This window comes from Phreatobacter aquaticus (genome assembly GCF_005160265.1).
Taxonomy (GTDB): Bacteria; Pseudomonadota; Alphaproteobacteria; order Rhizobiales; family Phreatobacteraceae; genus Phreatobacter; species Phreatobacter aquaticus.
Genome location: NZ_CP039865.1, coordinates 4,677,669 through 4,788,594 on the forward strand (window position 1 = coordinate 4,677,669; position 110,926 = coordinate 4,788,594).

Genomic DNA, 110,926 nt, shown 5'->3' on the forward strand with positions numbered 1-110,926 from the left:
AGATCGACGGCGCACCGGCCATGTCGGTGCGGAACGTGCCGAAGTTCATGTAATTGTACTCAAGCTTCGCCGTCAGGTTCTGCGTGACCGCATATTCCAGACCCGCGCCGACCATCAGGCCAAGCCGGGTCGTCGATCCCGAAATGTAAGCGTTCTGGTTGTGGCCGACCGAGAAGCCGCCGACCGCCAGACCAGCCTTCGCAAACAGCAGGGCGCGGCCGAAGGTGACACCGAGGCGCGGGGCCAGCGTCGCCGTCCAGCTCAGCGAGCGATCGAACACCGGCACGCCGGCGCCACGCAGGATGGAGGTCGTCGACGACTTCTTGAAGCCAAGCGCGGAGAGATCAGCCTCGAGACCCAGAACCAGGTTGTTGATCTGGTAATTGTAGCCGATCTGCATGCCGCCCATCAGCGCTGAACCACCGAGATTCTGCATGTCGAAGCCGGCAAAGGCGTTCCACGGCGTGAAGGCATTGTAGCCGCTGGACACCGAGGCCGCGCCCAGATGACCGCCGATATAGAAGCCCGTCCAGTTCATGCCGGCAGGCGCAACCGCCACGGCCGTCATCGGCATACGGGCCGGTCCGAGATCGGCCGCCGAAGCCGTTCCGACGCCCAACAGGGCGATTGCCAAAGCGAGACCGCTGACCTTGCGCATGATGCTCTCCATTGCTTGTTCCACCAGTCGTGGTGGTTGAAGCAACTATGCGACTCCTGCGTTACGCATCAAGGAAACAGTCGTTTTCAGGATTTGTTTTGTATCTGGAGTCGCCGGAGCGCCACAGTTCGAGCATTCTATAACTATGAAAAACAAGACGAAGGGATGATGTCTTTCGCCAATACATGAGGTCTGGATAGAACAGCCGGCCAGACATGCCGCAGATCTGGCGCTATCCGTGTTCAGAGCGCCTTCTGCTCCCGCGGGGTCAGGCCGCCTCAGCCGCCCTTCATCGCCATCAACCGCGCGCCCATCATCTGGTGGAGCATGTTGATCGCCTTCAGCGGGCGGACCATCACCTTGAAATGGCTGATCCGGTCCTCGGCATCCCACGTGATCATGTCGATGCCGTTGAGCGTGATCCCCTCGATCACCGTCTCGAATTCCAGCACGGCCGAGTTCTCCCCGATCCACTCGTTGAGGTACCGGAACGAGCCGTTGTTGAGCACATCCAACGCCGCCGTCAGATAGGCCTTGGTGATCGCCTTGCCCACCTGCGGCGTGTGCACCACGGGTGAGACGAACACCACATCGTCGGCGAGCAGCTGCTCGAGGCCGGACGCATCGCGCGCCTCCGCCAGCGCATGCCAGTCACGGATGGCCTTCGGCTGGGTGGCGGTCATAGGCATCCCCTTTTCACGGTCATGATCAGGCAGCCTAGCGGATGGCAGGAGCCCCGTGCCTTCGCCCGTTCGGGGGAGATCGCGCAGGGGCAAGTGCCCCCGCTCCCTTCCGCAACGGCACGCGACGTTAACCCTTTCTTTACCATTTCGTTGCCGCCCCTCCCTCCCCCGCCTAGGCTTCGCTCCGGGACTGGGAGTTCAGGGCATGCGACGGCTGATCGTCACCTTCTGCGCCATCTATCTCGCGGCTGTCGCATTGGCCTCCGCCACGACAGGCTGGGGCCTGATCGAGGCCGTACCCGGCTATCGCCTGTCGATCCTCTGGATGTCGCCGGAAACGCTCGCCGCCCGGCTCGACGCCTTTGTCGGCGCCGGCCGCATCTTCGAGGCCGAGGTCTATGCCGGCGCCCACGCCGTCTCGTGGGCGATCATGCTGACGCTGGTGCTGGTCGGCACGATAAGGCCGTTCCTCGGCCCCTCCGAGCCGATCGCCAACATGCGCTCCAGCGCCGTGGTGCTGGGCGGCCTGGCCGGCCTTGTCCTGCTCGCCCACTGGTCGCGGCCGCTGCTCGATGAAGCCAGCCGCATTCCGTCCGCCTCCACCACGCTGTCGTCCATGCCGGCCTATTGGCTGGTTGGCATGGCGGTCTCGGCGGCGATCACCGGCGCGCATCTCTCCATGCTTGCCCACGATGCCGTGCTGTGGGCCCGCGCCCGCTACAGCGGACCTCAGGCTTCCGCCGCCTGATCAGACCGGAATTCGGACCGTCGCGCGCAGGCCGCCGAGCGGGCTGTCGAGCAGCGAAATCTCGCCGCCGTGCGAGCGGGCGATGTCGCGGGCGATCGCAAGTCCCAGGCCCGAGCCGCCCTCGTCGACATTGCGCGCGTCATCGAGCCTGAGGAACGGCTTGAACACGTCCTCGCGCCGCTCCATCGGAATGCCCGGCCCATCGTCGTCCACGGTAACCGACAGCCAGCGATGGTCGCGATGGCCGATGATCGCCACCTTGTCGGCATGGCGGGCCGAATTGGTGATCAGATTGGCGAGGCAGCGCTTGAACGCATCGGCGCGCACTTTCACCATCGGCTCGCCATGGAACGACACGGTCGCCTCCTGGCCCGCCCGCTCGGCATCGCCGCGCAATTCCTCCAGCAGCGCGGCCACGTCGGTCTCGACCGGCAATTCGCCGGAATCGCCGCGGGCAAAGGCGAGATAGGCCTCCAGCATGCGCGCCATCTCGTCGACATCGCGCAGCATGGCCTCGGTCTCCGGCCCCTCCGGCAAGAGCGCCAGTTCCAGCTTGAACCGGGTTAGCACGGTTCTCAGATCGTGGCTGACGCCGGCGAGCATCGTGGTGCGCTGGTCGATCTGCCGCTCGATGCGCCGCTTCATCTCGATGAAGGCGAGCGCCGCCGCCCTCACCTCGCTCGCGCCGCGGGGCCGAAAGCCGATGACCTCTCGCCCCTTGCCGAAATCCTCGGCCGCCGCCGCCAGCGCCTGGATCGGCCGGATCTGGTTGCGCAGGAACAGGATGGCGATGCCGAGCAGGATGACGGAGGCGATCACCATCCAGACCAGGAAGATGTGACTGTTGGAGGCATAGGCCATGCCGCGCCGGGCGAAGACCTTGAGAATCGAGCCGTTCTCGAGCTGCACGCGGATTTCGACCAGCGCGGAATTGCCCACCGTATCGATCCAGAAGGGCCGCCCGGTCTGCAAAGCGATCTCGCGCGACAAGGCCGCGTCCAGAACGTCGAAGAACGGCCGCGGCCCCGCCGCCGGCAAGGGCTCGGGCGGCAGGATCTCGATCATCAGGTTGAGCCGGTCGCGGGCGATGCGCCGGAGCGTCTCGTAATCGCGGTCCTGCGGATAGGTCTTGTGGATGTCGATCAGGGCCGCGATGTCCTGCGTCACCGCCGCCGACAGGCGATAGGTGACGAGCTGCCAATGCCGCTCCATGAACACATAGGCGACGATCGACTGCAGGATGACGATCGGCGCGATCACGATGATCAGCGAGCGGGCATAAAGCCCCTTCGGCATGAACTCGTTGAACCGCCGCGCGAAACTCTCGGCCCGCTGGGTCAGGCCCGTGGCGAGGTTGGCGATGAGGCCGCGCAGGCCCCCATAGGTCGAGCGTGTCTGATCGAAACTGGCCATGCCTGGACTTTACCACGGCCGCCCTGATTTGCGCCAAGCCACAGTTTTCTATTTTTACCCGGATGATATTGACGAGAGCTTTCTTGGCGGCTATCTGGCGCTGATGACCGAACAGCCAGCCCCTCATCCCGCTACCCTCACCGCCTTCGAAGGCACCACCCGCATTGGCACCGGAGACCGGCTTGCCGTGGCATTGGCCGCCCATACGGCCATGGCCCAGGGCGGCGGCGACCCGATCCTCGTCTTCGATGATGCCAGCGGCGAACAGGTGGAATTCGACCTGCGCGGCACCGCCGGTGATGTCGCCGCCCGTCTTGTCCCTGTCCAGGCGCCCGAGCCGCGCGGCCCCGGCCGCCCGAAGCTCGGCGTCGTCGCCCGCGAGGTGACCCTGCTGCCGCGGCACTGGGACTGGTTGTCGCGCCAGCCCGGCGGCGCGTCCGTTGCCCTGCGGCGCCTCGTCGAGACGGCAAGGTTTGCCTCCGAAACAGGCGAAGCAGGCGCCCGTGCCCGTGATGCGGCCTACCGCTTCGCCACCGCCATTGCCGGCAACCAACCGGATTTCGACGAGGCGATGCGGGCGCTGTTTGCCCGCGACGTCAAGGCCTTCGAGGTACGTCTGGCACGCTGGGCCCCCGACCTTGGCCGTCACGCCCTTGCCATGGCTCAGCCCTGGTTCGCGGATGAGGGCAAAACCCAGTAACCGCAACGCTTCATCCAGCGTTCATATTAGAAACGATACAGATCCTTGGCACGTTCCCTGCTGGGTCAGTCAGACTGCCCCGGGGTGGGTTGGTGCAGAGTTGAGTGTGACGACGCGCACGGCCTCGAAGAAGGCCGGAAGGATGCTGGATGAGTGCCTATTCTGAGGCCCGCGCCGGGGGACATGGCGCGCGCCGCGTGAAGGATCTGGCCGTCCAGGCCGGGACTTCTGTTGCCCGCTTCGCAGCCAGCAGGCAGGGTGAGCTTGTCATCGCTCTTGTGGCGATCACCGCACTCTGGGCGCTCGCCGCGATCCAGTGGCGCCTCACCGACACCGTGGTTCCCTGGGATTCCAAGAACCAGTTCTATGCCTTCTTCCGCTTCCTCGCGACCGCCCTTCACGAGGGCTCGACGCCCTTCTGGAACCCCTACCACTATGGCGGCCACCCCAGCATCGCCGATCCGCAATCCCTGATCTTCCAGCCGCCCTTCGTGCTCTGGGCCTGGCTTGACGCCAGCCCGACCATGCTGGCCTTCGACGCCCTGGTCTATGGCCACCTGCTGGTTGGCGGCCTGGCCCTTGCCGGCTATGGCCATCGCCACGGCTGGCCGGCCGCCGCCTCCGTTCTGGCCGCTGCCGTGTTCATGTTCGGCGGCGTCGTCTCGGGCCGGCTGAACCATGTCGGCATCATCACTGCCTATGGCCTGTTCCCGCTGGCGGTCCTGCTGCTTGAAGTGGCCTTCGACCGCCGCTCATGGCTGGCGGCGATCGGTTTCGGCGCGACGGCTGCCCTGATCGCGCTTGGGCGCACCCAGACCCCGCTCATCCTGTCGATCATCCTGGTCGTGCTCGCCGCGCGCCATCTGCTGGTCCGGCCCGAGCCGCTCCGCTATGCCCTGACCCGCCTGCCCGTCCTGCTGCTCATGGGGGCAACCGCGCTCGCGCTGATCGCCGTGCCCATGCTGCTCACCGTGCAGTTCGCCGACTATTCCAACCGCCCGCATATCAGCCTGGATACGGCGCTGCTGTCGTCGCTCTACCCGGTCAACATCGCCAATTTCTTCGCGCCCAACGTGCTGGGCTCGCTGCAGCCGTCGTCGCTCGGCGACTGGGGCCCGAGCCATGGCACCCGGCCGGGGATCGACGGCACGGACCGGGCGTTCAACTACATGTTCGCCGGCAGCCTCACGGCCCTGCTCCTGGTCTGGCACGGCCTGGCTGGCGGACGGCTGCTTGCTTCCGGGCGCCGCGTCTTCGCCGTGGTCGCGGTGCTGGCGCTGCTCTATTCGGTTGGCCGCTACTCGCCGTTCTTCCCGCTGATGTTCCAGTATTTCCCCGGCATCGCGCTGTTCCGGCGGCCGGTGGGCGGCCTGTTCATCTTCATCCCGGCGCTCGCCTATCTCTCGGGTTACCTCGTCTCCGATTATGTGAAGCAAGGCCTGCCGGCGGTGCCGCGCTGGGCGCTGGCCATTCTCGGCGGCGCCATGATCGGCCTGTTTGCCTGGGCGATCGACTTTTCCACCCTCTCGTCCAAGGGCTGGCAGGCCGCGCTCGAAACCGCCAAGGTACTGCCGATCTATGGCGCGCTGATCGTCCTGTTCATGCTCGCCCGCTCGCCGCGCGCACGGGTGATCGCGGCAAGCGTCGCCGTTGCCTTCACCGGCGGCGAACTGGTCCTCCGCAACGCGGCCTCCTCGCTCAATGCGGAGCCGCGCGCCTATTATTCCTTCCTCGAGAAACCGATGGGCGAGGAAGCCCGCATCCTCGGCATCGTGCAGCGCGCGATCCAGGCTTCCCACACCGGATCGGTCAGGCCGCGCGTCGAGATCGTCGGCCTCGGCGGTCCCTGGCAGAATGCCGCCATGGTCTATGGCCTGGAGGCGACCAACGGCTACAACCCGCTGCGCATCGGCCAGTATGACCGGCTCGTCGCCCCCGGCGAGAGCCCCTACACGGCGCTGCACCGCCGCTTTCCGAACGGCTCCTTCCCGGGCTACGACTGCGACCTGAGCAAGCTGCTCGGTCTCGAATATGTCGTGCTCGACCGTCCCATCGAGGCCATGCCGCACCTGCATCGCCGGACCGTCGTCGAGACGGTCATGGCCGGTCCGAAAGTCTGGATCTACCGCCTGCCGAACCCCGCCCCGCGTGTCGCCCTGGCCAGCCGGGTGCGTGTTGCCGACGCCGACGAACTGGTCGATCAGGGCCGGTTCCCCGCGCGCACGGCGAGCACGACGGCCACCGGCACCGAGGTGATGGTCGACGACGACGACGACCTGTCGCAGAGCTATGTCCAGGCCGCGGCCAATGCCCAGCCGGGCAAGGCCGAGATCGTCTCCTGGCGCCCCGACCGCGTCGAGATCGCCGTCGAGACGAGGACCACCGCCGTTCTCACCGATCACGCCCTCTGGTATCCGGGCTGGGAGGTCGAGGTGGACGGCGTGAGGCGGCCGCTGCTGCGCACCGACGTTCTGTTCCGCGGCGTGGAAATCCCCCCGGGCGCGAAGAAGGTCGTCTTCACCTACCGTCCGCTGTCGCTTGAGAACCTCAAGGCCGCCTTCGACGGCATGCTTGGCCGCGACAACGACTGACGCCCGGCCCTAGTTGCCGCGCGGGCAGAGTGTCGACGAGACCCGCGCGAGCAGGAAGGCCCGGTCGTCGCTCGCCATCAGGTCCGGGCTGAAGCCCCTGGCGCCCTCGGCCTGCAGTCGCTCGACGACGTCGAGCCTCAGCCCACCGCCGGGCGGCGTGGACAGGCGGAAGGCACCCGCATCGCCCTCGCCCTGACAATCGGCCGCCTCGCCGCGCGCGGTGCAGATGCCGTTGACCTCGAACCGGTCGCGATTGCCGCGGATCTGGAACGTCAGCGCCACCGTGTAGCGCGCCTCGTTGTTCTCCTCAGCAGGCGCCTCGCGGACACGGCGCAGTGTCATGCGCACCACCCGCTGGCGCGGGTTGCGGGCGAGATGCTCGCCGTCATAGACGCGCAGGAAGCAGGGATCCGGCGTGCGCGGCGGTGCCGTGATGTGATCGAAGACAGTGAAGGCCTGGGCGGAGCCACAGAGGGCAGTCGTCAGGACCAGAACGGCGGATATCCGCATGGCGGCTCCTTGTGGGCGGGTTTCGGAGACGATCAGTTCGCGATAGGCGGGAGTTCTAAGCGGCAACGCCAGTGCTGACCAGCGTAGCGTAAGGTCGAAGGGCGAGACCCCGCTATTTCAGAAGGCTGCGCAAGGCCTGCTCTCGCGGCTTCGTGCTGGCACCAAGCAGATCGACGGGCCGGCGTCCCGCGGCATCCGCGATGGTCTTGTCAGCACCGAGCGCGATCAGCGTGGCGGCTGTGGAAGCCTCACTCGTTTCCGCAGCCACATGCAGAACGGTGCGGCCGGCCCGGTTGACGGCGTTGATGGCGACACCCCGCTCGACAAGGAAGGTCACCATTTGCACGCCCGGTTCCTGGAGAGGATAGGGACCCGACTTCCGGATGAAGTTGTGCAAAAGCGTCGAACCGTCGGTGGCGCGCGCCTGCACGTCGAACGGAAAGCCGAGCATGATCAGCATCTCGATATCCGCACGCGTCTGGCAATAGAAGAAGCCATTGCAGCCTCTTCCATCGAGCAGGAGGGGATCGGCCCCGCAATCGATCAGCGCGGCCACCAGATCAGGCATGCTGGATACTGACAGGAGCGCGGAATGGACGGGCCGACGGGAGCGCATCTCTTCCCCCGGTGGTGGGGGCGACAGGGCGTTGACGTCGGCGCCGTGAGCGACGAGCAGCCGGACGACCTCCCCGCTCCACTGGCGATGTAGCGCCGCCTCGCCAGAATCGTCGCGCCGGTCGGGATCGGCGCCATGGGCGAGCAGAACGCGCGCCGTGCCCGGACCACACACCATCAGCATGGTCAGGCCATTGTCCCAGGGGGCATCGGGATCGGCGCCGGCGTCGAGAAGCGCTTCCAGAATACCGAAATAGGCCTCCTCGCCGCCCTGCGCATCCTGCTTGCGCTGCTCGACCAGCCGGTGCAGCGGCCAGTGCCGCTCGCCCTTCCAGCCATTGACGCGCGCGCCCTGCGCGATCAGCCAGCGCACCGTCTCGAGGGACGACAACTCGGCCGCCTCGCCCAGCACCATGCGGCGGGTGTTGATCGCAGCTCCGCGTGACACGAGCAACTCCATCATGGCGCGGTCATCGTTGCGGACGGCATGGATCAACGGCGTGACGAACTCGGCGCTCCACGCCCCCTCGGCGCAGGCATCGATCGCCGCGCCATCGTCCAGCGCGCGCAGGACCATGGCGCGGTTGCCGGCCTGGGCAGCGGTGAGGAGGTCATGGTCCGCCCGGCTCTTCGCCATCACGACCCGCGGTGGCGCATCGGCCTCCGGTCGCAGGTCGGAAAGCCAGTCCAGCCAGGCCTTGCCGCCGGGACTGTCGGCCCTGAGCATGGCCTGCGCCGGATCGGTCATGTCGCAGAAGGCAAACCAGTCGTCCTGGGTGTCGCCGGCGCAGCCGAGCGTCGAATATTCCGTGATGAAGCTGACGAAATCCGGCGCGATGATCCGGCCGTGCAGGCCTTCCAGCTCATGGCTGAAATAGCGGACCGGCTGGGCCCCGTTGGCGGAAGAGCAATCGATGGTCAGCATGTCGCCATTGACCAGTTCGGCAAAGGCAAACTGGCCGACCCACATCGAGGGATCGTCGGGCACTTCGGACTCGCGCGGGTGCCTGGCATGTTGCAAGCGCCAGTGCGCGAAATTCGCCAGCGCGTATTGGTCGATATAGTCGAGGTCGAAGACCATCCCGCCCAGACCGCCCTGGGTCGGCCGCCTCTCACGCTCCAGCGGCCGCAGCTCCGGCGGCACCGACCAGCTAAACCAGACGCCTGCCGAACATTCAGCGAGGATCGTACGCAGTTGCGTAGGGATCGTGACCTGATGACGGGCCTCGAACGCGGCGAGTTTATCGGATTCGGCAGGTGGGCGAATCGCCGGCGCCTCGTGCTGCCAGCCGCGGCGGGCCGCGATGCGGTCCATGCGATGCCAATCGGCGGTCCAGCGCTGAAAGAATGCCTGCATGATCGGCTCACCAATGGTGGGATTGCAACTGTCCCCGTTGGTCGCGCCAAGCCGCGGCGAGGTTCACAAGGATGCGAAGTCAACCATTTCAAAGCCGACTAACATAATAGATTATAATATCCGACAAGTACACATTGACATTCTCAACGGAACACCGATCCTGAGCCATGAAGGACATAGCATTCAGTAAATGAGAATAATTCTAATGTACGCATACCGCGCGACAGCACAACCATCGAATGCCAGAATTATTGCCTTGAATCTCACAGCAAGCGCTGTGATAGCCATTTTTTCTGTCATCCAGGCAAGCGAGGTGGCGGCAGCACCTCCCGCTGCGGCGCGTCCACGACAAATGCCCGTGACGGCGATATCGCTTGTTCCACCCGATCCGGCGAAGTGGACCGTCGTCTCCACCATTGGCAAGACGCGGACATTTCGCTGCCGCGATCTCGCCTGCCCTTACCCGGTCCATGTTTTCACGAGTGTCGGCAACAGTCCGACACGCAGCATCGACCCCCGCGGCCTGGAGAACGCAGCCCGCGAGCGGCTTCCCGTCGGTTTGCAGCGGTGGCAGAGCAATCTCGACTGGCGCTCCGGCGGCACCCGCCGGGTGGAGATGCTGGGCTGGCGCACCGGCCGCGCCCGCGGGTTTCCAGCCATCTTCGCGGACTACCGCATTTCGGGCGGGCAGACGCCCGAGCGCTTCGCAGCGCTCACCATCTTCTACGCATTCAACGCCCGTATCACCGTCGAGGTCATTTCGCCGTCCCGCCAGCTTTCGCGCGACACCGCCGGAGCCTTCGTTGCAGCCGCCGGCATTCGCGAGCGCATGGAGCCGTTTCCTCAGGTTCCGGTCCAGCGGGTGGTTGACCGCTAGATCCATCCGCCCGAGCCTTGCTCGTCCCCCCCTTTTCCGCTATAGCCCGCCAGTCCCGCGACATCTCCGCACCCCTGGAGGCTTCGTTCGCGGGCTTTTCTGTTGGAGAACAAGACCATGGCTGCCATCAAAGAGATGTCGGCGACGGTCCGCGCGAATGGCGGCAAGGGGGCCGCTCGCGCCGAACGTCGTGCGGGCCGCGTGCCCGGCGTCATCTACGGCGACAAGAAGTCGCCCGTGCTGATTTCGATCGACTACAAGACCCTGCACCAGCGCATCTATGCCGGTCACTTCCTCTCGACCGTGTTCGAGCTGGACGTCGACGGCCAGAAGCATCGCGTCATTCCGCGCGACTACCAGCTGGATCCGGTGAAGGACTTCCCGGTCCACGTCGACTTCCTGCGTCTCGGCGAAGGCGCCGTGATCTCGGTCGACATCCCGATCCACGTTCTGGGTGCCGATCTGTCGCCTGGCGTCAAGCTCGGTGGCTCGGTCAACCTGGTCGCGCATTCGATCACCCTGCTCTGCCCGGCTGACAACATCCCGGCCTCGGTCGACATCGACATCTCGTCGCTGGCCATGGGCTATTCGATCCATCTGGCCGATGTGGCCCTTCCGGCTGGCGTCCGCGCCGCCACGAAGGAAAACCCGACTCTGCTCTCGATCGTCGCTCCGTCGGGCGGCGCCGAGGCCGAGCCGGCCGCCGCCGCTCCGGCCGCAGCGCCTGCCGCCAAGAAGTGATCCCGGGCGGGGCCTTCTGGCCCTGCTCAACCACGTTAGCGAAGGGCGCCCGTGACATTCGGGCGCCCTTTTCGTTGGATGGAACCGTGTCGCCCTTGCCTGCGACCATGGGAGCGGTCGGATGCTGCTGATCGTCGGCCTCGGCAATCCCGGGGCGAAATACCGGATGAACCGGCACAATATCGGCTTCATGGCGGTGGAGACGATCCACCGGCGCCATCGCTTCGGGCCCTGGCGCCAGCGCTTCCAGGGCGTGACCGCAGACGGGCAGATCGGGCCTGAGAAGGCGCTGCTCTTGATGCCCGGAACCTTCATGAACGAGAGCGGCCGCGCCGTGGCTGAGGCCATGCGCTTCTTCAAGATCGAGCTCAAGGACGTGGTGGTCTTCCACGACGAGCTCGACCTGCCGCCGGCCAAGCTCCGGGTCAAGACCGGCGGCGGCAATGCCGGCCACAATGGCCTGCGCTCGATCACCGCGCTCTGCGGCAACGATTATCGCCGCGTCCGGATAGGCATCGGACATCCCGGCGACAAGGCGCTCGTCCATTCCTATGTGCTGAACGATTTCGCCAAGGCGGAAATGCCCTGGGTGGAAGACCTCTGCACGGCCTCGGCCGACCATGCCGAGATGCTGGCGACCCCGGACGACCCCGGCTACCAGAACCGCATCCACCTCGCCATGGAAGGCCGCGGTTGGGGCGAGGTGAAGCGGGTGGGCGAAGCCAAGGGCGACTGAAATGACCGAGATCGCGGGCCTGCGCCCTTGATCGCGGTTGCGCTCGGTTCCTGTCCGGGGATATGCACCACGGACGCTTGGCCGCACGGTGACCGTTCAGGTCTCGATGCCGGCCGCACCCGGATTTCTCTTCGCCGGTCCGTGACCGGCCAACATCAGACTGGACCCTTCCCATGGGCTTCAAATGCGGCATTGTCGGCCTGCCGAACGTCGGCAAGTCGACCCTCTTCAACGCGCTGACCCAGACGGCGGCGGCACAGGCGGCGAACTATCCGTTCTGCACCATCGAGCCGAATGTCGGCGATGTCGCCGTGCCCGATCCGCGTCTCGACATTCTGGCCAAGGCCGGCAAGTCACAGCAGATCATCCCGACCCGCATCACCTTCGTCGACATTGCCGGCATCGTGCGCGGCGCCTCCAAGGGCGAGGGCCTCGGCAACCAGTTCCTCGCCAATATCCGCGAGGTCGATGCCATCGCCCATGTCGTGCGCTGCTTCGAGGACGGCGACATCACCCATGTCGAGGGCAAGGTTGACCCGCTCGCCGACATCGAGACCATCGAGACCGAGCTGATGCTCGCCGATCTCGACAGCCTCGAGAAGCGCGTCACCGGCCTGGAGAAGAAGGCCAAGGGCGGCGACAAGGAAGCCAAGGAGCAGGTCGACCTGATCAACCGCGCCCTGGTCCACCTCCGCGATGGCCGTCCGGCCCGCATGACCGATGTGAAGCCCGAGGAGGCCAGGACCTTCGAGCAGCTGAACCTCTTGACCTCCAAGCCGGTTCTCTATGTCTGCAATGTCGAGGAAGCCTCCGCCGACAAGGGCAACAGCTTCTCCGCCAAGGTGTTCGCCCGCGCCAAGGAAGAGGGCGCCAATGCGGTCGTCGTCTCCGCCAAGATCGAGAGCGAGATCGCGGTCATGGCGCTGGAAGACCAGAAGGACTTCCTGGAGGCCGTCGGCCTCGAGGAGCCGGGCCTCAACCGCGTGATCCGCTCCGGCTATGACCTTCTGCACCTGGTGACCTATTTCACCGTCGGCCCGAAGGAAACCCGCGCCTGGACCATCACCAAGGGCACCAAGGCGCCCGCCGCGGCCGGCGTGATCCATACCGATTTCGAGAAGGGCTTCATCCGCGCCGAAACCATCGCCTATGCCGACTACACCGCCCTTGGTGGTGAGGCTGGTGCCCGCGATGCCGGCAAGCTGCGCCTCGAAGGCAAGGAATATGTGGTCGCCGATGGCGACGTGCTGCACTTCCGCTTCGCCAACTGACGATGCGTCCTGGCAGGCCTTCGCCCGAAAGGCGGAGGCCCCAGCCCACGGCAATCATGCATGATGCCGCCATCTCCAGTGATTGCGCCGGCCCATGACATCCGACACGCCCCTGATCGCCTTTGAAGACTTCGTCCCTGGCGAGATCTCCACCTATGGTCGCTATGCGGTGACCCGCGAGGAGGCGATCGAGTTCTCCGCCGAGTTCGATCCCCAGCCCTTCCACCTCACCGACGAGGGCGGCAAGGCCTCGCTGCTGGGCGCCTTGTCCGCCTCAGGCTGGCATTCCTCGGCCATGCTCATGCGCATGAACTGCGACCATTTCATCACCCATTCCACCTCCATGGGCGGGCCGGGCATCGAGGAGATGAAATGGGTGAAGCCGGTCTTTCCCGGCGACGTGCTGAGCGTCCGGCGCACGGTCCTCGACGCCCGCGTCTCCGCCTCCAAGCCCGATCGCGGCATCGTCCGCTTCCGCTTTGAGCTTCTGAACCAGAACGGCGACGTCGTGCTGATCCAGGTGAACCCGATCTTCTTCGGCCGCCGGACGGCAGAGGCCGCCCATGTTTGACGAGATCGCCGTCGGCTCCATCGAGGTGCTCGGATCGCACACATTCACGGCGGACGAGATCATCCGCTTCGCCCTGAAGTTCGATCCCCAGCCGTTCCACATCGATCCCGAGGCCGCGAAACAGAGCCATTTCGGCGGACTGATTGCGTCGGGATGGCAGACCGGCTCGTGGTGGATGCGCCTGCGCGTCGAGCGCTGGAAAGCGACCAATGCCGAGCGCGCCGCCAAGGGCCTGCCGCCGCTGAAGAATGGCCCGTCAGGCGGCTACACGAACCTCGTCTGGCCGAAACCCGTCTATGCCGGCGACACCGTCACCTATACCACCGAGATCGTGGGAAAACGCGCCTCCGCCAGCCGGCCGGAATGGGGCCTCCTGTTCTCGCGCAACACCGGCGTGAACCAGAACGGCGTGTTGGTCTTCGCCTTCGACGGCTCTGTCTTCGCGGCGCGCTAACGGGGCCGGCCCGCAGCGCGGGGTCATCGTCAGGCTGTCCGAGTCAGTTGAAAGACTTCGCCCCCGCACCGACACATCGCTGAAACGGGCGCACCGCACATCTCGCTCCAACAACGGAACGGGAGACGCCCCATGAGCCTCGCGCTGTCAGCCTTGATCGCCGGCCAGATCGCCGGCGCCGCGCTTGTGGCGGCCCCTGTCCCGCAGACCGGACACCGCATCGTCCAGGCCCAATATGTCCAGGACTCGCGCGGCAATCTCGTCGGCGAGGGCCGGCGCTTCGGCCGTGGCTATGATGTCGAGCGCCAGCGTCGCTCGGGCACCACCACCTATCGCGGCACCGGGCGCAATTTCGGCGGCGGCTACGAGCAGCAGGGCAACCGCATCACCGGCACAGGCTCACGCTTCGGCGGCGGCTATGAAGCCTCGCGCGGGCGCATCACCGGCACCGGCAACAATTTCGGCGCGGGCTGGCAGCGCAACCGCGACGGCTCCTGGTCAGGTACCGGCCGCAATTTCGGCCGCTCCTGCGCCGCCGGCTCAAACCCGGCAGTCGCCTGCCGGTGACGGCCATGAGTTTCACGGAAGTTGACGCACCTTCCAGTCGCCCCCTGGTGCGTCAGTAAGGGGCCCCCCAAATGCCCCTGGAGAGCCGTCGGCAGCAATGCCGGCGGCTCTTCTCTTTGGGGTCAATGCCCGTCGAACGTCACCAGCGTGCGCACATCAACCCCCATGGCGCGCAGCTTGTCGGCACCACCGAGCTCCGGCAGGTCGATGATGAAACATGCGGCCACCACATCGGCGCCGATCTGGCGCAAGAGCTTCACCGCGCCCTCGGCCGTGCCGCCGGTGGCGATCAGATCGTCGACCAGCACCACCCTCTCGCCCGGTTTGATCGCGTCGACATGGATCTCCATCTCGTCGGTGCCATATTCCAGCGCATAGGCCATGCGCACGGTCTGATGCGGCAGCTTGCCCTTCTTGCGGATCGGCACGAAGCCCGACGACAGCTGATGCGCCACAGCCCCCCCTAGGATGAAGCCGCGCGCCTCGATGCCCGCGACCTGGTCGATCTTGGCTCCCGCATAGGGCTGCACCAGCTGGTCGACCGCGCGGCGGAAGGCCCGCGCATTGCCGAGCAGCGTGGTGATGTCGCGGAACATGATGCCGGGCTTCGGATAATCCGCGATCGTCCGGATCGCCTGTTTCAGCTCGTCGTCGAGGCCTGGTGCCATCGTTCGTCCTTCAACCTTACCGCGAATTCATTGGTGCAAGCCTGGACCCGCTCCTAGGTTCTACGGCGAGCAGTCGCGCCAGGGAAAGGGCTCCCGCCAATTCCTCACAGGCCCAACGATGGAGAAACCCCATGACCATGCCCGCCCAGCCTGCCGGCCCGCAGGGCTACGCCGCACCTGGCTATGCCGCGCCCACCTATGCGCCTGCCGCCTATCCCGTGGCGCAGCCGGTCACCATCACATCGATCGACGTGCCGTTCGGCCGTCTGGTCATGTTCTTCTTCAAGGCCATGCTGGCGGCTCTGCCCGCCTTCATCGCCGCCGCCATCGTCATCCGCATCGTCTTCGGCCTGATCTTCTGGCTGTTCGGCGGCTGGCGCTACGGCTATTCCGGCTGGCTCTGATCAGCGCGCCAGAACCCGGCCCGCCACCGCATCGAGCTTGGCGACGAGCGCCGGGTCACGATGCTCCTTCGCCGTGATAACAGCGTGCTCCAGCGCGCGGTCCGAATGGATCGGACAGGGCTCGTGCTCGGCCGGAAAGTCGCGCGCGAGCCGCGCCACCAGACGGCGGCCCTTGTCGGCATTGGCGTGCAGGTGGTGGACCACCTGCGCCACGTCGACCGGGCCGACCTCCTCGTGCCAGGCGTCGAAATCGGTGACCATGCCGACGAAGGCATAGGCAATCTCGGCCTCGCGGGCGAGCTTGGCCTCGGGCATCGAGGTCATGCCGATCAGGTCCCAGCCTTGCGCCTTGTGGAACAGGCTTTCGGCCAGCGTCGAGAAGGCCGGGCCCTCCATGCATACGGCGGTGCCGCCGACCGCATGGGGAATGGCCTCCGCCTCCAGCGCCGCTGCCAGCCGCTTCTGCAGGAGCGGCGCAACGGGATGCGAGAAGGCGACATGGGCGACGCAGCCCTTCCCGAAGAAACTTGGCTGGCGCAGATAGGTCTTGTCGATGAACTGGTCGGCCAGCACGAAGGTGCCAGGTGAGAGCTCGCCCTTGAACGAGCCCACCGCCGACAGCGAGACGAGGTCGGTGACGCCCACCCGTTTCAGCACGTCGATATTGGCGCGGTAATTGATGTCGGACGGGCTAAGCGCGTGGCCGCGGCCATGGCGCGGCAGGAACACGATTTCGGTTGGCCCCAGCCGACCCCGGCGCAGCACATCGGAGGGTTCGCCCCAGGGGGAAGCGACACGCACCTCCTCGACCGCCTCCAGGCCCGGCAGGTCATAGATGCCCGAGCCGCCGATGATGCCGAGAACCGCCTTTGCCATGCTGCACCGTCCCGATATGTGGTCAGGCCCGCGACATGGCCGCAGGCTTGTGACACGGCCATGACGGCCGTCCCAATAAGAAAAGGGCCGCTCGCGCGGCCCTTCGTCAAGCACCTGGCGGTGCGAAAATCAGATCGGCCTCAGTGCTCGACCTTGGCCCAGACCTTCTTCTTGGTGAAGTAGAGCAGGATCGACAGCACCAGAACGAACAGCAGAACCTGGAAGCCGATGCGCTTGCGCTGTTCCATGTGCGGCTCGGCGGCCCACATCAGGAAAGCCGTGACATCCGACGCATATTGCGCGCGGGTGGCGGGCGAACCGTCCGAATAGGTCACCTGGCCATCCTGAAGGATGTTCGGCATGGCCACCGCATTGCCCGGGAAATACTTGTTGTAGTGGGTCCCCGGCGGCACCTCATGACCGTCCTCGTAGCCGAGCAGGAAGGCACGGACATAGTCCACGCCGTGTTCCTGATAGGCCGGCGGGAAGATGTCGATCAGGAACCACGGAAAGCCGCGCTCATAGGAACGGGCCTTGGCCATCAGCGAGAGATCCGGCGGCGCCTTGCCGCCATGGGCGGCTTCCGCCGCCTTGACGTTGGCGAAAGGTCCGGGAATGCGGTCCGACAGGCGCGGCGTGCGCTCGGCCGGCTGGCCGTCATCGCCGATCTCGCGAACCTTCTGCTGCCAGTCGATCGCGATTTGGGCGGCCTGATCGGCCGGGAATTGCGGCCCGCCCGGCTGTGCCAGATTGCGGAACGACAGCTGGCTGACGCTATGGCAGGCCGAGCAGACCTCCTTGTACACCTGGAAGCCGCGCTGCAGCTGCGCCCGGTCGAACTGGCCAAACGGCCCGGCGAAGGTCCAGTTGGCGCGCGGCGGATTTTCCTGTTCGGCAGCCCGGGCCGGCTGGGCCGACACGAGCGCGAGCCCGAGAAGGCCGCCCAAAAGGCCGGCCGTCGCGGCGACACGCAGAGAGGTGATTTTCATCGTCATCGATCCTTGTTCTCTCTTCGCGCCCGCCTCAGCCCTTGGTCTCGGGCGAGGACACCGCGCCTGCCGTGACCGGCGCACTGCCCTTGCCGAGAACCGAATCGGCAATCGAGGCAGGCAGCGTGTTCGGCGTCTCGAACAGGCCGAGCAAGGGCAGGACGATCAGGAAATAGGCGAAATAGAGCCCGGTCAGGGTCAGCGACAAGAGCGGGAAGATACCTTCCGGCGGCTTGGAGCCGAGCCAGCCAAGCAGCACGCAGACCGCAACGAAGGCCCAGAAGAACTGGCGGTGCAGCGGCCGGTAGTTCGACGACTTCACGCGGGACGTGTCGAGCCAGGGCAGGAAGGCCAGGACCAGGATCGCCGCGAACATGGCGATGACACCGCCGAGCTGAGCCGGGATCGTGAAGATCAGCAGATTGATGTCGAAGGTGATGGCGCGCAGGATCGCGTAGAACGGCAGGTAATACCATTCCGGCACGATATGGGCAGGCGTCACCATCGGATCGCCGGGCACGTAGTTCACCGCGTGTCCCAGATAGTTCGGCTGGAAGAACACGAAGTACATGTACATGAGGAAGAACACCGACAGGCCGAAGGCGTCCTTGATGGTCGCATAGGGCGTGAAGGGGATCGTGTCCTTCTTGACGTCCTTCACCTCGACGCCGGTCGGGTTGTTCTGGCCCGTCACGTGCAGCGCCCAGACGTGCAGCACGACGACGCCGGCAATCATGAACGGCAGCAGGAAGTGCAGCGAGAAGAAGCGGTTTAGCGTCGGATTGTCGACCGAATAGCCGCCCCACAGGAATTCAACCACGGTCGGGCCGACCAGCGGGATCGCCGAGAACAGGTTGGTGATGACCACCGCGCCCCACAGCGACATCTGACCCCAGGGCAGCACATAGCCGAGGAAGCCGGTCGCCATCATCAGGAGATAGATGATGACACCCAGGATCCACAGCACCTCGCGCGGCGCCTTGTAGGAGCCGTAATAGAGGCCCCGCAGCATGTGGATGTAGACGGCAATGAAGAACATCGACGCGCCGTTGGCGTGGAGATAGCGGATCAGCCAGCCGTAGTTCACGTCGCGCATGATGTGTTCAATCGAGTTGAACGCCATGTCGACATGCGGCGTGTAGTGCATCGCCAGCACCACGCCGGTGATGATCTGAACCACCAGCATGATCGAGAGGATGCCGCCGAAGGTCCAGAAATAGTTCAGGTTTTTCGGAACCGGGTAGGCGACGAAGGAATCGTAAACGAGGCGCGGCAAGGGCAGACGCGCGTCAACCCACTTGGCAATGCCCAATTTCGGGACGTAGTGCGAGTGACCCTGCATGGTCTTCAACCTCGATTTCGATCGTCAGGTCAGGACTGCGGGGCCGCTGATGCGGACGCGCGTCTCGGACAGGAACTCGTAGACAGGAACGGGCAGGTTTTTCGGCGCCGGACCGGAGCGGATGCGGCCGGACGTGTCGAACACCGAGCCGTGGCAGGGGCAGAACCACCCGCCGAACTCACCCTGGTTGCCCAGGGGGACGCAGCCGAGATGGGTGCAATTGGCCGAGGCAATCAGCCATTTGGCATGCCCCGCCTTCACACGCGCCGAATCGGGCTCGGGATGGCGCAGCTTGGTGACGTCGGTATCGACCGCCGCCTTGATTTCGGCTTCGGTGCGGTTGCGGATGAAATAGGGCTTGCCGCGCCACAAGATCTTGATCTGCGAGCCGGATGCGATCGGAGCCAGATCGAACTCGGCCGGCGCACCGGCGGCGACCGTGCTGGCATCGGGCGCAAGCTGGCTGATGAACGGCCACACGGCCGCGGCGGCGCCGACGGCTGCTGCCGCGCCCGTCGCAAGGAACAGGAAATCGCGGCGATCGCCCTCGGCATGTTCAACAATTGCCACTTCTTCGTCCTTTCGCTCTTCCGGCCCATCAAAGGCCTCGATCGCGCCGGGGCAGCCCGCAGGCCACCTCATCCAAGACCCCTGCGGCGGATCACAAACCAGGCGCTGGGCAGCAGCTTCGGGGAGAGCGCGCCCGCGCCGGCCGCCCCATGGACGGGGCATAAGGGAATCCGCGCCGGAACCCTTGTCGGCGAGGGCTTATTCGCATCGTTATAAGGTGATGTCCAGTGGGCCAATTGCGCCATGGCCTTGCAAGGTGTGGCACCTTCGTCGCAAGGGGAATTGCAGATGAGTGACGTGCCCCGGAATGGCCCGCTCCGCCCCCCTCCCGGAGAGCTTCGACCCTCATGATCCGCATCGCTCTGTACCAACCGGACATCGCCCAGAACACCGGAACGATCCTGCGGACAGCCGCCTGCCTCGGGATTGCCGTGGATATCATCGAGCCAGCCGGGTTTCCGGTCTCCGACAAGTCATTCCGGCGCTCGGGCATGGATTATCTCGACCACGTCCGCTGGCAGCGCCACGACGATTTCGAGGCCTTCCAGCGCGACCGCCTGCGGGCTGGAGGCAGGCTCGTGCTCATGACCACCCGAGGTGCCCTGCCCTATGCCGGCTTCGCCTTCCAGGCCGGCGACGTGGTGATGGCGGGGCGCGAATCCGCGGGCGTGCCGGACCATGTCCACGACGCCGCGGACGCGCGCATCGTCATCCCCATGCAGCCGGGCCTGCGCTCGCTCAATGTCGCGGTGTCGGTGGCGATGGTCGCAGGTGAGGCGCTGCGCCAGCTCGGCGGGTTCGCCTCGCCGTGAAACGCAAACAGGCCGCCCGAAGGCGGCCTGTGCAGTCGATCCGAAGATCGAAGAGATCAGTAGCGGGCGACGACGGCCGACGGGCCGGTGGTGAACATGTAAGACACGCCAAGCCGCACCGAATGCTCGTTGTAGGGCGTGAGCGTACGCTGGCTGCCTGCAGCAAAAGCGTATCCCTGGGACCCGTAGCCGGAGTACCGGTATTCCAGGCTCACGGACCAGTTCGGCGAAATGGCATAAGCCACGCCCGCTCCCACGGTATAGCCGATCTTGGTGTTGGTGATCGTCTGGGCATCGAAATTGGGGCGCGAGTAGCGGAAGTCGCCATAGGCCAGGCCGCCCGTCGCATAGATCAGGGCCCGGTCGACCGCGAAGCCCGCAACGAGACGGGTGGAGCCCTGCCAGCGGCGATTGATCTGATCGATGGTGCCACCAAATCCGCCATCATTGCCACGCGCCGACGTCAGTTCGAGATCACTGACCACACCGAACACGAACTGGTTGACCTGCCAACGATATCCGATGTGAACGCCGCCGAAGAACGCGCTGGTCTTGAAACCCGTGCCAGAATTCGGAGTGGCAGGAATGTCCAGATTGTAGCCAGTATTGGCCCAGGCGCCGCCCACCTGCGCACCAAGATAGAGCCCCGTCCAATTGAACACCGGCGCGACAACCGCAGCCGCAATCGGCATGCGCGGCGATCCGAGATCGGCTGCCTGAGCGGAAGCGCCGAAAGCGACAATGGCTGTGGAGGCGAGAAGCAGCTTCTTCATGACGTTGTTCCTCGATGCTTTGAAAGCGTGAAAACCTTGTTCTCACCGAATCTGATATGCCGCAAGGGAATCCAGCGTGAGACGGCATGCCAGCACCGTGATTCCTCAGGGTTAGCAACTGCCTGTTACATGAAGAGCACAACTTGAACATGTGCTTCTTGTGAAAGCACGCATGACGTGCCAGGGAAGGCGCACATGCTCCCCAAACGCAAACAGGCCGCCCGAGGGCGGCCTGTGCAGTCGATCCGAAGATCGAAGAGATCAGTAGCGGGCGACCACCGCGCCCGGGCCGGTCGAGAACAGGTAGTTCACGCCGAGCTTGACGGTGTGGATGTCGGAGCGGATCCGGACATCGCCAACCGGATCGAGCGTGGGCGTCAGAGCGGTCGAATTGCCGAAGTAGTGGTACATGTACTCGGCCTTGACGGTCCAGTTCTGGGCCACCGCATATTCGACACCGGCGCCGAGGGCCAGGCCCAGGCGCGTGGTGTTGTAGGTGCCGACCAGGGCAACCGGGGCCGCCGTATATTCACGGTGCTTGAAATTGCCGATGGCGAGACCGCCGGTCACGTAATAGAGCGCACGATCCACGGCATAGCCGGCGCGGGCGCGCACGGTGCCAAGGAAATTCGCCCGCGAGGCGCAGGTGAACGCCGCATTCGGGCAGGAGCGCCAGCCGTGGAGATCAGCCGCGGAGGCATCAGCCTCGAGGCCGAGGACCAGGTTGTTGATCTGGTAATTGTAGCCGATCTGGACGCCGCCCAGGATGCCGTTGGTGTTCGGCGAGACCGAAATGCCGGTGGCCGGATCGCTCCAGCGCGACTGGCCGAAGCCGTAGCCGATATGGGCACCGGCATAGACGCCGGTCCAGCTGAACACCGGTGCGATGACGGCAGCGGCGATCGGCATGCGCGGTGCGCCGAGATCGGCCGCCTGGGCGCCGGTGGAAAGGGCGGCGATAGCAGCGCCCGCGAGAAGAAGCTTCTTCATGATGACCTTCCTGGATTGCAACCGAAGCTCCCGCCTTCGGTCTGGATGGGCCCGTCCCCCCCGAGGGGACCCAAGATGATCGAGTGTCGCTGAGCAGGCGTCGATGCCCTCCATCGGCGTCAGCCCTGCGACCCTCCTTCCGTGCCACGTCGCCACGTGTCACCGCAACGCGCGCCCCAAGGGAATGTATCCACCCCGGTACCGGCACATCGGCGGGTTTCAGTCGCACTGTGGCAGGAAGGGCACGATCCGCGCTTTGAACGGCCCCGCTTGTCCCATGCCTGAAACAAAAAAGGCCGCCCGAAGGCGGCCTTTTCGTCAGGTCTGGAGAGACCGTGAAATCAGTAGCGGGCGACGACGGCCGACGGGCCGGTCGAGAACAGGTAGCTCACACCGAGGCGCACGGTATGCATGTAGTGACGGTGGGTGTGCGCAATCAGCGTTCCGGTATCAGGATAGCTTGCCGTTCCGAAGTCATAGTACCGATACTCGAGACGCGCGGTCCAATTCTGCGTGAAGGCATATTCGGCGCCAGCGCCGATATTCCAGCCCACGCGTCCTTGACGGAACGTCGCGTCGGTAAGTCCGAAGCCGCCAGGGGGCGTCTCGAAGGTCCGATGACGGTTGTCGGTATAGGCGAGGCCGCCGATTGCGTACAAAAGGGTGCGATCGACCGCGATACCGGCACGCACATCCAGCGAGCCGAACATGCTGGTACGAGCAGTGTACGTGCGCAAGCCATTGATATTCGAACCGGTCAAGCCGGCGCCGTTGATCTCGGCCTGCACGCCGAGGACCAGCATGTTGATCTGATGATTATAGCCGGCATGAATGCCACCAAAGATACCATTGCTCTTCCACGGGTTAGCAAACAGCCCGGGGGGTGTGACCCACCCCTGATGTGCCCAACCGTATCCGACCTGAGCACCCGCATAGAAGCCGGTCCAGTTGAAGGCGGGCATGACAACAGCTGAGGCGACCGGCATGCGCGGCGATCCGAGATCGGCTGCCTGAGCGGAAGCGCCGAAAGCCACAATGGCAGTAGAGGCGAGAAGCAGCTTCTTCATGACGTTATCCCTGAACGCTTTGAATGTGTCACAATTCGTTTCTCACCGAATCTGACATGCCGCAAGGGAATCCAGCGTGAGTCGACGCTCCGCCACCCTGTTTCCTCAGGGTTAGCAAGCGCCTGTTGCATGAAGAGCACAACTTGAACATGCGCTTCTCGTGAAAGCACGCATGACATGCAAGGGAGGGCGGACGTGCCCCACAAACGCAAACAGGCCGCCCGATGGAGGCCTGTGTAGCCGATCCAAAGATAGAAGAGGTCAGGAGCGGGCGACGATGGTCCGGGGGCCGGCCCCCAAGCCACTTCAGCCGGCCATCTCGGCCGCAATCCGGAACGGCTCGCGCGAGCGCTTGACCCGCGACATCAGCCACGCGCCCTCCAGCGCGATGATGAAGCGTTCAGCACGCCCGCGGGCATCCGGCACGCCCATGCGTTCGCCATGGGCCGTGGCCTTGTCGACCCAGGCGCCCATCACCTCGGCGACCGCGAGTGACAGCCGCTCCGACTGTGGGACGGCATCGACGACAATGGCGGTGACCGGGCAGCCTTCGCGCCAGCCCGAACGCTCGAAATGGCCACCGATCACATCCGCCAGCGCCAACGCGGCAGCCGGAAAGTTCTGGGCGTCACCGAACACCTGGTCGATCAGCTTGCCTATGCGCCTGCCCGCCAGCCTGACCGCCTCGGCGCCGAGCTCTTCCTTGCCGCCGGGAAAGTGGTGGTAGAATGAGCCCTTTGGCGCGCCGCTCGCCTCGATGATCTCGTTCAACCCCACACCATTGTAGCCCTGCCGCTGGAACAGGTCGGCGGCGGTGGCGATGAAGCGCGATTTGGCATCGGACGGGCGAGGCATGCCGGATTGTGCCGGTTGTATGTCGGTTGGTCTAGTGATAACCGTATTATGGTGATCGCCATAGAATGAGGCAACCATGGCCGCCCCCTCCCCTGACAGCCTGGACATCATCACAAGCGACGGCGTGCGTCTGGCGGCACGCCTGTTCCTGCCCGCAGACCAGCCCTTGCGCGCCATCGTCCTGCATCCGGCGGTCGGGGTCGCGCAGGATTACTACGCGCGCTTCGCCGCCTGGCTGACCGAAGCCCATCAGGCGGCCGTGCTCACCTATGACTACCGGGACTTCGGCGCCTCGGCCTCGGCACACCTGAAGGCCTCGAATGCCTCCATGGCGCTCTGGGGCGCGGTCGACCAGGATGCGGCCCTGACCACGCTCTGCGCACGCTTCCCCGGCCTGCCGGTCTGGGTCATCGGCCATTCCCATGGCGGCATGTATGTGCCGTTCCACGCCGAGGCCGAACGGGTGGAGCGCATCGTCACCGTCGCGTCCGGCCTGCCCTACTGGACCCGCCACCCGCTCGGCTACATGCCGCAGGTCCTCGCCTTCTGGTGGCTGATCGGTCCCGCCGCGACTGCCGTGCTCGGCTATCTTCCCGGCAAGGCCATGGGGCTTGGCGCCGACCTGCCCAAGGACGTCTACTGGCAATGGCGGCGCTGGTGCCTGAGCCCCGGCTATTACCGGCGCGACTGGGGCAAGGCCCTGCCGGTCCCGGACCTCGGCCGCGTCACCTGCGATGTCACGCTGGTCAGCCTCGCCGACGACCAGATGATGCCACCGAGGCAGGTGCGCGAACTCGCGACCTCCTACCCCGCAGCAAGGGTTGTCCACCGGACCATCACCCCCGCCGAGATCGGGGCCAAGGCCATCGGCCACCTGCGCCTGTTCTCCGAACGCAACCAGAAGGCCTGGCCCCTGCTGTTCTCCGCGACCTGACGGTGGAAAACCTGAGCGGGCCGCGCGGTCTGCCTTGGGAAAGGCATGGTCAATGCATAGTTAAGGTCATGGCTTGCAACTGACCTTGCGGAGACCGGCATGGACGACAACAGGGCCCGCCCCCTCTCGCTGACCGATGCCGTGCGCGCCGCCCGCATCAGTGAGGCCGAACGCACCGGCGTTGTGGTCGATCTGCGCGACGCAGAACTGGCCCGGCTGGAAATCCTGGCCGATCTGGTGAAGCCAGTCTTCGCCGACATCCCCGCCGGCATCGACCTGTTCGACACCGGCCTTGTGCCCGGCGCCACCCCGCGCTTCTTCGTCGACATGATCGCCTTCGTCGAGATGGGCCGCGACAAGCGCACCTACCGCTTCCTGCAAGACACCCGCTATGGCCGGAGGGTCATCGTCGAGAGCGCCGAGGCGCAGGTCCTGGCTGAGCGGATCACCGCCTATGTCGCCGAGCGGCTGGTGGCGCGCGAGCGCATGCTGGCGGAGGCCAGCGCGCGACCGGCGGAGCAAGTGGGCCTCAGCTCCCGGACCGAACCACGCGCAGCTGCCGCAGAGGTCAACACCCCGACGACAGCGCCCGTCGCTCTGCTGTCGGAAGCATCCGCCTCCACCGCGGAGACCCAGATCGAACCGGCCCCGGCCGAGACGCTGCCCAAGCCCATGGGCCGGCGTCGTCGGCTGCCGGGCTCGGTCCTGTTCATTCTGGGTGTTGCCGCCGGCATCCTCGCGGTCCTGCTGCTGGCTGAACTGGTCGCGCGCCCCTGAGCCGGACAGTCCGGATGCCGTGAGCTTCCAGACGGGCCCTCATGCAGCGGGCCCCCTTTCCTGGCGCCGGTCGCGGGGCTAGTTTCGCGGCCCCTCCCATGCCCCGGCTGCCTGAAGGACGCCCGCCATGACATCAGCCGCACCCGGCTCCGCCGCCGTCTCCAAGGTCCAGAACATCATCGACGGCCTGTCCGGCCCGGCGCTGGACGGCCGCACGATCGAGGCGATCTGCCCCTCCGACGGCAATGTCATCGCGGTCATGCCGCGCTCCGCCAAGGCCGATGTCGACAAGGCGGTCGCTGCCGCCCGCAAGGCCTTCGAGGAAGGCCCATGGGGGCGGATGACCGCCACCGAACGCGGTCGCCTTCTGTGCAAGCTCGGCGAGGCCATCCTTGGCCATCACGAGGAACTCTCCATCCTCGAGAGCATGGACACCGGCAAGCCGCTGAAGCAGGGCAAGGCCGATATGACCGCCACCGCCCGCTATTTCGAATTCTACGGCACCTCCGCCGACAAGGTGCATGGCGAGACCATCCCCTTCCTCAACGGCTATACGGTCGCCGTCGTCCGCGACCCCCATGGCGTCACCGGCCACATCATCCCGTGGAACTATCCCGGCCAGATCTTCGGCCGCTCGGTCGCAGCCTCGCTGGCCTGCGGCAACACCTGCGTGGTCAAGCCGGCGGAAGACGCCTGTCTGTCGCTCATCCGCATCACCGAACTGGCGCTCGAGGTTGGGTTCCCGCCGGGCGTCATCAACCTCATCACCGGCCTTGGCGAGGAAGCGGGCGCCGCCCTGTCGAGCCATCGCGGCATCGACTTCATCTCGTTCACCGGCTCGCCGGAAGTCGGCACGCTGATCCAGTCAGCAGCAGCCCGCAACCATATCGGCTGCACGCTGGAGCTTGGCGGCAAGTCGCCCCAGATCGTCTTCGCCGATGCCGATTTCGACGCAGCCGTGCCGACGCTGGTCAATGCCATTGTCCAGAATTGCGGCCAGACCTGCTCGGCGGGCTCGCGCATGCTGGTCGAACGCAAGGCCTATGACGAACTGGTCGCCCGCGTCGCCGAGCGCTTCAAGACGGTGCGCGTCGGCACCTGGGACATGGACCTCGATTGCGGCGCCATGATCAATGCCGGCCAGAAGGCTCGCGTCGACGGCTTCGTCAGCCGCGCCCGCGGCGAGGGCATTCCGGTGATCGCGGAAGGCCAGATCGCGCCGAACGTGCCGGGCGGCGGCTTCTATGTCGCTCCCACCCTGTTCGGCCCGGTGCCCAGAACCAATTCGCTCGCCTGCGACGAGGTCTTCGGCCCGGTCCTCTCGGCCATTCCCTTCGACGACGAGGCCGATGCCGTGCGCCTCGCCAACGGCACCGATTTCGGGCTGGTCGCCGGCGTCTGGAGTCACGATGCCAAGCGCTCGATGCGGGTGGCCCGCGCCATGCGCTGCGGCCAGGTCTTCGTCAACGGCTACGGCGCCGGCGGCGGCATCGAGCTGCCCTTCGGCGGCGTCAAGAAATCCGGCCATGGCCGCGAGAAGGGCTTCGAGGCCCTTTACGAATTCTCGGCCTCGAAAACCGTCGTCATCAACCACGGTTGAACAACAAGCATTTCTGGACAAGCGGGAGCGTCACATGCGTCTCAAGGACAAGGTCGCCATCGTCACCGGCGGCGCACAGGGTTTCGGCCTCGGCATTGTCGAGACCTTCGCCAAGGAAGGCGCGAAAGTCGTCGTCCTCGATCTGAACGAGGAAGGCGCCAAGGCCGCCGCCAAGCCGTATGGCCGCAAGGCCTTCGGCATGAAGTGCGATGTCTCCAAGGCGAAGGACGTCCAACGCGCCGTCGCCAAGGCGGTCGAGCGCTTCGGCAAGGTCGACATTCTCATCAACAATGCCGGCACTTCCCATCGCAACCGGCCCATGCTGGAAGTGGACGAGGCGACGTTCGACCGGGTGTTCGACGTCAACGTGAAGTCGATCTTCCACTTCGCCCATGCGGTCGTGCCGGTCATGCGGGCGAACGGTTCGGGCGTCATCATCAATGTCGGATCCACCGCCGGCCTGCGTCCCCGCCCCGGCCTTGCCTGGTACAATGCCTCCAAGGGCGCGGTGAACCTCCTGTCGAAGTCGATGGCGGTGGAGCTCGCGCCGGACGGCATCCGCGTCTGCGCGCTGGCGCCCGTTGCCGGCGACACGCCGCTGCTTGGCACCTTCATGGGCGAGGACACGCCGGAAATGCGCAAGAAGTTCGTGGCCTCCATCCCGATGGGCCGCCTGTCGACCCCGAAGGACATTGCCGATGCGGCGCTGTTCCTGGCTGCCGACCCCGGCCATTTCCTCACCGGCGTGGTGCTGGAAGTCGACGGCGGACGGTGCATCTGATGGGTGTCGCGCTCTCGGCAGCATCCACCCTCCCCGCCGACGCCACCGCCGGCACGCTGGTCGGCCGCGTCGAACGTCCAGGCATCGGCCCATCGGTCGTCGCCATCCGCAAGGACGGCGTGTTCGATGTCACCAAGGCCTTCCCGACGACGGCGGACCTGTTCGACCGGCCCGACCCGGCGGCGGCGCTCGCGGCTGTTGCCGGTGAGCGGATCGGCGACATCGCCACGATCCTCGCCAACTCCGTCGCAGCCGTCCGCGATGCGACGAAGCCCTCTCTCCTGTCACCCATCGACGTGCAGGCGGTGAAGGCCGCCGGCGTCACCTTCGCCATCTCCATGGTCGAGCGGGTGATCGAGGAACAGGCCAAGGGTGTCCCGGAACGCGCCAGCGCCATCCGCGCCGAGATCGGCGACATCATCGGCGGTGAGCTGAAGGGCCTGAAGCCCGGTTCGCCGGAGGCCGCGGCGCTCAAGAAGCACCTGCAGGAGCGCGGTCTCTGGTCGCAATATCTGGAAGTCGGCATTGGGCCGGATGCCGAGATCTTCACCAAGGCACCGGTGCTGTCCTCCGTCGGAACCGGTGCCGATGTCGGCCTGCATCCGATCTCGACCTGGAACAATCCAGAACCGGAAGTGGTGCTGGTCATCGCTTCCTCGGGCCGGATCGTCGGCGCCACCCTCGGCAATGACGTCAACCTGCGCGATGTCGAGGGGCGCTCGGCGCTGCTGCTCGGCAAGGCCAAGGACAACAATGCCTCGGCCTCCCTCGGCCCGTTCGTCCGCCTGTTCGATTCAAGCTTCGGCATCGACAAGGTGCGGGCGATGAAGGTGTCGCTCAAGGTCACCGGCGAGGACGGCTTCGTGATGGAAGGCCATTCCGACATGGCCGCCATCTCGCGCGACGTCGAGGATCTGGCATCCCAGGCCATCGGCAAGCACCATCAATATCCCGATGGCCTCGTGCTCTATTGCGGCACGCTGTTTGCGCCGATCCAGGATCGCGGCGCGCCCGGCAAGGGCTTCACCCACAAGCTGGGCGATGTCGTCACCATTGCCAGCGCAGAACTTGGAAGCCTCACCAACCGCGTGAGGCTCTCGACCGAATGTCCACCCTGGACCTTCGGCATCCGCGATCTGATGAAAAGTCTCGCGAAGCGGGCCTGATCGTCAGGCGAGCGCCAGCAGGGGCACGAGTTCAGCGTGCTCCTGCGTCTGGCGATGCGCGAATGTCGTGACCGCCAGGACGACCGCCGCCACCGCCCGAAAGGCTGTCCGTGCGGCCTTGGTCGCCTGATGATCGGCCATCAGCCGGTTGATGGCATTGGCCTCAAGACCATATTCACGCGCCAGGAACGCTGCGATCTCGATGCGGCGGCGACCATTGCGCTCGCATTCCTCGATGACGTCCATCATGAGGTCCGGCCGTTCAGTCGTCAGGGCATCGGGCATGGCGGGGCAATGGCTCCGTGGGCGTGCGGGGGCACGCAATCTGTCAGCTGAATGTAAGCAAACAGGCGAGCCCGTCATCAGGCCGATTACGTAAGACGGCGATGACCGATTGTCGCAGGGCACCGGCGGGCCTCTGTCGCCGCTTTGCCGTCATCCCGTGATCAGCCCGTCACGGCGCAGCGCTACCCGAAGGACGTTCCCAATCCTTCAGGAGAAAGCCATGAGCTTTGAAGCCGGAGATGTCGTGATGCTGAAATCGGGAGGCCAGCCGATGACGATTGCCTCCATCGACGCCGACGAGGCGCTGTGCCTGTGGATGGGCGAGGAGGGCGACCTGTTCCGCGAACGCCTGCCTTCGCTGGCGCTGATTGCCATCATAGACGACGAAGAAGGCCCGGAAGAGGCTGAGGAAGACGAAGACGGCGAAGAGGACGAAGACGAGCACCACGAGCAGCAGCGCTCGCACGGCTGATTGTGCCACGGGCAGGCCGATGGCCTCAATCGGCCGTCGGCAGCCGGCGCATGGTGAATTCGATCTGGCCGTCGTCCAGCTGCCGCCAGTGCTCGACCTCGGTCATGTAGGCGGCTTTCGGAAAGCGATCGAGGAATTCCCTGGCCTTCGCCCGCGCCGCATCAAGCGGCAGGGTAAAGGTCTCCCGCCTGTAGCCGTCGCCGCCGCGTTCATTGGCGGCGCCGGAGGCGCGGCGGAAGGTGTCGAAGGGCGTGCGGCGGTCCGATCGCATGCACTGTCCCTCCGTCCGGCAGGTCAGGCCGCTGCCGACACCTGCCCGGATGCAGGCGACGGGGCGACGATCGACCGCGACGCCTCGATACGCGCGGGGATCGCATGGGCCGGTTGATGCCGGTCGAACAGGAAACCACGCTCGACCGCGCTCGACACCATGAAAGGATAGCGCGCCACGATCTTCTCGTGAACCGAGGGATAGTGAATTCCGAGCAGATTGATCGGCTTTTTCAGACCGGGGTAGTGGCGGGGCTCGCCCATGGCCTGCATGGAGAACAGCCTGCGGTAGAACGCGCGGTGCTCCGTGCGCACGGTGGCAAGGCCGAGGTCGGCGCGGAAATATTCCGACGCCATGAAGCCGAGTCGCACGGTGGCATAGGCGAGATAGGGATAGGCGCGCGAAGCCTCGTGATCGACCACCAGGCGGGTCGGGTCGATGATCGTCTCGCCTGCCTCGATGCGCGGCGCCAGCACGTCGCCGAACACGTCCATGCCCGGCGAGATCGGGTTGGCCTTGTTGGCGGCATGGATGCGGATCGAACTGACAAGCTTGTTGTCGAGATAGATGCCGAAGATCCAGACATTCGGCGCGGCATCGAAGCGATCGCGGAACAGCCCGCTCTTGTTCGGCTTGATCGCACCTTCACGCAGATAGCATTCGTGGCGGAGCCGATAGATCGCCTGCTTGTCTTCTTTGGTCTCCGCCAGCCGGTATTCGATCCGCCCGAGCAGCTCCATCACCTGATTTGAAAACGAAATCGGGCTGTTAACCGTATTCATCTCGGGAACCTCATGCCGCACGCCAGTTACCGCTGCTGAACGTGAGGAGAAGTTTAACGAGTTTTTAAGGATTGGAAAGCGCTTGGTTAAAACATCGTTAACGCGATCGGAGGAATGCCGTTAATGTTTCTGCTTAATGCTTAGGCCAAGGCTAGCAGCGCAGCTCGAAGTCTCTGTCTCTGCAACGCACCATGCGTAGTGCGCAGGCATCACATGCCATCGCGTGCAAAGCTCTACTGACGCAGGGTGATGTCCGGAAGCCCAACGCCGCAGCGTCCGGACGGGGGCGGCACAACCCGCACTCGCGTGCAATCGGCCCAATTCACGCTGAACGCGAACAGATCGAGCAGTAGCCCGAAAGCGGGCCTGGATCGCGCGGAGATACAATGTGGGGAACGGGGGCGCACGGCCCCCAAGCGAGGATCGCCTCAGGCGACCTTCTTCATCACGGCCTGGTTGTTGCGGCCAAGCAGAGACTGAAGGTCCTTGTCCGGCACGGCCGGGCTGAGGATGAAGCCCTGGATCTCGGTCACGGCACCCGGCTGGTCGACGATCCGCATCTGGGCATGGGTCTCCACGCCCTCGACGACGACGGTCAGACCAAGTTCGGCGCCAAGCCGGGAAACCCCGTGGAGAAGCTTCACGGACCGCTGGTCTGTCTCGATGTTCTTCAGGAACGAACGATCGATCTTGACCTTCTGCAGCGGGAACTTGTGCAGGTAGCTGAGGCTGGAATAGCCGGTGCCGAAATCGTCGAGCGCGATCCGCACGCCCATGCTGCGCAATTGCTGGAGAACCTTCAGGATGCCATCGGAATCCTTGAGCAGCAGCGTCTCGGTGATCTCGAGCTCGAGCCGGTCCGGTGCCAGGCCGCTGGCGGCCAGCGCATCCTCCACCAGGGCCACCACGTCGTCGCGCTCGAACTGGATGGAGGAAAGATTGACGGCCACGCGTACGTCGCCTGGCCAGGCCGCGCAGGCCGTGCACGCCTTGACGATGACCTGGCGACCAAGCTCGATGATCAGGCCCGTCTCCTCGGCGATCGGAATGAACTCGGCAGGCGAGATCATGCCGCGCGTCGGATGCGGCCAGCGCACCAGCGCCTCGCAGGTGGTGACCGTCAGCGACTTGAGGTTCAAGAGCGGCTGGAAATAGACGGCAAGTTCGTTCGACTGGATGGCCTTGCGCAGGTCCATCTCGGTCGCGCGGCGCGCCTGAGCCTGCCGGTCCATTTCCTCTTCATAGAAATGCAGCATGCCCTTGCCGCCGGCCTTCGCGCGGTTCAGCGCCATGTCGGCGCATTTGATCAACTGGTCGGCCTCCGTGCCGTCGCGCGGGGCGAGCGCAATACCCACGGACGCGCCGCACGAGATCGAGGTGTCATCGATCTGGATGATGTCCTGCAGAGCCGCGATGATGCGCCCGGCGAGCGCGGTCACCTCGTTGACGCAACTGGCATCGACCTGCAGCACCACGAACTCGTCGGCGCCGAACCGCGCGACCAGATCGTTCTCGCCGACCGTGAACTTGAGCCTGTCGGCCACTTCGATCAGCAGGCTGTCGCCGATCGGCAGGCCGAGCGTGTCATTGACCTGCTTGAAATTGTCGAGATCGACGAACAGCACCGCGAGCAAGGCATCGGGGGCGACAGCCAGTGCCGATTCCAAGCGCTCGGTGAAGAGGTTGCGGTTCGGAAGGTTGGTCAAGGCATCGTGCTTGGCCATATGGTCGATGCGCTCTTCAGACTGGCGCTGTGCCGTCATGTCCTCGACCACGATGACCAGGCCACCATTGCCCATCGGCTGGAACGTCAGCGAGAAATGACGGTCATGGCTGCCAAGGTCGAACTTCAGGGGCACGCGGTCGTCCGGGCGGCGACGGATGACCTCGACGATGCGGGCATGATCGGCCGCCGACACCACGCCTGAATCGGCATAGGCCGCCAGGATGGCCTCGCCGCGGACACCGGATTTCAACAGGTTCGTATCGCCAGGCAGGAGCTCGCTCCAGCGCTTGTTGACCACCACCAGCCGGCCATGACTGTCGAACATGGCAATGCCATGCGGCATGTTGTTGAGCGCCGTATCGAAGCGGGTCGCCAACACCGAGACGTCGCGCTGGGCGATCACGGCATTGAGCAGGATGTCGCGCAGACGGGCGGCGACCGAGCGCACGCCAACGAAGAACGGCAGGAAGAACCCGGCGAGCAGGATGAAATCGATATTACCGGTCAGCACCAGGCCGAGAATGACAGGTGTCGCCAGCAGGACGATCTGCATGTCGACGAAGCGCTCATTGGCGAAGTTGCGCCCGGTGACACCGACCATATGGGCGAGCACAAGCGCCAGACTGAACAATTGGGCGACGGCGCTGGTCGACAGATAGAAGCTGGCGAAACACCACACGCCCAGCAGGAAGACATAGATATTGGCGCCGATCGTATAGGCTCGCTCCCATTGGCGAGCCGCCTCGAAGGTCTGAACATCGCCGCGATAGTGACGGTAGCTCAGGATGTGGACGGCGCGGGCGATGCCGACGACCCCGAGCAGCAGAGCGCAGACGGCCAGAACCGGTTCAGGCGAAATCGACGAGGCATAGACGGCAGCGACGAAGGCCACCATCGCTCCGAGCAGAAACGTACGCAGCTCGGCAAACAACGAGTCGACCATCGAGATGTAGATCTCGACAGGAAAATCGCGCTTCTGGTTGCGCTCTGTGGACATCTGGGCTTCGGCGTTCAATGGCATGATACAATCATTGCGACCGAAGAAGATAGGTTACCCAATCTCCCCCTCATCCTGCCACTCAACCAAATAATCGTTTCGTACCAATTAATTGGCTGGCATCGACGTGGACTAGCCTAGCGCCGCGCTTACGGGGGAATGACGATTTTAGCTGAAATGTCCGGGCATCGCCGCCACAACCAGTGCGTCTAGGCTCGCGCGATCAGACGGGAATCCGGTTGCAATCCATGCCGCCTTGGCGCGCGCCAGGGCAGCGCCGAGTTCGGGACCCTGGCCCAGTCCCCGTGCTGCGAAGTCGAGCCCGCTGATCGGAAACCCGGGAGCCTGCCAGCGCTCCGGCAGGCGGACCAGAGCTTGCCACGAGGGGTCTTCCGGCGAGGCTGCAGATCGGGCGAAAGCCACCAGCGCACGATCACGGAACCCGCGTGGACCTGCGGCATGGAGCTGGACTTTGGCCGCCTGTTCGCCCTGCTTGGGGTCGATTGCAGGCCATCCGTGACCAACGCTGTAGAGCCGGCGGAACTCCTCGTTGGACAGTTTGAGGCGCCCACGCAGGCGTTCGGCATCCTCGCGCACGAGCACCCCGAGCGCCGCAAGACGGCGCGACGGCTCGGCAGCAAAGCCGAGCGCCTCCTCGATCCTCGCCAGCCTGGCGACCCCGCAGCATAACGGGATACCGCCCAGAATCGGGCCGAGGATACCGGCATCAGCCATGTCCTGCAGCGTGCTCGCCGCACGTGCCGCAACCAGAAGCTTCAGCATCTCCTGGCGAATCCGCTCGCCCGAAAGATCGGCAATTCCGGGGCGTTCGGCGATGCAGGCGTCGAGCGCCGGCCGGTCCGGCGGACCTTCGGCATAGGTCGCGTGAAAGCGGAAAAACCGAAGGATGCGCAAACGGTCCTCGCGGATGCGCTGCACGGGATCGCCGATGAACCGGATTCGCCGGGCCTTGAGATCGTCTCTGCCGCCGAAGAAGTCGACCAGTGTGCCGTCTGGCGCAAGGCTCATCGCGTTGACGGTGAAGTCACGCCGGGCGGCATCCGCCCGCCAGTCGCGGCCAAACCGGACGACGGCGCGGCGGCCGTCGGTCTCGATGTCTTCCCTGAGCGTCGTCACTTCATAGCCGCGTCCGTCGGCCACGACGGTGACGGTTCCATGGTCGATGCCGGTCGGGACCACCTTGAAGCCCGCCGCACTCATCCGCCGCACGACCTCGCCCGGAACTGCCGTCGTCGCAATGTCGATATCGCCTTCCGGCTGACCGATCAGATGGTTGCGCACGGCACCGCCGATGGGCCGCGCCTCCTCGCCGTCGGCATTCAGCAAGGCGAGAATCTCGGCCGCCGGCCCCTTGGTGAACCAGCCGGGCAGCCCGGCCGGCAAACCTGGCGGAACGCTCATTGCTGGGGCGCCCGCGACCGGGGCTCCATGCGGGCAGGCTGGAAAACGCCGTTCTCGACCCGCGCCGGGATGTAGATGACGTTCGGATCCCGCACCTGATAGGCGACGTGATAGAGGAAATAGCCGCCGCCAAGCAGAATGCCGACCAGCCCGAGCCAAACCACCGGCCGCCGCTCCCAATGTTCCTTGAGGAACGGGCTCTGCTCCTTCAGGTGCAGCCAGCCGACATAGAGCACGAAGGGCAGGATGAAGAGCAGCAGGTTGATGGCGATGCGCATCAGGCTCCTTCGACGGCAACGGGGTCGGCGAGCCGCTGCCAGAGATCGCGCAGGATGGTCGCCGTGATGCCCCATATATAGCGTTCGCCATAGGGCATCGCAAAGACAACGCGGTCGCGCCCATTGAGATGGCGCGTCTGGCGCTGGTGGTTGCGCTCGTCCATCAGGAAGGCGAGCGGCACCTCGAAGGCATCCGTCACCTCGCTGGGATTGATGGTGAGCTCGAAGCCGGGCTCGACCATGCCGACCACCGGGGTGATCAGGTAGCCGGTGCGCGACAGGAACGGCAGCAGATAGCCGAGCGGCTGGACGAAGCGCCGGTCGAGACCGACCTCTTCCTCCGCCTCGCGGAGCGCGGCGGCAAGCGGCGTTCCATCACCCGGATCGATCTTGCCGCCCGGAAAGGCGATCTGGCCGGAATGGCTGGGCAGTGCGCTCGACCGCAAGGTCAGCAGCACGGTCGGTTCCGGCCGGGCCACGACCGGGATCAGCACGGCGGCGGGCTTGGCCGGCGCCCCTTCATTGATCGTGTGATCACCGGCATCGCCTGGCACGCCCAACAGGGCAAACGGGTCATGGATGCGCGTCGGCAGATCAAGCGTCAGACGCCGGCTGACGGCTTGGGCAAACGCGGCGGCGTCGCGGGGAATCACAGCAGGCCCTCGATCTCTTGGGCCGGCACCATGGGATAGAAGCGCCCGCCGGCATAGAGCCCGAACCATTCCGAGCCGTCATGCACAGCGATCTCGCCCATGCTCGCGAGATCGTGAAAGAGCGCGCGCGACACCCTGGCCCACAAGGCGCCGCGCAGCAGGACATAGGGCTTCAGCCCCTCGGTGCCGGCTTCCTTCTCGAAGCGCAGCGGGTGGTCGGCGGCGACCTCCACCCACTCTTCGGTCTGGGTTCTGAACCCGATCCGGCGGGCATGGCCTTCGCCCTCGACGCGCATTTCGACCGCTGCAAAGGGTGCGTCATCAACGACGATTCCAACCTTCTCGACCGGCGTCACGAGAAAGAATTTGCCATCCTCGACCTTCAAAACCGAGGAAAACAGCTTCACCAGCGCCGGGCGGCCGATTGGCGTCTTCATGTAGTACCAGGTGCCGTCAGCCCCGATCCGCATGTCGAGATCGCCGCAGAAGGGCGGGTTCCACAGATGCACCGGCGGCGGTCCGCGCACCGCCTTCACCGCGGCGGCGAGCGCATCGAGACCGGTGGAGGCGGAGGGGGTGTCGGACACTGTCTGGGCACTCACAAAGCTGTGACGGGGGGCAAAGGCGACCGATAGCCGCTGGCTGAAGCCTGTTGGGAATTTAAGTGCCGACTATCGCCCCCGCAACGCATGGGCCATGATGCACTGCGATGCGAGACCGATCGGACAAGGAGCAACCATGACCGCCGAGACCGCCGAACGGATGGAAGACGCCATCGTCCGCGCTGCCGAGACCACGGCCGCCCAGGCGCGCCTGGCGCGCGCCAACATCGCCAATGTCATCTTCGGCCAGCCATCGGTGATCGACCAGACCCTGATCACCATCCTGGCCGGCGGCCATGCCCTGCTGGTCGGCCTGCCGGGTCTTGCCAAGACCAAGCTGGTGGAAACCCTCGGCATCGTGCTGGGGCTCGATGCCCGGCGCATCCAGTTCACGCCGGACCTCATGCCCTCGGACATTCTAGGCTCCGAAGTTCTCGAGGAATCGGCCTCCGGCAAGCGAGCCTTCCGGTTTCTCAAAGGTCCGGTCTTCACCCAGCTCCTGATGGCCGACGAGATCAACCGCGCCTCGCCGCGCACCCAGTCGGCGCTGCTGCAGGCCATGCAGGAATATCACGTGACCGTCGCCGGCGAGCGCCACGACCTGCCGAAACCCTTCCATGTGCTGGCGACCCAGAACCCGCTGGAACAGGAGGGCACCTATCCCCTTCCCGAGGCGCAGCTCGACCGGTTCCTGATGCAGGTCGATGTCGGCTATCCCGATCTCGAAGCCGAGAGGAAGATCCTGTTCGACACGACCGGCTCGGAAGAGACCAAGCCGAAACAGGCGATGAGCTGGGACGATCTCCAGGCCGCCCAGCGGCTGGTGCGCAGGCTCCCGGTCGGCGAGTCGGTTGTGGAAGCCATCCTGACGCTGGTCCGCTCGGCCCGTCCGGGCGCGGCCACCGGCGAACTGGCGCAGGCCATCGCCTGGGGTCCTGGCCCCCGCGCCTCGCAGGCGCTCATGCTGGCCGTGCGTGCCCGCGCGCTGATCGACGGACGCCTCGCACCCTCGGTCGATGACGTGGTGGCACTGGCCGAGCCGATCCTGAAGCACCGCATGGCGCTCTCGTTCAGTGCGCGCGCGGACGGCCTGACGGTCGAGAAGGTCATCGCCACCCTGGTCAAGCCGATCCGATAAGGAGCCTCATGTTCGGCCTCACCGACAACCGGCAAGACGGCGTCCAGGAGACGCACCGGCTGTCGCGCGATGGCGAGATGCTGGCGGCGGCCTTGCCGCGCCTCGTGCTGGAGGCGCGCCGTGTCGCGTCCACCGTGGTGCATGGCCTCCATGGCCGCAGGCGCGCCGGCTCCGGCGAGAATTTCTGGCAGTTCCGCCGGTTCAACGACGGCGAGCCGGCCTCGCGTGTCGACTGGCGGCGCTCAGCGCGCGACCAGCACCTGTATGTTCGCGAGCAGGAATGGGAAGCCGCCCATACCGTCTGGATCTGGCCGGATCGATCGGCTTCCATGCAGTTCGTCTCGCCGCTCGCCTGGGAAACCAAGCGTGATCGCTGCCTGGTGCTCGCCTTCGCCCTGGCGGAGATCATGGTGAAGGGCGGCGAGCGGGTCGGCATTCCAGGCCTAATGCGGCCGACGGCCAGCCGCGCCATCATCGACCGCATGGCGGAAGCGATCCTGGCCGACAGCACGGAAAAGCCCGCGGGGCTGCCACCCAAGGCGCCGGTGTCGCGGCTCTCCGAAGTGGTCATTCTGTCGGACTGCCTGGTGCCGGTCGAGGAGTTCCAGGACGAGGTGAAAAGCCTCGCCATGAGCGGCTCGCGCGGCCATGTCCTGCAGATCAACGATCCGATCGAAGAGACCTTCCCCTACAAGGGTCGCGTCGAGTTCGAGGAACTCGAAGATGGCCTGACCATCACCGCCGGCCGCGCCGAGACCTGGCGCGACGATTACACCGCGCGGCTTGCCGCCCATCGCGCGGCCCTGCGCCTTGAATGCGATCAGCGCGGCTGGAGCTTTGGCATTCACCGCACCGACCAGCCGCCCTCTGCCGCGATCCTCGCGCTGCATCAGCGCATGGGACCGGGATCGCGCGACGTGGGAGGCCGATGATGCTGGGCCTGCCGCTCGCCTTCGCTTCGCCGCTGGTCCTGTTCGCGCTGGCAGCCCTGCCCGCGCTCTGGTGGCTCCTGCGCCTGGTCCCGCCCCGGCCGCGCCGGGTGCAATTCCCGCCGACCCGCATCCTGATGGAGATCGCGCCGAAGGAGGAGACGCCGTCGAACAGCCCGTGGTGGCTGACGCTGCTCCGCCTGCTGCTCGCCGCGATCATCATCCTCGCCATGGCGGGTCCCCTGTGGAATCCGCCCGCGACCACCAGCGGCGGACGCGGCCCGGTTCTCCTCCTCGTCGACGACGGCTGGGCATCGGCTGCCTCCTTCGAACAGCGCCTGCGGGTCGCGACCCAGATCGTCGCCTCCGCCGAAAGCGCCGGGCGCCCGGTCGCCTTCGCCACAACCGCCCGCCCGGTGATCGATATTGGCATCGAGACGCCAAGTTCGGTACGCGAGCGGCTGCGCTCCCTCGACCCCCTCCCCCACACGCCGGACCGCGCGCAGATCCTGCCGGCCCTGACCAAATTCCTTGCCGCCCAGCCGCTGGCCGAGATCGTCTGGCTTGCCGACGGTATCGATACCGGCCGCTCCGAGGCCTTCATCACCCAGTTGAAGGATGTCGTGGCTGGCCGCACACTGTCCGTGTTCGATGGCGGCACGGCCCCGGTCCTGGCGCTGACCAATGCTGCCAACAGCAACCAGGGCTTCACTGTCGCCGTCATCCGGGCCGATGCGGGACCGGCGCAGGCCGGGCGCGTCCGGGCGCTGGACAGCCGTGGCCTGCCGCTCGGCGAAAGCACCTTCGCGTTTGAGCCCGGCAAGACCGAAGCGGAAGCGAAGTTCGACCTGCCGGTCGAGATCCGCAACGAGATCACCCGTCTCGACGTCATCGGCGAGCGCTCGGCCGGCGCCGTTCAGCTGATCGACGCGCGCTGGCAGCGCCGCACCATCGGCGTCATCTCCGGCGCGTCATCGGACACGGCCCAACCGCTCCTGTCGCCGACCTATTATCTCGGGCGGGCGCTCGAGCCCTTTGCCGATATCCGCACCGTCGAGGGCGCCTCGCCCTCCGAGGCCGCCATGCGCTTCGTCGAAGGCCGGGTGCCGATGATCGTGCTGACCGATGTCGGCACCGTCACGCCGCAGGCGCGCGAGGCGTTGTCACGCTTCCTCGACAATGGCGGCATCCTGCTGCGCTTCGCGGGCACCCGCCTTGCCGGGGCGCAGAATGACGACCTCGTACCGGTCCGTCTCCGGCGCGGCGGCCGCCAGCTCGGCGGCACGCTGTCCTGGGAAACACCGCAGGGCCTCGCGCCCTTCACGCGCGAAAGTCCCTTCGCCGACATCGCGGTGCCCGCCGACGTGCGCGTGCGCCGTCAGGTCCTGGCCGAGCCGGATGGCCTGCTCGCCGACAAGACCTGGGCGCAGCTCGCCGATGGAACGCCGCTGGTGACCGCCGAAAAGCGCGGCCGCGGCATGCTGATCCTGTTCCATATCACCGCTGACACCGCATGGTCCGACCTTCCTCTGTCGGGTGCTTTCGTCGAGATGCTGAAGCGCGTTGCCGGCCTCTCCGCCGCCGGCCGTCCCGCCGCCGAAGGTCTGGCCGCCCTGCCCGGCCAGGTGCGCGGCGCCGACCGCATCGCGCCCACTCGCGTGCTTGACGGGTTCGGGGCCTTCATCCGCCCGCCGGCAACCGCCAAGCCGATCCCAGCCGATTGGCGCGACGCCGCAAGCTACGATTTCCCGCCTGGCTTCTATGGCCCCCAGGAAGGCATGGTGGCGGTCAACACGCTGACTCCGGCCGAACGCTTGAAGCCGCTCGACCTCCGCCCCCTCGCCGCCACCATCGAGCGTTACAGGGTGGGTGAACCCGTCGACCTGAGATCCCCGCTGGTGATTGCCGCCCTGCTCCTGTTGCTGCTCGATGGCCTTGCGGTCTTCGCCATTGCCGGCGGCCTTGCCCGGTTGACCGCCCGCCGCCCGGCGCGCGCGGCCGTGGTCCTGGCCCTCGCCCTTGTGCCCTTGTTGCTGTCGGCTCCCGCCGATGCCCAGACGCGCCGGTCACAGGACCGGCCGCCACCGATATCCACGGGCAATCCCGCAGACGATGCCGCCCTGCGGGCAACACAGGCAACCAGACTTGCCTATGTGGTCACCGGGTCCCGTGAGGTGGATGAGGTCAGCCGCGCGGGTCTCGAAGGGCTGACGCGCTTCCTCTCGGCCCGAACCGCTCTCGAACCGGCGGCTCCGCAATCGGTCGATATCAGCCGCGACGAGATCGCGTTCTTCCCGGTGATCTACTGGCCGATCGTGTCAGGAGCAGCCGAACCGAGCCCGCAGGCCCTGCTCAAGCTCGACGCCTATATGAAACAGGGCGGCATGGTGATCTTCGACACCCGCGATGCCCTGACCGCCACGCCCGGCCAGGCGAGCCCGGCCCAGGCGACGCTGCGGCGGATCATCGCCGGTCTCGACATTCCGGAACTTGAACCGGTGCCGCGCGATCACGTGCTCGCCCGTGCCTTCTTCATCCTGCGGGAGTTTCCGGGGCGCTATGCCGATGGCGGCACCTGGGTCGAGGCGATACCGCCGGCGACCGATGAAGAGGCTGCGCGGCCCGCCCGCGCCTCGGATTCCGTCTCACCTGTCATCATCACATCGAACGATCTCGCCAGCGCCTGGGCGATCGACCGCCAGGGCAATCCGCTCCTGCCCGTGCAGGGCGAGGCGCGGCAGCGCGAACTTGCCTTCCGCTTCGGCGTCAACATCGTGATGTATGCCCTGACCGGCAACTACAAGACCGACCAGGTTCACGTGCCAGCGCTCCTCGAACGGCTGGGGAACTGACGCGATGAGCTTTGGCGTCGTCTGGTCTCCGCTCCTGCCCACCTGGGCGCTGATCGCAGCCGCGGTCGCCGTGGTGCTCGTCGCGGTGCTGCTGATCGTCTCGCGCACCCGCGGCACCTGGTGGCGCGTCGGCGCCATGGCGCTGGCGCTGGCCGCCATCGCCAATCCGGTCTTCACGCAGGAGGATCGCGATCCGCTGCGCACGGTGGTGGCTGTCGTCATCGACCGTTCCGCGAGCCAGTCATTGGCTGATCGCGCCCGCATCACCGACGAAGCCAAGGCTGCGCTTGAACGGAACTTCGCCCGCTCGCCGGGCTTCGAGGTGCGCTGGGTCGATGCTGGCGCCTCCGACGGCCAGACCGATGGCACCCATCTGTTCGAAGCCCTGCGCCAGGCGCTGTCCGACGTTCCGGCCGAGCGGGTCGGCGGCGCGATCATGGTCACCGATGGGCAGGTGCATGATGTGCCGGCCCAGATGGCTGCTCTCGGCTTCCAGGCTCCGGTCCATGCGTTGATCACCGGCCGCTCGACCGACCGCGACCGGCGCGTCGTGCTGATCCAGACCCCGCGCTTCGGCATTGTCGGCCAGAGCCAGACCGTCGGCTTCCGGGTGGAAGACAACGGCACGGGTGGCCGGGCCGCCCAGGTTGCCGTGACCATCAGGCGCGACGGCGAAGTGATCGAGCGGCGCACGGTCCAGACCGCGACCAGCGCCAATGTCTCCGTCCAGATCGCCCATGCCGGCGCCAACATCGTCGAGATCGAGGTCGACCCGCTGGAAGGCGAGCTCACCGCCGTCAACAACCGCGCGGTCGTCATCATCGAGGGCATCCGCGAAAAGCTGCGCGTGCTGCTGGTCTCGGGCGAGCCGCATGCCGGCGAGCGCACCTGGCGCAACCTCCTGAAGTCCGATGCCGGCGTCGACCTTGTTCACTTCACGATCCTGCGTCCGCCGGAAAAGCAGGACGGCACGCCGATCAATGAGCTCTCGCTGATCGCCTTCCCGACGCGCGAGCTGTTCCAGATCAAGATCCGCGAGTTCGATCTGATCATCTTCGATCGCTATGCCCAGCAGGGCATCTTGCCGCTGATCTATTTCGACAATATCGCCCGCTATGTCCGCAATGGCGGCGCGCTTCTGGTGGCCGCCGGCCCAGAACATGCCACCGCCTCCTCGATCAACGACACGCCGCTGGAGGCCATCCTGCCCGCCGCGCCGACTGGCGAGATCATGGAACGCCCCTTCCATGCGCGTGTCTCCGATCTTGGCCGGCGTCACCCGGTGACCCGTGCGCTGCCCGGCATGACCGCCGAGGGCAATCCGCAATGGAGCCGCTGGTTCCGGCTGGTCGAAAGCCGCCGGCCTGCCGAGGGCAGCACGACCGTGATGGACGGGCCGGACAACCGGCCGCTCCTGCTGCTCGGTCGCCAGGGCGAAGGTCGCGTGGCGCTGCTGCTGTCGGACCATATCTGGCTCTGGGCGCGCGGCTTCGAGGGCGGCGGACCGCATCTCGAACTGCTGCGCCGCCTGTCGCACTGGCTGATGAAGGAGCCGGAACTCGAGGAAGAGAGCTTGAAGCTCGCCGTGCGCGGCCGTCAGCTCGTCGTCGAACTGCAGACCATGGCCGAGACGCCCGAGCCGGTGACGCTGACCAGACCCTCGGGCGCCAGCGACGTCGTGACGATGCAACCGGCCGAGCCCGGACTTTGGCGCGGCCAAGTCGATGTGACCGAACTTGGCCTGTGGCGCGCACAATCGGGCCGTCTGACGCGACTGGTCAATGTCGGCCCGCCCAATCCGCGCGAATTCACCGATGTCACCTCGACGCTGACCGTGCTCGAACCACTTGTGCGTGCGACAGGTGGCGGCCTCTGGCGCATTTCGGAGGACGGCAACCTCACCGTCCCCCGTATCGTTCCGACGCGCTCCACCACCGCGCTGCGCGGCGAGGACTGGATGGGTCTTCGCCAGCGCGATGCATCCGTGGTCCGCGGTATCGGTATCCTGCCAGCCTTTGCCGGCGTGCTTGGCCTGATCCTGCTCCTCGGCGCCCTGACCGCTGTCTGGGCGCGCGAGGGCAGGTAGGGCTCACGCTGCCTCAGCGACGGTCGTAACGCCGACGGTAGTAGCGGCGGCGGTAATAGCCGCGGCGGCGGCGATGGCCGAAGATCTGGCGGTTCACGCGATTGGCGCCCTGGCTCGCCCAGGAGGCGTTCTCCAGTTCGACGCCTTCAGCGAGGCTGGCGACGGGCGTCGGCATAGGCGCAACCGGCAGGGCTTCGGCACTCTGCGATGCCGCCAGGATTCCGGCTGCGGCGGCCGGCGCGCCGAAGAGTGCCGTGAGAAAAAGTCTGCGGTGCATGATGGGCCATCCCTGTTCTGCTGTGTTGTCCGCCTCAGGATGAGCTGCCGTGCCGTCTCTGAGCGAGACCTGCGGCAGCACCAAGCGACGGATCATGGGACCAACGCGCGAGGAGCGCTTTGGTCCCATCAACAAACAGAGATTTGGGCCGTGTCAGCGGCGCCGGCCGAAGATCTGCCGCCGCACGCGGCGGGTTCCCCGGCCGATGCTGCGTCCGACACTGCGTGTGCCGCGACCAATGGCGCGGCCCGTGCGGCGCACGCCACGCCCGACCGCATTGGCGCCATCGCTGACCCAGGACGCCTGCGCCTGCGGGGCACTCGCGGTGCTTGCGATCGCCAGAGTAGCAAGTCCCAGCAAACCGGTCAGAAAGTCTCTGCGCTTCATCGGCTCGATCCTCGAATCAGTCGTCGCCCTTGGCCGAGTGTTCGCGAAGACCGGCACAGGGCTCAAGGGGCCGTTCGCTTGGTGAAGTCAGAAGCAGGCGATGAACTCGCGGATCACCCAGCCCAACGGCTCGCCGCTGTTGCGGTCGATGATATAGGCCCAGGGCCGGCCACGATCGTCGCTGGCGATCCGGACACGCTCGACCAGTGTGCCGTTGCGCACCTGCCCGAGAACGGCGCCGTTCGGACTGTCGCGAATGTTCAAGGGGGTGCCGGTCGGATCCATCACCCGGCAGCGCGCCGATTGCGCTTCGGCACCAGCGGCAGAGGCGGCAAGCGCCACTGCGGTCAGAAGGGCAAGACGTCTCATGGCGATGGCTCCAGGCAAGAGGCGGGACGGCACAACTCTACCCCCGCATCCGCATCGCGATATGTTGCCGTCGTGAGCCCGCTGTTTCAGGCGGCGACGCGCGCGCCGCGCACCGGGCCGGATACACCCTCGAAAGACCCCGGTTGCAGCTCCGCGTAAAGGAAGCGGCCGGGATCGACCGGACCGGGCAGAACCAGGCGCCCCGGTGGCACGACAGCGAAGCCGAAGCGCTGATAATAGGGGGCGTCACCCACCAGGATGACGAGTTGGTGGCTCTTGGCACGCGCCGCATCCATAGAGCGCCGCATCAACGCGCCACCGATACCACGGCTCTGGAAGGCTGGATCGATGGTGATCGGCCCGAGCAGGATGCCGGGCGTGCCGGCACCGATGACCACCGGCGACAAGCGGATCGATCCGACCAGCAGCGTGCCGACGCGAGCCGTGAAGCAGAGATCGAGCAGCGGAGGCACGCCTTCGCGCAGGCGGAAGGCCGTGCGGGCAAAGCGGCCGGGGCCAAAGGCGCGTTCGTGCAGCCGATCGATGGCCGGAGCATCGGCCGCGGATTCAGGATGCAGATCGAGGGTAAGGTCGGGCATGGCTTGGAGCTCAGCGACGGCAGGACATGACAGAGGGTTCGGCGAAAGTCGTCACGCCGTCCGTCGTCGTCGCTGCACCGTCTGCCAGGTCACCATCATGGATCGCGCATAGCATGGCCGGAACGGTCCGTCGACAGCGGCTCGCCCAATCCCCAGGCTCCTCCATCTGCCGCCGCCTGGCCCGAACGGCCGCCGTCAGCCAGTGACGGCCTCCGATGCCTTGTCAGCACCAGCCAGAACGAGTGCTAACAGATTGAACAGGCTTCGGAATATTCCGAATGTGACGGCTTCGAATCGCATGCTGCACTGCGCTGGTCGACCTGCTCCTTCACGCGAGGTTCCCTGATGGCATCGCCTGAATTCGCCCGCCAGATCGCGGGTTATGGCCTCACCACCGCAGGCATTCTGTACCGGCTTCCTGACCATCCTTCGATCCTGCAGGAATATGTCTGGCAGGACTACGACCTCTCCCCGCAATTCCCGGAGCTGAAGCGGTTCCTTGCCTTCTGGCAGGCCAAGCTCGAGGGCAGGCTCTACCGCGTCACGGTTGCCCATCGCGACCTGATCGGTCCGGCGGAACTCTCCACGATCGACGGCGAATTCCAGTTGCACTAAGCGACGACGGGGAAGGCCTCAGCCTTTTGGCGGGTCCGGCCGGCCCTGCCCTGCCGCATGCGCGCTTGCTAGGCTCCCCTCATGTCACGAGGAGGCGCCCATGTCCGGCCATGTCGATCCCACCAAGGAAACCTTCGCGCTGTTCAAGGACCTGCCGCGCGATGAACCCATCCATATGCTGAATCTCGTGCGCCTTCATGCCGAGGCGCGCTATCCCGATGGCCGCAAGGCGACCGGTCTTGAGGCCTACCGCGCCTATGGCCGCGACAGCGGGCCAGTGTTCCGCCGGCTCGGCGGACGGCAGGTCTGGCTCGGCCGACCGGATCTCATGCTGATCGGCCCTGCCGAAGAAGCCTGGGACATCGCCTTCATCGCCGAATATCCGTCCGGCCAGGCCTTCATCGACATGATCCGCGATCCCGTCTATCGGGAGGCTGTGAAGCATCGGCAGGCCGCCGTGGCGGATTCGCGCCTGCTTCGGCTGAAGCCTGGTGCACCGGGGGCGGGCTTCGGCGAAATCGCCTGAGCCTGTTCAGGAAGACAGCGCACGGCGACGGCCGACCCGGATCGAGAACGATCATGGCGCATCCCGTCTGGAGCGAAACCTTCGAAGGCGGCAGCGCGGAAGCGGAGGCGTCTCTCTTCGAGCGGCTCGCCCGCGACATCCGGGGCATCCAGCAGGCGAACAGGACCTCCCAGGCCGGTCCCGTTCTGCGCACACTGCATGCGAAGGCGGTCCTCGCGGAGCCGAGTGCCTCCTTCACCATGCGTGCCGACCTGCCCTCCCGCTTTGCGCAAGGAGCCTTCCAGCCGGGCACCTCGTTCGCAACGATCGTGCGCCTGTCCAACGCCAGCGGCCGCCTGCAGGACGACGACCGTCGCGATATGCGCGGTGCCGCCCTCCGCCTCACCCTGCCGGGCGGCGCGAGCCATGATTTCCTGATGACCAATTTTCCGGTCTCGCATGCGCGCAACGCCCGCCAGTTCGTCGATTTTGCGAAGGCCATGGCCGGCTCGAAGTTTCTGCTCCTGCCCCGGCTGATCGCCGCACACGGCCTGTCCGAAACGCTCCGGATGCTCAAGAATGTCAGCCAGGCGACCGCGCGCCCGGTCACCAGCCTGGCGCTGGAAACCTACTGGAGCCGGGGCGCGCTCCTCTGGGGGGATGCCGGACCGGTCCGCTATCTCCTGCGCCCTGCACCGGACGCGCTCCCTGCCGAAACCCTGCCGCCAGCACCCGAGCGGCTACGCCAGGAACTACTCGGCCGGCTGTCTCACGCGCCCATCCGCTTCGAGTTCTGCCTGCAGCCCTTCGTGGACGAGATGCGTACGCCGATCGAGGATGGCGCGACCGAATGGCTGGAATCGGTCTCGCCCCCCGTCGTGGTCGCCGATCTGGTTCTGCCCGTCCGCCCGGCGGGCGACGGCGCGCGCACGCCCGGCGAAGCGGCTATCGAGGCCCTGGCCTTCTCACCCTGGAATGCGGCCGATGGGTTGCGGCCGCTCGGCAGCCTGAACCGTGCCCGCAAGCCGGTCTATTGGGCGAGCGCCGACGGACGCGGCGCGACCTGACCCGCTACCAGATCGGGCTTGCCGGGCGCGCCTCGAACAATTCCTCGATCCGTTCGCGAGTGCCCCGCGTTGTGCCTTCAGGAAGGGCAGTGCGCGCAAAGAATCCGTGCTCGACGATCTCGCGATTGGGCACGGGAGGGGCCGGCTGGTGCCAGGCCTCGACCAGATAGAGCGCGACGTGGTCGCGCGGCGCGGTCAGGGCATTGTGATACATGCCGACGAGGCGCGGGGCGCCGTCCATCACCACATTGGCCTCTTCGCGCAGCTCTGTGACCAGCGCATCCATGAGTGTCTGGCCAACCTCGACGCCCCCACCGGGAAAGTGCCATCCAGGCGTATAGCTGTGGCGTATCAAAAGGATGCAGTCTTCCTGGTCGACCACGCAGGCCCGCACCCCCAGCGTCATGCCACGCGTGATGCGCCAGTAGAGATGCAGCAGCGGCGTGAGCCTGGATCGCTTGGCCGGATCCGCGAATATCATCATTTGTTCATCATTCTTTCAAATGAAACGACCGGGACTCATTCGCGAGGCAGATTGGAAACGCATGGCTGATAGGGAAAGGTCATGGGTTCTCGCGGACCCTGAAAGTGCCTATCAAACAGCCATGCTGCGCTGCATCATCAGGCAGCTCACCCGGAGGACCTGTCATGGTCATCGCCTATATCACCAGCCTGCTCATGCGGCGGCCGAAGTTCCAGTGGCAGCCGTCGATCGAAATTCGCGACGGTGCCACCGCTGCCGCACTCGGAATCTACAACCGCGCCTGATCCGAAGTCTCCCTCCGGATCAGCTAATCGGGCGCCTGGCGGGACATTCCCGCCGGCGCCCGTTTGCTTTTGGCCTTGCTGCAGTGCGTCACGCGCTTGAACTCAGATTAGAATTATTCTAATAAAGTGCCCTCAACGACTTTCGAGGGCATCATGGTCGCCTTTTCCGATCTCTCCGAGCAGCAGGTGCTCGCGCTCGCCATCACCAACGAGGAAGAGGACGGGCGCATCTATCTCGCCTTCGCCCAGCGCCTCCGGGCAGACTATCCCGCGTCCGCCCGCGTGTTTGAGGACATGGCTGCCGAGGAAGCGACCCACCGTACCCGGCTCTATGATCTCTATCGCGAGAAGTTCGGCGAGTTCCTGCCGCTGATCCGCCGTCAGGACGTGTCCGGCTTCCTCAAGCGCAAGCCGATCTGGCTGACAGCCAATCTCTCGCTCGATACGGTGCGGGCCGAGGCGGAGAGCATGGAGCGCGAGGCGGAGGCCTTCTACCGCCAGAGCGCCAGTCGCGCCCGCGATATATCGGTCCGGCAACTCCTGACAACGCTGGCCGAAGCCGAGAGCCACCACGAGGATCTCGCACGCCGGCTGACGGAAACCCATCTCACCGCTGATGCGAAGGCGGCCGAGGACCAGACCGCGCACCAGCGTTTCGTCATGACCTATGTCCAGCCTGGTCTGGCGGGCCTGATGGATGGATCGGTCTCGACGCTTGCTCCGGTCTTCGCCGCGGCTTTCGCCACCCAGGCGAATTGGGAGACCTTTCTCGTCGCCATGGCGGCTGCGGTCGGCGCCGGCATCTCGATGGGCCTGACCGAGGCGCTCTCCGATGACGGGAAGATCACGGGTCGTGGCTCGCCGGCTGTTCGCGGCTGGGTCTGCGGCCTCATGACCATGATCGGTGGCCTCGGCCATGCCCTGCCCTATCTGATCCCATCCTCCTGGCCGAATTCCTTCTGGATCGCGACATCGCTCGCCATCGGCATCGTTGTGGTCGAACTCTGGGCGATCGCCTGGATCCGCTACAAGTACATGGACACCCCCTTCCTCAAGGCCGTGTTCCAGATCGTCGTCGGCGGAACCCTGGTGCTGGCGGCCGGCATCCTGCTCGGCAGCGCGTAAGCAAGGTTTGCAATTCGCACGTGGTGTTCTAGCAAGGCGGCATGTTCCGCCTTGCCCACTTTTCCGACCCGCATATCGGCCCGCTGCCGCGCCCGAGCCTCGGTGAGCTCGCCGGGAAGCGCGCAACCGGCTATCTCAACTGGCTCGCCGGCCGCGGCAATCATCATCGCATGGACGTGCTCGACCGCCTCGTGCGGGAGATCGCGGCAGCCGATCCCGACCATGTCGCTGTCACCGGCGACCTGATCAATCTCGGCCTCGCGGCTGAAATCGGGCCTGCCCGCGCATTCCTTCAGCGCCTGGGCGCGCCTGATCGGGTCACCGTTGTCCCCGGCAATCACGACGCCTATCACCTCGCGACCGTCGCCGAGATGTACCGCGCATGGAGCCCCTGGCTCGAGGGCGACGACGCTGGCAGCGAGGACCGCCGCTATGCCTTTCCCTCACTCCGGGTTCGCGGGCAGGTGGCGCTGATCGGACTGAATTCCGGTCTGCCGACACCGCCCTTCATGGCGACCGGGTTTCTCGGTCAGCGGCAGATCGAGACGCTTGGGGACCTGCTGGCCGACACGGCGCGGCAGGGCCTAGCGCGGGTCGTCCTCATCCATCATCCGCCCTTCGATATCGGAGCGCAGAAGCGGCTGCTGGACCATGCGGGTGTGACGGCCACGATTGCCAAGGCGGGTGCGGAAGCTGTTCTGCACGGCCATACGCACAAGGGCACGACGCACAATCTGCCGGGCGCTGCCGGGCCAATTCCGGTCATCGGGGCGCCATCGGCTTCAGCGGCGGCAGGAGGTCGCCATGAAGCAGCCGCCTGGAACCTCGTGACCATCGACGGCGAGCCGGGCGCATGGCGCGTCCATGTGGAGCGCAAGGGAACCGTCGGCGGCGGGTGAGGAAGCGCCAATCCAGCCCCGGCAATCCGGCCACAAGAAAAGGCGCGCAGCTTCCGCCACGCGCCTTGCTATCTGTCCTGGCAACGCCCGTCAGGCGCCGAGATAGGCTCCGCGGCGGGTGAGACCGATCCGGTCCATCTCCGCCTGCTCGCGCACGGAATCCGCAACGCGGTCGCGAGCGGTCTCGCGCTCGTCGAGAATCTCGACCTTCTTCAATTCCTCGAAAGCCTCGGCAAGCGCCGCCTTGGCATCATCCAGCTGGCCCTTGAGCTCGCCAGCCGACCCCAGAAGGTTGTCGCGCCGCTGGCGCGCTGCCTTCGCATAGGTCGGATAGGCATAATGGCCGGGATCGTGGATGTTGGCCCGGTTCTGCTCGACCACGATCTCCCGGTCGAGATCATTGGCCATGCGCTCGAACTCGGCGATCATCATCTCGATCTGCGCCACCTGGCGGCGCTTTTCATCGACCTGAAAGCGCTTCAGGCGGATCAGTGTCACACGCGACTTCATCGACTCGTACTCCCAGAAGTCCCCCTAGGCCGCACGCCCCACACACGGACGGCGGTTGGAACGGGCACCCGAAACGCAGGTGCCTGCCCCCTCTTCACCGACCAGTAGACACAGACGAGGTTGAAATTCCGTTTCCGTAAGGGATGATTTTCTGTAAACGCCCGCCCTTGCGGCCGATCGGCTTCCGCAAGCAGATATTGACCATGGGTCGGCCTCACGGCCTCGCTCCATGCCTTTCCAGGATCGCCGCCAATTGCTGGTATCCGGCCTGGATGCCGATTGCCTCATCCTTGCGCTGCCCAAGGAACGCTTCGAGATCAGGCTGCAGGCGGATCGCTTCATCGACCTCGGCCGATGAGCCCGCCCGATAGGCGCCGAGCCGGATCAGTTCCTCCATGTCGCCATAGGTCGAGAGAACCCGCTTGGCCTTCTGGATCACCGGCCAGAAGGCAGGATCGGCGGAGCGCGGCATGGTGCGGGAGACGCTTTTCAGCACATTGATCGCGGGATAGCGGCCACGCTCGGCAATCGAGCGTTCCATCACGATATGGCCGTCGAGAATGCCGCGCACGGCGTCAGCCACCGGTTCATTGTGATCGTCGCCATCGACCAGCACTGTGAAGATGGCGGTGATCGCGCCTTCACCCGCACCAGGACCTGCGCGTTCCAGCAACCGCGGCAGCTCGGAGAAGACGGTCGGGGTATAGCCCTTGGCCGTTGGCGGCTCACCGGCCGACAGGCCGATCTCGCGCTGGGCCATGGCGAAGCGGGTGACGGAATCCATCATCAGCATCACCTGCTTTTCCTGATCACGGAAATATTCGGCGATCGACAGGGTGAGGTAGGCGGCTTGCTTGCGCATCAGGGCGGGCTCGTCGGAGGTCGCCACCACCACGACGGAGCGGGCAAGGCCCTCGTCACCCAGATCCTCCTGGAGGAATTCCTGCACCTCTCGGCCGCGTTCGCCGATCAGACCGATCACCGACACGTCGGCATCGACATTGCGGGCGATCATCGACAGCAACACCGACTTGCCGACACCGGAGCCGGCGAAGATGCCCATGCGCTGGCCGCGGCAGCAGGTCAGGAACGTGTTCATGGTCTTCACCCCCATGTCGAGGGGGGCGCCAACGCGCCTGCGTGTGTGGGCGGCCGGAGGATCGGCACGGAACGGCATGGGATTGCCACCCTGCGGCAGAGGCCCCTTGCCGTCGATCGGCTCGCCCAGCGCATTCACCACCCGTCCGAGCCATCCCATCGAGGGCCGGATGGCCGCAGGCGACTGCGACACCAGCGCCTTGCACCCGCGCCGCACGCCGTCGAGGCCGCCGAACGGCATGAGCAGCGCCTGGTCGCCATGAAACCCGATGACCTCGCAGGGGATGGGCTTGGCGCCCGTCTCGATCGTCACGCGCGCGCCAACCGACATGGCGTGGATCGGCCCCGCCGCCTCCACCATCAGCCCGCGCACGCCCGCGACCCGACCGTAGATGGAGATCCCGTCGATATCGGCGATCTGATTGGCAAGGGCACGCATGCTGGCATCCGCGAGGCAGGACGGGAATCGGGCCACGACGCGACCCTCCGGCCACATTTCGCCCGTCATCCTCAACGAAGCGTTAACGACCGCCTGATGAGTTAACGCCGTCCGGCAAAAACTGCCGACTAATTCCATCGAAATGCCGGAGGTTCATGCAGATTGGGAGACAGGGCGCGATCCGTTTACCTCCCCTTAACCATGTTCCCGGTAGAAACTGCCCAGTCGACCTGCCGGCCCCCTTCCGCGCAGCCTCGACATCGGGTCCGCCGCCGCCGCGGCAGGCCTTCACGCCCAGCCGGGGCCTTAACGGTCGGGCGATCATGTATTTCCAAGTAAAGCCATAGCCAGGGCGGCTTCGAGCGATTCCAGTAACCCTTCCTTAACCCGCTCCGTTAATGATGGTTGTCAGCCGATTAAAGGCAGCTGCGGCCGTTAGGGATTCGAAGGGAAAGGCCCCCGTCGGATTCCGGTCTCAGCAAGGCAGTTACCGCCCATCGACGGCACGATCGAAATGGTCGATTCCACAGAGGGTTGGAGTGAGTCGCAAAAAAAGTTTGCGAAGACTCTTGCTCATGCGAATCAGTGTTTGTTAACCATTTGGACGTAGCGTCGAATCAGTGAGCGGGAACGGGTCCCACAGACATCCGCGCGGCGGCGGGTGAGCGGGACAGCCATGCCTGACGGGTGACTCATCGCTATGCGATGGGGCTTCCGGGTAGGGGCCAGTGGAAGGGGATGGGCATGCGCGTTCTGTTGATTGAAGATGACAGCGCAACTGCGAAAAGCATTGAGCTCATGCTCAAGTCCGAGAGCTTTAACGTCTACACGACGGATCTCGGCGAAGAGGGTATCGACCTCGGCAAGCTCTACGATTACGATATCATTCTGCTCGACCTGAACCTTCCGGACATGTCCGGATACGAGGTCCTGAAGTCGCTGCGTGTCGCCAAGGTGAAGACGCCGATCCTGATCCTCTCCGGTCTTGCCGGCATCGAGGACAAGGTGCGCGGCCTGGGCTTCGGCGCCGACGACTATCTCACCAAGCCCTTCCACAAGGACGAACTGGTCGCCCGCATCCATGCGATCGTCCGCCGCTCCAAGGGTCATGCCCAGTCGGTCATCACCACCGGCGACCTCCTGGTCAACCTTGACCAGAAGACCGTCGAGGTCACCGGCCAGCGCGTCCACCTGACCGGCAAGGAGTACCAGATGCTGGAGCTCCTCTCGCTGCGCAAGGGCACCACGCTGACCAAGGAAATGTTCCTCAACCACCTCTATGGCGGCATGGACGAGCCCGAGCTGAAGATCATCGACGTCTTCATCTGCAAGCTCCGCAAGAAGCTCGCCAATGCCTCCGACGGCAAGAACTACATCGAGACGGTCTGGGGCCGCGGCTATGTGCTGCGCGAGCCGTCGGACGTGGAAGAGCGCATCCCGGCCTGATCAAGGCCGGGGCCGCAAATCGGCCTCTCCTTCGTCATACGGCCGTCACGACTGGCTGCGATAAACTCGGTCAACGATCTGGCTTGGCACGGATGTAATGCTGCCAGATTACGGAGGCCCCGCCGGGAAACCGAGCGGGGCTTTTTGTTGCCCGCTGCGGCCAGACGATGACCAGAGACGTCATTGACCCTGCCCGCCTCCCCGGGTCAGCCTCAGCGGCTCCCGGTTCCGGAGGCAGACATTTGGCCCATCTCGACACGCTCAAGGCACACCCCCTCCCTTTCGCCGTCCTGATGGGCGTTCAGTTCATCTCGGCCAGTCTCGACGAGGTCGTCGCCACACTCGAGGTGCGTCCGGACCTCTGCACCGCCGGCTCGATCGTCCATGGTGGCGCGCTGATGGCCTTTGCCGACACAGTCGGAGCGGCCGCGACCTACCTCAACCTGCCTGCAGGCGCGAAGGGCACGACGACCATCGAGAGCAAGACCAATTTCCTGAGCTCCGGCCCCGTCGGCCAGACACTGACCGCCACCGCAACGCCGGTTCATCGCGGCGCGCGGACGCAGGTCTGGCAGACGCGCATCACCCGCGAGGACGGCAAGGCGGTGGCCCTGGTCACCCAGACGCAATTGGTGCTTTGAGGACCGACCAAGGCTTTGGATGGCCAGGATGGCCTGAGAGACGCGCGTCAGGGATTGCGCTCGATGGTCCAGGTCGTGCCCCGGCCGGCGGAGGGTTGGAACCCCACGCGGATTTCGGCCTTCTGCCCGCACACGCTGACCTCCCAGGCCTCGCGCCACCGGCCGGGGCTTGGCGACGCCTCCGGGGTCATGCGCACGTTCAGCACGAAGAGAGGATCATTGCAGCCGGGAGGCCGGTAGCGGACGGTGGCCGCGCCAATGCCCTGCATCAGGTCGCGCTGAAGCAGCGGATCAGTATTGGACAGGCCCGGCGCCATTTCGGTGAAGCGGACTTCGCCCCCCTCCTCCACGGCGACGAAATTGCGGACGGTGGACGGCTGGCAGCGCATCGCATAGCGCTCGATCCAGGCGCTGCGCCCTGGCAATGCCGGCCACGGAAAGACCGACACCAGAGCCGCGGGTGGCTGTTGCGGGCAATCGAAACCTGGCAGGCGCTTCGCACTGGCCGCAAGGGCTGCCTGGCGGCGCACCGTGAACTGGTCCGAAAATACCCGACTGGCCAGAGCCTCGCCGAAGGCCCGCCGCAGCGGCTCGCGGTCAGCCGTGATATAGGCTGGCGGCTGCTGTGCCATCGCATTGGTCGCCGAAAGTGCCGCGAGCACCGCTGCCGAGGCAGTCAGCCAGAAGCTCGATGTCGTCGTCATGCCATTCTCCAATCACTAGGCCACCGGGCCAGGCCGGCATCCTGTTCTCATCAATTCAATGGCTGTAGAATTTTCTTCCAAATCCGATCGTCTAGAGCGATGATCGTCACCTATTTTCAGGCTGAACGGCACAATCTGTAGAAAATTCTTGAGCTCGGGCGCATAATGCCGGTCCCTTGTTTCAACCGGGTGCCGACCATGACCGCCCACGTTTCGCCTGAAAAGACCAAGAAGCCCGGCCGCGGCCGCATCTACAATTCGATCACGGAGACCATCGGCGACACGCCGCTTGTGAAGCTGGACAAGATCGCCAAGGCCCATGGCGCCAAGGCGACAATTCTCGCCAAGCTCGAGTTCTTCAACCCGATCGCCAGCGTCAAGGACCGCATCGGTGTGGCGATGATCGACGCGCTGGAAGCAGCCGGGAAGATCACGCCGGACACCGTCCTGATCGAGCCGACATCCGGCAATACCGGTATCGCGCTGGCCTTCGCGGCCGCTGCGCGCGGCATCAAGCTGGTTCTGGTCATGCCCGAGACCATGTCGATCGAGCGGCGCAAGATGCTGGCTCTCCTCGGCGCCGAACTGGTGCTGACCGAAGGCCCCAAGGGTATGAAGGGTGCGATCGCCAAGGCCGAGGAACTGGTGGCGGAAAACCCCCACGCCATCATCCCCCAGCAGTTCAAGAACCCAGCCAATCCGGAAATCCACCGCCACACCACGGCCGAGGAGATCTGGAACGACACCAATGGTCAGGTCGACATTTTCGTCTCGGGCGTCGGCACCGGCGGCACGATCACCGGCGTCGGCCAGGTGCTCAAGGCTCGCCGTCCCGGCGTGCGCGTTGTGGCGGTGGAGCCGACGGAGAGCCCGGTTCTCTCCGGCGGCAATCCCGGCCCGCACAAGATCCAGGGCATTGGCGCGGGCTTCGTGCCGGACATCCTCGACCGGTCGGTGATCGACGAGGTGCGCACCGCGTCCAATGACCAGGCTTTTGCCACCGCCCGCGAGCTGGCGCGCTCCGAGGGAATCCCGACCGGCATTTCAGCCGGCGCCGCCGTTCACGTCGCGCTCGAACTCGGCAAGCTTCTGGAAAACGCCGGCAAGACCATTGTCGTGATCATTCCAAGCTTCGCCGAACGCTACCTGTCGACGGCCCTGTTCGACGGCCTGTGAGGCGGCCGGTCCGCACCCCGCCTGGACGCCTCGTCGCGCCGGTGCTCAAGGCACCGTGCGCAGACGGGGCCGGCGGCCTCCATAGGCTTGCTCCGGCGGCCGGGCCAACCGCGATTCATGGATCTTCTCGCCGGTTGCGAAGAACTGGCGGAAGCTCATGATCAGGGGCCGCCAGCGGCCGGGGTCAATCCGGTTCTCATAGCTGTCGTCGAGCACCGAAGGCGCGGCATGGATCTTCACCACGCGCACCTCGATCGCGACAGACGGGACGAGCAGCCTGGGATCCGCGGCCCCGACCGGGCGGGCGTCGGTCAGGACGGCCTCCAACTGGATCGGGCATTCCTGGATGCGGCTTGGGGCCACGTCAAACGACGGCAAGGGCGTGAGACCGGCGGCGGCAAACTTGTCGCGCTCGCTCCGGTAGCCCAGATGCGCCTTGTGTCCCGGCAGCGGGTCGGACGCCGACAGGCAGGCCAGGCGGTCAACCGCGCCGACCAGCTCTGGAGACGGCAGATTGAGGACGCACTCGCCGGTCCGCATGAGGTTCTGCGGCGTCTGTGACGATGCGTCGAACCCCAGCAAGCACGTCCAGCCAAGCCACCAGGCCGATGACATGGGGGAGATGTTGGTCGTTCCGTCCTCGTTCAAGGTCGTGACGAGCACGACGGGCGTTCCAAAATAGAGGATCGCCGGTTCGATCGGCTGGTGGACGTGGCTCATCATGGTCAGACCGCTCCTTGCATTGGCAGGAGCGACCCAACATCAGACGAAGACCGTCATCCACCCGATCTCTCTGATCGGCTCAGCCCGAGCGCCCCTTCAGCGCCTCTTCGATCTCAGCGAGAACACTGGGATCGTCGATGGTCGCCGGCATCGACCATTCGGTTCCGTCGGCGATCTTCTTCATCGTGCCGCGCAGGATCTTGCCGGAGCGGGTCTTGGGCAGGCGCTGGACAGCAATCGCGAGCTTGAAGGCTGCGACCGGCCCGATCTTGTCGCGCACCAGCTGAACCAGTTCCTTTTCCACGACGGCCGGCGTCTTGTTGACGCCCATCTTCAGCACGACGAAGCCGCAGGGCACCTCGCCCTTCAGGCTGTCCGCCATGCCGATGACAGCACATTCGGCGACATCGGGATGAGAGGACAACACCTCCTCCATGCCGCCGGTGGAGAGGCGATGGCCGGCGACGTTGATGATGTCGTCGGTGCGCCCCATGATGTAGAGATAGCCGTCGTCATCGATGAAGCCGGCATCCGAGGTCGAATAGCAGCCCGGAAACGCCTCAAGATAGCTTTCCTTGAAACGATCGTCCTGCTGCCACAGCGTCGGCAACGAGCCCGGCGGCAGCGGCAGCTTGATCACGATGGACCCCATCGTGTTGGCCGGCACATCATGGCCAGCCTCATCGACAATGCGCACGTCGTAACCCGGCATCGGAACGGTTGGCGAGCCCGGCTTGACCGGCAGAAGGCCAAGACCGACCGGATTGCCGACGATGCACCAGCCGGTTTCCGTCTGCCACCAATGGTCGACCACCGGGACGCCCAGGATCTTCTCGGCCCACACCACCGTGTCAGGATCGGCGCGCTCGCCGGCGAGGAACAGTGTCCGGAAGCCCGACAGGTCGTAGCGCTTCAGGTGGTCGGCGTTCGGGTCTTCCTTCTTGATGGCGCGGAACGCAGTCGGTGCGGTGAACAGAGCCGAGACACCATGTTCCGAAATCACGCGCCAATAGGCGCCGGGATCGGGCGTACCCACAGGCTTGCCCTCGTAGAGGATGGTCGTGGCACCTGCGATCAGCGGCGCATAGACGATATAGGAATGGCCAACCACCCAGCCGACATCCGAGGCGGCCCAGAAGACCTCTCCCGGCTTGATGCCGTAGAGATTGCCCATCGACCAGGCGAGCGCGACCATGTGGCCGCCATTGTCTCGCACGACGCCCTTGGGCTTGCCGGTCGTTCCCGACGTGTAGAGCACATAGAGCGGATCGGTTGCCGCGACCGGCACGCAGGGCGCCTGCTTGCCCTGCAGTCGGGCGCGGGTGACCAGAGCCTCCCAATCGAAGTCGCGGTCGGGCGTGAATTGGGCATCCACCTGCGGCCGCTGAAGAATGATGCAATGCTCGGGCTTGGCAACCGCGAGGTCGATCGCGCCATCGAGCAACGGCTTGTAGGGAATGACCTTGGCGCCCTCGATACCGCAGGAAGCCGAGACGATCAGCTTGGGATGGCAATCATCGATGCGGGTCGCGAGTTCCTTGGCAGCAAACCCGCCGAACACCACCGAATGGATCGCGCCAATGCGGGCGCAGGCCAGCATGGCGATCGCCGCCTCCGGCACCATCGGCATATAGACGATGACGCGATCGCCCTTGGTGACACCAAGATCAGCCATGACCGCGGCGAATGTCGCAACCTCGGCCTTCAGCTGGGCATAGGTGAAAGTCTTCTTGGCGCCTGTGACCGGTGAATCATAGATCAGCGCGACGCGGTCGGGATGGCTTGCCGCATGCCGGTCAACAGCGTTGTAGCAGGTGTTGCAGACGCCATCGGGGAACCAACGGCCATAGGCGCCCTGGCTCGGGTCAAACACCGTCTTCGGTGGCGTCACCCAATCGATGGCCTTGGCGGCCTCGGCCCAGAAGCCGCCGGGATCAGCCTGCCAGGCCGCATAAGTCGCCGCATAGCGGGAGGGTATCGCCGCGTCCATCGCCGTCTCCTCATGCATGCCGGTTGAGCGGTCTTGAACGCCGCCTGCGCCGGTCGCAAATCCCCAAGGCCTGAGCTGCCGGCATATTGTCCGCAAAGTCCGGGCAAGCAACAGGCCCCCCACCTTCCCTTCGGTGGAGGCCGCCGGTGACTTTAGTCGCAACCGCCTTCACGGCATTGCGCTGGATCACCATGACCGCTCCGACGCGCGATACATGCATCTGCCCTACACGGGTCGCAATGCTGCAATGCAAAAACACCTGCTATCCCTTAGGGAAGGCTGACGATTTTCTGTTGTTTAGCAAATTGTTTACCTTACCAAAATACCGTCTCCACAGTGATTTTCAGGAGATTAGCCCCCATGTCGGCTCTCGGTCGTGTCAGCATTTCTGCCAAGATACTCGGGCTCGTCGCCCTGCTCAGCGCGGTCGCCGCGGCAATCGGGGCCATCGGCTACTACGCGGTCGGTCAGTTGCGGTCGGAGGTCACGGTTTCTGCTCGCGTCAGCAGCCGCGCCTTCGACGCCGTCGTCGTCAACCGCGGGCTCGCCGCGCTGTCGCGTGCAGAATATGTGATGGCAACGGATCCCAGCCAGATCACACGTCAGGTCGCATTGATCGAAGAGGATACCAAGGCCATCGCGTCTCGCATGGCGACGCTGCGCGAAGCCCGCGTTCCTGAAGTGGTGGCGGCTGTGAACAAGGCCGACGTGGCGCTTCAGAAATATCTGCCCCTCATGCAAGAGACTGTCCGCATCGCGACAGGCGTCACCGGAACCGCAACGCCGGAGCAGCGTGCCCGTATCGCGCAGTCAAGCCTTGCATCGAGCGACGCTTACATGGAGGCCCGCATGGCACTCCGCGAACTGACCCTGCTGCAGCAGAAGCGCTCGGATGACGGATATTCCGCGGCCTACGCGACTGCGGAATCCATGCAGAACATGATTCTCTACGTCGGCATCGCCACGGTCCTGTTCGGCCTGGCCCTCGGCTTCGTCATCGGCCGCGTCGGGATCGCCTCTCCCATTCGCGTCCTGACAGCGTGCCTGCGCGAACTGGCCGAGGGTCGCTTCAACGTGACTGTGCCCGGCACCGACCGTCGCGATGAAGTGGGCGACATCGCCCGCGCCGCCGAGACCTTCAAGGCCAATGGCATCGAGACCAACCAGTTGCGTGCCGAGCAGGAAGCGGCCAAGGCCCGCGCCGAGCAGGAGCAGAAGGCCATGATGCAGCGCATGGCGGATGATTTCGACCACGCGGTCGGCGGCATCATTACCCACGTCTCCTCCGCTTCCGCGCAGCTGAAGTCCGCAGCGCAGACGCTCTCCAGCTCGGCCGAGGAAGCATCGGTCCAGTCGGGAGCCGTTGCGGCAGCCTCCGAAGAAGCCTCCGCCAATGTCCAGACGGTCGCCTCGGCCACCGAAGAACTCTCCGCCTCGGTCCGCGAGATCGGCGAGCGCGTCGAGCAATCGGCCCGCATGGCTAGCGCCGCTGTTGCCAATGCCGATAGCTCGGCCGGCATGATCAAGGATCTCGCCGAGAAGGCGCAGAAGATCGGCGAGATCGTCGAACTGATCAACTCGATCGCCTCGCAGACCAATCTTCTGGCTCTCAACGCGACCATCGAGGCGGCGCGTGCCGGCGAGGCCGGCAAGGGCTTTGCGGTGGTCGCAGCCGAGGTGAAGAGCCTCGCCGACCAGACCTCCAAGGCGACAACGGATATCGCAAACCAGATCAACGGCATCCAGGCCGCGACCAACCAGTCTGCCGAGGCGATTACCGGCATTGCCAGCTCGATCCGCGAGATCAGCGCCGTGGCCGCCAGCATCTCGGCTGCCGTCGAGGAACAGAACGCCGCGACCCAGGAGATCGCACGCAATGTTCAGGAGGCTTCCGCCGGGACGGGCGAGGTCTCGACCAATATCGTCGGCGTCTCGCAGACTGTCACGGAAACCGGCGCCGCGGCCTCCCAGGTCCTGGGGTCCGCTGAAACGCTCGCAGTCCAGGCCGCCTCGCTCAGCACCGAGATGAGCAAGTTCCTGGCGACCATCCGGGCAGCCTGATCACACTCCAGACACCTAAGCAAAGGGGCCCGCGAGGGCCCCTTTTCGTTGCGGGTTGCTGATCGCGGCCTACCCCACCGCCTTGGCCGCCGCCCGCCCGGCCGCGCGTCCCGAAAAGATGCAGCCGCCGAGAAATGTGCCCTCCAGCGAACGGTAGCCGTGGACGCCACCGCCGCCAAATCCCGCAACCTCGCCCGCGGCATAGACCGGTCCGAGCGGGGTGCCATCCTGGCCGAGCACCCGGCCCTCCAGGTCTGTCTGCAGGCCGCCCAGCGTCTTGCGGGTGAGAATGTTGAGCTTCACGGCAATCAGCGGTCCCTTGTCGGGATCGAGGATGCGATGGGGCGGCGCGGTGCGCATCAGCTTGTCGCCACGATAGGCCCGGGCGCCGCGGATCGCCGTCACCTGCGCGTCCTTGGAGAACGGATTTTCGATCTGCCGGTCGCGCGCGACGATCTCCTGTTCCAAGGCCTCGGGATCGATGAGGTCGGTCCCAACGAGCGCGTTCATGCGACGCCCGAGGCTCTTGATGTCGGTATCGACGATGAAGTCCGCCCCCTTGTCCATGAAGGCCTGAACTGGGGGCGGCAGCCCCTTCCCGAGGCGCGACAGGATACCGAGAATGCTCTTGTTGGTCAGATCGGGGTTCTGCTCGGAGCCTGAGAGCGCGAACTCCTTCTTGATGATGGCGCGCGACAACACGAACCACGTGTAGTCGTGGCCGGTTTTCATGATGTGATCGAGGCTCGCCAGCGTGTCGAAGCCTGGGAAATTCGGCGCTGGCAGCCGTTTGCCGGTCGCATCAAGCCAGATCGACGAGGGTCCCGGAAGGATGCGGATGCCGTGATGCGGCCAGATCGGGTCCCAGTTCCTGACGCCCTCGACATAGTGCCACATGCGGTCGCGGTTCACGATCCGCCCGCCGGCTTCCTCGGTGATCACCTGCATGCGCCCGTCGACATGGGCGGGCACGCCCGAGATCAGGAATTTCGGTGGCGTACCGAGCCGGGCCGGCCAATTCTTCCGCACCAGATCGAAATTCCCGCCAATGCCACCGGAGGTCACGATCACCGCCTGGGCTTTGAGGCTGAACGAGCCGGCGACCTCCCGCGAGCTCGCCGCGCCGCGCGCAACCGTGGTCGGTTCCAGGACCTCGCCCTCAATACCGTCGATCACGCCGCCGGAACGGGTGAAGCCGTTCACCCGATGGCGGAACCGGAACTGCACCAGCCCGTTGGCGACACCCTCGCGCACACGGCGCTCGAACGGTGCCAGCAGGCCAGGCCCCGTGCCCCAGGTGACGTGAAACCGGGGCACCGAATTGCCATGACCGGTGGCAAGCCCCCCTCCCCGCTCGGCCCAGCCGACAAGGGGGAACCAGCGCACGCCACGCTGATGCAACCAGCTGCGCTTTTCCTCATGGGCGAAATGGACATAGGCCTCGGCCCAGCGCCGACCCCAGTCATCCTCCGGGCGATCGAAGCCTGCCGATCCCTGCCAGTCCTGCCAGGCGAGGTCATAGGAATCCTTGATGCCCATGCGGCGCTGCTCGGGGCTGTCGACGAAGAACAGCCCGCCAAACGACCAGAAGGCCTGGCCGCCCAGATTCTGCTCACCCTCCTGGTCGACCAGGATGACCTTCCGGCCGGCGTCCACCAATTCCGCCGTGGCAACCAGGCCGGCAAGGCCCGCGCCCACCACAATCACATCCGCATCCATGGTCTCATCTCCCCGAACCGCCCATCGGCGCGATCTTGATGTCGCCTGCGCCGGACGGCCTTCCTGTCTTGGCGTCGTGTTGCCCTCACCGGGCCGTCGTCGGCTCAAACAGCCTTCGCCATCTCACGCAGCACGAATTTCTGGATCTTGCCGGTCGAGGTCTTCGGCAACTCGGCAAACACCACCGTGCGAGGGCACTTGAAGGCCGCAAGATTGGCACGGCACCAGGCCATGATCTCATCCGCCGTCGTCGTCATCCCTGGCTTCAACTCGATGAAAGCGCAGGGCGTCTCGCCCCATTTGTCGTCGGGCTTGGCCACCACGGCTGCTGCCTGCACCGCAGGGTGCTTGAACAGCACATCCTCCACCTCGATCGACGAGATGTTCTCGCCACCGGAGATGATGATGTCCTTCGAGCGGTCCTTCAGCTGGATATAGCCATCGGGATAGAGCACGCCGAGATCGCCGGAATGGAACCAGCCGCCGGCGAAGGCCTCCGCGCTGGCCTTGGGATTCTTCAGATAGCCCTTCATCACGACATTGCCGCGCATCATGACCTCGCCGAGCGTCGCGCCATCGGCCGGCACCGGCGCCATGGATTCGGGATCGAGCACCGTCATGGCCTCCAGGACCGCATAGGGCACCCCTTGGCGGGCCTTCAGCGCGGCATATTCAGAACTGCCAAGCGCGTCCCAGTCGCGGTGCCAGTCGTTGATCACCGAGGGGCCGTAGGTCTCCGTCAGGCCATAGAGATGGGTCACATCGAATCCGGCAGTCTTCATCGCCGCCAACACCGCCTCCGGTGGCGGAGCGGCCGCAGTGAAGAACGAGATCGTCCGGTCGATGGGGCGGCGATCCTCGGGCGGCGCGTTGAGCAGCAGGCTCATGACGATCGGCGCGCCGCATAAATGGGTCACTCCATGATCGGCTATCGCGTCATACATGGCCTTGGCGCGCACCCAGCGCAGGCAGACGTGCGTCCCGGCCGCGACCGACACGGACCACGGGAAGCACCACCCGTTGCAGTGGAACATCGGCAGCGTCCACAGATAGACCGGGTGCTTCGTCATCGAGCAGGTCACGACATTGCCCATGCCGAGCAGATAGGCGCCACGATGGTGGTAGACGACACCCTTCGGATTGCCCGTCGTGCCGGAGGTGTAGTTGAGGGCGATCGCGTCCCATTCGTCGCCGGGACGCTGCCACGCAAAGGCGGCATCCCCGTCCGCGATGAAGTCCTCATATTCCACCGAGCCAACCCGCTCGCCGGGGCCATCGTATTCCGGGTCGTCATAGTCGATGACGAGCGGCTTCACCTTGGCCAGCGCCAGGGCCTCGCGGGCGAGCTTGGAGAATTCCCGGTCGACGATGAACACCTTGGCCTCACCGTGGTCGAGCGAGAAGGCGATGATCGGTGCATCGAGGCGCGTGTTCAGTGTGTTCAGCACAGCGCCGGCCATCGGCACGCCGTAGTGACATTCGAGCATGGCCGGCGTGTTGGCGCAGATCACCGCAACCGTGTCGTTCTTGCCGACCCCCGCCCTTACCAGCGCTGAGGCGAGCTTGCGTGAGCGCGCATAGAACTCGCGGTAATTGCGCCGTATCCCCCCGTGGATGATCGCGGGATGGTCCGGAAAGACCCGGGCGGCCCGTTCCAGAAACGAGATCGGCGTCAGCGGCTGGTAGTTGGCCGCGTTCTTCGGCAGATCCGTATCATAGGCTTTCATCGCCATCCCCCTCGACCCGCATCTTGGCGCACGGACCAGAAGTGAAACTAGCGACCAGACAGCCTGCCATCAACACGGGAGCTGGAGGCGCAGTGGAGAGCCGTCCGGGTATCGTGTCTGGGCCGATAGAGAGACGGCTATTCTATGCATCGACAGGTGGCTTGCCGCACCGCACCAATCATTCCGCGAAACGCAGGGCTGCTCGCCGGCCGGCTCAGCGCGAAACAAGATGTTCCGTGGCACGGAATGTTCCGGGAGCCGGCGCAATGACTCCTATCACCACGATCAAAACGCAATGTTCCCTGATCACATTCTGACTATATTGCGCCAACACACAGATTAACAGATCTATCATCCAAGTTATCGCATTGTTGACACATTCTTTACCATGTTTCGCCACTAGGAATGATGGATGATGCACATCATGAAATGGGAAATGCACTGAACCGGGTCTTGCCCCAACGGCAGGTGTTGCAATAGGGCAACTCGAAATGACTATGTGATAGGCAATCCGCCAACGCATGGCCCGCTCGCGGAAAAATCAATGGCGTGTTCAGATTCAGGCGTTAAGGGTTGCCCATCGATCGGTCGGCGCCTCTTGGGAGTCGCTGGCCGTCGCCCACCGGAGCCCCCGCAGTCGGAGTTCCAATTCCGGACGCCCAAGCGCGCTCGGTGACTTTTTGAAGGACATGCACATGAAGAAGTTCCTCCTCGCTGGCGCCGCTGTCGCCGCTCTCGTTTCTGGCGCCCAGGCTGCCGATCTCGGCGCGCGCCGCGTCGCCGTTCCCTCGGCCATCGCTGCCCCGGTGTTCTCGTGGACCGGCTTCTACGTCGGTGCCAACGTTGGCTACTCGTCGTCGCAGTTCCGCTACGTCGATCCGACCAACACGTTCGCCAACGCCAGCCTGACCATGCCGGGCATCTTCGGCGGCATCCAGGGCGGCTACAACTGGCAGATGAACAACATCGTTCTCGGTGTTGAGGCCGACATCCAGGCCAACAGCGCCAACAAGCGCTTCCCGCTCTCGGCCACGACCGGCTTCCGTGACAGCGTCCCGATGTTCGGTTCGCTCCGCGCCCGCGCCGGTTTCGCCGCCGATCGCGCCCTGTTCTACGTGACCGGTGGTCTCGGCTACGCGACGCTGTCGACCAAGTTCTACGACACCGTCACCCCGGCCAACAACCTCTCGGCCTCGACCACCCGCCTCGGCTACGCCGTCGGTGGTGGTATCGAGTACGCGATCACCAACAACTGGACCGTCAAGGGCGAGTACCTCTACTACGGGTTCTCGAACACCCGCCCGGGCTTCACCGCCACGGACCGCCTGACCTCGAACATCCACACCGTCAAGCTCGGCGTGAACTACCTGTTCTCGACCGGCCCGTCGGCCGTGGTTGCTCGCTACTGATTGCACAGTCCCTCTCGGGACTGATGAACGGGTCGCCTTCGGGCGGCCCGTTTTTTTATGGGGTCAGAGATAAGCGCGAATGCCGCTCATCAGCAGGAACGATCCGACCAGGAAAGTCAGGGCATAGATCATCCGGTAGAAGGCCGCGGGCGCCACGCGCCTCACCAACCAGATACCGGCCGCATTGGACGCGATCGCCAGCGGAAACAGCACGGCCGATGTGCCGAGGTTCTCAAGATTCATCTGTCCGAGAGCCAGGAAGGGCGGCACCTTCACCCAGTTGACGCCCGCAAAGAAGATGGCCGAGGTGCCGACGAACACATCCCGGCTGAGCCCCCGCGGCATCGCATAGACGTTGAAAGGCGGACCGCCGATGTGGATCACGAAACTGGTATAGCCTGACAGGGCGCCGAACACCGTACCCCAGAGCCAGCTCTGCGGTTGGGTCGTCGCAACCTCGCTGCGAGGGCGGAACCAGCGATCGAGGCAGAAGCCGACGGCAATGGTACCGACGATCAGCCGGATCGCCGGGTCGGAGACGATGGATGCGAACAGGTAGCCTGCCAGGATGCCGGCCAGGGCTCCCGGAACGAGGTGCGCGAGTGTGGGCCCATGCCAGGTCCGGCGGTAGCTCCAGACAGTGACCACGTCCTGGACCATCAGCACCGGCAGCATGATGGCGGCCGCCTGCACCGGCGCGATGACCAGAGACAGCAATGGCATCGACAGGATGCCGATCCCCTGGAAGCCGCCCTTGGACAGACCGTAAAGCGTCACCGCGGGAATAGCCGCGGCATAGAACAGGGGATCGATGATCATGGACAGCCAGCGCGCAAGCATGCTCGCCGGGACGGCAAGCGCTCAGCCAGCTTGGTAAGGGAAGCCGGCGCCGACAGCCATAGAACGCGCGGGAAGGCAGCCGCGCGTCCGACGATTGCTACCGTCAGGCGACCCGTCCGCCGGCAAGTGCCAGCGGCCGCGCCGGAGTTGCGACCGCCGCCTTGGCGGCAGGCATGTAGAGCCCCCGGCGATCTGCGACCGGCTTGTAGGCTTCCGTCAGACCGACAACGGTTTCGGCGGCCCCCAGCAAGAGATAGCCGTCCGGGGCGGTCAGCTTGGCGGCCCGGTTCAGAACGTCGATCTTGGTCGGCTGATCAAAATAGATCAGCACGTTGCGGCAATAGATGATGTCGAACGTGCCCAGTGCCGAGAAGTCGTTCAGCAGGTTCAGTGTCCGGTAGTGAACCATCGAGCGGATCTCGGGCGAGATCGTCCATTGATCGCCGTTCTGCACGAAATATTTCAGCAGCATCTGGATCGGCAGTCCGCGCTGGACCTCGAACTGGGTGTAGACGCCGGCCTTTGCGCGGTCGAGCACCTCGCCAGACAGATCCGTTCCGAGGATCTCGATGCGCCAACCGGCAAGCTGGTGGCCCATTTCCTTCACGATCATCGCCAGGGAATAGGGCTCCTGGCCAGTCGAGGCCGCGGCGCACCAGATCCGCAGATGACGCTTCGCAGCCCGCGCCTTGATCAGCGCCGGCAACATGACGTCCTTGAAGTGATCGAAGGGCGTCTTGTCGCGAAAGAAGAAGCTCTCGTTCGTCGTCATGGCCTCGGTCACGCGCAGCGCGAGGGGTTCCGCGCCCGGGCCCTTCAGCTTCTGCACGAGGTCGGAAATGCCGTTCAGGCCATCCTTGCGGACGATCGGCATGAGCCGGCTTTCGATCAGGTACTGCTTGTCATTCGACAGGACCAGTCCCGAACGAGCCTTCAAGAAACCGCGCAGATAGTCATAATCGAGCGGCGTCACGACCTGTCTCCCGAGAACACACGCACAATCTTCGGGGCGATCTGGTCGAGCGGCAGGATCGCAGAAGCATGACCGGCATGGGCAACGGCCCCCGGCATGCCCCACACGACGCTCGATGCCTCGTCCTGGGCGATCACACTGCCACCGGCTGACACGATGTCACCGCAACCGTGGGCGCCATCCGATCCCATTCCGGTCAGGATGCAGCCGAACGCCTGCGCCCCCCAGACCTGGGATGCTGACTTGAACAGGGGGTCAACCGCAGGCTTGCAGAAATTGATCGGCGGCCCATCCTCGAGATGGATCACCGGCGAGGGGCCGGTGCGCTTCACCACCATGTGCTTGCCACCCGGCGCGACATAGATTCGCCCCGGCATGATCGGCTCGCCGTCCTTGCCTTCAGCGGCCGGACGGCCGGTGGCCTTGGCAGCGTGTTCGGCAAGAATCGTCGTGAATGTCGGCGGCATGTGCTGGGTGATCAGCACCGGAATCCGGTCGATGAGGTTGCCGAGGCTCTTCAGGACGACCGTCAGTGCCTGCGGGCCGCCGGTGGACGAACCGATCAGCAGAATCTTGGGGATGGTCGTTCCGAACGGCCGAAGCTTGACGGTTCCGCCATTGGACGATGCCGAATGCGACGGCACGATCGACGGCGCCGCAAGACGGGGGGCCGGCGTGCCATTGGTCTGCGACGCATGGAACTGGCGTTGGCCAATGCGGCGCCGGCGGCCGAGCGCCCGAATCTTGTCGAGCAGCTCGCGCTTGAAGGCTGGCGACGTGGTGACGCCCGCATTGGTCTCGGGCTTCGGCACATAGTCTGCCGCGCCAAGCGACAGGCACTTCAGCGACACTTCGGCGTTCCGGCGCGTCAGCGTCGATGCCATGATCACGATCAGGTCGCGCTTCTCGGCGATCATCAGCGGCAGGGCCGTGATCCCGTCCATGTCGGGCATCTCGATATCGAGGATCACGACATCCGGATTCTTGCGCAGAATGTCGCCGACAGCTTCACGGCCCGACCTATGGGCCGCAACCAGCGTCATGTCGGGCTCATCGCTGACCCAGCGGCTGACAAGCCCCCGGACAACGACCGCGTCGTCGACCACCATGACTTTGATGGGTTCGGCCTGGCCGGGAGCAACGCCGCCGGGAGGGCTGGCTAAGGACGCAAAACTCATACGCCGGTACTCGATACGCAAGAACAAAAGGAACAGAGTGAGCAGTCAGGGCCGTAGCGCCCGGGTCAGATCAGACCGACCTCGGAAAACTTCGCTTCGACAATGTCCTTGTCGAAAGGCTTCATGATGTACTCGTTCGCACCGGCATGCATGGCTCGCGCGATATGGGCGACGTCGTTCTCGGTGGTGCAGAACACCACCTTCGGCGCCTGGCCACCGGGGAGCTTGCGCAGCTCCCGCAGGAACTCGTAGCCATCCATGACCGGCATGTTCCAATCGAGCAGGATCGCTTCCGGCATGGCGCCATAGCAGACCTCGAGCGCCTGCTTGCCATCCTCCGCCTCCTCGATAGCGAAGCCGAGGCCCTCCAGAATACGACGGGCAACCTTGCGGATGACCGAGCTGTCGTCCACGACGAGGCAGGTTTTCATCGGTTGAATCCCAACGCTGGTAAGATGTTCAAGCGGCCATCTGCTCGCCGCCCATGGCGAGGACGGCATCGACGTCCAGGATCACCATGAGCTGGCCATCGAGGCGATGGACACCGCCGGAGACACGCCCCCAGCGAGGATCCAGATTGATCGGGTTCTGCTCGCGGCTCTCCGGCGAGAGCTTGAGCACTTCGCCGACCGAGTCGATCAGCAGGCCGTAGCTTTCGCCGCGCGACTCGATACCGACCGCCATGGCAGGCTTCGACTCGCTGCTGTCACGCACCAGGCCGAGGCGTAGGCGCATATCGATGGCGGTGACGATCCGGCCGCGCAGATTGAGCACGCCGGCAATATCAGGATGCGACAACGGCACCCGCGTCAGCCGGTCAGGCATGAACACGTCCTGCACCCGCGAGATCGGGAGGCCGAACAGCTGGCCGCCGATCAGTACGGTCACATATTCGGTGACGTCGTCGGTTGAGGTCTTCTGCATGACATTCGATCCTTAGGCGGCGTTGGCGTAGTCGGCCGAAGTCTCCTTCAGGGCTGCGATCAGGCCCTGGCGGTCGAACTTGGCGACATAGTCGTGGAAGCCGGCGACGCGCGCCCGCTCTATGGAAGCGGGATTGGTCATCGACGAGAGTGCGATCACCGGCATCGCGGCGAAGCGCTGGTCCGACCGCATGGCCTCTGCGAACTCGAAGCCGTTCATCTCCGGCATCTCGATGTCCGAGACAACAACGTCGAACCGATCGCCGCCCTTGAGCATGTCGAGCGCTTCGTTGGCAGCGGACGCCGTGGTCACATCGTAGCCGGCCGCCTTGAGGACCGGCGTCAGCATGTTGCGGAAGAACGGCGAGTCGTCGACGAACAGAAGCTTGCGCGTCAGAGCCTCGATCTTCATTTCCTTGCGCTTGAACCAATCCTCGAAGGCCAGCGGCAGGTAGTGGCCGATGTCGAGGATTTCGGTTGCCTGGCCCTTGATGACCGCCGAGCCGAGGAGGCCCGGCACATCCGAGGAGACCTCGATGTTGAGCGCGTCTTCCACGATGTCGACGATCTCATCGACCACCAGACCCATGGAGCGGCCGGCATCCGAGAACACCAGGAGCGGCTGCACGCCTTCCTTGCGGATCATGACATCGCCGGAGACCGGCACCAGCGGCATCAGAGCGCCACGATACTGGACGAGGTAACGGCCGTGCGAGAGCTCGATCTTGTCGACCGCGACCTCTTCGAGACGCGTGACGAGCGACAGCGGAACTGCCTTCGGTTCGCGCGAGCCGGAACGGAACACCAGCATGGAGATGAGGTTACGCTCGCCGGACCGGCGGCCGTCTGCCTCTTCCTTGCTCGTGTCGTGCTGGATGTCGGTGCCGATGGCCGAGGCCACGCCGTTCGGGTCGATGATCATGATCACCGAGCCGTCGCCGAGAATGGTCGTGCCGGAGAACATCGTGATGTGCCGGAGCTTCGACGACATCGGCTTCACGACGATTTCTTCCGTGTGGAAGACCTGGTCGACGACGATACCGAATGTCTGCGTGCCGACCTGCGTGACCACGATGAACCCGTTGGCCTCATCGAGCGGCTGACCGTCCTCGATGCCGAGAAGCTGCTTCAGGTGAACCAGCGGCAAGAGCTTGTTGCGCAGGCGCAGGACGGGTGTGTCCTTGATCCGCTCGATCCGGTGTTCCGAATTCTGCTGCGCACGGACCAGTTCGATGACCGCGAGCTGCGGGATGGCGAAGCGGTCACCGCCGCTCTCCACGATCAGAGCCGACACGATGGCCAGCGTCAGCGGGATCTTGATGGTGACGGTGGTGCCTTCGCCGACGACGGACTTCAGGTCGATTGTGCCGCCGATCTGGTCGATATTGGTGCGCACAACGTCCATGCCGACGCCGCGGCCGGAAACCGAAGTCACGGCGGCGGCCGTCGAGAAGCCGGGCGCGAAGATGTACTTGTGGATCTGCGCCTCAGTCATCTTCTCGAGCTCGGCCTCGGTGGCGAGGCTGTTCTCGATGATCTTCTTCTTGATGCGGTCGGTGTTCAGCCCGCGCCCATCATCGGAGATCGAGATGACGATATGGCCGCCTTCATGATAGGCGGCAAGCTTGATCGTGCCCTTCTCCGGCTTGCCGGCGAGGCGGCGCTGATCACTGGTTTCCAGACCGTGATCGGCCGAGTTGCGGACCATATGGGTCAGCGGATCCTTGATCAGGTCGAGAACCTGGCGGTCGAGTTCGGTCTCGGCACCGAGCATCTCAAGCTCGATCTGCTTGGACAATTCGTTGCCGAGGTCGCGAACGATGCGCGGCAGCTTCTGCCAGGCATTGCCGATCGGCTGCATGCGGGTCTTCATGACGCCGTCCTGCAGCTCGGCCGTCACGTTGGACAAGCGCTGCAACGGAACCTTGAATTCCGAATCCTCATGACGACGAACAATCTCAAGGAGCTGGTTGCGGGTCAGCACCAGTTCCGAGACCATGGTCATCAGCTGCTCGAGGGTGTCGACATTGACCCGCAGCGTCTGCTGGCCCTTGACGCCCTCGGTCTTTTCCTCGTCATCAGCCGCCGCAACGACCGCGGGCTTCGCCCGGACGGGCTTCTTCGGCTCGGCCTTTTCAGCCACGACAGGCTGAGCCGGCGCTTCAGGTGCGAGTGGCGGCGCCGCGATCTGCGGTGTCTCGATCTCGGTTTCGCGGAATGCCCGCTCCAGCTCCTCCTCCGAAACCTCACCAGGGCGCAGCGCACGCTCCGGCTCAGCCGAAGCCTTCGGTGCCTCGGCCTTGGCCACAGGAGCGGCCGACGCCGTGCTCGACATTTCTTCCAGCTGGGTGATCAGGTCGCCGTCGTCGCCCTCGGGCTCGCTGCCGGCGCCTTCGAGATCGCCCAGGATTTCCTTCAGGCGATCGATGGTGAAGAGGATCAGCGTGACGCCCTCGCCGCGAACCGGCGCACCGTCACGATATTTGCCCATAAGTGTCTCAGCCGCATGGGCGAGTGCCTCAAGGCGCGGCAACCCCAGGAAACCGCAGGTTCCCTTGATGGTGTGGACCAGCCGGAAGATGTTGCCGAGAATTGCCGCGTTGTTGGGGTCCTGTTCGAACCTGACAAGCTCGACATCAACCGTGTCCAGGCTTTCATTCGTTTCGGTGAGAAACTCGCGAAGGAGATCATCCATGTCGGCACGCCTGGGATATTGAAGGCCATGGCGGACCGATGACACGTTCCGCCTCTGGAAACGGAGTGTCGAGCAAAAGGGTTAAGGCTTATTGAAGTGAATAACAGTCGATTTGAGGCAAATTCAAAAAAAATGCGTGAGATTTGCCCGCAAACAGCAAAAGGCGTCAGACAGCCTTTAGCACCACATAGTCGTCGATCTTTTCGATCGAGAGCGACATCGAAGCAGCCCGCGCCAACACGCCGGTATAGTAGGGCTGGATCGCATGGGCATCGATGGTGCCCTGTTCGTTAGACGGTATTCCCGCCAGCAGATCAACGGCATGGGGAGGAATGCGTGCGTTGAGGCCGGTGACGGTGACCAGGAAGCCGGTCTCGTCGCCCTCCCCTGTTGCCTCGACCTTTATGACACCGCCGCGCGGAATGCCACCGGCTGCCAGCATCAGCATGTTGAGAAGAAGCTTGACCCGGTTCTTGGGCAAATAGGCTGCGGGCACATGCCAGTCGACCGAAGTGCGGTCATCGGTCAGGAAGTTCGTGGCAACCGTCTGCGCGTCGCGCGTATCGATCGCCGAACCAGCCGAACCCGCGGCACCGAAGGCAATCCGGCAGAACTGGAGACGGGCCGAGGCTGTCTTGGCGCTCTTGCGGATGAGGTCGAGCGCCAGCTCCGTGGTCGAGGCGTCGGCGCCATCTTCCATGAGTTCCAGGCCGTTGACGATCGCGCCGACCGGCGAGATCACGTCGTGGCAGACGCGGCTTGCCACGAGGGCTGCCAGATCGAGCCCTTCAAGCGAAATCGGACTGCGAGTCACGTCGACCATGGGCAGGCTCCAGAGGGCGAATCGAATGCACCCCACTCAACGCAGGGCGCACCGAGGTACAACGTCGGGGCGGCGAACTCAAAGGCTGAGGAGACGATTACTCGTCGTCCTGCGGCGCGGACTTGAGATTGGCGAAGACCTTGGCGGCATCGTAGCGCTCTTCGCGTTTCGGAGCCTCGGGACGTTCGAAGGGATCGACCTTCGCCGGCATCGACGTGGTCTGGTCAGCCGGGAGCAGCGTCTGCTCGGGCGTCGTGTCGACCGGGCCACGCTCCTTGGCAGCACGATTGACCTCAAGGTCGAGGTCGATCTGCGAGCAAAGGCCAAGTGTCACAGGGTCCATCGGCGTCAGGGTCTGCGAGTTCCAATGGGTGCGGTCACGGATAGCGGCGATCGTCGGCTTCGTCGTGCCGACGAGGCGCATCAGGGCCGCATCCTTCAGTTCGGGATGGTTGCGCACAAGCCACAGGATGGCATTCGGCCGGTCCTGCCGGCGCGAGACCGGGGTATAGCGAGGCCCCTTCTTCGACTTGACCTCAGGCAGCTTGACCTTGGGCGGCGCCAGCCGCAGGCGGAAGGCCGGGTCCTTCTCGGCGCGCGTGATCTCGTCGCGCGTCAGCTGTCCGGTAATGATCGGATCGGAACCCTTGATACCCTGGGCGGCTTCGCCGTCAGCGATCGCTTTGACCTCAAGCGGATGCAGCGTGCAGAAGGCGGCGATCTGCTCGAACGAGAGCGCGGTATTGTCGACCAGCCAAACGGCGGTGGCCTTGGGCATCAGGAGCTGGGTCATTGCGGCCTCTTCGGTGGCGATCGCGAGAGTGACCGCTCCCGTGCCCTGGCCTTGGAGACCCGGGCCGAGGCGGCCGCCTCGTGTCGATCGAAAGATCGGGAAATCGCTCGTGCATATAGCGCTGGAGACGCGGCGACGCAAACATTGCTTGTCACACAGCCCGTTTCTTTCTTGGGATGCCAATCGGGCCCAATCCCGAACTCCCGGAAATGACGCGCGATCAGGGCGGAAGCGGCGAGAATCCGCCATCCGAGCACCTCTCCTCCCGTGGACAGGAATGGATGGTTCTGCTATCCGCGACACTTCCCGAACGTCGGCTACCCTGCGGAATGCACCTGCAAGCTGACGTCCGCCATTCATTCGCTATCAGGAAGGACTCTCGGCGTGCAGGTTCTCGTTCGCGACAACAATGTCGATCAGGCGCTCAAGGCTCTCAAAAAAAAGATGCAGCGCGAAGGCATCTTCCGCGAAATGAAGCTGCGCGGCCACTTTGAGAAGCCCTCCGAAAAGCGCGTACGCGAAGAGGCGGAAGCTGTCCGCCGCGCCCGCAAGCTTGCCCGCAAGCGCGCCCAGCGCGAGGGCCTGATCGCCGCCAAGCCAGAGAAACCGGCGGCTCGCAAAACCGCCTGAGCTTCGGATACGGTTTCTTTTCGGTTTGTGCCGTAATTTCGACAGGCCCGTGACGAACAAGTCGTCCGGGCCATGTCATTTCTGGAAGACCAAATGCTTGGATCTGGCCTCATGCCGGATCCGCTGATCGAGGACGATAGGATGAACGTCGTGGCATTGGCCGCAACACGCAATTGGCGGCCTGCAGCACTGGTCGTCTGCGCGATGGCGCTGGCCGGCTGCAGCACCAGCGGCGGTGTTGCCACCGGCTCGGTGACCGGCGGTGACGACGTTGAATCCAGCTATATCGGCTCGACCGCCAACATCGCTTCGCTGACCGAGGTGGTTCAGCGCAATCCGCAGGACCCGCAGGCCTACAACATGCGCGGCACGGTTCTCGCCCGCACCGGGCGGCCGCAGGATGCCATGACCGACTTCACCAAGGCCATCCAGCTCGACCCGAACTATGTTCAGGCCCTTTCGAACCGCGCGCTTGTCTACCGGCAGACGGGGCGGGCCGATCTCGCTCTCGGCGACTACAACCGTGCCATTCAGGCTGATGCGAACTACGCCGCCGCCTATGTTGGCCGGGGCAATATCTATCGCGTCCAGGGCCGCTACGCCGATGCGCTGACCGACTACAACCGCGCCATCCAGATCAACGGCTCGAACGCGCAGGCCTATCACAACCGCGGCCTTGCTTATGCGGCCCAGAACAATCATCGCCAGGCGATCGAAGATTTCACGACGGCGCTGGGCCTCGCTCCCAACAATGCCGAGCCCTATTATGGCCGCGGCCTGAGCTATCTCGCCGTCGGCGACGCCAAGTCGGCCGTCGACGACCTCAACGAGGCCGTGCAGTTCGACCAGCGCAATGCCGATATCTGGGTCGCCCGCGGCAAGGCGCTGGAGCAGACCGGCGATACCGAGCGCGCGCTCGGTTCCTACACCAAGGCGATCAGCGTCGAGGAGAACCACCCTGGCGCCCGTGAGGCCTTCAATCGCCTCGGCGGCCGTTCCGGCCAGACCTATCGGCTGTTCAACTGAACCGCCACACGACCGTTCAGTCGGCTCGGGCTTAGATGTCCTTCGACAGTTCCAGCACCGCCGGCTTGAAGCCGAAGCGTTCATAGGCCTTGCGCGCGATCGTATTGCCGACGATCGCGCCGATCATCAGCCGCCGGATGCCGAACGAGCGCGCCAGCCGCTCGGCCTCATCAAGCAGGCTTGTGCCCACCCCCTGCCCACGGTGGCGTTCATCGATCACCAGTTCCGCGACCCATGCGATGCGGCCGATATCGGCGCGCAGATAGGGCTGCGGCGGATCGAGGACGAGGCACATCATGCCGATGACATCGGCGCCGTCGATTGCCACCACCAGCGATCCACCATCCCGCTCGATGCGCCCGAGGTCGGAATCCAGACAGGCCTCGGCGGCCCGGCGATCCTCGGCGCGGTCGCCGGAAATCGCGTTCTCGAAGGCATTGAGCTGCGCGATGAGGTCGATGACCTGGCGGCGGTCAGCCGCGGCATAGGGGCGGATGTTTGCGGGCATAGTGGTCAGTCCGTCTGATCGAGATGGGGGGCCACGACCTCACGGGTCTCCTTGCTCGGCACCACCGGTACGATCTCGAAGGTGACGCCCGATCCACGCCAGCTCAACACCCATTCCTGCAGCAGCCGAAGATCGTCACACTCCATCAGTTGGAAGCAGCGGTCGAAGTTCGGCTCGATCCAACTGCCGACATAGGTCAGGCCTTCCGGCAGCGAGCGTCCCTTGTCGCGCACCTGCCGATAGACCGGCACCGGATCCTGGTTGGCAAAGCGCTCGATGACCATGAACAGCATGGTGCGGCTCCAGATGCGAAACGGGGCCACGAGGCCCCGCTTCACCTAACCCCGGTTCTTTGACAGCCTCAATGCCCGAGCGCCTTGACGATGTTCTCCACCATCTTCTTGGCATCAGCGAACAGCATCATCGTGTTGTCGCGGAAGAACAGCTCGTTCTCGACGCCGGCATAGCCAGCCGCCATACCGCGCTTGATGAAGAGAACGGTGCCGGCCTTCTCCACATCGAGGATCGGCATGCCGTAGATCGGCGAGGTCTTGTCGGTCTTCGCTGCCGGATTGGTCACGTCATTGGCACCAATGACGAAGGCCACATCGGCCTGGGCGAATTCCGAATTGATGTCCTCGAGCTCGAAGACCTCGTCATAGGGAACGTTCGCTTCGGCGAGCAGCACATTCATGTGGCCGGGCATGCGACCCGCGACCGGATGGATCGCGTACTTCACCTCGACACCCTCCTTCTTCAGGAGATCGGCCATCTCACGCAGCGCGTGTTGTGCCTGGGCGACCGCCATGCCGTAGCCCGGCACGATGATCACCTTCGAAGCGTTCTTCATGATGAAGGCGGCGTCGTCCGCGGAGCCCTGCTTGACCGGCCGCTGCTCCACGGCACCACCGGCGGCAGCGGCATCGTCGCCGCCGAACCCGCCGAGAATGACGGAGATGAAGCTCCGGTTCATCGCCTTGCACATGATGTAGGACAGGATCGCGCCCGACGAGCCGACAAGGGCACCGGTGATGATCAGCGCAGTGTTTCCGAGCGTGAAACCGATGCCGGCGGCAGCCCAGCCCGAATAGGAATTGAGCATCGACACCACGACCGGCATGTCCGCACCGCCGATCGGGATGATCAGGGTGACGCCGATCACGAAGGACAGAAGCACGATCAGCCAGAAGGCGAGCGTGCTCTCCGTCCGGATGAAGACGATCATCAGCACGACGATAGCGGCCGCGATCGCGATGTTCAGGAGGTGGCGCTGCGGCAGCATGATCGGCTTGCCGCTCATCCGTCCGTCGAGCTTCAGGAAGGCGATGATCGATCCGGTGAAGGTGACCGCACCGATCGCGACGCCAAGGCCCATCTCGAACAGCGAGGCGCCCTTGATCGTGCCGCGCGTGCCGATGTCGAAGGCAGCCGGGGCGTAGAGCGCCGCAGCGGCCACGAACACGGCGGACAAGCCGACGCCGGAATGGAAGGCCGCGACAAGCTGCGGCATGGACGTCATCGGCACCCGACGGGCGACCACGGCGCCAATGCCGCCGCCGATGCCGAGGCCCAGCAGGACCAGGATCCAGGCGCCGATACCGGCCGGTCGTGCGAAGGCAAGCGTCGTGACGATGGCGATCGCCATGCCGACCATGCCGAATGTGTTGCCCTGGCGCGAGGTCTGCGGGCTCGACAGCCCGCGCAGGCTGAGGATGAACAGGACGCCGGAGACGAGGTAGAGAAGCGCTGCGAGATTGGCGGACATGATCTGATCCCTCAGCTCTTCGTGGCCGCCGGCTTTTCCTTCGTCTTGTACATCGCGAGCATGCGTTGCGTGACGAGGAAGCCGCCGAAAATATTGATGGCTGCGAGAACGAGACCGAGGAACCCGAAGATCCGGGCCATGATAGAGCCCGTGTCCATCACCTGGACACCGACGGCCAAAAGAGCGCCGACCACGATGACCGATGAGATCGCGTTGGTCACCGACATCAGTGGCGTGTGCAGCGCGGGCGTCACCTGCCACACCACGTAATAGCCGACGAACACGGCCAGCACGAAGATCGCGAAACGAAAGACCGTCGGGTCGATCGCACCACCGGTCGCCGCATGGGCGGCGGCGCCAGCCGCCGTTGCCAGCTGATCGGCGACCAGAGTGGCCTGTTCGGCGGCAAGCCGCGCCTGTTCAGCAGCGGTGCGCGCGACATCGGCCGCGGCGCGTGCCCGGTCGAGAGCCTGGTCCGGAGTGATATTGGCCATAGCGTTCTGTCCTCGATCAGGCTTTGGTGGACTTCTTGGGCGCAGGCTTCGGTTTGGATGCGACGACCTCGGCAGCCGGCGGCGTGGCTGTGGGAGCCGGGCTCGCGACGGCGGCAGCGCCGGCAAAGCTCGGATGCACCACCTGCCCGTCTCTGGTCAGCAGGGTCGCCTTGACCAGTTCGTCATCCCAAGGCACCGACAGCGCCTTGGTTGACTTGTCGATCATGATTTCGAGGAAGGCGAACAGGTTCTTGGCGTAGAGCGACGATGCCGTTGCTGCCAGTCGCCCCGGCACGTTGAGATGGCCGACAATCTTCACGCCATTGGCATTCGCGACGATCTCGCCGGGCTTGGCACCCTCGACATTGCCGCCCCGCTCGACGGCCAGATCGATGATCACCGAGCCGGCCTTCATGGACGCGACCATGGCGGACGTCACCAGGCGCGGCGCGGCGCGGCCAGGGATCAGAGCCGTCGTGATGACGATGTCCTGCTTGGTGATATGTTCAGCGACGAGGGCCGCCTGCTTGGCCTGATATTCGGCCGACATCGGCTTGGCATAACCAGCAGCGGTCTCGGCCTGCTTGAACTCGTCGTCCATCACGGCGACGAACTTCGCGCCAAGGCTCTCGACCTGTTCCTTGGAGGCGGGTCTGACGTCGGTGGCCGTCACCACCGCGCCAAGGCGCCTGGCGGTCGCAACCGCCTGCAACCCGGCAACGCCCGCGCCCATTATGAAGATCTTGGCGGCAGGAACAGTGCCGGCCGCGGTCATCATCATCGGCAGGGCCCGACCGAATTCGGCGGAAGCATCAATGACAGCGCGATAACCGGCAAGATTGGCCTGGCTGGACAGCACGTCCATCACCTGGGCGCGGGTGATGCGTGGCATCAACTCCATCGCGAAGGCAGAGACCCCAGCCTTCGCCATGTCGGCCAGCGCGGCCTCATTGCCGAAGGGATCCATGGTGGCGAGCACGAGAGCACCCGCCTTGTAGCCCTTGACCTCGGCTGACGACGGCCGACGAACCTTCAGCACGACGTCCGCATCGGCGACCGCGTTCGCGGCGATCGTGGCACCCGCCGCCTCGAAATCCGAATCGATGATGCCGGACCCAAGGCCGGCCCCAGGTTCCACCACGAGGTCGGCGCCCAGCGCCTTCAGGCGCTTCACCGTATCGGGCGTTCCGCCGACCCTGGCTTCCGTCGGATCGGTCTCCTTCGGGATCACTATGCGCATGAACGGTCCTCCGGGTGGCCCGACCTTACGCCGGGGCGCCAAGGGGCCGTGAGTTATGAATGACGACGCATGCTCCCGGAGCCCCGAGACCGGGGATGCACTCAACCGTCAGCGCAGCAGGAAGATCGCCATCAGGATGAGCAGAACGGTCACCGAGATCGAGCCCCACTTGGTCAAGCTCAGGAACAGCGCATAGGTGCGCTCGTGCTCGGGGTAATCCATGGGTGCGGTGCCGTCGACGTGAGGCTGAGACGCCATGAAGGATGCTCCGTATCAAGACATTATGATCGAGGGGTACCGTATCGCCGCTCTCATGGCAACGCACAGAACGACCGGGAAAACCCGGAGATCAGCGTGGCGCCGTGAAGGCCGGAACGCCGGTGGGAAGGCCACCGGGCAGGCCTGATCCGAGGGGGGCGCCTGGCAGAGGCGTAGAGCGCGGTGCCGCCTGCCGTGTCTCCGGCTGGCTGCTCGATGTCGGACGCCGGCCGGGCGCGGGCGGCGGCACGGGAGCCGCCATCGGTGGCTGCGGCTGGGCCTGCTGCCCATCATCGGTCAGTTGCACGGTCCAGGCCCGCTGGTCCTGGGTATCGACCTCGAAAAAGCCGACCCTGTCATAGCCGCGCGCCAGGCATTGTTCGATGCCGCGGATGGTGAATTCCTTGTCGCGGGTGCACATGAAGGCCCGGCCCGCCCATTCTCCGCCGTGGTCGTAGTCGACGGCGTAGAGATAGTAGAAGCGGGCGACCAGGGGGCCGCGCAGGATCGTCTCGCAGGAGCGTGCGGCGATGTTCCACCAGCCCTCGGTGGTCCAGCCCTCGCCGTCCTTGTAGCCAATCGACACCCCGACACGGCCGGCGGTCGTGTTGCAGAGCTTCAGGTCAGCATGTGCTGGCACGGTGCCGCCGAGCAGCAGTCCACAGCCAAGCAGGCCGATCCCGAGTGCCGTGCGGCGGATGAGAGGCAAATCCATCGGATCAGTATCACCTGTCTAATGGGCTTTTCGATGATGCGGTGCCGTGAGTCAACGCAAGGCCGCGTCTCACGGCGTTCTTGGCCGCGCGACCCATATGCCGACCATGATCGCGACCCCACCCGCGACCTGTACGGCGGTCAGCGCCTCGCCGAGCGCCAGCCAGGCGAAGATCGCCGCGATGACCGCCTCCAGGAAGATCACCAGCGACGAAAAGACCGGTGGCAGGGTGCCAAGCGCCACGGACAGAAGCCCCTGCCCTGCCGCCTGGGTCACGACGCCCAGGGCCAGAACGGCCAGCCAGCCCTGAAGACTGTGCGGCAGGATGCGCGGCTCCATGACCAGGGCCACCAGCAACAGGCAGAGGCTGGTGACGACGCTTGCATGGAACGTCAGGCGCGCGGCGCCATGGGTGCGCCGGCCGGCACGGACCGCATGGAAATAGAGACCGAAGAACACGCCGGTTGCCGCACCATAGGCGTCACCGAGCAGACGGGACGTGTCGATCTGCAGGCTGTTGCCGATCAGGGCCGCGCCACCTGCGAGGCACAGGGCGAGCCCGATCAGGGTCCATCGTGAGGTCGCCTCCCGAAACCAGAACCAGGCCACGAGGATGACCCAGAGGGGCGCAGTGGTTGCGAGAAACGTGGAGTTGGCGATCGTCGTCTTCAGGATCGACAGGTGCCAGAAGAACAGGTCGCCCGCGAAGAAGATGCCCGCCAGCACGACGGGCAGGGTGAAACCGGGACGGTCAGGCCGGCCACGGTCCTCGAATGTCATCCAGAGATAGAGCACCGGCATGGCCAGCGCCGTGCGCCAGAAGGCCGAGGCAAATGGCCCGACATCGGCCAGCCGCACGAAGACCGGAGAGACGCCGAGTGCTGTCGCCCCCATGAGCAAGGCGACGAAAGCCGCGCCCCGGCCGGACGCGCTGGGGCCTTGTCCGGGTCGAATTTCGGACGGGGCAGCATTGTCGGGAACGGGAGAGGTCATTCGGACATCCGTCGGCGCGGGCGTCCTGCTTAGGCCGACCTCCGCCTGTGGACAAGGCAGGGGCGTCTCCCCCGATGGAGCTTGACCCGACGCGCCGAATTGGCGAACCGTGCGGCTCGAATTTCCCACCCGATCCGAACCTGTCATCGACACCCTGGAGAAACCCCATGGTCGACACCCAAAGCGTTGCCGGCGATCAGCTGAAGGCCATTATCGAGCGCGTCGAGCGTCTCGAGGAAGAGAAGAAGGCGCTGGCCGACGACATCAAGGACGTCTACGCGGAAGCCAAGGCCAACGGCTTCGACACCAAGATCCTGCGCAAGATCATTTCGCTTCGCCGTCAGGACCGCGACGAGCGCATGGAGGAGGAAGCCATCCTCGAGCTCTACAAGCAGGCGCTCGGCATGGTCTGAGCAGGCCTCAGGCCGCCTCAGGACGCGAAAACATGGTCAGGGATGCCGCGGCGAGAACCGCGGCAAATCCCGCGAGATCAAGAAGGCTCGGCCGCTCCCCGATCAGCGCCATCGCGCCGAGCACGCCCACAACCGGAATGGCGAGCGTTGTCAGCGCCGCCGATCCTGCCGAAAACCGATTGAGCAGGATGAACCACAAGAGATAGGCCATCGCCGTGGCGAAGACCACGTGATAGCCGAGCGCCAGCCAGACCTTGCCCGACAGGGTGGCGGGCAGCGTTTCGCCTGCCACCAGAAAGCACAAGCCCGACAGCGCGGCCGCCACCAGCAACTGATAAGCCGTGTTGCTGACGCGATCGCCGGTGATCGGATGTACCTTCATGTAGAGCGTGCCGGCCGTCCAGCTGAGCGCTGCCACGAGGGGGAAGATGAGACCGGCCAAGGCCCCCTGGCCCTGGAAAAGCGGCGCCGCCAGGCACCCGATGCCGACCGTGCCCAGCACCAGGGCGACGCCTTTGCGGGCATCGATCCGCTCGCCCAGAAAGAGATAGGCGAAGAGCACCGACCAGAGCGGCATCGTGAATGTCAGAATGGCCGCCCGTGAGGTCGACGTGCTCAACTGGGCAAAGACCACTGCCAGATTGAAGACGCCGATGTTCAGGAGGCCTGCGACAAGCAGCGGCCGCCAGTCCTTGCGCGGGACCTTGAGTGAGCGGCCGAACACGGCGGCGACGGCCAAGAGCAGCAGCGCGCCTGCACCCAGTCCGACCATCCGGATGGCGAAGGGCGGCACTTCGGCGAGCGCGATCTTCACCGCCGGCCAATTGAAGCCCCAGAGCAGGGCGAGAGCGACCGGAATAAGGCGAATGGGGGACATGAAGGGCCTGATGGGCGGGCGCTGGAAGCCCCCGCGCGATCAGCGGATCAGCGAGGCGCGAGCCTGACGGTCCGTTTCAGGACGGGCGAATTCGACGGTCCGCAGTGAGGCCACCGCCTGCCCGACAAAGCGCTGGGTCGGCACAGTCGTGGCGGCGCCTTGCGAGAAGGTCATGGCGACAATCTGGCTCGGCTGCTCGATCAACTTTTGCTGGCGCGGATCAGGCGTCGACAGGGTGGCGACCGCCGCTGCCCTCTCGGTGGTCTGCCTGACGAACACCACGCGCCCACGGGCACCCTCTGTGCTCGGAGCAACCATGGCAGGCACCGCGACCGGCGCACGAGCCGTCCTGAGGATCGGAGCCGGATGGCGAGCAGCAAGCTGCGGCGCGGGAACAGGCATGGGCGGCGTGCTGACAACAGCGGGCTCGGCCTGCCGGGCGGTAACAATCGGCGCCGGAGCGGCAACGCGGGGCTGCGGACCAGCACTTGTCGGTGTCGGCAGAGTCACCCGTTGAGTCGGCGACGCGAAGGCGAGTGCCATGCCGGGAGAGGCCTCGACCGGCGCGGCACGACCGCGTTGGTCACCGGTGGTGATGAGCGCAGGCAAGGCCGCGACTACCGAGCCGCCAATCGCCTGCGGGCGAGCCGCGGGCATGGGCGCCTGAGCGACCTGCGTCGGCTCGGGCAGCGGCATCGGACGATTGGGCTCGGGACGTGCAAGAGGCTCGGGCGCGGTCAGGGCGGCGACGGCGATGCTGTCCGCGCCGCCGGCAATTGCCGGACGGGCCGCTGGCAGCGGCGCCGCAAGCACCTGAGGTGCATCCTCGCCATCACCCCGAAGCCGGGTGGCGGCAGGCGGCGCCCGGAGCGGCAGCGGGGCCATGGCGATCTGCATGCGAGGCGCCAGCGTTGGCGTCAATTGAACAGGCGTACCGGCGCGCGGCTCGGCGGTTGCCACCACGCTGGTTGCTGCCGGAGCCTGGGGCACCGGGGCGGCAACGGGCTCAGCCGTCCGGGCCGGGATGCCGGGAGCGGCTTCAGCCGGCTGCGCTGCAGCGCGCGTCGCCGGGCGCTGCGCGAGCGCCGGACGTTGCGGCGCCTCCTGCCGGGCAGCACTGCCGCCGAAAAGGCCCGCAAAGAGGCCCATCGAATTGCTGCGCTGGCGTACGACGCCACCACGATCATCGCTGTCGTCGAAGGACGTGCCTTCATCCTGGCGCGAGTCGTAGAAACGGGATGCGGAGCCCCCGCGGGCCTGAACCATCGCCAATGCGGCGTCGAAGCCAGGCATCGGGCGACCATCAGCCGGAATGTGAACGGTACGGCCATCCGGGAACAAGCGGGCAAGATATTCGCGAGACGCCTTCGGCCAATGCCTGACCGAACCGGTATCCATGTGGACAAACTGGTTGGCCGAACCCGGATAGAAGCCGACACCGCCGCGCTGCAGCATCATGCCGGCTTCACGCACCCGCGTCATCGAGGCGCCGGGGATGTAGAAGTCCATCGCGCGGCCATTGATGTGCTGCGAGAACTGGGCAACGGCGCGGGAGCGCCGGCGAAGCATCGCGTTCGTACCGGCTGACCGGTAGGCGGACACGACATTGATCGGCGACTGGCCGCCAACCGAGCGATAAACTTCCCACACGATGTCGAACAGGTGCGGGTCCATGCGGGTGGGCTCGTCGTGCCGCCAGTCGCGCAGGAACCAGTTGAGCTTGTTGAGAGCTTCCTGATCGTAGCGGCCATTGCGCTTGAACGTGACCAGGATTTCTTCGCCGGTATGGCGGTGGATCATTGTCAGCGTGCGGGTATCACCGTTCGCGACCAGGGTCTGCGTGTGGCTACCGCCGAGAACGAGCAGGCCGAAACCGAGTGCCGCGGACGTCGCCGCGCGAATGGCACGGCGCGACACATGGGCGGTAGTTGGGGCTTTGATGGCTTTCACTGGGCTCTTCTGGCTCTGGGCGGCGGACGAAATTTGCATTCTCCGCCGGAGCTAACCGGCACATGGTGAACATATCATCGCCAGGATCGGTTAAAGAAACCTGACGCCGCAATGAGGCCATCTAACAGGCCACGCTCACGGGTGCGTGACCGGTAGTTGGGGAGTATGGCGAAATCATGCCAGGGCATGAACGCCTCATCCCGATAGCATTTGATTCAACTCAAGAGCGGGCGGATGTCAACGCTGCCCGAATGCGGGCATTGTGCCCATAGATGTCGTCGTACTCAACGATACTGCCGGTGGAATCCACCGCCATCGTGAAATAGACGAGATGAATGGGCAGGTTCTGGCGGAAGCGGACGGTTCGCTCATTGGCGCCCGACATCGCCTGGATCCGACCACCGGTCCAGCCCTCACCCGGCAATCCCAGATTGAGCAGCACTTCGGCCAATTGCTCGGGGTGCTGGACGCGCACGCAGCCATGCGACAGGGCGCGCTGATTCTGGCCGAACAGGTTCCGCGACGGCGTGTCATGCAGGTAGACCGAATGCCGGTTGGGGAACATGAACTTCATCCGCCCGAGCGCATTGCGTACGCCCGGAGGCTGGCGGAAGCTGTAGCCGGAGACATTGCCCTGCCAGTTGATCGTCGCGGGATCGACGACGCGCCCGCCGCGGACAACCTGGATCCCGCGCCGGGCCAGATAGCCGGGGTCGCGCCGTGCACCGCCGAGAAAGCTGTTGCGCACGATCGACGGCGGCACATGCCAGTAGGGGTTGAAGATGATGTGGCTCATCGCGTGCGAGAAGATGGGCGTCTGAGTATCCTGACGGCCGGCAATCGCCCGGGTGTGATGGATAGACCGGCCATTCTGCATCACGTCGACGCCGAAACCGGGAATGTTGACCCAGATATGGGCTTCGCCCAGCTCACGCGGCAACCAGCGCCAACGCTCCAGATTGGCGATGACGTTGCGTTCGCGCAGGACGTCCCGCCGTCCCGCTGCCGTATCCGACATTTCGCGGCGTTCGCCGCGCATTTCGATCAGCTTGGCGCGCAGTTTGCGGAAACCCTCGTGCGGAGGATTGAAGCCATCAAGCGCTGCAAACACAGCCCCGGGCTCGCGCGCCTTGGCAACCTCGGCCAGCGCCTCTGCCACCTCGATCCGCGGTGGCGTCACATCGTAATTGGAGGACAGCTTGCGAGGATCAGTCCGGCCGCCGGAGGCCTGCGCGGCAAAGGTCGCCACCGCACGGGCAAGGGCGAGTTCCAGTTTGGCGACAGCTTCCGCGTTGCGCGCGCCCTCGGGCAGCGAGACGAGGAAGGCTGCAGGATCGAGCCCATCATCGCCCGACTGGCTGAGGCGGGTAACCGCGGCCTGACCACGAGGCGACAGCACTCCGTCTGCAACGAACAGAGGCTGGTAGGCGCGCGCGAGATAGAATGCGGCGAACGCCTGCAGGGCGCGGTCATTGCCACGCGCAAGCATGAGCCGAAGTTGCTGGGCCACACGCTCGGACGTGATCGCCGGGTCCGGTTTGCCGCTCTCGATCAGACTCGGCGGATCATCGGGGATGGCCGCGAGTTCAGCTGCACTCGGCTGCGGGATAGGAACGACCGGAATTCCAGCCGTTTCGAGGGCTTCGTCCTCGACATTGTGGGTATCGGCCATCACGGAGGGCGGCGGGAAAGCGGTAAGACCGAAATCGCCGGGCGTGAGCTCCGGCACGGCCGCAAGAGCCGGCGACGGCACGGCCTGTTCGACCTCCCAGTCGGCGAGGCGGAACTCTTCGGCCGACAGTGCGGGCACAAGAGCGGCGACAGCACAGCCGGCGAGCGCCAGAATCCGGAATTTCGACCCCAGACGCATCAGAACTCCCCTAGTCCACGGACCGCCCCGCGCGGCGTCAAACCAACATGACGAAGGCTGTGAAATCAAGCAGATAACGGGTGCAGACCGACGATCCCGCACGACCCGATGCATCCCGGTCACACTGCGTCCTCGCGCTCGGCCTGGTCCTCGATACCGAGGTCCTTCAGCTTGCGGTAGAGCGTTGAACGTCCAATCCCCAGCCGTCGGGCGACCTGCGACATCTGCCCGCGATAATGGTCGATGGCGAAACGCAGTGCGTCGTTCTCAAGCAGTTCCATCGGACGGACGTGTCCGGCTTCGTCCAGCAGGGGCAGCGAAGCGCCCGGAATGATCATCGCCGAGGGACCGCCGAACATGCTCGGCTGCATAGCCGGTGCCTCCACGATCGGAGGCGCCGCCATCATCGGCACGACAACATCGTAGCCGTCGACCTGGGCCGCGATCTGCGGGAAATCGGCGACCGCCAGTTCGGAACCGTCGCAGAGCACCACGGCGCGGAACACCGTGTTCTCCAGCTGGCGCACATTGCCCGGCCAGGGATAGGCCTGCAGCAATCCATAGACGGCAGGCTGGATATCGCGGATGCGCTTGCCCTCTTCGGCAGCAATCCGCGCGAGGAAATGGCGGACGAGATCCGGGATGTCCTCCCGCCTCTCGCGCAAGGGCGGCAGCGTCATCGGAAACACGCAGAGGCGATAATAGAGGTCCTCGCGGAACCGTCCATCCTTCACGGCCTTGATCAGGTCGCGGTTGGTAGCCGAGATGATGCGGATGTCGACCTTGATGCTCTTCTTCGCACCAACCGGATCGACCTCGCCTTCCTGGATTGCCCGAAGCAGCTTGACCTGGGTTTCCAGCGGCAATTCGCCGACCTCGTCGAGGAACAGCGTGCCGCCATGGGCCTCGACGAACTTGCCGGTATGCTTCTCGGTGGCGCCGGTGAAGGCGCCCTTCTCGTGGCCGAAAAGTATGCTTTCAACCAGATTTTGCGGAATGGCGCCGCAGTTCACGGCGACGAATGGCTTGGCCCGACGCTCGCCGGATCCGGCGATGGCCCGCGCCAGCAATTCCTTGCCGACCCCGCTCTCGCCCTCGATCATGACAGGGATCATCGATCCCGCGGCCTTCTCGGCCATCTTGAGCAGCGGCGCCATGCGTGGCGACCGCGTGATGATGTCCTTGAAGGTGAGCGTGCCCTCGCTCTTGCGCTTCAACCGCTGAACCTCGGCGACAAGGGCTTCGGTCTTCAGCGCATTCTTGATCGACACGGAGAGGCGCTCGGCACCGACCGGCTTGACGACGAAGTCTGAAGCACCAGCCCGCATCGCGTTGACAACGGTGTCGATGCCGCCCTGGCTTGTCTGCACGATGACCGGCTTGACGATGCCTTGCTCCCGCATGGCGGCCAGCACGCCCATTCCGTCCCGCTCCGGCATGACCAGATCGAGCAGGACAAGGTCAATCGCATCGCCGTCTTCAGCGAGCATGGCCAGCGCCTGTTCTCCATGCTCGGCCAGCCTTGGCTCGTAGCCGAAACGACGCACCATCGCCTCGACCAGGCGGCGCTGAACCGGGTCGTCGTCACAAATCAGGATGGTGGTCATGGGCTGCACTGTCTCCGACACGCTGTCTCGAATCGGGATAGCGTGGCGACCCGCGCTTAAGGGAGGGTTAACGACGCGTAAGCTCGCTGGCCCGCCATGATCAGGCGGCCGCTCTCCGCGACGGAAAGGGTGCCAGTGCCGAGGCGAACTGGCGCGCTGCGGCCTCCCAGGATCGGCATTCCGCGACCTGCCGGCAGCGGAGACGATCGAGCATGAGCGCACCGCCGATCGCCTTTGCAAGGTCTCCGTCGAGGCAGGCGATGGACGGATCGGCGACCACATCGATCGGACCAGCGACCGGGAAGGCGGCCACGGGCACACCGGACGCCAGCGCTTCCTGCATCACATTGCCATAGGTGTCGGTCAGGCTCGGGAAGACGAAGACATCCGCGCTCGCATAGATCGAAGCAAGCTCCGCCCCGGTGCGCGCGCCCAGAAACACCACATCGGGATAGCGCTTCCGCAGGTCTGCCAGTTGCGGTCCGTCGCCGACGACCAGTTTCGTTCCCGGCAAGGCGAGGCCGAGAAAGGCTTCGAGGTTCTTCTCGACCGCTACCCGGCCGACTGTCAGCATGATCGGGCGCGGATAGTCGAGAACGGAGTCCGCTGGCCTGAATGCAACGGTATCGACCCCGCGTGTCCAGATCGCGAGATTGCGAAAACCGTGGCGAGCGAGCTCCTGGCGCATGGTGTCGGTCGGCACCAGGGTGGCCGCGGCCGGCCAGTGAAAATTCCGGAGCCAGGCATAGGTCCAGGATTCCGGGATCGGTGCGCGAGCCCTGACATAGTCGGGATATCGGGTGTGGTAGCTCGTGGTGAAGGGCAGCCCGCGCTGCAGGCACCAGCGCCGGACCGCATGTCCGACAGGCCCCTCGGTTGCGATGTGGACAGCCTCGGGCGCAATGGCAGCAAGCCGTTCCGCGATGTGGCGAGCCGAGACGAGTGCGAGCCTGATGTCAGGGTAGGTCGGCAGGGGCAGGCTAGGCAGGCCCTCTGGCGTAACGAAGCTTGGTTCGATCCCAAGCAGAGGCAACACGGCTGCGGTCTCGGTCAGCGTTCGCACGACACCGTTGATCTGGGGAGACCAGGCGTCTGTTGCGATCGCGAGCCGCATCAGGCGTCAACCGTTATCCGGTCAGGCAGCGGGACGGTGGCGGGCGCGGCAGCCTCGTCTTCCGTCGACTTGACCGCGGTCCAGCGCAGAATTTCGAACCGGCCATCATAGTTTTCCACGAGCGCTGTGCAGCTCTCTACCCAGTCACCACAATTCATGTAGGCGACGCCGTGCATGTCATGAATGGAAGCGTGGTGGATATGACCACAGATCACCCCGTCAACCTTTTGACGGCGGGCTTCCGTGGACAGCGCCTCCTCGAAGGCACCGATGAAATTGACAGCCTTCTTGACCTTGAACTTGGCCCATGCCGACAGCGACCAATAGGTCAGTCCCAGTTTGCGGCGGACCAGATTGACCCAGCGATTGAGATAGAGCGTGGCGTCGTAGGCCCAGTCGCCAAGATGCGCCAGCCAGCGGGCGTGCATCACCACGACGTCAAAACTGTCACCGTGGATCACGAGGAAGCGCTTGCCGTCGGCGGCTGTATGGATCGTCTGATCCATCACCTCGATGCCACCGAGATGGGTCCCGAAATAATCACGCAGGAACTCGTCGTGATTGCCAGGCAGATAGATGACCTGGGTCCCCTTGCGAACCTTGCGCAGGATCTTTTGCACGAGATCATTGTGGTGCTGCGGCCAGTACCAGCCACGGCGCAATTGCCAGCCATCAATGATGTCGCCGACGAGGTAGATCACGTCGGCGTCATTATGGCGCAGAAAGTCGATCAGGAGATTGGCCTGGCTGCCGCGCGCGCCAAGGTGCACGTCGGAAATGAACAGGGCCCTGTAGCGCTTCTCGGACATCGGTCCGGTTCCGGTCGTCATGGCTGTATCGGTCATCCTGGCTCTGCGGCGGAGCAACATCAGATTCCCTTTGCGCTTTTGTGACACCCGGATCGGTGGAGGCCAGCAAGTGTTGCTGTCGTGTATCTGTCGCACGCCAATGATAACCGGCCTGGGCCGGCGCAAGCGCCCGGCACTTTGTCGCACGATCGGTGCCTGGCCGGCGCCATCCGATTAGCAAGGAGCCTGCCATGGCCGGCGATCTCGACCGCGAGACCATGGAGCGAGCCTATGCCCGCTGGGCGCCGATCTATGATGCGGTCTGCGGACCGGTCTTCGAGAAGGGGCGGCGCGCGGCGGCGCAGGCAGCTCGCCAGGTCGGTGGCCGTATCCTCGAGGTCGGCGTCGGGACGGGGCTTTCCTTCTCCGACTACGATGCGACCACCGAGATCACCGGCATCGATCTTTCCGAACCGATGATCGCCAGGGCTCGCGAGCGTATGGCAAGCGGAAGCTATCCTTTCGTCCGGGACGTCCGCGTCATGGACGCCCACGATCTTGAATTTTCCGATGCGACGTTCGACTGCGTTGTCGCCCAGTTCGTCATCACCCTGGTCGAGCGCCCCGAACGCGTTCTCGACGAATGTGCCCGCGTGCTGAGGCCTGGCGGCGAGATCATCCTGGTCAATCATCTCTATTCCGAGCGCGGCGTGGCGGCGGCAATCGAGCGGTGGTTCTCCAAACATGCCCATACATTTGGCCTCCGGCCGGAATTTCCGTTCGCCCGCCTGGAAGCCTGGTCACGTGACCATGGCGGCATTCAGGTGATTGAGCGGCGGCGGGTAGCCCCGCTCGGGGTCTACACCCTCGTCCGGTTCCGCAAGGAGGCTGCAGCCGAGATCAGCAGTGCCCGTGCTGCCGGCTGACGCGAAGGCGTTGCCCTCGCGCAACGGGTGGCAGGCTTCCTTTGCCCTCTCCCATCCGCTGCATTGATCGCGACGACAGTTCCAATCATACCGGCTTCCCAAGCATTTGCTGACGGAGCTCCATCATGCGTCGGACGTTCAACGGCCAGGCCTCGAAGGCTGTAACCGGCGCTGATGATGACAACCTGGGTTCGTTGCCGGAATGGGATCTGACCCATCTCTATCCAGCAACAGATGCGCCTGCCGTCCAGCACGACATCGACAATGCCGAGCAGGAAGCTCTGGCCTTCGAAACGGCCTACAAGGGGCAGCTTGAGGCGCTGGCACGCGGCACCAAGGCGGGAGCCTCGCTGGCCGAGGCCGTCGTCCGCTATGAGAAGCTAGAGGATCGGCTCGGGCGACTGGCGAGCTTCGCCGGGCTCGTCTACGCAACCGACACATCCGATCAGGCGCGCGCCAAGTTTTATGGCGACATCCAGGAGAAGATCACGGCGATCTCCTCGCATCTCCTGTTCTTCACTCTTGAACTGAACCGCATCGACGACACCCTGATCGACCAGGCCATGGCCGACCCGGCTCTTGGCCGCTACCGGCCCTGGCTGGAGGACATCCGCAAGGACAAGCCCTTCCAGCTGGAGGATCGGGTCGAGCAATTGTTCCACGAGAAGAGCACGTCCGGCCGTGCTGCCTGGAACCGACTGTTTGACGAGACCATTTCCAGCCTTCGCTTCGATGTGGACGGGGAGAAGCTGCCACTGGAGCCGACCCTCAATGGTCTCCAGGATCCCTCCGAAGCGAGGCGGCGTGCATCCGCCGACGCGCTCGCTGCGACGTTCAAGGACAACCTCCGCCTCTTCACGCTGATCACCAACACGCTCGCCAAGGACAAGGAGATCTCGGACCGCTGGCGCGGTTTCGAGGACGTCGCGGATTCCCGCCATCTGGGCAACCGTGTCGAGCGCGCCGTCGTCGATGCGCTGGTGGGGGCAGTCCAGGCCGCCTACCCGACGCTCGCTCATCGCTATTACAAGCTGAAGGCCAGGTGGTTTGGCCGCGAGACCCTGAACCACTGGGATCGCAACGCGCCGCTGCCGAAGGTCGAGAGCCGTGCGATACCCTGGAACGAAGCACGCGACACCGTGCTCTCGGCCTATTCAGGTTTCTCGCCGCGCATGGCCGATATCGCCAGCCGATTCTTCAAGGAGGGCTGGATCGACGCCCCGGTCAGGCCCGGCAAGGCGCCCGGGGCCTTTGCCCATCCGACGGTGCCCTCGGCCCATCCCTATGTGCTGCTGAACTACCAGGGCAAGCCGCGCGACGTGATGGTCCTGGCTCACGAACTCGGCCACGGCGTCCATCAGGTGCTGGCCGCGCCGAATGGCGCTTTGATGGCACCGACCCCCCTGACGCTCGCCGAGACAGCCTCGGTCTTCGGAGAGATGCTCACGTTCAAGGCGATCCTCGAGCGGACCAGCGATCCGCTACAGCGCAAGGCCCTGCTCGCCTCCAAGGTCGAGGACATGATCAACACGGTGGTCCGCCAGATCGCCTTCTATTCGTTCGAGCGCAAGGTCCACATCGCACGTAGGGACGGCGAACTGACGTCGGACGCTCTCTGTGCCGCCTGGATGAGCGTGCAGGCCGAGAGCCTTGGGCCAGCCATCGAGTTGAAGCCCGGCTATGAGACCTTCTGGGCCTATATCCCGCACTTCATCCACTCGCCCTTCTACGTCTATGCCTACGCTTTCGGCGATTGCCTCGTGAACTCGCTCTATGCGGTCTACGAGAAGGCGGACAAGGGTTTCGCCGAGCGCTATCTCGCCATGCTCGCGGCCGGCGGCACAAAGCACCATTCGGAGGTCCTCGCCCCCTTCGGCCTCGATGCCCGCGACCCGACCTTCTGGCAGGGCGGTATCGGCGTGATCGAGCGGATGATTGCCGAACTGGAGGCGATGGAGGGGTAAGCGAGGTCATCATGCCCCCTCGCCAAGCGGGCAGCGCGCTCCTATCTCTCGTCCGGTACCAGCGACCGGAGACCCGATGCCCCCACGCGACGACGAAGCCAATCGCCTGACCGGCCGCCTGTCTCGCTATGCCCGCGTTGGCGTCAACGTCTCGGGAGCCGCGGCATCCATCGTGGCCTCGCGCATGTTCGGAACGGGCCTCGACCGGGAGAAGAATGCGTCCGACCTGACGCGCGCGCTTGGCGGGCTGAAAGGTCCGATCATGAAGGTCGCACAATTGCTGTCGACCATTCCGGACGCCCTGCCGCCGGAATACGCGGCCGAACTGCAGACACTGCAGTCCGAGGCGCCGCCGATGGGCCCTGCCTTCGTCAAGCGCCGCATGATGGCCGAACTCGGGCCGGACTGGGAGAAGCGTTTCGCGAGCTTCGATAAGATGCCGGCTGCGGCCGCATCCCTCGGCCAGGTCCATCGCGCGACGGCCCATGACGGCACAGCGCTTGCCGTGAAGCTGCAATATCCCGACATGCAGTCGGCTGTCGAAGCCGATCTCTCGCAGCTCAACGTGCTGTTCGCGTTGCACCGCCGGATGGATCCCGCCATCGACACCCGCGAGATCGCCAAGGAAATCGGCGCCCGCATTCGCGAGGAACTCGATTACCGGCGCGAGGCCAAGCACGCGGCGCTCTATGCCGAGGTTCTCCGCAACGAGCCTCTGGTGCGCGTCCCCACTGTCCATCCGGACCTGTCCACCGGACGTTTGCTGACCATGACCTGGCTGGACGGCACCAGAATGCTGTCCCATGTCGAGCAGCCGCTCGCCATTCGCAATCGCCTGGCAACCGCCATGTTCCGCGCCTGGTGGCACCCCTTCGCCCATATCGGGGTGATCCACGGCGACCCGCATCTCGGCAATTACACCGTCTTCGACCAGGACGGTGAGCCCGGCGGCATCAACCTGCTCGACTACGGTTGCATCCGCATATTCCCCCCGCGCTTCGTGGGCGCCGTGGTCGACCTCTACAAGGGCCTGGAGACAGGCGACGATGAGCGCGTCGTCCATGCCTACGAAACCTGGGGCTTCAAGAACCTGAAGAAAGACCTGATCGAGGTTCTCAACGTCTGGGCACGGTTCATCTATGGCCCGATCCTGGATGATCGCGTGCGCACCATCGCCAATGGCGTCGCGCCCGGCGAATATGGCCGCCGGGAAGCCTTCCAGGTCCACAAGGCGCTGAAGGAAAAAGGCCCGGTCACCGTGCCGCAAGAGTTCGTCTTCATGGATCGCGCGGCCATCGGCCTTGGCGGCGTCTTCCTGCACCTCAAGGCGGAGCTGAATTTCTACAGGCTGTTCAACGAAGAGATCGAGAATTTCGACCTCGGCGCGATCGCCACCAGCCAATCAGCCGCGCTCGGCTCGGTCGGGCTCACGGCGTCCTGAGGCGGGTGACGTGGCTGTTTACGTGGATGCCCCGATCTGGCACTGGCAGGGCCTGCGCTGGTGCCATCTGCTGGCGGACGACCTCGATGAACTCCATCGATTCGCGAGCCGGCTAGGTCTGCATCGGTCCTCCTATCAGGGACCTCCCAAGACGACGGCTCCGCACTATGACATTACCGGCTTCGAGCGGAAGCGTGCCATTGCGCTCGGCGCCAAAGATTGTTCCCGCGACGAGATCGTCGCAGTATTCCGGCGTGTCCGCGTTGCAAGGCGCTAGGATGGCGGCGAGCAAGGACTGATTCATGTCGAGACCACCGTTCCGTTCGACCAGCCGTGATCCGCGCAGCCTGGCCGAAGCCGCCTTCAAGTCGACCAAGCCTGAGCCACCGCCGCTGCCTGCGGCCAAGCCAGCACTGCCGAGCGTCCGCGAAATGGTGACGCTGCGCATAGACCAGGACGTGCTTGCCCATTTCCAGGAGGGCGGACCGGGCTGGCAGGACCGGATCAACGACGCGCTGCGAACGCTGATCGCCAAGTAAGGCAAGCGGGGCCGGCGACAACCCGCCCGATCCCTTGACTTCGCTCTCGATCCCTCCGAAACCGGTCACGCTTTTCCGGAGTTCCCGCTTGGCCCTCGACCAGCAGAAGCCACCGCTGACCATTCTGCTCTGCTCGCCGCGCGGCTTCTGCGCAGGCGTTGTCCGGGCCATCGACGCCGTGGAACAGGCGCTACGGATCTATGGTCCGCCGGTCTATGTCCGCCATGAGATCGTCCACAACCGGTTCGTCGTCGACGGCCTGAAGGCAAAGGGCGCGATCTTCGTCGAGGAACTGTCGGAAATTCCCGATACCCGTGCTCCGGTGATCTTCTCTGCCCACGGCGTGCCGAAATCGGTGCCCGCCGATGCCGAGTCCCGCAATTTCCTGGCCATCGACGCCACCTGCCCACTGGTGACCAAGGTGCACCGCGAAGCGGAAATTCATTTCCGCCGCGGCCGCGAGGTTGTGCTCATCGGCCATGCCGGCCACCCCGAAGTGGTCGGCACCATGGGGCAACTGCCGGAAGGCGCCGTGACACTGGTCGAGACCATCGCACAGGCCCGCGCCTTCGCGCCGCGTGACGAGAAGGCGCTCGCCTTCGTCACCCAGACGACCTTGTCGGTCGATGACACCCGGGAAATTGTTGAATTCCTCAACCAGCGCTTCCCGGCGATCGTCGGTCCCCACAAGGAAGACATCTGCTACGCCACCACCAATCGCCAGGAAGCGGTGAAGCGCGTTGCGCCCATGGTCGAGGCCATGCTGGTCGTTGGTGCACCGAATTCCTCGAACTCGCAGCGGCTGCGAGAGGTCGCCGAGCGCGAAGGGTGCCGCATCGCGGTGCTCGTCCAGCGGGCGGCCGACATCGATTGGAATCAGTTCGGCACAATCACGTCGCTCGGCATCACGGCCGGTGCCTCCGCTCCGGAAGTCCTGGTCGAGGAGATCATTGAAGCCTTCGCCCTGCGCTACGACGTCAGCGTCGAGACTGTCTCGACCGCCGACGAGAGCGTCTTCTTCCCCCTGCCCCGCCAGCTGCGTCCCGACGCCGCGGCGTGAAGGTCTGATTTCCCATGGCCGTCTACACCGACGTCACCGCCGAGGACCTCTCGGCCCATCTCGCGCGCTACGATATCGGCGAGCTGCTGTCGTTCAAGGGCATCGCCGAAGGCGTCGAGAATTCGAATTTCCTGCTTCACACGACGGCTGGCACCTTCATCCTGACGCTCTACGAAAAGCGCGTCGATCCGGCGGACCTGCCCTTCTTCATCGGGCTGATGGAACATCTGAGCCGGCGCGGCCTCAATTGCCCTCAGCCGGTGAAGATGCGCGACGGTGAGACGCTCGGCGAACTGGCAGGACGGCCTGCCGCGATCGTCACCTTTCTCGAAGGCATGTGGATCAGGCGACCGCAGGTCGCCCATTGCGCTGCGGTCGGCCGGGCGCTCGCCGAGTTGCACCTTGCGGGCGACGGCTTCGCGATCACGCGCGTCAATGCGCTTTCAGTGAAGGGCTGGCGCCCGCTCTATGACCGAGCACGCGATCGTGCCGACACTGTCGCGCCTGGCCTGGCTGCAACCATTGCGGCGGAGCTTGACCATTGCGAGGCCAACTGGCCGGGAAGCCTGCCGACCGGCGTGATCCACGCCGACCTCTTCAACGACAATGTCTTCTTCCTGCATGACAGCCTGTCCGGCCTGATCGACTTCTATTTCGCCTGCAACGATATCCTCGCCTACGATCTGGCGATCTGCCTCAATGCCTGGTGCTTCTCCGCCGATTTCGAGTTCGATTTCGCCAAGGGCATGGCGATGATTGCGGCCTACCAGGCCGTTCGCCCGCTGAGCGCCGATGAGCGGAATGCCCTTCCGCTGCTGGCCCGGGGCTCCGCCCTGCGCTTCCTGCTGACCCGCCTTGTCGACTGGCTGAATGTTCCGCCTGGCGCGGTCGTCACGCCCAAGGATCCGCTGGAATACCTGTCCAAGCTGCGCTTTCACCAGCACGTGAAATCGCCAACCGAATATGGCCTCGCATGACCGTCCGCCGCGTCGAGATCTTCACCGACGGCGCCTGTTCCGGCAATCCGGGGCCTGGCGGCTGGGGCGCCATCCTGCGCTACAACGGCGCCGAGAAGGAGCTCTCCGGCGGCGAGGCGCTGACCACCAACAACCGGATGGAACTTCTCGCAGCCATCACCTCGCTTGAAGCGCTCACCCGCCCCTCCGAGGTCGACCTCCACACCGACAGCCAATATGTGAAGAACGGCATTTCCACCTGGATCCATGGCTGGAAGCGCAATGGTTGGAAGACGGCCGACAAGAAGCCGGTGAAGAACGCCGATCTCTGGCAACGCCTCGACGATGTCTGCGACCTGCACAAGGTGACTTGGCACTGGGTCAAGGGCCATGCCGGTCATGACGAGAACGAGCGCGCCGACGAACTGGCCCGAATGGGCATGGCACCGTTCAAGCCGGGGCGTTAAGTCCAAGTAACAATTGGCAACACATTTGCCACTGCCTTTGTCAGCGGGATGTCAGCGTCCCGAACTGGGAAAGGATGCGTCATGCAGCAAGAAGCCATCAACGCCGCAAGCCTCGCAACATTGGAACTCGACCCGGCGCCGATCCGTCCGGAATGGGTTCTGGAAGGTCAGCCCATCGCCCGTTGCCGGCACTGGTCCGACAGCAGCGATGGCACCACATCCGCCATGGTGTGGGATTGCACAGCCGGACGGTTCCGCTGGTTCTTTGGCGGCGACGAGATCATCCATATCATTGAGGGCGAGGTCATCGTTTCCGGCGATGGCGTCCCGGAGCGACGGCTTGGACCGGGCGATGCGGCGCTGTTCCGCGCTGGCACATGGGCCACCTGGCACGTTCCAAACTATGTCAGGAAACACGCGATTTGCCGCGACAGCCTGCCGACCTATGTGACCCTTTCGCTGCGCGCGACGCGCAAGGCCTCAAGATTGGCCAATGCGCTCGCCGCCAGGCTGATCGGTCGGGCAACCGCGATTGCAGCGCGCCCCGCCTTGCCGCTCGCAATCATGGCCGCGCTGGTCGGCTAAGAGAGCAGGAGGCGCCCTTGGGGGGCGCCTCCGCAGGATCAGATCTGGCCGAGAAGCGCGTCCGCGCCCGAGACGTCCGCCTTGCCGGGCGAGTCCTCGACGTTCAGGGACGCGACGACGCCGTCCTTCACCAGCATGGAATAGCGCTTCGTGCGCATGCCCATGCCGAAGGCGGACATATCGTTCTCCAGGCCAATTGCCTTGGCGAAATCGGCGCTGCCATCGGCCAGCACGCCCACCTTGCCGACCGCGCCCGAGGCCTTCTGCCAGGCATCCAGGACGAAGACGTCGTTGGTCGAGGTGGCATAGATCGCATCGATACCCTTCGCCTTGAACTCGTCCGCCTTGGCCACGAAGCCCGGGAGGTGGTTCTTGTGGCAAGTCGGCGTGAAGGCGCCGGGTACCGCAAAGAGGATAACTGTCTTGCCCGCGAAGATGTCGGCGGTCGTCCGCGCCGCGGGGCCATCATCGGTCATCACGCGAAACGTGGCTTCGGGCAGCTTGTCACCGACATTGATCGTCATGGGGAAACTCCGGTCGTCAGGGGAGGCCGCTTGAGTGGCGGCAACATTGTACAGAGACGAGCAATAAAGGCTCACGCCCTGTCCGTCGAGATCAGCTCAGTGTCAGCGTTGTCTCAATGGCCCTGGCGCCAGCGACCAGCGTGAAGGTGAGGGGCTGGGTCAACGGGTCGGCGCCCCGGGGAACGCCGTCGAGGTCAAGCCGAAAGCGGCGAACCGGGCCGTCGTCATCCAGAGCGTCCGGCAGCGGCAGGGCCCAGCGCGAATCCGGGCCCTCGGCAAACAGGTCCACCGTGCCGTCATTGGTGCTGACGATGGCCGTCAGTAGGGCGACAGGTCTTGGACCGGACCGGTCTATTCCGGTCACCTTGAGGCCTAAGCCTTGCGCTTCCCGCGTCGGGACAAGGTCGCGGCTCCGCTCGATACGTTCGCCGAGAGCAGGATCTGCTGCCGGACCGGCGCCAAGCCTCAGCGAGGCTTCCGCCTTGGCGGGAATGCACACCTGTTCGCAGACGGCATAGTCGAGCTTGAGAGCAAGAACGACCGGCGCCGCAGGATCGCGGGCCACGATATCCAGTGGCAGGATCACGGCATGCTTGTAGCCTATGGAGAAGCCGTTCCCGTCGGGAAACCGCATGGGCGCCGGCCACCTGACCGTGACCTCCGCCAAATTGGTCGAACCGGACCAGTCAAAGTGCGGCGGCACCCCCGAATCGCCAGGCGTCCGCCAATAGGTCTTCGTCCCCGGCTCCAGCGTGATCTCCAGGCCGGCCGACAGCAGAAGGCCTGCACCAGAGCCCGTGCTCGCACCCGCGATCAGCCGTGCGGACGACTTGAGGTCGCGCGACCACGGCGACGCGGGCACGGTGGCGGAAACCACACTGGGACACAGAGCAAGCCCAAGTCCTGACAGGAAAACGCGGCGATCAAGCATGGGCTGGCATGTAGCGATGGCGCCACCGGAACGCCACTGACGATCCGGTGAGGGGCCTGGTGCGGGATGGCAATCACGCGTCAACATCCCGTGAACCCCTTCCGTTGCGGTGCGGTAGCCAGCCGAAAATTTCCGGGTTAGATTCTGGCCATGGCTGCGAACAAGACAAAACGCAGGTCACGCGGCGACCCGCAGGGCTATCTGGACGGCCAGATGCTGATCGCCATGCCGACCATGCGCGATGAACGCTTCTCCCGGAGCGTGATCTACATGTGCGCCCATTCATCTGATGGGGCGATGGGCATCGTCGTCAATCACACCGCAGCCAATCTCGCCTTTCCCGATCTGCTCGTCCAACTCGACATCATTCCCGAGTCCCAGAAAATCACCCTTCCGGAGCGCATCAGCGACGTCCGTGTGCTGCGTGGCGGCCCGGTCGAGACCGGCCGCGGATTTGTGCTGCATTCCTCGGATTTCTTCATCGAGAACTCGACCTTGCCCATCGACGAGGGCATCTGCCTGACTGCGACGCTCGACATCCTCAAGGCCATCGCGCTCGGCGACGGGCCGAGCAATGCGATCCTGGCGCTGGGATATGCCGGCTGGGGAGCGGGTCAGCTCGAAAACGAGATCCAGTCGAACGGCTGGCTCCATTGTCCCGCCGATGCGGACCTCATCTTCGGGTCCGACGTCGAGACCAAATACGAGCGGGCCATGCGCAAGATCGGCATCGATCCCGCCATGCTGTCGAGCGATGCCGGCCACGCTTGATCTCTGGCGTCAGGCCGCCGGAAGGCTCGGCCTCAGCCGCGTCGTCCCGCGGCGCAGATAGAACATCCGGCCGTAGACATCTCCGGCGAGATCGGGACGATAGCCCTTGTAGCCGAGGATCGGCTCCCACTCGCACGCCTCGTCGCGCAGCACCTCGAAGTCGGCCGGCATGACCTCGCGGATACGCTCGCGATTGCGCCCGTTCTGGAATTCCAGCAGGACCAGCGACGTTTTCGACAGATCGAGGTGGGCAAGTACCTCGGCCTCGCCACCCTCGATGTCGATCTTGACGATATCCGCGGAAGCCAGCGTCGCCGGATCGACCACATCGACCTGGAAGCTCTCGCCCATCACGCCGTCGAGGAACGTGTCGCCGGCATAGCTCGCAAGGCCGCCCTCGCCGTCACCGGCAAAGCGGGAGACATAGGTCTCCTGGGGCTTTGCGCCGGGAAACAGCGCGGCCTTGTTGATATGGATCCCCGTCCGCCCCTCGGTGTTGCGCTTCAGGAACTCGAACGTCCCCGGATTGGGCTCGTAGCAATGGATCGTGGACCCCGGCCAGCGCAGTTCGGCCCAGCGTGCGAACGAACCAATATTCGCGCCGATATCCAGGATGGTCAGGCCTTCGCCGTCATAATGGCTCTCATATTCGCCATCGAGCACATAGGCCACGGGATCGCGCATGGGCGCCGGGCAGTCGAGATCCATGGGAATGCGGCAGGTGAAGCGTTGAGACGTCATGATGGGTTCCGGTGTTTCCGGTCCCATTGGACAGACAATCGGGCAGCGGCACAAGACCGCGCGCAAAATGCGCGGAGCCCGCCTCGCATCCGGTCACAAATCGGCGCTACCATACGAGTCGGAGGAAACAAGACATGCGACGCCAGCGCCGGATCAAGATCATCGCGACCCTCGGGCCTGCCTCTTCGACGCGCGACCAGATCGCGGCCCTGTTCGACGCCGGTGCCGATGTCTTCCGGATCAACATGAGCCACACGCCGCACGACAAGCTGCGCGAATTCGTCGATGTCATCCGCTCGATCGAGCATGAGATTCATCGTCCGATCGGCATCCTTGCGGATCTCCAGGGTCCCAAGCTGAGGGTCGGAGCCTTCAAGGATGGCCCGGTCATGCTGGTGAAGGGCGCAGCATTCACACTGGACTCGGACAAATCCGACGGTGACGTGACCCGTGTCCAGCTGCCGCATCCGGAGATTTTGGCAGCGCTCGAACCTGGGCACCGGCTGATTCTGGACGACGGCAAGGTCGTTCTGGTGGCCGAGCGGTGCACGCCGAAGCTCGCGGAGTGCAGGGTTGTCGTCGGTGGCAAGCTGTCGAACCGCAAGGGCGTCAGCCTCCCCGACACGACGCTGCCTGTCTCGGCCCTGACAGACAAGGACCGCTCAGACCTCGACGCAGCCCTCAACGCCGGAGTCGACTGGGTGGCGCTCTCCTTCGTCCAGCGCCCCGAAGACGTTGCCGAGGTGAAGAAGATCGCGCGCGGCCGCGCCGCCGTCATGGCCAAGATCGAGAAGCCGCAGGCGGTGACGCGTCTGGCAGAGATCATGGAGATTTCGGATGCGCTGATGGTTGCCCGCGGCGACCTCGGCGTCGAGATGCCGATGGCCAAGGTGCCGGGTATCCAGAAGCAGATCACAAGGCTGGCCCGCCGCACCGGCAAGCCGGTGGTGGTCGCCACCCAGATGCTGGAGAGCATGATCACAGCGCCGGTCCCGACACGCGCTGAAGTGTCCGACGTCGCCACTGCCGTGTTTGAAGGCGCGGATGCCATCATGCTGTCGGCGGAGAGTGCGGCCGGACAATACCCGGTCGAGGCCGTGGAGATGATGAGCCGGATCGCCGAGGAAGTGGAATCCGATCCGACCTATCGGGGCGTGATCCAGAACCAGAGGGCAGAACCCGAGGCCACCGGCGCCGACGCCATCGCGCTGGCCGCACGCGACATTGCCGAGACCCTCGACCTGTCGGCGATCGTCTGCTGGACCTCGTCCGGTTCGACCGCCGTCCGTGTCGCCCGCGAGCGGCCGAAGCCGATCACCATCGCACTCACTCCGAACATCGCCACAGGACGGCGCCTTGCACTGCTCTGGGGGGTGCATTGCGTGGTGACGCAGGATGCGCGCGACCTTGACGACATGGTCAGCCGTGCCTGCCGCTTTGCCTTCAAGGACGGCTTTGCCAAGCCGGGGCAGCGGATCATCGTGGTCGCCGGCGTCCCGCTGGGTACGCCGGGCGCGACCAACATGTTGCGCATTGCCTTCGTCGGAAGCGATGCCGTCGATGTCTGAGATCACCCGCAGGCTTGCGCTCTCCGCGGGGGCGGTCCTGATGGCCGGAGGTTCGGCGATGGCCCAGGCGATCGATCCGGCAATGCGAGCGGAACTCGCGCCCGGCGGACGCCTGCGGGCAGCGATCAATTTTGGCAATCCAGTCCTCGCCAAGCGCGATTCCGCGACAGGTGCCCCGGGCGGTGTATCGGTCGTCCTGGCGCGCACGCTCGCTGAGCGGCTGGGCGTACCGCTCGACCTCGTTGCCTATGAGGCTGCCGGACGGGTCACCGATGCGGCCCGCAGCGGGGCCTGGGACATCGCCTTCCTGGCGATCGATCCCCTCCGCGCCAATGACATCGCCTTCACCACGCCCTACGTCCTGATCGAAGGCACCTATATGGTGCGGACGGAAAGCCCGCTGCGCAGCATCGAGGAGGTCGATCGCGCAGGCCTGCGCATTTCAGTCGGGCGCGGTAGCGCCTACGACCTGTTCCTCACGCGGGCCATCAGAAATGCCACGCTCGTGCGCGTCGCCAGCTCGGCCCTCGCAATCACTGATTTCGCAGCCGGCCAGTCGGATGTGGCGGCCGGTGTGCGCCAGCCGCTCGTCGAGTTTGCCCGTCAGAACCCAGGCTTCCGCGTGATGGACGGGCGGTTCATGGCGATCGAGCAGGCCATGGGCACGCCACAGGGACGGCCACTGGCCAGCAGCTATCTCAAGCGATTCATCGAGGAGATGAAGGCGAACGGTCTGATTGCCCGCGTGCTGCGGGAAACCGGCGAGCACGACGCTGTCGTGGCACCACCAGCCAATTGATCAGCCGGCTGCTCTGGCCTTGATATCGTGTATCTCCGCAACGAGCCGCTCGGGCGACGCGTGATGCGGGGAATGGCCGACATTGTCGAGGATGATGAGGCGCGTCTGGGGCACGTCCCGCGCCATGCCAAGCGAATGCAGATGGGTCCAGACGACGCCGTCGCTGTCGCCTGAGATAACCGTCACGGGGCAGGCAATCTCGCCATAGCGCGGAGCCTGCGCCGCGACCTGATCGTTGAGAGCCACGCAGTCCTCGGCATTGGCCATGAATTGCCGCGGCCGGAGCACCAGCGGGATGCCCGCCTCATGGCTGTAGTCGGCGCCGATCGACTGGGGCGCGAACACGCCATCAATCGATCGCCTCATCAACAGTTCGCCAGCCGGCAATGCGACGGTCCACGAGAACAGCGGGCCGATGACCGGCAGCGACGCGGCGGTGTAGTACCAGGAAATGCCGCCAGGCCAGGGATGGGTCACGGGGGCGATCAGCATCAGGCCGGCTACCCGGTCGGGATAGTCGAGCGCCAACCGGGTGCCGAGTGCGCCTGCCCATGAATGGGCCACGACCACGACCCTGCCGATATCCAGGGCGTCGAGCGCGTCGATCATCGCACCGGCCTGATGGGCAAGCGATGCAGCGCCTCGACCGGCCTTGCGCTCGCTGAACCCATGCCCAGGCCGATCCACGAGAATGGTCCGGCCAAGACCTGCGAGATGGCGGCCGATCGCAGGCTCCCAGACGCGCAGCGTGCCGCTGGCCCCGTGGAGAAACAGCACTGGCAGGTCACCCTGCCCCTGATCGATGAGATGCAGACGCCCGGCGCGTGTCGCGACAAACTGGCCGGATGGTGGAAAGCGTTGCGTGATCGCGCGCGCCCTGTGGCCGGTCCAGGCGGCCAACAGCGGCACGGCCAGCAAGGCCATGGCTGGATCGAGAAGCGAACTCATGGTGCCAATACGTCGGTCGAGGCTGTGTGGTTTGTAGCCCGCACCATGGATCAGAGGTCGCGGCCGTCGACCTTCGGTTTGAGCCTGCGAATGATCTCCGGGATCCGCTCGATATGCGGATTGATCTCGATCGCACGCTGAAACGCGGTGAGTGCCGGTCGATCCTCGCCGAGTTGCTGGAAGATCATGCCGAGACCGACATAGGCGCCGAAATATCGGGGTTCGCGGGCGAGTACCTGCTCGAGATCGGCGACCGCCGCGCCATATTCCTTGCGGGCGAAATGGACGCTCGCGCGGCGGCTCCAGCCCTCCACATAGTCGGGATAGAGGTCGACCACGGTGTCAAGCAGCGCCAGCGACAGGTCGTGGTCGTTGCGCCGGTAGGCGTCGGTCGCGCGGGCCGTCAACAGATCGGCCGTGTCAGAGCCCGACTGCACCATCTGCGTGTCGATCTCGCGTTCGATCACGCGGGCCTGGCGGGGATCGGTCGCCTCGCGAAGGCGGGAATAGAGTTCGTCGAGTCGGCGTGCCCGCAGGGCTTCGAGAGAAGGCGCGACAAGATTGCCGACAGCCGGGGGGCGCTCGGCAGGCGGAGGGGGCGTCGGACCCGTGATCTGGGCCAGAGCCGAGCCGGAACCAATCGTCAGTGCAAACAGAAAAACCGCCGCGCGTGTCATGCCCCGAAGGTGAGGCAGGATACGCCGGCGGTCAACAGAGCGCATGATGACAGGCGCGTGAGCGCCAGCCAATCAGCCCTGACGCGCCTTGAAGCGCTTCTGGGTCTTGTTGATGATGTAGACGCGTCCCTTGCGACGGACGATCTGGTTGTCGCGATGGCGCGTGCGCAGCGACTTGAGCGAATTGCGGACCTTCATGGCGGCGATTCCCGAAAGAGAGACGCGAGGCAGACCGGGCTAGCCCGACGGTCACCGCGTCGAAAAGTTGAGGGGCGGGCTATACGGCGCCTGCCCCCGGCTTGTCAAGAATTTGGCGAGGAAAGACGCGCTTTCCCCCGGACAATGCCGTCAAGCAACATTCAGCAGGACGAGCGCAGCCCGCGCACCCGGTCCGGCAGCGATCTGGACAAGGCCGCGGCCTTCCAGCAGAGCCGTGAACCAAGGGCGGATCACCACGGGCGCCAGGCCTTCGCCAGTGAGTTGCCAATCACCTTCCAGAGCAACGAATGCCAGCACATCCGACGGATTGGGCTCGATCACTCCTTCCCCGCCAGTGACGATCTGAACATCGCCGGAAAAGGCGCCATCCCGCATGAGCAGGTTGAACGCGGTCGCAGGCGCGCCGCGTAACCGACAAAATGGCCCCGGCGCGCCGGCAAAGCGCGTCGGCTGGTCGCGATCGAGCGTTCGCGTGCCCTCAGCGGAGAAATCCAGGTGAACACCCGGGCCCTCCACGACGGTGAACACGCGCGTCACATCCGGGTAATGCGAGAACGGTCCGTCCTTCTCGATCGCCGCGGTGCCAATGCGCCAGTCGACATCGCCGTCAGGACCAAGCCTGACGGCGAAATCGGTGGCGGTTCCGCCGCCATTCTTCCACGGCGCCGTGACGTGGGTCGCCGGATCGATCAGCGTGATCATGCGTGGCAGCGTCACTGGGCGACGTAGCTGACGCCGCTGATCGGCGAGACAACGCGATTGTAGATCTCGCCGCAACGCGCGCCGCAACGCTTCACGAAGGCCGGCAGAACCACCTTGGTCAGGGCCTCGCGCAACAGCGCCACATCGGCAGGCGTTGCGCGGGTGACCACCATCGGCCGGTTGGTGACGACATGGCCGATCTTGCAGCCCGCGGCATTGCCGGAATTGCACTGGATGCCGTCCTCGGTGAGCTCAAGGCCGAGCTTCCACTGGGCTTCCTCGACTTCCTTCATGTAACCCTGGAGGAAGTCGCGCACAGGCGCATCGAGCCGGTTCCACCAGGCGAGATTGACCGCATAGGCGGCAATGCCCCACTGGATCGGCAGCGTGTAGAGGTGACGCGTCACCTCATACCAGCGCGCGCCATTGCCCGTCGCCGTGCCGGTGACGGCGCAATCGACGACGCCGCGCTCAAGCGCCGAATAGACCTCCGGGAAGCCGATGGCGACCGGCTGACCGCCGACCGACTGGATGAAATCGTTCTGCGAACCGCCGGGCGTGCGCACGCGCCTGCCCTTGAGATCGGCAAGGCTGGTGACCGGATCGCGGCAAAACAGCACCTGCGCCGGGAACGGATAGAAGGCGACGATCTTTACGCCGAACCGCTCAAGCTCCTGGTTGAGAATCGGCAGCATGGCCTCGGCGATCTTGCGCCCCTGCTCATGCGAGGTGTTCTGTCCCGACATGTCGATGATGTCGAGCAGCGGCACGTCACCGGCAACCGTCGGCAAGGCCATGCCGGCGAGATCGATCTGGCCGGCGCGCAGGACGCGGATGAGATCGGGACCGGTCAGGTTGCGCTCCGGCCAACTGGCTAGCGTCGTGGTGATGCGGCCGCCGGAACGCGCGCCGATCTGCTCACGCAGCATCGGAATATCGACGCGGGTATATTGCGGGATCGAGGGGGACAGCTGCGTCACCATCTGGATGGCGACAGGCGCGCCGGCAGGCGGCGGCGGCGTCTGGGCCTGGGATGGCGCGGCAAACAGCGCAAGCGACAACAGACCCACAAATCTTGATACCAATGTCGACATCAGCCATCTCCCAGCAACACAGGGCCCACGATAGGTGGCCTCACGAAGGGAAAGCAATGCCCGCGCACGCAGTGCATTTCCACAAAAGCGGGCAGCTTCCGAATGGGCCTGGCTGATGACGAGAGTGACCATCGCAGTGAATGACCATGCGGCTGGCATAGGCACGTTCTACGAGCGGCACGCACACGCGTTCGACCGGGCACGCGGCAGAGCCTTACTGGAGCATCGCCATCTTGCCGAGTTCGCATCCCGTACGCCGCCAGGGGCTTCAGTCCTCGACTGCGGTTTGCGGGATGGGCGAACCCATTGCCCGTCATCTCATCGACGCGGGGTTCCGTGTCACGGGCGTCGACATCGCGCAGGCGATGATCGATCTCTGCCGACAGCGGTTTCCCGGTCAGGCCTGGTTCCAGGCCGATATGCGGCACCTCGACCTTGGCCGCCGCTTTGACGGGCTGATCGCCTGGGACAGCTTCTTCCACCTGACGCGCGACGATCAGCGCGCCATGTTCCCGATCTTCGCGCGGCACGTTGTCCTCGGCGGCTGTCTCCTGTTCACCACTGGCCCGACGGACGGAGAGGTGATCGGGGAAGTGTTTGGTGATCCTCTCTTCCATGCGAGCCTTGCCGCCGACGAGTATAGGCAGCTGCTGGACAGGAACGGCTTTGCGGTCGTCAGCCACGTCGTCGAGGACCCGGACTGCGGATTTCACACCGTCTGGTGCGCCCGAAAGTGTCGCGACATTTGACCTTTCGTCCCCTGCACCGCTAAACCCCGCGCCATGACCTCAGCCGCCCCAACGCCCGCCTCGCGCCGGCGCACCTTCGCCATCATCTCGCACCCGGACGCCGGCAAGACGACGCTGACCGAAAAGCTGCTGCTGTTCGGCGGCGCAATCCAGCTGGCCGGCGAAGTGAGGGCCAAGCAGGGCCGCCGTCAGACCTCGTCGGACTGGATGGCGATCGAGCGCCAGCGCGGCATCTCGGTGGTCACCTCGGTGATGACGTTCGAATATGGCGGCTGCGTCTTCAATCTGCTGGACACGCCGGGCCACGAGGACTTCTCGGAGGACACCTACCGCACCCTGACGGCGGTGGACTCCGCCATCATGGTCATCGACGGGGCCAAGGGCGTCGAGGACCGCACGCGCAAGCTCGTTGAGGTCTGCCGCCTGCGCGACATCCCGATCATCACCTTCATCAACAAGATGGACCGCGAAAGCCGCGACCCCTTCGACCTGATGGACGATGTCGAGAAGGCGCTGGCCCTCGACACTGTGCCAATGACCTGGCCCATCGGTGTGGGCCGCGAATTCGCCGGCACCTATGACCTGGTGCACAATCACGTCCGCCGCATTGACCGCGACGAGGAGCCGATCAAGGTCAACGGGCCGGAAGCCGCCATCTTCGACGAGATGCTGCCGGTCGGCACCGATGCCTGGCGCGAGAGCGCGCTGCTCGCCAAGGAGGGCGCCAAGCCCTTCGACCTCGAGGCCTACCGCGAGGGCCACATGACGCCGGTCTATTTCGGCTCGGCGCTGCGCACCTTCGGCGTCCAGGACCTGATCGACGCGCTGATCGCCTATGCCCCGCCGCCGCGGGCTCAGGTGGCCGAGACACGCACCGTGCTCGCCGACGAGCCGAAAATGTCCGGCTTCGTCTTCAAGATCCAGGCGAACATGGATCCGAACCACCGCGATCGGATCGCCTTCCTGCGCGTCTGTTCGGGCAAACTGTCACGCGGGATGAAGGCCAAGCTGGTGCGCACCGGCAAGCCGATGCCGCTCAACGCCCCGCAATTCTTCTTCGCCAAGGATCGCCAGCTGGCCGAGGAAGCCTATGCCGGTGACATCGTCGGTATCCCCAATCATGGCACGCTCCGCATTGGCGACACGCTGACCGACGGGGAGGATATCGTCTTCAAGGGAGTGCCCAGCTTCGCGCCGGAACAGCTTCGCCGCGTCAAGCTGAAGGATGCGATGAAGGCGAAGAAGCTGCGAGAGGCGCTGCAGCAGATGGGTGAGGAAGGCGTTGTCCAGCTCTTCGTCCCGAACGATGGCTCACCCGCGATCGTCGGCGTCGTCGGCGCGCTGCAGCTCGACGTCCTGAAGGAGAGGCTCGCCGGCGAATATACGCTCCCGGTCGATTTCGACCCCTGCCAGTTCTCGGTCTGCCGCTGGATCACGTCCAGCGACCAGCAGGCGCTGAACAGCTTCATCGACAGCCATGGATCGTCCATGTCGCGCGACCTCGACGGCGCGCCGGTCTACATGGCGTCTAGCGCCTTTTCTCTCCGCTACGAGGAAGAGCGCGCGCCGGGCATCACCTTCTCGGCGATCAAGGACTATCAGCGCGCCGCCTGAGCCGCCGCAACGCGGGCCGGCCGGCCAGCCCGACGGTTCTGGCCGCCGCCGATCGCCTGCCCGACCCAGCCGATCACCTGCGCATGCAGGCGCGGATCCTTGTCGATATTGAAATGCGTGAGATTATTGGCCTGCCTCAGGTCAATATTCTCGATGCGGCCACGGAAGCTCGGTGCGGCCGAGAGCGCCGCGCCCCAGCCATTGTTCGACTGGTAGAAGTTGACGAAGCGGCGGGCACCACCGGAAACCTGCTGGCTGATTGTCGGATCGAAGGCAACCGCAAGCGCTACGCTGCCACCGTTCTGCGCAAGGAAATTCGAGATATCCGTAACAACATTGGCGCCCAGCGAATGGCCGATGATCACCGCCTGATGGCGACCGCCGGAAGCACGCTGGTTCGCCAGAATCTCCTGAGCAATCGACTGCCAGTTGCCATGTTCGTGGACCGTTGCCCGGTAGCCGCGCTGGTTGAGCTTGGCACCGAGGTCATCCATCCCCTGGGAAAAGACATTGGCGAGGCCACGGATCAGATAGATGCGCGAAGGAACCTGCCGGTTCTCGCGACCGGTCGCGGCCGTCAGATAACCGTTCCGTCCCATGGCATCACGAGCCATCTGGATCGCGCCACTCCCGTCGCTGTCGATGCTGGTCTGTGCGGTGGTCTGGCACCCCGCCATGACGATGCCGGAAACAAGCACGCCGAGAACGCCGAATTTCGACGACATGCGCATAGCCAACCCCAAACCTGATACCTGCCAGTGAATTCCCAACGCCGCTCCAGGGAAAAGGTGCCGGCTCGAATCCTGCGGCAAACCTGCCGCAACTATGGTTAACCCGATCTGAAGAGGCAGGCTCGGAGAGTGTCAATGGAAGCATGGCGCAATTGCTGGCCAGGCCGCATGTCGACGTTGCACTGTTGCCGGAATGCCGCGTTGGCTTAGGGGCGGCGCTGCGTCTGCGTGGTGGAGATAGTGTCCTGGATCGCACCGATCACGCGTTCGTGCACCTGTGGGTCCCGGTCGATCGTGAAATGCGTGAGGTGTTCCATGGCTTTGAGGTCGACGTTCTCGACCCGTCCACCCTGCCCAGGCGCTGCCGCCACACTGCGTCCCCAACCATTGTCTGACTGGTAGAAATTCACGAAACGTTTGGTGCCACCGGTGACGGCAAGGTCGACCGTTGGGTCGAAGGTCACCGCGAGGTCCGCCGATAGGCCTCGGTTTGCGAGGCCATTGACGACCGCAACAACCGAATTGGCACCCAGCGAATGGCCGATCACGATGGCGTGGGAGCGGCCACCTGACGCCCTCGTTTCCGCGCTGATCATCTCGATGA

114 protein-coding genes and 1 pseudogene (2 of these 115 only partly in view) are annotated in these 110,926 nt (G+C 65.0%); 49 read left to right on the plus strand and 66 right to left on the minus strand.

Annotated features, from left to right (window positions below; translation table 11 throughout):
• Positions 1-658: the 5' portion of an outer membrane protein gene (locus E8L99_RS22260; RefSeq protein ID WP_168201799.1), read on the minus strand. Its footprint begins 92 nt before the window's first position; 658 of the gene's 750 nt are visible here — the first part of the coding sequence; its start codon is at positions 656-658; its stop codon lies off the left edge, out of view.
• A 278-nt stretch (positions 659-936) separates the two neighbouring features.
• Entirely contained in the window at positions 937-1,341 is a 405-nt protein-coding gene (locus E8L99_RS22265; RefSeq protein WP_137101616.1) for a nuclear transport factor 2 family protein, read from the minus strand.
• Between the two features lie 205 nt (positions 1,342-1,546).
• Here E8L99_RS22265 and E8L99_RS22270 point away from each other — a divergent pair, with 205 nt between their 5' ends.
• Positions 1,547-2,089: a hypothetical protein gene (locus E8L99_RS22270; RefSeq protein WP_137101617.1), complete on the plus strand. Its 543-nt coding sequence runs from the start codon at positions 1,547-1,549 to the stop codon at positions 2,087-2,089.
• Here the strand turns inward: E8L99_RS22270 and E8L99_RS22275 are convergent, their stop codons facing one another.
• Entirely contained in the window at positions 2,090-3,451 is a 1,362-nt protein-coding gene (locus E8L99_RS22275; RefSeq protein ID WP_391527503.1) for an ATP-binding protein, read from the minus strand.
• 49 nt (positions 3,452-3,500) lie between these two features.
• Between E8L99_RS22275 and E8L99_RS22280 the strand changes: the two genes are divergently transcribed.
• Together E8L99_RS22280 and E8L99_RS22285 are read left to right on the plus strand one after the other, a co-directional pair.
• Positions 3,501-4,202 carry a DUF2239 family protein gene (locus E8L99_RS22280; protein WP_252511189.1) on the plus strand — a complete coding sequence of 234 codons (702 nt, stop codon included), beginning with the start codon at positions 3,501-3,503 and terminating at the stop codon, positions 4,200-4,202.
• Positions 4,203-4,351: 149 nt separating this feature from the next.
• Positions 4,352-6,793, plus strand: coding sequence for a YfhO family protein (locus E8L99_RS22285; protein ID WP_137101619.1), 2,442 nt, complete (start codon positions 4,352-4,354; stop codon positions 6,791-6,793).
• 9 nt (positions 6,794-6,802) lie between these two features.
• On the opposite strand, the gene E8L99_RS22290 is transcribed toward E8L99_RS22285, so the two are convergent.
• Together E8L99_RS22290 and E8L99_RS22295 are read right to left on the minus strand one after the other, a co-directional pair.
• A complete protein-coding gene (locus tag E8L99_RS22290; RefSeq protein WP_137101620.1) occupies positions 6,803-7,303 on the minus strand; it encodes a hypothetical protein in 501 nt (166 codons plus the stop codon).
• 112 nt (positions 7,304-7,415) lie between these two features.
• Positions 7,416-9,275 carry an ankyrin repeat domain-containing protein gene (locus E8L99_RS22295; RefSeq protein ID WP_137101621.1) on the minus strand — a complete coding sequence of 620 codons (1,860 nt, stop codon included), beginning with the start codon at positions 9,273-9,275 and terminating at the stop codon, positions 7,416-7,418.
• 205 nt (positions 9,276-9,480) lie between these two features.
• Between E8L99_RS22295 and E8L99_RS22300 the strand changes: the two genes are divergently transcribed.
• The 7 genes and pseudogenes from E8L99_RS22300 to E8L99_RS22330 all read left to right on the plus strand — a co-directional run bounded on the left by E8L99_RS22300 (position 9,481) and on the right by E8L99_RS22330 (position 14,492).
• Positions 9,481-10,152, plus strand: coding sequence for a hypothetical protein (locus tag E8L99_RS22300; RefSeq protein WP_137101622.1), 672 nt, complete (start codon positions 9,481-9,483; stop codon positions 10,150-10,152).
• A gap of 117 nt (positions 10,153-10,269) precedes the next feature.
• Positions 10,270-10,884 (plus strand): annotated as a pseudogene (locus E8L99_RS22305) (50S ribosomal protein L25/general stress protein Ctc); the annotation flags it as partial.
• Between the two features lie 130 nt (positions 10,885-11,014).
• Complete coding sequence (gene pth / locus E8L99_RS22310) at positions 11,015-11,629, plus strand: aminoacyl-tRNA hydrolase (RefSeq protein WP_137101624.1); 615 nt, start codon at positions 11,015-11,017, stop codon at positions 11,627-11,629.
• A 173-nt stretch (positions 11,630-11,802) separates the two neighbouring features.
• Entirely contained in the window at positions 11,803-12,900 is a 1,098-nt protein-coding gene (gene ychF, locus E8L99_RS22315) for a redox-regulated ATPase YchF (RefSeq protein WP_137101625.1), read from the plus strand.
• 94 nt (positions 12,901-12,994) lie between these two features.
• Positions 12,995-13,471 carry a MaoC family dehydratase gene (locus E8L99_RS22320; protein ID WP_137101626.1) on the plus strand — a complete coding sequence of 159 codons (477 nt, stop codon included), beginning with the start codon at positions 12,995-12,997 and terminating at the stop codon, positions 13,469-13,471.
• The gene (locus E8L99_RS22325) at positions 13,464-13,925 is read left to right on the plus strand and encodes a MaoC family dehydratase (RefSeq protein ID WP_137101627.1); all 462 of its coding nucleotides are present in this window, start codon (positions 13,464-13,466) and stop codon (positions 13,923-13,925) included. Before E8L99_RS22320 ends, E8L99_RS22325 begins: the two co-directional genes overlap by 8 nt.
• 132 nt (positions 13,926-14,057) lie before the next feature.
• The gene (locus tag E8L99_RS22330; RefSeq protein ID WP_137101628.1) at positions 14,058-14,492 is read left to right on the plus strand and encodes a hypothetical protein; all 435 of its coding nucleotides are present in this window, start codon (positions 14,058-14,060) and stop codon (positions 14,490-14,492) included.
• 122 nt (positions 14,493-14,614) lie between these two features.
• Here E8L99_RS22330 and E8L99_RS22335 read toward each other — a convergent pair whose 3' ends face one another.
• Positions 14,615-15,160 carry an adenine phosphoribosyltransferase gene (locus E8L99_RS22335; RefSeq protein ID WP_137101629.1) on the minus strand — a complete coding sequence of 182 codons (546 nt, stop codon included), beginning with the start codon at positions 15,158-15,160 and terminating at the stop codon, positions 14,615-14,617.
• Between the two features lie 131 nt (positions 15,161-15,291).
• Here E8L99_RS22335 and E8L99_RS22340 point away from each other — a divergent pair, with 131 nt between their 5' ends.
• Positions 15,292-15,564, plus strand: coding sequence for a hypothetical protein (locus tag E8L99_RS22340; RefSeq protein WP_137101630.1), 273 nt, complete (start codon positions 15,292-15,294; stop codon positions 15,562-15,564).
• On the opposite strand, the gene E8L99_RS22345 is transcribed toward E8L99_RS22340, so the two are convergent.
• The 4 genes from E8L99_RS22345 to petA form a co-directional block, all read right to left on the minus strand.
• Positions 15,565-16,440 carry an S-methyl-5'-thioadenosine phosphorylase gene (locus tag E8L99_RS22345; protein ID WP_137101631.1) on the minus strand — a complete coding sequence of 292 codons (876 nt, stop codon included), beginning with the start codon at positions 16,438-16,440 and terminating at the stop codon, positions 15,565-15,567. It lies immediately after the preceding gene.
• A gap of 140 nt (positions 16,441-16,580) precedes the next feature.
• Entirely contained in the window at positions 16,581-17,429 is an 849-nt protein-coding gene (locus E8L99_RS22350; protein ID WP_252511190.1) for a cytochrome c1, read from the minus strand.
• Between the two features lie 34 nt (positions 17,430-17,463).
• On the minus strand, positions 17,464-18,771 hold the full coding sequence (locus E8L99_RS22355) for a cytochrome b (RefSeq protein ID WP_137101633.1): 1,308 nt from the start codon (positions 18,769-18,771) through the stop codon (positions 17,464-17,466).
• A gap of 24 nt (positions 18,772-18,795) precedes the next feature.
• On the minus strand, positions 18,796-19,341 hold the full coding sequence (gene petA / locus E8L99_RS22360) for a ubiquinol-cytochrome c reductase iron-sulfur subunit (RefSeq protein ID WP_252511191.1): 546 nt from the start codon (positions 19,339-19,341) through the stop codon (positions 18,796-18,798).
• A gap of 347 nt (positions 19,342-19,688) precedes the next feature.
• Between petA and E8L99_RS22365 the strand changes: the two genes are divergently transcribed.
• Positions 19,689-20,153, plus strand: a complete 465-nt coding sequence (locus E8L99_RS22365; protein WP_137101635.1) for a tRNA (cytidine(34)-2'-O)-methyltransferase — start codon at positions 19,689-19,691, stop codon at positions 20,151-20,153.
• A gap of 56 nt (positions 20,154-20,209) precedes the next feature.
• Here the strand turns inward: E8L99_RS22365 and E8L99_RS22370 are convergent, their stop codons facing one another.
• The 4 genes from E8L99_RS22370 to E8L99_RS22385 form a co-directional block, all read right to left on the minus strand.
• A complete protein-coding gene (locus E8L99_RS22370; protein WP_137101636.1) occupies positions 20,210-20,926 on the minus strand; it encodes an outer membrane protein in 717 nt (238 codons plus the stop codon).
• A 261-nt stretch (positions 20,927-21,187) separates the two neighbouring features.
• A complete protein-coding gene (locus E8L99_RS22375; protein WP_168201800.1) occupies positions 21,188-21,916 on the minus strand; it encodes an outer membrane protein in 729 nt (242 codons plus the stop codon).
• A gap of 341 nt (positions 21,917-22,257) precedes the next feature.
• The gene (locus E8L99_RS22380; protein WP_137101638.1) at positions 22,258-22,983 is read right to left on the minus strand and encodes an outer membrane protein; all 726 of its coding nucleotides are present in this window, start codon (positions 22,981-22,983) and stop codon (positions 22,258-22,260) included.
• A 306-nt stretch (positions 22,984-23,289) separates the two neighbouring features.
• Complete coding sequence (locus E8L99_RS22385) at positions 23,290-23,838, minus strand: TetR/AcrR family transcriptional regulator (RefSeq protein WP_168201801.1); 549 nt, start codon at positions 23,836-23,838, stop codon at positions 23,290-23,292.
• A gap of 76 nt (positions 23,839-23,914) precedes the next feature.
• Here E8L99_RS22385 and E8L99_RS22390 point away from each other — a divergent pair, with 76 nt between their 5' ends.
• The 5 genes from E8L99_RS22390 (at position 23,915) to E8L99_RS22410 (ending at position 29,096) form a co-directional block, all read left to right on the plus strand.
• A complete protein-coding gene (locus tag E8L99_RS22390) occupies positions 23,915-24,772 on the plus strand; it encodes an alpha/beta hydrolase family protein (protein WP_137101640.1) in 858 nt (285 codons plus the stop codon).
• Between the two features lie 99 nt (positions 24,773-24,871).
• The gene (locus tag E8L99_RS22395) at positions 24,872-25,549 is read left to right on the plus strand and encodes a hypothetical protein (RefSeq protein WP_137101641.1); all 678 of its coding nucleotides are present in this window, start codon (positions 24,872-24,874) and stop codon (positions 25,547-25,549) included.
• A gap of 127 nt (positions 25,550-25,676) precedes the next feature.
• Entirely contained in the window at positions 25,677-27,149 is a 1,473-nt protein-coding gene (locus E8L99_RS22400; protein ID WP_137101642.1) for an aldehyde dehydrogenase family protein, read from the plus strand.
• 34 nt (positions 27,150-27,183) lie between these two features.
• Positions 27,184-27,930, plus strand: a complete 747-nt coding sequence (locus E8L99_RS22405) for a glucose 1-dehydrogenase (RefSeq protein ID WP_137101643.1) — start codon at positions 27,184-27,186, stop codon at positions 27,928-27,930.
• Positions 27,930-29,096 (plus strand): fumarylacetoacetate hydrolase family protein, encoded by a 1,167-nt coding sequence (locus E8L99_RS22410; protein WP_137101644.1) that lies wholly within the window; start codon positions 27,930-27,932, stop codon positions 29,094-29,096. The genes E8L99_RS22405 and E8L99_RS22410 overlap by 1 nt, the downstream gene beginning before the upstream one ends.
• A gap of 3 nt (positions 29,097-29,099) precedes the next feature.
• On the opposite strand, the gene E8L99_RS22415 is transcribed toward E8L99_RS22410, so the two are convergent.
• Positions 29,100-29,381: a hypothetical protein gene (locus tag E8L99_RS22415; protein ID WP_137101645.1), complete on the minus strand. Its 282-nt coding sequence runs from the start codon at positions 29,379-29,381 to the stop codon at positions 29,100-29,102.
• 220 nt (positions 29,382-29,601) lie between these two features.
• Between E8L99_RS22415 and E8L99_RS22420 the strand changes: the two genes are divergently transcribed.
• The gene (locus E8L99_RS22420) at positions 29,602-29,853 is read left to right on the plus strand and encodes a YodC family protein (protein ID WP_137101646.1); all 252 of its coding nucleotides are present in this window, start codon (positions 29,602-29,604) and stop codon (positions 29,851-29,853) included.
• Between the two features lie 25 nt (positions 29,854-29,878).
• Here E8L99_RS22420 and E8L99_RS22425 read toward each other — a convergent pair whose 3' ends face one another.
• From E8L99_RS22425 to E8L99_RS22455, 7 genes are all read right to left on the minus strand, one after another.
• Positions 29,879-30,124 (minus strand): hypothetical protein, encoded by a 246-nt coding sequence (locus E8L99_RS22425; protein ID WP_137101647.1) that lies wholly within the window; start codon positions 30,122-30,124, stop codon positions 29,879-29,881.
• Positions 30,125-30,147: 23 nt separating this feature from the next.
• Entirely contained in the window at positions 30,148-30,906 is a 759-nt protein-coding gene (locus tag E8L99_RS22430; RefSeq protein WP_210421785.1) for an N-acyl amino acid synthase FeeM domain-containing protein, read from the minus strand.
• A 428-nt stretch (positions 30,907-31,334) separates the two neighbouring features.
• Positions 31,335-33,653 (minus strand): putative bifunctional diguanylate cyclase/phosphodiesterase, encoded by a 2,319-nt coding sequence (locus tag E8L99_RS22435; protein ID WP_137101648.1) that lies wholly within the window; start codon positions 33,651-33,653, stop codon positions 31,335-31,337.
• Between the two features lie 144 nt (positions 33,654-33,797).
• Positions 33,798-35,051 (minus strand): CCA tRNA nucleotidyltransferase, encoded by a 1,254-nt coding sequence (locus E8L99_RS22440; RefSeq protein ID WP_137101649.1) that lies wholly within the window; start codon positions 35,049-35,051, stop codon positions 33,798-33,800.
• Positions 35,048-35,329, minus strand: a complete 282-nt coding sequence (locus E8L99_RS22445; protein WP_137101650.1) for a DUF6111 family protein — start codon at positions 35,327-35,329, stop codon at positions 35,048-35,050. Before E8L99_RS22445 ends, E8L99_RS22440 begins: the two co-directional genes overlap by 4 nt.
• The gene (locus E8L99_RS22450; RefSeq protein ID WP_252511192.1) at positions 35,329-35,982 is read right to left on the minus strand and encodes a CoA pyrophosphatase; all 654 of its coding nucleotides are present in this window, start codon (positions 35,980-35,982) and stop codon (positions 35,329-35,331) included. Before E8L99_RS22450 ends, E8L99_RS22445 begins: the two co-directional genes overlap by 1 nt.
• Positions 35,979-36,584 carry a DUF1285 domain-containing protein gene (locus E8L99_RS22455; protein ID WP_210421786.1) on the minus strand — a complete coding sequence of 202 codons (606 nt, stop codon included), beginning with the start codon at positions 36,582-36,584 and terminating at the stop codon, positions 35,979-35,981. Before E8L99_RS22455 ends, E8L99_RS22450 begins: the two co-directional genes overlap by 4 nt.
• 136 nt (positions 36,585-36,720) lie before the next feature.
• On the opposite strand from E8L99_RS22455, the gene E8L99_RS22460 reads away from it, so the two are divergent.
• Genes E8L99_RS22460 through E8L99_RS22475 form a run of 4 tightly spaced genes read left to right on the plus strand, consistent with a single transcriptional unit; the run spans position 36,721 to position 43,589 of the window.
• Positions 36,721-37,722: an AAA family ATPase gene (locus E8L99_RS22460; RefSeq protein WP_137101652.1), complete on the plus strand. Its 1,002-nt coding sequence runs from the start codon at positions 36,721-36,723 to the stop codon at positions 37,720-37,722.
• A gap of 8 nt (positions 37,723-37,730) precedes the next feature.
• Positions 37,731-38,654, plus strand: coding sequence for a DUF58 domain-containing protein (locus E8L99_RS22465; RefSeq protein ID WP_137101653.1), 924 nt, complete (start codon positions 37,731-37,733; stop codon positions 38,652-38,654).
• A complete protein-coding gene (locus E8L99_RS22470; RefSeq protein ID WP_137102241.1) occupies positions 38,654-41,503 on the plus strand; it encodes a DUF4159 domain-containing protein in 2,850 nt (949 codons plus the stop codon). The genes E8L99_RS22465 and E8L99_RS22470 overlap by 1 nt, the downstream gene beginning before the upstream one ends.
• A 4-nt stretch (positions 41,504-41,507) precedes the next feature.
• Positions 41,508-43,589 (plus strand): hypothetical protein, encoded by a 2,082-nt coding sequence (locus tag E8L99_RS22475; protein WP_137101654.1) that lies wholly within the window; start codon positions 41,508-41,510, stop codon positions 43,587-43,589.
• 13 nt (positions 43,590-43,602) lie between these two features.
• Here E8L99_RS22475 and E8L99_RS22480 read toward each other — a convergent pair whose 3' ends face one another.
• The 4 genes from E8L99_RS22480 to E8L99_RS22495 form a co-directional block, all read right to left on the minus strand.
• A complete protein-coding gene (locus tag E8L99_RS22480) occupies positions 43,603-43,866 on the minus strand; it encodes a hypothetical protein (RefSeq protein ID WP_137101655.1) in 264 nt (87 codons plus the stop codon).
• Positions 43,867-44,019: 153 nt separating this feature from the next.
• Complete coding sequence (locus E8L99_RS22485; RefSeq protein WP_137101656.1) at positions 44,020-44,253, minus strand: hypothetical protein; 234 nt, start codon at positions 44,251-44,253, stop codon at positions 44,020-44,022.
• 87 nt (positions 44,254-44,340) lie between these two features.
• A complete protein-coding gene (locus E8L99_RS22490; protein ID WP_137101657.1) occupies positions 44,341-44,622 on the minus strand; it encodes an SH3 domain-containing protein in 282 nt (93 codons plus the stop codon).
• Positions 44,623-44,708: 86 nt separating this feature from the next.
• The gene (locus E8L99_RS22495; protein ID WP_137101658.1) at positions 44,709-45,221 is read right to left on the minus strand and encodes a GNAT family N-acetyltransferase; all 513 of its coding nucleotides are present in this window, start codon (positions 45,219-45,221) and stop codon (positions 44,709-44,711) included.
• Between the two features lie 345 nt (positions 45,222-45,566).
• Here E8L99_RS22495 and E8L99_RS22500 point away from each other — a divergent pair, with 345 nt between their 5' ends.
• From E8L99_RS22500 to E8L99_RS22510, 3 genes are all read left to right on the plus strand, one after another.
• Positions 45,567-45,836, plus strand: coding sequence for an usg protein (locus E8L99_RS22500; protein WP_137101659.1), 270 nt, complete (start codon positions 45,567-45,569; stop codon positions 45,834-45,836).
• Positions 45,837-45,936: 100 nt separating this feature from the next.
• Entirely contained in the window at positions 45,937-46,362 is a 426-nt protein-coding gene (locus E8L99_RS22505) for a DUF1330 domain-containing protein (RefSeq protein WP_137101660.1), read from the plus strand.
• Between the two features lie 53 nt (positions 46,363-46,415).
• Entirely contained in the window at positions 46,416-47,408 is a 993-nt protein-coding gene (locus tag E8L99_RS22510; RefSeq protein ID WP_137101661.1) for a catalase, read from the plus strand.
• Positions 47,409-47,412: 4 nt separating this feature from the next.
• Here E8L99_RS22510 and E8L99_RS22515 read toward each other — a convergent pair whose 3' ends face one another.
• Positions 47,413-47,892, minus strand: a complete 480-nt coding sequence (locus E8L99_RS22515) for an NUDIX domain-containing protein (RefSeq protein ID WP_137101662.1) — start codon at positions 47,890-47,892, stop codon at positions 47,413-47,415.
• 437 nt (positions 47,893-48,329) lie between these two features.
• On the opposite strand from E8L99_RS22515, the gene mbfA reads away from it, so the two are divergent.
• Positions 48,330-49,301, plus strand: a complete 972-nt coding sequence (gene mbfA / locus E8L99_RS22520; RefSeq protein WP_137101663.1) for an iron exporter MbfA — start codon at positions 48,330-48,332, stop codon at positions 49,299-49,301.
• A 41-nt stretch (positions 49,302-49,342) separates the two neighbouring features.
• Positions 49,343-50,200 carry a metallophosphoesterase family protein gene (locus E8L99_RS22525; RefSeq protein ID WP_137101664.1) on the plus strand — a complete coding sequence of 286 codons (858 nt, stop codon included), beginning with the start codon at positions 49,343-49,345 and terminating at the stop codon, positions 50,198-50,200.
• A gap of 90 nt (positions 50,201-50,290) precedes the next feature.
• Here the strand turns inward: E8L99_RS22525 and fliJ are convergent, their stop codons facing one another.
• Entirely contained in the window at positions 50,291-50,710 is a 420-nt protein-coding gene (fliJ, locus tag E8L99_RS22530) for a flagellar export protein FliJ (RefSeq protein ID WP_137101665.1), read from the minus strand.
• 214 nt (positions 50,711-50,924) lie between these two features.
• Positions 50,925-52,247, minus strand: coding sequence for a flagellar protein export ATPase FliI (gene fliI / locus E8L99_RS22535; protein WP_137101666.1), 1,323 nt, complete (start codon positions 52,245-52,247; stop codon positions 50,925-50,927).
• Between the two features lie 744 nt (positions 52,248-52,991).
• Between fliI and ctrA the strand changes: the two genes are divergently transcribed.
• Positions 52,992-53,693, plus strand: coding sequence for a response regulator transcription factor CtrA (gene ctrA / locus E8L99_RS22540; protein ID WP_137101667.1), 702 nt, complete (start codon positions 52,992-52,994; stop codon positions 53,691-53,693).
• A 242-nt stretch (positions 53,694-53,935) separates the two neighbouring features.
• Positions 53,936-54,334, plus strand: a complete 399-nt coding sequence (locus E8L99_RS22545; protein ID WP_137101668.1) for a PaaI family thioesterase — start codon at positions 53,936-53,938, stop codon at positions 54,332-54,334.
• Between the two features lie 47 nt (positions 54,335-54,381).
• Here the strand turns inward: E8L99_RS22545 and E8L99_RS22550 are convergent, their stop codons facing one another.
• Positions 54,382-55,038, minus strand: a complete 657-nt coding sequence (locus E8L99_RS22550; RefSeq protein WP_137101669.1) for a hypothetical protein — start codon at positions 55,036-55,038, stop codon at positions 54,382-54,384.
• 198 nt (positions 55,039-55,236) lie between these two features.
• Here E8L99_RS22550 and cysK point away from each other — a divergent pair, with 198 nt between their 5' ends.
• Positions 55,237-56,214 (plus strand): cysteine synthase A, encoded by a 978-nt coding sequence (gene cysK / locus E8L99_RS22555; RefSeq protein WP_137101670.1) that lies wholly within the window; start codon positions 55,237-55,239, stop codon positions 56,212-56,214.
• Between the two features lie 45 nt (positions 56,215-56,259).
• On the opposite strand, the gene E8L99_RS22560 is transcribed toward cysK, so the two are convergent.
• The gene (locus E8L99_RS22560) at positions 56,260-56,937 is read right to left on the minus strand and encodes a flavin reductase family protein (RefSeq protein WP_137101671.1); all 678 of its coding nucleotides are present in this window, start codon (positions 56,935-56,937) and stop codon (positions 56,260-56,262) included.
• A gap of 79 nt (positions 56,938-57,016) precedes the next feature.
• Positions 57,017-58,927 (minus strand): propionyl-CoA synthetase, encoded by a 1,911-nt coding sequence (locus E8L99_RS22565; protein WP_137101672.1) that lies wholly within the window; start codon positions 58,925-58,927, stop codon positions 57,017-57,019.
• A gap of 360 nt (positions 58,928-59,287) precedes the next feature.
• On the opposite strand from E8L99_RS22565, the gene E8L99_RS22570 reads away from it, so the two are divergent.
• Positions 59,288-60,988, plus strand: a complete 1,701-nt coding sequence (locus tag E8L99_RS22570; RefSeq protein WP_137101673.1) for a methyl-accepting chemotaxis protein — start codon at positions 59,288-59,290, stop codon at positions 60,986-60,988.
• 69 nt (positions 60,989-61,057) lie between these two features.
• On the opposite strand, the gene E8L99_RS22575 is transcribed toward E8L99_RS22570, so the two are convergent.
• Positions 61,058-62,707, minus strand: coding sequence for an FAD-binding dehydrogenase (locus E8L99_RS22575; RefSeq protein WP_137101674.1), 1,650 nt, complete (start codon positions 62,705-62,707; stop codon positions 61,058-61,060).
• Between the two features lie 104 nt (positions 62,708-62,811).
• Complete coding sequence (locus E8L99_RS22580) at positions 62,812-64,440, minus strand: acyl-CoA synthetase (RefSeq protein ID WP_391527459.1); 1,629 nt, start codon at positions 64,438-64,440, stop codon at positions 62,812-62,814.
• 689 nt (positions 64,441-65,129) lie between these two features.
• Between E8L99_RS22580 and E8L99_RS22585 the strand changes: the two genes are divergently transcribed.
• Positions 65,130-65,843: an outer membrane protein gene (locus E8L99_RS22585; RefSeq protein WP_168201802.1), complete on the plus strand. Its 714-nt coding sequence runs from the start codon at positions 65,130-65,132 to the stop codon at positions 65,841-65,843.
• Positions 65,844-65,906: 63 nt separating this feature from the next.
• Here E8L99_RS22585 and E8L99_RS22590 read toward each other — a convergent pair whose 3' ends face one another.
• The 8 genes from E8L99_RS22590 to E8L99_RS22625 all read right to left on the minus strand — a co-directional run bounded on the left by E8L99_RS22590 (position 65,907) and on the right by E8L99_RS22625 (position 74,068).
• Complete coding sequence (locus E8L99_RS22590; protein ID WP_137101677.1) at positions 65,907-66,662, minus strand: sulfite exporter TauE/SafE family protein; 756 nt, start codon at positions 66,660-66,662, stop codon at positions 65,907-65,909.
• A 124-nt stretch (positions 66,663-66,786) separates the two neighbouring features.
• Positions 66,787-67,656 (minus strand): CheR family methyltransferase, encoded by an 870-nt coding sequence (locus tag E8L99_RS22595; protein ID WP_137101678.1) that lies wholly within the window; start codon positions 67,654-67,656, stop codon positions 66,787-66,789.
• Positions 67,653-68,834: a protein-glutamate methylesterase/protein-glutamine glutaminase gene (locus E8L99_RS22600; protein ID WP_137101679.1), complete on the minus strand. Its 1,182-nt coding sequence runs from the start codon at positions 68,832-68,834 to the stop codon at positions 67,653-67,655. Before E8L99_RS22600 ends, E8L99_RS22595 begins: the two co-directional genes overlap by 4 nt.
• A 65-nt stretch (positions 68,835-68,899) precedes the next feature.
• Positions 68,900-69,265, minus strand: coding sequence for a response regulator (locus E8L99_RS22605; RefSeq protein WP_137101680.1), 366 nt, complete (start codon positions 69,263-69,265; stop codon positions 68,900-68,902).
• A gap of 28 nt (positions 69,266-69,293) precedes the next feature.
• On the minus strand, positions 69,294-69,758 hold the full coding sequence (locus E8L99_RS22610; RefSeq protein ID WP_137101681.1) for a chemotaxis protein CheW: 465 nt from the start codon (positions 69,756-69,758) through the stop codon (positions 69,294-69,296).
• 12 nt (positions 69,759-69,770) lie between these two features.
• Positions 69,771-72,452, minus strand: coding sequence for a hybrid sensor histidine kinase/response regulator (locus E8L99_RS22615; protein WP_137101682.1), 2,682 nt, complete (start codon positions 72,450-72,452; stop codon positions 69,771-69,773).
• 166 nt (positions 72,453-72,618) lie between these two features.
• The gene (chpT, locus tag E8L99_RS22620) at positions 72,619-73,275 is read right to left on the minus strand and encodes a histidine phosphotransferase ChpT (RefSeq protein WP_137101683.1); all 657 of its coding nucleotides are present in this window, start codon (positions 73,273-73,275) and stop codon (positions 72,619-72,621) included.
• 97 nt (positions 73,276-73,372) lie between these two features.
• Positions 73,373-74,068: a DUF1013 domain-containing protein gene (locus E8L99_RS22625; protein WP_137101684.1), complete on the minus strand. Its 696-nt coding sequence runs from the start codon at positions 74,066-74,068 to the stop codon at positions 73,373-73,375.
• A 384-nt stretch (positions 74,069-74,452) separates the two neighbouring features.
• Here E8L99_RS22625 and rpsU point away from each other — a divergent pair, with 384 nt between their 5' ends.
• Both rpsU and E8L99_RS22635 read left to right on the plus strand, forming a co-directional pair.
• Entirely contained in the window at positions 74,453-74,698 is a 246-nt protein-coding gene (rpsU, locus tag E8L99_RS22630; RefSeq protein ID WP_137102242.1) for a 30S ribosomal protein S21, read from the plus strand.
• A gap of 111 nt (positions 74,699-74,809) precedes the next feature.
• Positions 74,810-75,724 (plus strand): tetratricopeptide repeat protein, encoded by a 915-nt coding sequence (locus E8L99_RS22635; RefSeq protein WP_215907030.1) that lies wholly within the window; start codon positions 74,810-74,812, stop codon positions 75,722-75,724.
• A gap of 31 nt (positions 75,725-75,755) precedes the next feature.
• Here E8L99_RS22635 and E8L99_RS22640 read toward each other — a convergent pair whose 3' ends face one another.
• The 8 genes from E8L99_RS22640 to E8L99_RS22675 form a co-directional block, all read right to left on the minus strand.
• Complete coding sequence (locus E8L99_RS22640) at positions 75,756-76,232, minus strand: GNAT family N-acetyltransferase (protein ID WP_137101685.1); 477 nt, start codon at positions 76,230-76,232, stop codon at positions 75,756-75,758.
• A gap of 5 nt (positions 76,233-76,237) precedes the next feature.
• Positions 76,238-76,525: a DUF3303 domain-containing protein gene (locus tag E8L99_RS22645; protein WP_137101686.1), complete on the minus strand. Its 288-nt coding sequence runs from the start codon at positions 76,523-76,525 to the stop codon at positions 76,238-76,240.
• Positions 76,526-76,593: 68 nt separating this feature from the next.
• Positions 76,594-77,997: an NAD(P)(+) transhydrogenase (Re/Si-specific) subunit beta gene (locus E8L99_RS22650; RefSeq protein ID WP_137101687.1), complete on the minus strand. Its 1,404-nt coding sequence runs from the start codon at positions 77,995-77,997 to the stop codon at positions 76,594-76,596.
• Between the two features lie 11 nt (positions 77,998-78,008).
• Positions 78,009-78,491 carry a proton-translocating transhydrogenase family protein gene (locus E8L99_RS22655; protein WP_137101688.1) on the minus strand — a complete coding sequence of 161 codons (483 nt, stop codon included), beginning with the start codon at positions 78,489-78,491 and terminating at the stop codon, positions 78,009-78,011.
• Between the two features lie 16 nt (positions 78,492-78,507).
• Complete coding sequence (locus E8L99_RS22660) at positions 78,508-79,731, minus strand: Re/Si-specific NAD(P)(+) transhydrogenase subunit alpha (RefSeq protein WP_137101689.1); 1,224 nt, start codon at positions 79,729-79,731, stop codon at positions 78,508-78,510.
• Positions 79,732-79,839: 108 nt separating this feature from the next.
• Positions 79,840-79,989: an aa3-type cytochrome c oxidase subunit IV gene (locus E8L99_RS22665; RefSeq protein ID WP_137101690.1), complete on the minus strand. Its 150-nt coding sequence runs from the start codon at positions 79,987-79,989 to the stop codon at positions 79,840-79,842.
• Between the two features lie 91 nt (positions 79,990-80,080).
• On the minus strand, positions 80,081-80,704 hold the full coding sequence (locus tag E8L99_RS22670; RefSeq protein ID WP_137101691.1) for a DUF1036 domain-containing protein: 624 nt from the start codon (positions 80,702-80,704) through the stop codon (positions 80,081-80,083).
• A 69-nt stretch (positions 80,705-80,773) separates the two neighbouring features.
• Positions 80,774-81,697: a DMT family transporter gene (locus tag E8L99_RS22675; protein WP_137101692.1), complete on the minus strand. Its 924-nt coding sequence runs from the start codon at positions 81,695-81,697 to the stop codon at positions 80,774-80,776.
• Positions 81,698-81,864: 167 nt separating this feature from the next.
• Here E8L99_RS22675 and E8L99_RS22680 point away from each other — a divergent pair, with 167 nt between their 5' ends.
• On the plus strand, positions 81,865-82,110 hold the full coding sequence (locus E8L99_RS22680) for a DUF2312 domain-containing protein (RefSeq protein ID WP_137101693.1): 246 nt from the start codon (positions 81,865-81,867) through the stop codon (positions 82,108-82,110).
• Between the two features lie 7 nt (positions 82,111-82,117).
• Here E8L99_RS22680 and E8L99_RS22685 read toward each other — a convergent pair whose 3' ends face one another.
• The 6 genes from E8L99_RS22685 to E8L99_RS22710 all read right to left on the minus strand — a co-directional run bounded on the left by E8L99_RS22685 (position 82,118) and on the right by E8L99_RS22710 (position 90,373).
• On the minus strand, positions 82,118-82,987 hold the full coding sequence (locus tag E8L99_RS22685) for a DMT family transporter (RefSeq protein ID WP_215907031.1): 870 nt from the start codon (positions 82,985-82,987) through the stop codon (positions 82,118-82,120).
• 39 nt (positions 82,988-83,026) lie between these two features.
• Complete coding sequence (locus E8L99_RS22690) at positions 83,027-84,937, minus strand: DUF882 domain-containing protein (protein WP_252511194.1); 1,911 nt, start codon at positions 84,935-84,937, stop codon at positions 83,027-83,029.
• 220 nt (positions 84,938-85,157) lie between these two features.
• Positions 85,158-86,807, minus strand: coding sequence for a L,D-transpeptidase family protein (locus E8L99_RS22695; RefSeq protein ID WP_168201803.1), 1,650 nt, complete (start codon positions 86,805-86,807; stop codon positions 85,158-85,160).
• A 119-nt stretch (positions 86,808-86,926) separates the two neighbouring features.
• Positions 86,927-88,414, minus strand: a complete 1,488-nt coding sequence (locus E8L99_RS22700; protein ID WP_137101696.1) for a sigma-54-dependent transcriptional regulator — start codon at positions 88,412-88,414, stop codon at positions 86,927-86,929.
• A 100-nt stretch (positions 88,415-88,514) separates the two neighbouring features.
• On the minus strand, positions 88,515-89,528 hold the full coding sequence (locus tag E8L99_RS22705; RefSeq protein WP_137101697.1) for a glycosyltransferase family 4 protein: 1,014 nt from the start codon (positions 89,526-89,528) through the stop codon (positions 88,515-88,517).
• Positions 89,528-90,373 (minus strand): UDP-2,3-diacylglucosamine diphosphatase, encoded by an 846-nt coding sequence (locus tag E8L99_RS22710; protein WP_252511195.1) that lies wholly within the window; start codon positions 90,371-90,373, stop codon positions 89,528-89,530. Before E8L99_RS22710 ends, E8L99_RS22705 begins: the two co-directional genes overlap by 1 nt.
• A 194-nt stretch (positions 90,374-90,567) precedes the next feature.
• Here E8L99_RS22710 and E8L99_RS22715 point away from each other — a divergent pair, with 194 nt between their 5' ends.
• The 9 genes from E8L99_RS22715 to E8L99_RS22755 all read left to right on the plus strand — a co-directional run bounded on the left by E8L99_RS22715 (position 90,568) and on the right by E8L99_RS22755 (position 98,254).
• Positions 90,568-91,242 carry a class I SAM-dependent methyltransferase gene (locus E8L99_RS22715; protein ID WP_137101698.1) on the plus strand — a complete coding sequence of 225 codons (675 nt, stop codon included), beginning with the start codon at positions 90,568-90,570 and terminating at the stop codon, positions 91,240-91,242.
• A gap of 125 nt (positions 91,243-91,367) precedes the next feature.
• Positions 91,368-93,206: a M3 family oligoendopeptidase gene (locus tag E8L99_RS22720; RefSeq protein ID WP_137101699.1), complete on the plus strand. Its 1,839-nt coding sequence runs from the start codon at positions 91,368-91,370 to the stop codon at positions 93,204-93,206.
• A gap of 76 nt (positions 93,207-93,282) precedes the next feature.
• Positions 93,283-94,647 (plus strand): ABC1 kinase family protein, encoded by a 1,365-nt coding sequence (locus tag E8L99_RS22725; RefSeq protein ID WP_137101700.1) that lies wholly within the window; start codon positions 93,283-93,285, stop codon positions 94,645-94,647.
• Positions 94,648-94,657: 10 nt separating this feature from the next.
• Positions 94,658-94,924 carry a DUF4031 domain-containing protein gene (locus E8L99_RS22730; RefSeq protein WP_137101701.1) on the plus strand — a complete coding sequence of 89 codons (267 nt, stop codon included), beginning with the start codon at positions 94,658-94,660 and terminating at the stop codon, positions 94,922-94,924.
• Between the two features lie 25 nt (positions 94,925-94,949).
• A complete protein-coding gene (locus E8L99_RS22735; RefSeq protein WP_137101702.1) occupies positions 94,950-95,186 on the plus strand; it encodes a BrnA antitoxin family protein in 237 nt (78 codons plus the stop codon).
• A gap of 88 nt (positions 95,187-95,274) precedes the next feature.
• Entirely contained in the window at positions 95,275-96,246 is a 972-nt protein-coding gene (gene ispH, locus E8L99_RS22740; protein ID WP_137101703.1) for a 4-hydroxy-3-methylbut-2-enyl diphosphate reductase, read from the plus strand.
• A 14-nt stretch (positions 96,247-96,260) separates the two neighbouring features.
• Positions 96,261-97,223 (plus strand): homoserine kinase, encoded by a 963-nt coding sequence (locus tag E8L99_RS22745; RefSeq protein ID WP_137101704.1) that lies wholly within the window; start codon positions 96,261-96,263, stop codon positions 97,221-97,223.
• Positions 97,220-97,669, plus strand: coding sequence for a ribonuclease HI (gene rnhA / locus E8L99_RS22750; protein WP_137101705.1), 450 nt, complete (start codon positions 97,220-97,222; stop codon positions 97,667-97,669). Before E8L99_RS22745 ends, rnhA begins: the two co-directional genes overlap by 4 nt.
• Before the next feature lie 81 nt (positions 97,670-97,750).
• On the plus strand, positions 97,751-98,254 hold the full coding sequence (locus E8L99_RS22755; RefSeq protein ID WP_137101706.1) for a cupin domain-containing protein: 504 nt from the start codon (positions 97,751-97,753) through the stop codon (positions 98,252-98,254).
• 38 nt (positions 98,255-98,292) lie between these two features.
• Here E8L99_RS22755 and E8L99_RS22760 read toward each other — a convergent pair whose 3' ends face one another.
• Both E8L99_RS22760 and E8L99_RS22765 read right to left on the minus strand, forming a co-directional pair.
• The gene (locus tag E8L99_RS22760) at positions 98,293-98,778 is read right to left on the minus strand and encodes a peroxiredoxin (protein WP_137101707.1); all 486 of its coding nucleotides are present in this window, start codon (positions 98,776-98,778) and stop codon (positions 98,293-98,295) included.
• 91 nt (positions 98,779-98,869) lie between these two features.
• Positions 98,870-99,640, minus strand: a complete 771-nt coding sequence (locus E8L99_RS22765) for a protein-disulfide reductase DsbD domain-containing protein (RefSeq protein ID WP_168201804.1) — start codon at positions 99,638-99,640, stop codon at positions 98,870-98,872.
• 219 nt (positions 99,641-99,859) lie between these two features.
• Here E8L99_RS22765 and E8L99_RS22770 point away from each other — a divergent pair, with 219 nt between their 5' ends.
• Positions 99,860-100,480 (plus strand): YqgE/AlgH family protein, encoded by a 621-nt coding sequence (locus E8L99_RS22770; protein ID WP_137101709.1) that lies wholly within the window; start codon positions 99,860-99,862, stop codon positions 100,478-100,480.
• A gap of 9 nt (positions 100,481-100,489) precedes the next feature.
• Here E8L99_RS22770 and E8L99_RS22775 read toward each other — a convergent pair whose 3' ends face one another.
• Positions 100,490-101,221 carry an FkbM family methyltransferase gene (locus E8L99_RS22775; RefSeq protein ID WP_168201805.1) on the minus strand — a complete coding sequence of 244 codons (732 nt, stop codon included), beginning with the start codon at positions 101,219-101,221 and terminating at the stop codon, positions 100,490-100,492.
• Positions 101,222-101,355: 134 nt separating this feature from the next.
• Between E8L99_RS22775 and pyk the strand changes: the two genes are divergently transcribed.
• Both pyk and E8L99_RS22785 read left to right on the plus strand, forming a co-directional pair.
• On the plus strand, positions 101,356-102,789 hold the full coding sequence (pyk, locus tag E8L99_RS22780; protein ID WP_137101711.1) for a pyruvate kinase: 1,434 nt from the start codon (positions 101,356-101,358) through the stop codon (positions 102,787-102,789).
• Positions 102,782-103,588, plus strand: a complete 807-nt coding sequence (locus E8L99_RS22785) for an ABC transporter substrate-binding protein (protein ID WP_210421787.1) — start codon at positions 102,782-102,784, stop codon at positions 103,586-103,588. Before pyk ends, E8L99_RS22785 begins: the two co-directional genes overlap by 8 nt.
• On the opposite strand, the gene E8L99_RS22790 is transcribed toward E8L99_RS22785, so the two are convergent.
• The 5 genes from E8L99_RS22790 to E8L99_RS22810 form a co-directional block, all read right to left on the minus strand.
• The gene (locus E8L99_RS22790) at positions 103,589-104,536 is read right to left on the minus strand and encodes an alpha/beta fold hydrolase (protein WP_137101712.1); all 948 of its coding nucleotides are present in this window, start codon (positions 104,534-104,536) and stop codon (positions 103,589-103,591) included.
• A gap of 50 nt (positions 104,537-104,586) precedes the next feature.
• Positions 104,587-105,258 (minus strand): tetratricopeptide repeat protein, encoded by a 672-nt coding sequence (locus tag E8L99_RS22795; RefSeq protein ID WP_137101713.1) that lies wholly within the window; start codon positions 105,256-105,258, stop codon positions 104,587-104,589.
• A gap of 27 nt (positions 105,259-105,285) precedes the next feature.
• Positions 105,286-105,411, minus strand: a complete 126-nt coding sequence (ykgO, locus tag E8L99_RS22800; protein WP_136959004.1) for a type B 50S ribosomal protein L36 — start codon at positions 105,409-105,411, stop codon at positions 105,286-105,288.
• Between the two features lie 150 nt (positions 105,412-105,561).
• Positions 105,562-106,134 carry a HutD/Ves family protein gene (locus tag E8L99_RS22805; RefSeq protein WP_137101714.1) on the minus strand — a complete coding sequence of 191 codons (573 nt, stop codon included), beginning with the start codon at positions 106,132-106,134 and terminating at the stop codon, positions 105,562-105,564.
• Between the two features lie 11 nt (positions 106,135-106,145).
• Complete coding sequence (locus E8L99_RS22810; protein ID WP_168201806.1) at positions 106,146-107,228, minus strand: TRAP transporter substrate-binding protein; 1,083 nt, start codon at positions 107,226-107,228, stop codon at positions 106,146-106,148.
• Positions 107,229-107,521: 293 nt separating this feature from the next.
• Here E8L99_RS22810 and E8L99_RS22815 point away from each other — a divergent pair, with 293 nt between their 5' ends.
• Positions 107,522-107,977 carry a class I SAM-dependent DNA methyltransferase gene (locus tag E8L99_RS22815; RefSeq protein ID WP_168201807.1) on the plus strand — a complete coding sequence of 152 codons (456 nt, stop codon included), beginning with the start codon at positions 107,522-107,524 and terminating at the stop codon, positions 107,975-107,977.
• A gap of 33 nt (positions 107,978-108,010) precedes the next feature.
• Positions 108,011-109,591: a peptide chain release factor 3 gene (locus tag E8L99_RS22820; RefSeq protein ID WP_137101716.1), complete on the plus strand. Its 1,581-nt coding sequence runs from the start codon at positions 108,011-108,013 to the stop codon at positions 109,589-109,591.
• Here E8L99_RS22820 and E8L99_RS22825 read toward each other — a convergent pair.
• Both E8L99_RS22825 and E8L99_RS22830 read right to left on the minus strand, forming a co-directional pair.
• The gene (locus tag E8L99_RS22825) at positions 109,576-110,316 is read right to left on the minus strand and encodes an alpha/beta hydrolase (protein WP_137101717.1); all 741 of its coding nucleotides are present in this window, start codon (positions 110,314-110,316) and stop codon (positions 109,576-109,578) included. The genes E8L99_RS22820 and E8L99_RS22825 overlap by 16 nt on opposite strands.
• Positions 110,317-110,528: 212 nt before the next feature.
• Positions 110,529-110,926: the 3' portion of a hypothetical protein gene (locus E8L99_RS22830; protein WP_137101718.1), read on the minus strand. It continues 307 nt past the right edge of the window; only the last 398 of its 705 coding nucleotides appear in the window; the start codon falls outside the window, past its right edge — the gene reads right to left on this strand; its stop codon occupies positions 110,529-110,531.

What these genes read in the sequence shown, in the direction of transcription:
- E8L99_RS22265 (WP_137101616.1), bottom strand. Translation starts at nt 1,341, where the DNA reads ATGACCGCCACCCAGCCGAAGGCCATCCGTGACTGGCATGCGCTGGCG.
- E8L99_RS22270 (WP_137101617.1), top strand. Translation starts at nt 1,547, where the DNA reads ATGCGACGGCTGATCGTCACCTTCTGCGCCATCTATCTCGCGGCTGTC.
- E8L99_RS22280 (WP_252511189.1), top strand. Translation starts at nt 3,501, where the DNA reads ATGCCTGGACTTTACCACGGCCGCCCTGATTTGCGCCAAGCCACAGTT.
- E8L99_RS22285 (WP_137101619.1), top strand. Translation starts at nt 4,352, where the DNA reads ATGAGTGCCTATTCTGAGGCCCGCGCCGGGGGACATGGCGCGCGCCGC.
- E8L99_RS22290 (WP_137101620.1), bottom strand. Translation starts at nt 7,303, where the DNA reads ATGCGGATATCCGCCGTTCTGGTCCTGACGACTGCCCTCTGTGGCTCC.
- E8L99_RS22295 (WP_137101621.1), bottom strand. Translation starts at nt 9,275, where the DNA reads ATGCAGGCATTCTTTCAGCGCTGGACCGCCGATTGGCATCGCATGGAC.
- E8L99_RS22300 (WP_137101622.1), top strand. Translation starts at nt 9,481, where the DNA reads ATGTACGCATACCGCGCGACAGCACAACCATCGAATGCCAGAATTATT.
- pth (WP_137101624.1), top strand. Translation starts at nt 11,015, where the DNA reads ATGCTGCTGATCGTCGGCCTCGGCAATCCCGGGGCGAAATACCGGATG.
- ychF (WP_137101625.1), top strand. Translation starts at nt 11,803, where the DNA reads ATGGGCTTCAAATGCGGCATTGTCGGCCTGCCGAACGTCGGCAAGTCG.
- E8L99_RS22320 (WP_137101626.1), top strand. Translation starts at nt 12,995, where the DNA reads ATGACATCCGACACGCCCCTGATCGCCTTTGAAGACTTCGTCCCTGGC.
- E8L99_RS22325 (WP_137101627.1), top strand. Translation starts at nt 13,464, where the DNA reads ATGTTTGACGAGATCGCCGTCGGCTCCATCGAGGTGCTCGGATCGCAC.
- E8L99_RS22330 (WP_137101628.1), top strand. Translation starts at nt 14,058, where the DNA reads ATGAGCCTCGCGCTGTCAGCCTTGATCGCCGGCCAGATCGCCGGCGCC.
- E8L99_RS22335 (WP_137101629.1), bottom strand. Translation starts at nt 15,160, where the DNA reads ATGGCACCAGGCCTCGACGACGAGCTGAAACAGGCGATCCGGACGATC.
- E8L99_RS22340 (WP_137101630.1), top strand. Translation starts at nt 15,292, where the DNA reads ATGACCATGCCCGCCCAGCCTGCCGGCCCGCAGGGCTACGCCGCACCT.
- E8L99_RS22345 (WP_137101631.1), bottom strand. Translation starts at nt 16,440, where the DNA reads ATGGCAAAGGCGGTTCTCGGCATCATCGGCGGCTCGGGCATCTATGAC.
- E8L99_RS22350 (WP_252511190.1), bottom strand. Translation starts at nt 17,429, where the DNA reads ATGAAAATCACCTCTCTGCGTGTCGCCGCGACGGCCGGCCTTTTGGGC.
- E8L99_RS22355 (WP_137101633.1), bottom strand. Translation starts at nt 18,771, where the DNA reads ATGCAGGGTCACTCGCACTACGTCCCGAAATTGGGCATTGCCAAGTGG.
- E8L99_RS22365 (WP_137101635.1), top strand. Translation starts at nt 19,689, where the DNA reads ATGATCCGCATCGCTCTGTACCAACCGGACATCGCCCAGAACACCGGA.
- E8L99_RS22370 (WP_137101636.1), bottom strand. Translation starts at nt 20,926, where the DNA reads ATGAAGAAGCTGCTTCTCGCCTCCACAGCCATTGTCGCTTTCGGCGCT.
- E8L99_RS22375 (WP_168201800.1), bottom strand. Translation starts at nt 21,916, where the DNA reads ATGAAGAAGCTTCTTCTCGCGGGCGCTGCTATCGCCGCCCTTTCCACC.
- E8L99_RS22380 (WP_137101638.1), bottom strand. Translation starts at nt 22,983, where the DNA reads ATGAAGAAGCTGCTTCTCGCCTCTACTGCCATTGTGGCTTTCGGCGCT.
- E8L99_RS22385 (WP_168201801.1), bottom strand. Translation starts at nt 23,838, where the DNA reads ATGCCTCGCCCGTCCGATGCCAAATCGCGCTTCATCGCCACCGCCGCC.
- E8L99_RS22390 (WP_137101640.1), top strand. Translation starts at nt 23,915, where the DNA reads ATGGCCGCCCCCTCCCCTGACAGCCTGGACATCATCACAAGCGACGGC.
- E8L99_RS22395 (WP_137101641.1), top strand. Translation starts at nt 24,872, where the DNA reads ATGGACGACAACAGGGCCCGCCCCCTCTCGCTGACCGATGCCGTGCGC.
- E8L99_RS22400 (WP_137101642.1), top strand. Translation starts at nt 25,677, where the DNA reads ATGACATCAGCCGCACCCGGCTCCGCCGCCGTCTCCAAGGTCCAGAAC.
- E8L99_RS22405 (WP_137101643.1), top strand. Translation starts at nt 27,184, where the DNA reads ATGCGTCTCAAGGACAAGGTCGCCATCGTCACCGGCGGCGCACAGGGT.
- E8L99_RS22410 (WP_137101644.1), top strand. Translation starts at nt 27,930, where the DNA reads ATGGGTGTCGCGCTCTCGGCAGCATCCACCCTCCCCGCCGACGCCACC.
- E8L99_RS22415 (WP_137101645.1), bottom strand. Translation starts at nt 29,381, where the DNA reads ATGCCCGATGCCCTGACGACTGAACGGCCGGACCTCATGATGGACGTC.
- E8L99_RS22420 (WP_137101646.1), top strand. Translation starts at nt 29,602, where the DNA reads ATGAGCTTTGAAGCCGGAGATGTCGTGATGCTGAAATCGGGAGGCCAG.
- E8L99_RS22425 (WP_137101647.1), bottom strand. Translation starts at nt 30,124, where the DNA reads ATGCGATCGGACCGCCGCACGCCCTTCGACACCTTCCGCCGCGCCTCC.
- E8L99_RS22430 (WP_210421785.1), bottom strand. Translation starts at nt 30,906, where the DNA reads ATGAATACGGTTAACAGCCCGATTTCGTTTTCAAATCAGGTGATGGAG.
- E8L99_RS22435 (WP_137101648.1), bottom strand. Translation starts at nt 33,653, where the DNA reads ATGCCATTGAACGCCGAAGCCCAGATGTCCACAGAGCGCAACCAGAAG.
- E8L99_RS22440 (WP_137101649.1), bottom strand. Translation starts at nt 35,051, where the DNA reads ATGAGCGTTCCGCCAGGTTTGCCGGCCGGGCTGCCCGGCTGGTTCACC.
- E8L99_RS22445 (WP_137101650.1), bottom strand. Translation starts at nt 35,329, where the DNA reads ATGCGCATCGCCATCAACCTGCTGCTCTTCATCCTGCCCTTCGTGCTC.
- E8L99_RS22460 (WP_137101652.1), top strand. Translation starts at nt 36,721, where the DNA reads ATGACCGCCGAGACCGCCGAACGGATGGAAGACGCCATCGTCCGCGCT.
- E8L99_RS22465 (WP_137101653.1), top strand. Translation starts at nt 37,731, where the DNA reads ATGTTCGGCCTCACCGACAACCGGCAAGACGGCGTCCAGGAGACGCAC.
- E8L99_RS22470 (WP_137102241.1), top strand. Translation starts at nt 38,654, where the DNA reads ATGCTGGGCCTGCCGCTCGCCTTCGCTTCGCCGCTGGTCCTGTTCGCG.
- E8L99_RS22475 (WP_137101654.1), top strand. Translation starts at nt 41,508, where the DNA reads ATGAGCTTTGGCGTCGTCTGGTCTCCGCTCCTGCCCACCTGGGCGCTG.
- E8L99_RS22480 (WP_137101655.1), bottom strand. Translation starts at nt 43,866, where the DNA reads ATGCACCGCAGACTTTTTCTCACGGCACTCTTCGGCGCGCCGGCCGCC.
- E8L99_RS22485 (WP_137101656.1), bottom strand. Translation starts at nt 44,253, where the DNA reads ATGAAGCGCAGAGACTTTCTGACCGGTTTGCTGGGACTTGCTACTCTG.
- E8L99_RS22490 (WP_137101657.1), bottom strand. Translation starts at nt 44,622, where the DNA reads ATGAGACGTCTTGCCCTTCTGACCGCAGTGGCGCTTGCCGCCTCTGCC.
- E8L99_RS22495 (WP_137101658.1), bottom strand. Translation starts at nt 45,221, where the DNA reads ATGCCCGACCTTACCCTCGATCTGCATCCTGAATCCGCGGCCGATGCT.
- E8L99_RS22500 (WP_137101659.1), top strand. Translation starts at nt 45,567, where the DNA reads ATGGCATCGCCTGAATTCGCCCGCCAGATCGCGGGTTATGGCCTCACC.
- E8L99_RS22505 (WP_137101660.1), top strand. Translation starts at nt 45,937, where the DNA reads ATGTCCGGCCATGTCGATCCCACCAAGGAAACCTTCGCGCTGTTCAAG.
- E8L99_RS22510 (WP_137101661.1), top strand. Translation starts at nt 46,416, where the DNA reads ATGGCGCATCCCGTCTGGAGCGAAACCTTCGAAGGCGGCAGCGCGGAA.
- E8L99_RS22515 (WP_137101662.1), bottom strand. Translation starts at nt 47,892, where the DNA reads ATGATGATATTCGCGGATCCGGCCAAGCGATCCAGGCTCACGCCGCTG.
- mbfA (WP_137101663.1), top strand. Translation starts at nt 48,330, where the DNA reads ATGGTCGCCTTTTCCGATCTCTCCGAGCAGCAGGTGCTCGCGCTCGCC.
- E8L99_RS22525 (WP_137101664.1), top strand. Translation starts at nt 49,343, where the DNA reads ATGTTCCGCCTTGCCCACTTTTCCGACCCGCATATCGGCCCGCTGCCG.
- fliJ (WP_137101665.1), bottom strand. Translation starts at nt 50,710, where the DNA reads ATGAAGTCGCGTGTGACACTGATCCGCCTGAAGCGCTTTCAGGTCGAT.
- fliI (WP_137101666.1), bottom strand. Translation starts at nt 52,247, where the DNA reads ATGCGTGCCCTTGCCAATCAGATCGCCGATATCGACGGGATCTCCATC.
- ctrA (WP_137101667.1), top strand. Translation starts at nt 52,992, where the DNA reads ATGCGCGTTCTGTTGATTGAAGATGACAGCGCAACTGCGAAAAGCATT.
- E8L99_RS22550 (WP_137101669.1), bottom strand. Translation starts at nt 55,038, where the DNA reads ATGACGACGACATCGAGCTTCTGGCTGACTGCCTCGGCAGCGGTGCTC.
- cysK (WP_137101670.1), top strand. Translation starts at nt 55,237, where the DNA reads ATGACCGCCCACGTTTCGCCTGAAAAGACCAAGAAGCCCGGCCGCGGC.
- E8L99_RS22560 (WP_137101671.1), bottom strand. Translation starts at nt 56,937, where the DNA reads ATGATGAGCCACGTCCACCAGCCGATCGAACCGGCGATCCTCTATTTT.
- E8L99_RS22565 (WP_137101672.1), bottom strand. Translation starts at nt 58,927, where the DNA reads ATGGACGCGGCGATACCCTCCCGCTATGCGGCGACTTATGCGGCCTGG.
- E8L99_RS22570 (WP_137101673.1), top strand. Translation starts at nt 59,288, where the DNA reads ATGTCGGCTCTCGGTCGTGTCAGCATTTCTGCCAAGATACTCGGGCTC.
- E8L99_RS22575 (WP_137101674.1), bottom strand. Translation starts at nt 62,707, where the DNA reads ATGGATGCGGATGTGATTGTGGTGGGCGCGGGCCTTGCCGGCCTGGTT.
- E8L99_RS22580 (WP_391527459.1), bottom strand. Translation starts at nt 64,440, where the DNA reads ATGGCGATGAAAGCCTATGATACGGATCTGCCGAAGAACGCGGCCAAC.
- E8L99_RS22585 (WP_168201802.1), top strand. Translation starts at nt 65,130, where the DNA reads ATGAAGAAGTTCCTCCTCGCTGGCGCCGCTGTCGCCGCTCTCGTTTCT.
- E8L99_RS22590 (WP_137101677.1), bottom strand. Translation starts at nt 66,662, where the DNA reads ATGATCATCGATCCCCTGTTCTATGCCGCGGCTATTCCCGCGGTGACG.
- E8L99_RS22600 (WP_137101679.1), bottom strand. Translation starts at nt 68,834, where the DNA reads ATGAGTTTTGCGTCCTTAGCCAGCCCTCCCGGCGGCGTTGCTCCCGGC.
- E8L99_RS22605 (WP_137101680.1), bottom strand. Translation starts at nt 69,265, where the DNA reads ATGAAAACCTGCCTCGTCGTGGACGACAGCTCGGTCATCCGCAAGGTT.
- E8L99_RS22610 (WP_137101681.1), bottom strand. Translation starts at nt 69,758, where the DNA reads ATGCAGAAGACCTCAACCGACGACGTCACCGAATATGTGACCGTACTG.
- E8L99_RS22615 (WP_137101682.1), bottom strand. Translation starts at nt 72,452, where the DNA reads ATGGATGATCTCCTTCGCGAGTTTCTCACCGAAACGAATGAAAGCCTG.
- chpT (WP_137101683.1), bottom strand. Translation starts at nt 73,275, where the DNA reads ATGGTCGACGTGACTCGCAGTCCGATTTCGCTTGAAGGGCTCGATCTG.
- E8L99_RS22625 (WP_137101684.1), bottom strand. Translation starts at nt 74,068, where the DNA reads ATGACCCAGCTCCTGATGCCCAAGGCCACCGCCGTTTGGCTGGTCGAC.
- E8L99_RS22635 (WP_215907030.1), top strand. Translation starts at nt 74,810, where the DNA reads ATGCCGGATCCGCTGATCGAGGACGATAGGATGAACGTCGTGGCATTG.
- E8L99_RS22640 (WP_137101685.1), bottom strand. Translation starts at nt 76,232, where the DNA reads ATGCCCGCAAACATCCGCCCCTATGCCGCGGCTGACCGCCGCCAGGTC.
- E8L99_RS22645 (WP_137101686.1), bottom strand. Translation starts at nt 76,525, where the DNA reads ATGCTGTTCATGGTCATCGAGCGCTTTGCCAACCAGGATCCGGTGCCG.
- E8L99_RS22650 (WP_137101687.1), bottom strand. Translation starts at nt 77,997, where the DNA reads ATGTCCGCCAATCTCGCAGCGCTTCTCTACCTCGTCTCCGGCGTCCTG.
- E8L99_RS22655 (WP_137101688.1), bottom strand. Translation starts at nt 78,491, where the DNA reads ATGGCCAATATCACTCCGGACCAGGCTCTCGACCGGGCACGCGCCGCG.
- E8L99_RS22660 (WP_137101689.1), bottom strand. Translation starts at nt 79,731, where the DNA reads ATGCGCATAGTGATCCCGAAGGAGACCGATCCGACGGAAGCCAGGGTC.
- E8L99_RS22665 (WP_137101690.1), bottom strand. Translation starts at nt 79,989, where the DNA reads ATGGCGTCTCAGCCTCACGTCGACGGCACCGCACCCATGGATTACCCC.
- E8L99_RS22670 (WP_137101691.1), bottom strand. Translation starts at nt 80,704, where the DNA reads ATGGATTTGCCTCTCATCCGCCGCACGGCACTCGGGATCGGCCTGCTT.
- E8L99_RS22675 (WP_137101692.1), bottom strand. Translation starts at nt 81,697, where the DNA reads ATGACCTCTCCCGTTCCCGACAATGCTGCCCCGTCCGAAATTCGACCC.
- E8L99_RS22680 (WP_137101693.1), top strand. Translation starts at nt 81,865, where the DNA reads ATGGTCGACACCCAAAGCGTTGCCGGCGATCAGCTGAAGGCCATTATC.
- E8L99_RS22685 (WP_215907031.1), bottom strand. Translation starts at nt 82,987, where the DNA reads ATGTCCCCCATTCGCCTTATTCCGGTCGCTCTCGCCCTGCTCTGGGGC.
- E8L99_RS22695 (WP_168201803.1), bottom strand. Translation starts at nt 86,807, where the DNA reads ATGCGTCTGGGGTCGAAATTCCGGATTCTGGCGCTCGCCGGCTGTGCT.
- E8L99_RS22700 (WP_137101696.1), bottom strand. Translation starts at nt 88,414, where the DNA reads ATGACCACCATCCTGATTTGTGACGACGACCCGGTTCAGCGCCGCCTG.
- E8L99_RS22705 (WP_137101697.1), bottom strand. Translation starts at nt 89,528, where the DNA reads ATGCGGCTCGCGATCGCAACAGACGCCTGGTCTCCCCAGATCAACGGT.
- E8L99_RS22710 (WP_252511195.1), bottom strand. Translation starts at nt 90,373, where the DNA reads ATGACCGATACAGCCATGACGACCGGAACCGGACCGATGTCCGAGAAG.
- E8L99_RS22715 (WP_137101698.1), top strand. Translation starts at nt 90,568, where the DNA reads ATGGCCGGCGATCTCGACCGCGAGACCATGGAGCGAGCCTATGCCCGC.
- E8L99_RS22720 (WP_137101699.1), top strand. Translation starts at nt 91,368, where the DNA reads ATGCGTCGGACGTTCAACGGCCAGGCCTCGAAGGCTGTAACCGGCGCT.
- E8L99_RS22725 (WP_137101700.1), top strand. Translation starts at nt 93,283, where the DNA reads ATGCCCCCACGCGACGACGAAGCCAATCGCCTGACCGGCCGCCTGTCT.
- E8L99_RS22735 (WP_137101702.1), top strand. Translation starts at nt 94,950, where the DNA reads ATGTCGAGACCACCGTTCCGTTCGACCAGCCGTGATCCGCGCAGCCTG.
- E8L99_RS22745 (WP_137101704.1), top strand. Translation starts at nt 96,261, where the DNA reads ATGGCCGTCTACACCGACGTCACCGCCGAGGACCTCTCGGCCCATCTC.
- rnhA (WP_137101705.1), top strand. Translation starts at nt 97,220, where the DNA reads ATGACCGTCCGCCGCGTCGAGATCTTCACCGACGGCGCCTGTTCCGGC.
- E8L99_RS22755 (WP_137101706.1), top strand. Translation starts at nt 97,751, where the DNA reads ATGCAGCAAGAAGCCATCAACGCCGCAAGCCTCGCAACATTGGAACTC.
- E8L99_RS22760 (WP_137101707.1), bottom strand. Translation starts at nt 98,778, where the DNA reads ATGACGATCAATGTCGGTGACAAGCTGCCCGAAGCCACGTTTCGCGTG.
- E8L99_RS22770 (WP_137101709.1), top strand. Translation starts at nt 99,860, where the DNA reads ATGGCTGCGAACAAGACAAAACGCAGGTCACGCGGCGACCCGCAGGGC.
- E8L99_RS22775 (WP_168201805.1), bottom strand. Translation starts at nt 101,221, where the DNA reads ATGACGTCTCAACGCTTCACCTGCCGCATTCCCATGGATCTCGACTGC.
- pyk (WP_137101711.1), top strand. Translation starts at nt 101,356, where the DNA reads ATGCGACGCCAGCGCCGGATCAAGATCATCGCGACCCTCGGGCCTGCC.
- E8L99_RS22785 (WP_210421787.1), top strand. Translation starts at nt 102,782, where the DNA reads ATGTCTGAGATCACCCGCAGGCTTGCGCTCTCCGCGGGGGCGGTCCTG.
- E8L99_RS22790 (WP_137101712.1), bottom strand. Translation starts at nt 104,536, where the DNA reads ATGAGTTCGCTTCTCGATCCAGCCATGGCCTTGCTGGCCGTGCCGCTG.
- E8L99_RS22795 (WP_137101713.1), bottom strand. Translation starts at nt 105,258, where the DNA reads ATGCGCTCTGTTGACCGCCGGCGTATCCTGCCTCACCTTCGGGGCATG.
- ykgO (WP_136959004.1), bottom strand. Translation starts at nt 105,411, where the DNA reads ATGAAGGTCCGCAATTCGCTCAAGTCGCTGCGCACGCGCCATCGCGAC.
- E8L99_RS22805 (WP_137101714.1), bottom strand. Translation starts at nt 106,134, where the DNA reads ATGATCACGCTGATCGATCCGGCGACCCACGTCACGGCGCCGTGGAAG.
- E8L99_RS22810 (WP_168201806.1), bottom strand. Translation starts at nt 107,228, where the DNA reads ATGTCGACATTGGTATCAAGATTTGTGGGTCTGTTGTCGCTTGCGCTG.
- E8L99_RS22815 (WP_168201807.1), top strand. Translation starts at nt 107,522, where the DNA reads ATGGGCGAACCCATTGCCCGTCATCTCATCGACGCGGGGTTCCGTGTC.
- E8L99_RS22820 (WP_137101716.1), top strand. Translation starts at nt 108,011, where the DNA reads ATGACCTCAGCCGCCCCAACGCCCGCCTCGCGCCGGCGCACCTTCGCC.
- E8L99_RS22825 (WP_137101717.1), bottom strand. Translation starts at nt 110,316, where the DNA reads ATGTCGTCGAAATTCGGCGTTCTCGGCGTGCTTGTTTCCGGCATCGTC.